We start from the raw sequence: 115343 nt of genomic DNA, 5'->3' as shown, positions 1-115343 counted from the left end.
CGGCTGCCTCGCCCCACAGGGCACGGTCGGGGCGGGCCACGATCTCCGCGCGCAGCTCGGCCTGCGCGGGGAGCAGCCGGGCGGCGGGCACCCCGGCGAGGGCCTCGGCGGTGGGCGCGATGTCCAGTTTCGCCGCCAGGCGCGCGGTGATGAGCCGTGCGGAGGCCGGGGTCAGGAAGTGGTGGGCGCCGCCGCTCTGGAGGATCGCCCGCCGGAAGAGGCCCTTGGCCCGCTCCATCCCGAGCAGCACGCCGATGCTCATCGCCCCGGCCGACTCCCCGAAGACCGTGACCCGGTCCGGGTCGCCTCCAAAGGAAGCGATGTTGTCCCGTACCCACTCCAGTGCGGCGATCTGGTCGAGGAGGCCGCGGTTGTCCGGCACGCCGTCCAGATGGCAGAAACCTTCCGCCCCGAGCCGGTAGTTGAAGGTCACGCACACCACGCCGTCCCGCGCGAACGCGGTCCCGTCGTACGCGGAGGTGGAACCCGAGCCGTTGGCGAACGCGCCGCCGTGCACCCACACCATGACCGGGAGGCGGGCGCCAGGACCGGGTGACGGGGTCCAGACGTTCAGGTTGAGGCACGACTCCCCCGGTTCGCCCGGGACGACGTTCTCCGGGAGGAGCGCGTCGAGGGGCGGTGCGTAGGGCGCCTTCGGCGCGGTCGGACCGTACGCGACGGCGGGGCGCACGCCCTCCCACGGCTCGACGGCCCCGGGCGGACCGAACCGGGGCGCGGTCGCGTACGGGATGCCGAGGAACGACGTCACCCCCGTGGTGACGGACTCACGGCCTCGGACCTGCCCCTGACGGGTCGTGCACTGCGGTTCCATACGCGTGATCTACCCCGGTGGCGGACGCCGGAGCCTCCGGAGGGACGGCCGGGACCGGGAATCCGTTCCGTAGCCCGGCCGGCCGCACACCTGGTGCCGCTCCGCGCGGGATCCGGCAGTGTGACGAGCACCTGCCCGACGCACGTACCGGACCGGACCCGGCTCACGCGCCGGACCGGACCGGACGCCCGTACCGAACTGAAGACGAGGACCGCCCATGTCCGTGACCGATCACCGGCGCCTCGGCATCGCCGCCGGGGCAGTGCTCCTGACCTTCGCCGTCGCCGGCTGTTCCGGCCTCGGCCGGACCTCGGTGGGCACCATCGTGTACGAGTCCGAGAACCGGCACCAGGTCCAGGTGTCGAACCCGCTGGTCACCGGCTGTCACCGGCTTGTGCCGGGCGGCGCGGTCGACCTCACGAACCGCACCCTCGTCGACATGCGGATGTACCTGACCCCGGACTGCTCGGGGAAGAGCACCACGTACATCGCCACCACACTGAACGACGTGATCGCCCCCGGCGCCGCCCCCTGGCGGAGCTACACGTTCGTGCACTGAGCCGCGCCCGTCCGCCGGCGGACCAGCGCGACCAGTTCCGCCGTACGGGGCCGGCGGACCACGGCCATGAAGACCAGCGGGACGGCCAGGATCACCGGCGTCAGCAGGTTCTCGCCGTCGAAGGCGGTCAGCTGGGTGACGAAGACGCCGATCATCAGTCCGACGAAGGCGATCGCGGCCACCCCCGACAGCAGCGGGATCAGCAGCGCGACGGCGCCGGCCAGCTCCAGGGCCCCCACCAGGTACATGAACCAGTCGCCGAAACCGATGGTGTCGAAGGACTCCACCGCCGAGGAGTGCGCGACCAGCTTGGGGGCGGCGCTCGCGATCCCGAAGAACAGTGCCAGCACGATCTCCAGCCCGCGCACCGTGAGGTGCGCCCGGCGCGAGGGCACATAGGTCGGGTTCAGGGCCTCTGACATGGTGGTTTCCTCCGTCTGGTCGAGCGCCCGGTGGCACTGTCGAGAGGTAGACGGAAGGCCGCGCCGGAACTCATCGCTCGCCCCGCACACTCTTCCCCGTGGTCGGGGTCAGAGGCCGCCTCGGCGGGTAGACCCACCTCGGGAGGTGCGAATATGCGCACCGGAAGTGAGCCGAGGACCGCGCGCAGTGCGCTGCGGATGCGGTTCTGGCTGAGCATATGGGGTGTGATCTGGGCCGTCTTCGGCACGGTGGCGTTCGCGGTCGCCGGGCGGATGGGCTGGTCGCTGGCGTGCGGCCTGCTGCTGCTGGCCGTCCTGACCGACCTGGGGGTGGTCCTCTGGCGCATCAGGCGCAGAGCGCGCGGAACGGACCGCGACGACCGGTACGGCCGGCCGCCGGGGCGCTGACTGTACTCCGGTTACGCCGCTGACTGTACGGTCACGCTTCAGCACCCACCGCGGTCGAAGTCAGCCGGTGTCGTCCGCCATCAGTCCGTGTCGGGGGAGTCGGCGTCCCGCGCGTCGCTGTCGAACCGGGCCGCCTTCAGATACTCCGGCTTCGGGTCCAGCGCCGCCGCCAGCCGGAAGTGCCGGGTGGCCTGGTCGGGACGGCCCGACCGCTGGTACGTCCTGGCCAGGGCGAAGTGCGCGTACGCGTTGTCCGGCTCGCGCTCCAGGACCAGCTCGAACTCCAGCTCGGCCGGGCGCAGTTGGGCCGCCGCGAAAAACGCGCGGGCGCGCAGCAGGCGAGCCGCGGTGTTCTCCGGGTGGGCCGCGATCACCGAGTCGAGGAGCTTCACGGCCCCGCGCGGATCCCGCGCCGCCAGCAGCTGCTCGGCCGCGCGATAGTCGATGACGTGGGTCTCCGGGCTCTCGGGCACGGTCGCATCCTTCCCTAGCTGCGCGGCTTCAACGCCACGCGTGGTGGTGCTATTCCATTCTCCCGCGCCGGCCGGACGCCGCCGCGCGCTCCGTCAGGCTCTCCCAGACCCTGCGGACCTGCGGTTCCAGTTTCTCCAGCGGGCCGTCGTTGTCGATGACGACGTCCGCGACGGCGCGGCGCTCCTCGCGTGTCGCCTGCGCCGCCATGCGCTTGCGCGCCTCGGACTCGGTCATGCCCCGGGTCCGTACCAGCCGGTCGAGCCGGGTCGCGGACGACGCGTCCACGACGACCACCACGTCGTACAGCGGCGCCATGCCGTTCTCCACGAGCAGCGGCACGTCGTGGACGACGATCGTGTCGGCGCCCGCCGCCGCCTCCAGCTCCGCTGAGCGGGTCCGTACGAGGGGGTGGACGATCGCGTTCAGCGCCTTGAGGCGGTCGGGGTCGCCGAAGACGATCGCGCCGAGTCCCGGGCGGTCCAGGGCCCCGTCGGCGGTGGTCACGCCGGGGCCGAACTCGGCGACGACGGCGGCCAGCCCCGGAGTGCCCGGCTCGACGACCTCACGCGCGATCCGGTCGGAGTCGATGACCACGGCGCCGTAACCGGCCAGCAGCCGCGAGACCTCGCTCTTGCCCGCGCCGATTCCGCCTGTGAGTCCCAGTCTCAGCATGAGTGCCAGCTTAGGGGGTGCGACACGGCCCGCCCAGGACCGGTCAGGGGTCGCGCGGGAACCACCACGGGTCACGTACGAGAAACCACTTCCCCGCCGGAACGATCACGGGCCGCCCGTCGGCCGGGCGGCCCGTGGCCGTCTGCGCGCGGTGCCCTCACACCGCGCGAGCGGACCTACCGTGTCCGGTAGGCGTCGAGAAGGGTCTGGGTGAAGACCCCCTTGTCCCGGTCCTTGATCTCGGCCTTGAAGGAGACAGAACCGCCCGCCGCCGGGTTCACCACGGTCACCTTGCCGTTCCGCACGGTCAGCGGCGACCAGGTCGCGCCCCGGTCGTACGAGCCGTACACCACAAGGGACTTGAGGTCGTGACCGGCGGCCGAGCCCTGCACGGTGACCGGCACACTCAGCCGCGCGCCCGCCAAGGCCGTTCCGTCGAGGGCGAGTTGCGGGGTGTAGCGCACCACGCTCGACGGGATCCTGGTGGCCTTCTTGGTACGGCCCGAGGTGAACTCGGCCGACCACGACACCTCCGTACCCACCGTCGCCACACCGGACTTGACCCGGCTGACGGTCGTGACGAGCTTGTACCGCGCCTTCTCCTCCGGCAGGTCGAAGCCCGCCGTGTCCAGCGGGTCCTGGACCGTGGCGTACGGCACGCCGTCGCGGTACAGCGTGGTGGAGGCGGACGCCGTGTCGTACAGGCTCTCGCCGTCGTGGCCCGCGCTGTCCGTGAAGGGGCGGATCGAGCCGGTCAGCCGGTCACCGTCCCTGACCAGGCCGGATCCGGGACCTTCCACACCGGAGCCGGGACCCGTGAGCGCCGGGCCGAAGACCCCGGTGTTGAAGGTCTCGGCGTACTCCTTCCCGCCGCGGTACGTCCGGGCCGGCAGCGGGTACCGCACCTCGACCGTCCTGCCGCCGCGCAGTTGCTGGAAGGTCCGCTGCCAGGTGCGGCCGGTCTGGAGGTAGGTGGTGACCGTCTCCGGGGCGCCCGTGTAGGTGGATCCGTACAGCCCGTTGTCGGGGGTCGAGAGGATGACGCCGCTCCGGCCGGTGACCGAAGCCCCCTGCTGCGAGGTGACCTTGGCGAACCGGTCCCGCTTCGGGTGCAGGGTACGGCCGGTGTAGAAGCCGTCGGCCAGCTTGTCCGCGAGCAGGAACGTCGCCGTGTCCGTCACGAAGGTGGCGACGATGTGGGAGGAGACCGTCCCGGGCGCGGGCCGGGGGCCGACCTGCTGGGTACGGAAGCCCTCGGACAGGTTGCCGATGTAGAGGGCGATCGGGCCCGGCGCGCCGTCCGGGGTGATGGTCACGAAGCCTGCGTTGTACGAGGCGTCGGGGTCCGGCGCCGCGAGGTCGATCAGCTCGGTCTGCCGCGCGTCGACGGGGAGCGTGGTGTCCTTGTCGAGCAGCAGGCGCGGCGCGGAGACGAAGTCGTCGCCGATGTAGACGAGTTCGGGGCTCAGCAGCGGTACCTCGCCGATGATCGTGTACGTGCCCCTGGGCAGCCGCAGCCGGGCCGTTCCGCGGTCGCCGGAGACGGCGGTCATGGTGTCGTGGTCGAGGTCGTAGACGTAACCGGACCAGTCGCCGTCACCGGGGGCGGAGCCGTCGCGTGCGGTGGCCTTGAGGGTCAGCTCGTACATCTCCCCCTCCAGGTTGAGGGCGCCCGCCGTCCGCACGGCCCGCTTTCCGGCGCTCGCGGTGACGGCGAGGCTGTACACGCCGAGGGTCTCGCCGCCGAGCCGGGGATCGGCGGTGACGTCGACCGAGGCGGTGCCGCCCGCCGGTACGGTGACCTGCGGGGCGCCGAGGGTGAAGAAGCCGTCGGGCGCCGGGGTATGGGCGGGGCCCGTGGCGGTCGCGGTCAGGTCGAGGGTGACGGCTTCCGTACCGCTGTTGCGGTAGGTGAGCGTCCTGGTCACCGGCTGGTCGTCGGTGTGCGGCCAGAGCGGGGCGCCGAAGCTCAGCGAGGCGGGCTCGGCGACGACGTCCTGGACGACGGCCCGGGTCAGGTCGACCCGGCCGCTGCCCTGCTCGACTGCGCTGTACGGGCCCGGCCTGGCGGACCCGATGAGCGTCTCCTTGATCCGCGTACCGCTCCAGTCGGGGTGCTGCTGGGAGAGCAGCGCGGCGGCGCCGGCCACGTGCGGGGTGGCCATGGAGGTGCCGGAGATCGTGAGGTAGCCGGGCGCGGGGTGGGGGGTGCCGGGGGCGGTGTCGATACGGCTGCCGGCGGCGGCCGCGGCCGTGATGTCGACGCCGGGCGCGGTCAGGTCGGGCTTGAGGGCGCTGTCCCCGATGCGCGGGCCGCGTGAGGAGAAGGTGGCGAGGGTGTCCTGCTGGTCGACGGCGCCGACGGTGAGGGCGCGGTCGGCGGTGCCGGGGGTGCCGAGGGTGGAGGCGCCGGGGCCCTCGTTGCCCGCGGCGATCACGAACAGCGCGCGGTCGGAGAGCCGGTCGACGGTCTCCTCGACCGGGTCGACGCCGAGGGTGTCACCGCCGCCGAGGGAGAGGTTGACGATCGTGGCGCCCTGGTCGACGGCCCATTCCATGCCCGCGATGATCGAGGACTCGGTGCCCGCGCCCCGGTCGTCGAGCACCTTTCCGTTGATCAGCCGGGCGCCGGGCGCGACGCCCTTGTACTTCCCCTGGGAGGCGGCGCCGGTGCCCGCGATGGTGGAGGCGACGTGCGTACCGTGCCCGTAGTGGTCGGAGACGTCGGGCGAGTCGGTGAAGTTCTTCTCGGCGACCACCTGGGGCGCCAGGTCCGCGTGGCGGGTGTCGATCCCGGTGTCGAGGACGGCGACCTTCACGCCCGTGCCGTCGTATCCGGCGTGCCAGGCGTCCGGGGCGCCGATCTGCGGCACACTTTTGTCCAGCGAGGCCGTGACCAGGCCGTCGAGCCGGACGGAGCGGATTCCGGCGGCGAGGCGGTGGCCCTGGGGGGAGCGGCTGGTCAGGGCGGCCCACGCGGCTCCCGCGCCGGGGCCCGGCACGGTCAGGGCCTCCCCCGCGACGGTGTCGATCTCGGCCCGTACGGTCGCTCCGGTGTCCGCGCGCAGCGCGCTCCGCGCGGTGGAGCGCTGTCCCGCGCCGGTGTAGGTGACGAGCAACGGGACGCCGTCGCCGACCAGTTGGCGGTATTCGGGGCGGCTCAGCTCGGTCACGTCGAAGAGGCGGCGGTCCAGTTTGCCGGTGGCGATCAGGCCCGCCGTGTCGGAGGGCAGGACGTAGGTGTGTCCCTGGATCTCGCTGATCTGGACGGGGACGGCCTCGCGGCCCTCGGCGGGCCGCAGCCGGGCGACCTTGCCCCGGCTGTCCAGGACGACGTGGTCCCCGGTGATCAGGGTGATCCCGGCGCCGTCCCCCGCGCCGTCCCGAGTGCCGTCCCCGGCGGTGGCCGGTCGCGCGGTGGCCGTGGCGGGACCTTTCGTACCCCCGGCCTGCGCGGCGGACGGTCCCGCGCCGATCCCGGTGGCCGCCAGGGCCAGGGCCGCGGCACCGGCGACGACGGCCGCCGTCGTCGTCGTTCGCTGTGATCTTCGCAAGATGCCCCCCGGGCCGGTCGGGGAGCCGGTCGCCCACCCGTGACGCGGACACGCTAAGAGTGCGTGATCACTACGTCAATCGGATGATTACGCGCATACACCAACAGGCGGGCATGACTGGTCCGGACATTTAACAAGCCATTGTCACGGCGTCGAGCAGGCCCCTAGGGCCTGGAACAGCGAAGACCGCGGCGTCCGGACCACTCGTCCAGGCGCCGCGGTCATCGCGGGAAGATCAGGTGCCGTACCGGCGGGGTGGCCTCAGGCTCCCCCGTCGCCCTCCCGCTCGGCGAGGAACTTCTCGAATTCACGGCCGATCTCGTCGGCCGACGGCAGTTCCGTCGGCTCCGCGACCAGGTTCCCCCGGCTCTCGGCGCCGGCGACCGCGTCGTACTGGTGCTCAAGCCCCTGGACCATGGTCACCAGGTCCTCGTCACCCTCGCTGAGCTGGCGTTCGATCTCGGTCTGCGTGCGCTGTGCCTCGGTGCGCAGGGAGTGCGCGATGCTCGGCAGGACCAGTCCCGTCGCGGCCGTGATCGCCTCCAGCGCGGTCAGCGCCGCGTCCGGGTACGAGGACCGCGCCACGTAGTGCGGGACGTGCGCGGCCACCCCGAGGACGTCGTGCTCCGACTGCATCAGGCGGTATTCGAGCAACGACTCCGCGCTGCCCGGCACCTGCGCCTCGTCGAACGGGCTGCGGTGGCCCGGCATCAGGTCCGTGCGGTTGCCGTGCGGCGTGATGCCGACCGGCCTGGTGTGCGGGACGCCCATCGGGATGCCGTGGAAGTTCACCGAGAGCCGTACTCCCAGGCGCTCCACGATCTGGCGGACAGCCGCCGCGAACCGCTCCCACTCCACGTCCGGCTCGGGGCCCGACAGCAGCAGGAACGGCGCTCCCGTGGCGTCCTGGACCAGGCGCACGTCGAGCGTCGGGGTCTCGTAACCGGCCCAGCGGTCCTTCTTGAAGGTCAGCAACGGCCGGCGCGCGCGATAGTCCACGAGCCGGTCGTGGTCGAAGCGGGCCACCACCTGGTGGGGCAGCGACTCCAGCAGGTTCTCGACGATCTGGTCGCCGGTCTCCCCCGCGTCGATGTAGCCGTCGAAGTGGTAGAGCATGACAAGGCCCGCCGACTCCTGTGCCAGCGCCATGTCGACGACGGCGAGGCCCTTGGGCTCCCATTCGTACAAACCCTGCGGATCAAGCACGATTACCGCTCCTCCTCGTGTTCGTAAGAAGAACGCGCCGTGCGGCACGGGCATTCCCCGTGCCGCACGAAGATCCGTTACAAACGTCGGAACGTCGGGCGACGTCAGGCGAGGACGCGCGCGTGGAGCGTGCTCACCACCTTCCTGGCGGAGGTGAAGGCGCCGTGCTGCCAGGCGTCGGCGTACGAGAGGTAGTCACCGGCGAAGTAGACGCGGCCCGCGGCGCGGTTGAGCGGGGCGAAGACCGGCGCGTCGGGGCCGCCGGACATGCTGTGCCAGGCGCCCTCCAGGTGCGGGGTCTGGCGCCAGTGGTGGGAGAAAGAGGACGCCAGCTCGGTGCGGTACTTCGCGCCGTGGATCTTCTCGCCCTGGGCGACGGCCCGCTTCTCCCGCTCGGCGGGGGTCAGGTTCCCGTACGTGTCGGCGTTGGTGCCGGTGTTGTAGTACCCGATGACCGTGCCGCGCGCCCCGTGGAAGCCGTACGACGGGTACCAGATGTGGCTGAGGTCCATGTCCGTCTCGGTGATCCCGCCGTAGATCCGGTGGTCGCTCTCCCACCAGCGGCTGCGGTACTCCAGCGCGATCTTGCCGGCGGACGTCGGCCGTACGGCCTCCAGCGCGATCTGCACCGCGCTGCCCAGGTTGTGGGAGGTCTTCGCCAGGATGTGGGGCGGCAGGGCGGCGACGCAGTAGTCCGCGTCGATCACGCGCGTCCGGCCGTTCTGCGCGTACGTGACGGTCACGCCGTGCGCCTTGTCGGTGATCTTCTGGACGACGGCGCCGGTACGGATCCTCCCGTGGCCGATCGCCCGGGTGAGCGCCGCCGGTATCCGGTCCATACCGCCGACCGGCTGGAACATCAGCATCGCCTGGTCGTACCCGAACTCGAAGGAGAAGTAGCGGCCCACTCCGCTGGAGAGCACCTCGGACACGGTGGGCACCGCGCCCAGCTCCACGCCGGGGGTGCCGGCGGCGGCCGGGTCGACGCTGAAGCCGCGGTGTTCGCTTCCGGTGTAGGTGAGTTGACTGCCGATGTCCCCGAAGCTCTTGAGGAATTCGAGGAGCCGCTGCTGGTCGTCGGCGGTCAACTCGGCGTCCAGCGCGCCCCGTCCGGTGGCCTTGGCGAGCAACTCGGAGACGTAGCCGTACGTGTCGGCCTTGGCGGTGCGGTAGCGCACCGGGGCCGTCATGCCGGCCTTCTCGTTGTAGATGTAGGCGCTGGCGTTGGAGTTGGTGAACACCTCGACGGGGACGCCGAGTTCACGGCAGTAGTCCATGGTGACCATCCACTGCGGAATCCGGGCGGGACCCGCGTTCATGTACTGGCCGTCCGAGAAGCGCGCCGTCTGGCGGTGGCCGAGGAGGTCCGTGGTCGAATCCCCGCCGCGTACGGTGAGGTTGCGGCCTCCCGTACGGTCCCCGGCCTCCAGGACCGTACAGTCGTAGCCCGCCTTGCCCAGTTCGTACGCCGTGGTGAGGCCGGCGATCCCGCCGCCGACGATCACCACCTTGGCGGCCGCCCGGCCCCTGAGGGTGAAGTCACCTGTTCTGGGCGCGCGGAAGACGGGCTCGCGGCTCGCGGCCTCGGCGGTGGGGGCGAGACCCAGGGCCCCCATGGTGGCGAGCATCGCCCCGGCTCCCCCGGTGACGCCTACCTGGCGCAGGAAATTCCGGCGGCTCGTGCCGGAGGCGCTCGTGCCCGAAGTGCCCGTGAGTGCGGCGCTGTTGCCCGAAGTGCGGTTGCCCGTGGTGGTGTTCGGCGTGTGACGCATGGCCAGTTACCCCTTCCGGTCAGGTGTGCGGGGATCTTGGCAACGGCGTGTTACGGCCCGTCGGATGCTCGTGTATCCCACACGTTGCTCTCCGCTCACCGTGCCACCGGGCGCGACGGCCAATCACCCACTCCCTCTTGGCCATTGGTCCAGACCTTGGCATGCTCTAGGCGGCCGGAACCGATCCGGCCCCTGACCGGGAAGGCACCCCCATGCGCGCCCGAACGCTCCTCCCCGCCCTGCTGGCCCCCCTCCTCGCCACCGGCGGTACGGCCCTGCTCGCCACGCCCGCCGGCGCGGCGGCCTCGGCCACCGTCATCCAGGTGAGCACCGCCGCCCAGCTCAAGACGGCCCTGACCACCGTGGCCCCCGGCGACACGATCAAGCTCGCCGACGGCACCTACAAGGGCAACTTCAAGGCCACCGTGGCCGGTACCGCCGGGGCCAGGATCACCCTCGTCGGCTCGCCCGCCGCCGTCCTCACCACCACCACCGGCGGCGGCTACGCCCTGCACCTCAACGGAGCCGCGTACTGGACCGTCCAGGGCGTCACGGTCACCAACGCGCAGAAGGGCATCGTGACGGACGCGGCGAACGGCGTCGTGATCGACTCCGTGACCGTGCACAACCTGACCATGGAGGGCGTCCACTTCCGGACGTCCAGCAGCAACGGCATCCTCAGGAACTCACGGATCTACGACACCGGCAACGACGGCCGGGGCATGGGCGAGGGCGTGTACGTCGGCTCGGCGGGCGACCTGAGCGACCGCAGCGACAACGCGCAGATCCTGAACAACACCATCGGGCCCGACGTCGGCGGCGAGAACATCGACATCAAGGAAGGCACCACCGGTGCGCGCATCATCGGCAACACCTTCGACGGCAACGGCCTCACCAACGCCAACTTCGACGACTCCTGGGTCGACGTGAAGGGCAACAACACGCTGGTCGAGGGCAACACCGGGCGCAACACCCGGAACAACGGCTACGAGACCCACACCCAGCAGACCGGCTGGGGCTGCGGCACGGTCTTCCGCTCCAACCGCTCCGACCTGACCGGCGCGACCGGCACGGGCAGGATCGCCGTCAACGTCACCAACAACAGCGCGTCCTGCCGGACGACGGTCTACAGCTCCAACACGGTGACCGGCGGCAACGGCCTGACGAACATCGCCGTCACCCCCTGACGCCTTGAAGCCCTGATCCCCGGAAAAGCGGAAGGCCCGCTCCCCCGAAGGGGAACGGGCCTTCCGTCCGGCTGTTCAGCCACCTGCCGGCCGGAGCGTCAGCTCTGGCCGCCGGCCAGCTTCTCGCGGAGCGCGGCAAGTGCCTCGTCCGACGCCAGGGCGCCGGAGTTGTCGTCCGACTCCGAGGAGTACGAACCGCCGCCACCGCCGCCACCCGAGGCGGCCGGAGCGCTGCCCCCGCCGGCGGGCGCGGCAGCACCCTCGGCGGCAGCGGCCTCGTCGGCCTCGCGGGACTTGATGACCTGCGCCTGGTGCTGCTCGAAGCGGAGCTGCGCCTCGGCGTACTGGCCCTCCCACGCCTCACGCTGGGTCTCGAAGCCCTCGAGCCAGTCGTTCGTCTCGGGGTCGAAGCCCTCGGGGTAGATGTAATTCCCCTGGTCGTCGTAGGACGCGGCCATGCCGTAGAGCGTCGGGTCGAACTCGACCGAGGCCGGGTCGCTGCCGAAGGACTCGTTGGCCTGCTTCAGCGAGAGGCTGATGCGGCGGCGCTCCAGGTCGATGTCGATGACCTTGACGAAGATCTCGTCGTTGACCTGGACGACCTGCTCCGGGATCTCCACGTGGCGCTCGGCCAGCTCGGAGATGTGGACCAGACCCTCGATGCCCTCGTCGACACGGACGAACGCGCCGAACGGGACGAGCTTGGTGACCTTGCCGGGGACGACCTGGCCGATCTGGTGCGTCCGGGCGAACTGCTGCCACGGGTCTTCCTGCGTCGCCTTGAGCGACAGGGAGACACGCTCGCGGTCCATGTCCACGTCGAGCACCTCGACGGTGACCTCCTGGCCGACCTCGACCACCTCGGAGGGGTGGTCGATGTGCTTCCAGGACAGCTCGGAGACGTGCACGAGACCGTCGACGCCGCCGAGGTCCACGAACGCACCGAAGTTGACGATCGAGGAGACGACGCCGGAGCGGACCTGGCCCTTCTGGAGGGTCGTGAGGAACGTCTGGCGGACCTCGCTCTGCGTCTGCTCCAGCCAGGCACGGCGGGACAGGACCACGTTGTTGCGGTTCTTGTCCAGCTCGATGATCTTGGCTTCGAGCTCCTTGCCCACGTAGGGCTGGAGGTCGCGGACGCGGCGCATCTCGACGAGAGACGCCGGCAGGAAGCCACGGAGGCCGATGTCGAGGATGAGACCACCCTTGACCACCTCGATGACGGTGCCGGTGACGATCCCGTCCTCTTCCTTGATCTTCTCGATCGTGCCCCAGGCGCGCTCGTACTGGGCGCGCTTCTTCGAGAGGATCAGGCGGCCTTCCTTGTCCTCCTTCTGGAGAACAAGGGCTTCGATCTCGTCGCCGACCTTGACGACCTCGTTGGGGTCGACGTCGTGCTTGATCGAAAGCTCGCGGGACGGGATGACGCCTTCGGTCTTGTAACCGATGTCGAGCAGGACCTCGTCCCGGTCGACCTTCACGATGACGCCGTCGACGATGTCGCCGTCGTTGAAGTACTTGATCGTCTCGTCGATCGCGGCGAGGAAGGCCTCGGCGTTACCGATGTCATTGACCGCAACCTGCGGAGTGGTGGCGGTGGTCTCGGTGCTGCTCGTCATGTGGGTTAGGGCTCCGGTGCGGACAGTGAGTCGTAGGTACTGCTACGCCGGGAGCCCGTATCGCGTCTGCCGAAGCCGGACAGCCAAGGAAGCGCCGATCCCACACCACGGGATAAGCGCCTCGACGACCGAGGGGACAACCAACTGACGCGAGCGCGGCTGCTACGTCTGAGGCGCGCAAGCCCGCAGCGCAACCTTTAGCATACGGGGGCAGCCGAGCACGGTCAATGCGCGAAGGCGCACACCCGGGGCGGAACGGCCCATACCCGGCACATCCAGCGTTCGATGAGGCCACCACGGCCCCACGACGACTCCTCGCAGCCTACGACGACGGACACGATGATCCAAGAGTACGAACCCGAATCAGCGGCCGGTCCCGCGACCGGCCCCGCGACCGGCTCCGACAGCGGCCCCGACACCGAACCCGAGGCCACCCGCCGCGAGAGCGGCACGGTGGAGAGCAGCCGGGCCAATCGCGGCTGGTGGGACAGGAACGCGGACGAGTACCAGACCGAGCACGGCACCTTCCTCGGCGACGACCGTTTTGTCTGGTGCCCCGAGGGCCTGGACGAGGTGGAGGCCGAGCTGCTGGGCCCGCAGGAGTCGCTGCGCGGCCTGGACGTCCTGGAGATCGGGGCGGGCGCGGCGCAGTGCTCGCGCTGGCTCGCGGCCCAGGGCGCCCGCCCGGTGGCGCTCGATCTCTCCCACCGCCAGCTCCAGCACGCCCTGCGGATCGCGCAGGACCGCCCGTCGGGCTTCCCGCTGGTGCAGGCCGACGCCGGAGAGCTGCCCTTCCGGGACGGCTCGTTCGACCTGGCCTGTTCCGCCTACGGCGCGATCCCCTTCGTGGCCGACCCGGTGGGGGTCTTCCGCGAGGTGCGGCGGGTGCTGCGGCCCGGTGGCCGCTGGGTCTTCTCGGTGACGCACCCGGTCCGCTGGGCGTTCCCTGACGAGCCGGGGCCCGAGGGCCTGTCCGTGGCGTCCTCGTACTTCGACCGCACCCCGTACGTGGAACAGGACGAGGAGGGGCGCGCGGTCTACGTGGAGCACCACAGGACGGTCGGCGACCGGGTGCGGGACGTGGTGGCCGGCGGGTTCCGGCTGGTCGACGTCGTGGAGCCGGAGTGGCCGGCCTGGAACAGCCAGGTGTGGGGCGGCTGGTCCCCGCTGCGGGGCAAGCTGATCCCGGGTACGGCGATCTTCGTCTGCGTACGGGAGGACTGACCGGCCCGGTACGGGAGGACCGACCGGCCCGTACGGGAGGACCGCCCGGCCCGTAACTGGAGAACCGGCCGCCCCCGAGGCCGCGGGCCGTACGAGACTGGGCGCATGATCCGCCACGACAGTCTCCGCGCCCTGCCCGTCCGTACCGCCCTGCCCGCGCTGGAGCGGGCCCTCTACGGGCGCGCCGGGGACAGCGCGGACGACGGGCACGGCTGCGCGGTGCTGTGCGCCCCGCCCGGGACCGGCAAGACGACGCTGGTCCCGCTGGTGCTGGCCGGGCTCCTCGGCGAGGGCGGCGGGGGCGCGGCGGGCGGCGCGCCCGTACGGCGGGTCGTCGTCGCCGAGCCCCGGCGGATCGCGGCCCGCGCGGCGGCCCGGCGCATGGCCTGGCTGCTCGGCGAGAAGGCCGGCGAGCGGGTCGGTTTCACCGTGCGCGGCGAGCGGGTCGTCAGCCGCGACACGGTGGTGGAGGTGGTGACCACCGGGGTGCTGCTCCAGCGGCTCCAGCGGGACCAGGAGCTGGCCGGCGTCGATGTGGTGATCCTCGACGAGTGCCACGAGCGGCATCTGGACGCGGACACCGTGGCCGCGTTCCTGCTGGACGTACGGGCGGCCCTGCGGCCGGAGTTGCGGCTGGTGGCGGCCTCCGCGACGACGGACGCGGCGGGCTGGGCGCGGCTGCTGGGCGACGCGCCGGTGGTGGAGGCCCAGGGGGTGTCGTACCCGGTGGAGGTGGTCTGGGCGCCGCCGCCGCGGCCCGTACGGCCGCCGCACGGGATGCGGGTCGATCCCGTCCTGCTCACGCATGTGGCGTCGGTGGTCCGGCGGGCGCTGGCCGAGCGGGAGGGTGACGTGCTCTGTTTCCTGCCGGGGGTCGGCGAGATCGGCCGGGTGGCGGGGCAGTTGGGTGACGTGGGGGCCGAGGTCCTCCAGGTGCACGGGCGGGCGCCGGCCGCCGTGCAGGACGCGGTCCTGGCCGGGTCCGCCGGGTCGGGGCGGCGGCGGGTCGTCCTCGCGACGGCCGTGGCGGAGTCGAGCCTGACGGTGCCGGGGGTACGGGTGGTGGTGGACGCGGGCCTGGCGCGTGAGCCCCGTACCGACCACGCGCGCGGGCTCAGCGCCCTGACGACCGTACGGGTGTCGCAGGCGGGCGCCCGGCAGCGGGCGGGCCGGGCGGGGCGCGAGGCGCCGGGGGCCGTCTACCGCTGCTGGACGGAGGCCGAGGATGTCCGGCTGGCGCGTTTCCCCTCCCCCGAGATCAGGGTCGCGGACCTGGCGGCGTTCGCGCTCCAGGCGGCGTGCTGGGGCGATCCGGACGCGCGTGGTCTCGCGCTGCTCGACGCGCCGCCCGCCGGCGCCCTCGCGGCGGCCCGTGCCGTGCTGACGGCCGTCGGCGCGGTGGACGGCTCCTCGGGCCGGGCAACCGAGCGCGGGGTGCGGATGTCGCGGATCGGTCTGCATCCCCGGCTGGCGCGGGCGCTCCTGGACGGCGCCTCGCGGGTCGGCACGCGCCGGGCGGCGGAGGTGGTGGCGCTGCTGAGCGAGGAGCCGCCGCGCGCGTACGGGGACGATCTGGCGGCGGCCTGGCGTGCCGCGCGCGGCAACAGCGACGCGTACGGCGCCCGTTGGCGGCAGGAGGCGCGGCGGCTGGCCTCGGCGGCGGGCCAGGAGACGGCGGGACGGGAAGGCGGGGCCTCGGACGACACCGTGGCCGGGCTGGTGGCGGCGCTGGCGTTTCCGGAGCGGGTGGCGCGGGCGCGGGGCGCGGGGGCGTACCTGATGGTGTCCGGTACGGGCGGGGAGTTGGGCGACGGGTCGGCGCTGCGCAGCGCCGGCTGGCTGGCGGTGGCGGTGGCGGACCGGCCGGCCACGGCGGTGGCCGCGCGGGTGCGGCTGGCGGCGGTGATCGACGAGGCGACGGCGCGCGATGCCGCCGGGCATCTGCACTCCGAGGGCGAGGAGGTCCGCTGGGAGGACGGTGACGTGGTGGCCCGGCGGGTGGAACGGCTGGGGGCGGTGGAGCTGTCCGTACGGCCCCTGAAGAAGCCGGACGGCCGGCTGGTGCGGGCGGCCCTGCTGGACGGGTTGCGGCGTGAGGGGTTCGGGCTGCTGCGCTGGACGCGGGACACGGAGGGGCTGCGGGAGCGTCTGGGTTTCCTCCACCGGGAGCTGGGCGGGGGCTGGCCCGACGTGTCGGACGCGGCGCTGCTGGAGCGGGCGGACGAGTGGCTGGAGCCCGAACTGTCGCGGGCCCGGCGGCGGTCGGACCTGGCGCGGCTCGACGCGGGGCAGGCGCTGCGGCGGCTGCTGCCCTGGTCCACGGGGGAGGCCTCGCGGCTGGACGAGCTGGCGCCGGAGCGGATCGAGGTGCCGAGCGGGTCGCGGGTACGGGTGGAGTACGGCGGGCCGCAGCCCGTCCTGGCCGTGAAGCTCCAGGAGTTGTTCGGTCTTCGGGAGACGCCGAGGGTGGCGGGGGTGCCGGTGCTGGTGCATCTGCTGTCGCCCGCCGGGCGTCCGGCGGCGGTGACGGCGGATCTGGCGTCGTTCTGGCGGGAGGGCTACCGGGCCGTGCGGGCGGAGTTGCGGGGGCGCTATCCCCGCCATCCGTGGCCGGAGGATCCGTCGACGGCGGTCGCGACGCGGCGGCTGAACAACCGGCGGTGAGTGAGCGGCGGTCCACCACGGACGCGTCCGCCCCCGGGTCCGGAGGGACGCGGGGGCGGCTGTGTGGCGCGGACCGTACGGTCAGCCCGCCGGGGTGGAGGGCGACGAGGACGGGGTGCCGGAGGGCTCGCCCGACGGTGTGCCCGGCTCGGTGGGCGGCGGGGTGGTGGGCGGCGCGGTGACCTTGACGGTGATGTCCAGGGTCACCCCGTCCTCCGTCCGGAGGCGCAGCACGAACGTTCCGGCATCGGTGTCCGCGAAGAGGTCCGGGAGCTGGAGGACACCGTCGGCACCGGTGGTGAGGCCGGTCAGCGTCCGGAGCTTGCCGCCGTCGGCCGCCTTGAAGTACGGGCCGCCGGCCGGGGCGGTGGGGTCGTCGGCGGAGCTGATCACCGAGGCGGTGACACCGGCTCCGGGGACGGCCGTGCCCTTGGACGTGGCCTTGATCTGGACCGGGTCGGCGAACGCGGCGCCCGCGACGGCCGTCAGGTCCTTGCTGTCGGTCCTGGCCAGCGCGTCGGCCGGGCGGGCCGTGACGGTCGTGGTCCAGGTGACGCCGGGGACCAGGCCCGAGGACGGGGTGGCGCGCACCACGAACGTACCGGCCTTCTCACCGGCCTTGAGCTGCGGCGCGATCGCCATGCCGTCCGTGCCGGTGACCACGGTGACGGTGGTGGCGTCGGGGACGAACCGGGCGTCCGTGTCGCCGGCGATCGTGAAGGTGATCTCGACCTTGGCGACGGGCTTGCCCGTCTTGTCCTCGGCCCGGACCGCGGCCCGCCCGGGGAACAGGCTCCCGGCGACGGTGGTGAACGTACCCGTGCCGGCCTTCTCCACGTGACTGACGACGGGCGGCTTCGACGCCGGCGGCTTGGTCGGGGGCGTTGTCGGCGGCTTGGTCGGAGGCGTCGTCGGAGGTGAAGTGGGGGGCGTCGTCGGCGGCTTGGTGGGCGGCGGGGTGCCCGGGGACGTCGGCGGCGGGGTGCCCGGCGCCGAGGGAGTGACCGGCGTCGTCGGGACCGTACCGGTCGGGGTGTCGGTGCTGGGCAGGACGCCGGTGCCGTTCGGGACCTCGTGCGTGCCCTTGCGGTAGTACTCCAGCCACGACCGGACCGTGTTCAGGTAGTCCTGCGAGTGGTTGTAGCTGAGGATCGCCTCGTCCAGGTCGGCGTCGACCGTGAGGTCGCGGCCGGCCGCGCAGAGGTAGTGGCCGGCCGCGAGGGCCGCGTCGTAGATGTTGTTGGGGTCCTTGCGGCCGTCCCCGTTGCCGTCCTGGCCCGAGGTCGCCCAGGTGGAGGGGATGAACTGCATGGGCCCGACGGCCCGGTCGTGCGTCGTGTCGCCGTCGTACGCGCCGTTGTCCGTGTCGGAGATGTTGGCGAAGCCGACCCCGTTGAGGACGGGCCCGAGGATCGGGGCGGTCGTGGTGCCGTCGGCGTCGACCGCGCCGCCGCGCGCCTGGCCGGACTCGACCTTGCCGATCGCGGCGAGCAGTTGCCAGGGGAGCCGGCAGTCGGGCCTGGTCTCCGCGAGGGCCTGTTCCGCCTTCTTGTAGGCGTCGAGGACCGTGGCGGGTATCCCCGCTTCGACGTCGCCCGTGGCCGCCGGCAGGTCTATGGACACCAGCGGCTTGTCGGGCGGGTTGAGCGGCGGAAGGTCCGTGTAGTACGGGGAGTTGCCGGTCGCGGGCGTACCGGGTGGCGTGGTGGTGGCGTCGGCGGCCTGCGTGCCACCGCCGGGCAGTCCGAGGACGGCGCCCGGCGCCTGGGAGGCGGAGAGTGCCGCGATGGCCACGGCGGCCACCGCGGTGGTGGTGGCTCCTCTGCGCAGTCGGCTGCCGAATGGCACTGCCATACGTCTGGTCCCTCCCCGGTGGAATACACATGCGCGCTCCCCGCGCCTGGGCACCGGCGACCCTACGTCAACTCCCTGTGCGGCAACACCGGTCGCGACCGGTTTTCACCAGTTCGCCACCTGAGGGTCGCCCGGGGGCCGCAGGCCTCACCCGGGCCGGTGCCCCACCCGGGTGAGCTGCGCCGTTCGCCCCGCTGTACGGATCAGTGGGCCGCCGACTCCCAGTCGGTGCCGACGCCCACGGAGACGTCCAGCGGCGCCCGCAGGTCGACGGCGGCCGGCATCTCGCGGCGCAGGATGGCCTCGACCTCCTCGCGCTCGCCGGGGGCGATCTCCAGGACGATTTCGTCGTGGACCTGGAGGAGCATGCGGGACGTGAGGCCGGCCGCGCGGACGGCCCGGTCCACGTTCAGCATGGCGACCTTGACGATGTCGGCCGCGGTGCCCTGGATGGGGGCGTTGAGCGCCATCCGCTCGGCGGTCTCGCGGCGCTGGCGGTTGTCGCTGTTGAGGTCGGGCAGATACCGGCGGCGGCCGAGCATCGTCTCCGTGTAGCCCGTGGCCCTGGCCTCGGCGACCGCGCGCTGGAGGTAGTCCCTTACGCCGCCGAACCGCTCGAAGAAGGTGTCCATCAACCCCCGGGCCTCGGCGGCCTCGATGTTCAGCTGCGCGGAGAGGCCGAACGCCGAGAGGCCGTACGCCAGTCCGTACGACATGGCCTTGATCTTGCGGCGCATCTCGGGGTCGACGGCGGCCCGCTCCACCGCGAACACCTGGGAGGCGACGGTGGTGTGCAGGTCCTCCCCGGAGGTGAAGGCCTCGATCAGGCCCGCGTCCTCGGAGAGGTGCGCCATCACCCGCAGTTCGATCTGGCTGTAGTCGGCCGTCATCAGCGATTCGTACCCCTCGCCGACGACGAAGCCGCGGCGGATCGCCCGGCCCTCGTCCGTGCGCACGGGCACGTTCTGGAGGTTGGGGTCGGTGGACGAGAGCCGGCCGGTGGCGGCGACGGTCTGGCTGAACGTGGTGTGGATACGGCCGTCGGCGCCGATCGTCTTGACCAGGCCCTCGACGGTGACCCGCAGCTTCGCCTGCTCGCGGTGGCGCAGCATGATGACGGGCAGTTCGTGCTCGGTCCGGCCGGCGAGCCAGGCGAGCGCGTCGGCGTCGGTGGTGTAACCGGTCTTGGTCTTCTTGGTCTTGGGCAGGCCCAGCTCGCCGAAGAGGACTTCCTGGAGCTGCTTGGGCGAGCCGAGGTTGAACTCGTGGCCGACGGCGGCGTGCGCCTCCTTCACGGCCTGCTGGACGGCGCCCGCGAACTGCTGCTCCATGGCTTCCAGGTGCGCCCGGTCGGCGGCGATGCCGTGGCGCTCCAGCCGGGCCAGCAGGGCGGAGGTGGGCAGCTCCACCCCGTACAGCAGGTCGGTGGCGCCGACCTCGGCGAGCCGCTCGGTGAACGCGTCGCCCAGGTCGAGGACCGCGCGGGCCTGGGTCATCAGCGCGTCGGCCTCGGCCTCGTCGTCGGCGCCGAAGGCGAGCTGGCCGTCGGCGGAGGCGGCGGGGGCCAGCTCCCGGCCGAGGTATTCGACGGCGAGGGTGTCCAGGGCGAAGGAGCGGCGGCCGGGCTTGACGAGGTAGGCGGCGAGGGCGGTGTCCATCGTGACGCCGCCGACGCGCCAGCCGTGCTCGGGGGCGACCCGCATGACGCTCTTCGCGTTGTGCATGACCTTGGGCCGCTCGTCGTCGGCGAGCCAGGCGGCGAAGGCCTGTTCGTCGGCCTCGTCCAGCTGGGTCGTGTCGAACCAGGCGGCGGGGCCGCCCGCGGCGGCGAGCGCGACCTCGGTGATGGAGCCGGCGCCCAGGGCCCAGGTGTCGACCGTGGCGATGCCGAGCGGCCCGGTGCCGTGCTCGGCGAGCCACGGGGTGAGCTGCCCGGAGCCGAGGACGGTGCCGTCCAGCTCGACGCCGGCGGCGGGGGCCGGGGGCTCGTCCTCGACGGCGCCCGGGTCCACGGCCAGCAGCCGCTCGCGGAGGCTGGGGTTACGGATCTCCAGGACCTCCAGCACGGAGATCAGGGCCGTACGGTCGTAGGGCTGCCGCTCCAGCTCCTGGGGGGTCTTGGGCAGCTCCACCGTGCACGTCAGCTCCGTGAGCCTGCGGTTGAGCTTGACCGACTCCAGGTGGTCGCGGAAATTCTGCCCCGCCTTGCCCTTCACGTCGTCGGCGCGCGCGATCAGCTCGTCGAAGGAGCCGAACTCCCTGATCCACTTGGCGGCGGTCTTCTCGCCCACGCCCGGGATGCCGGGGAGGTTGTCGGACGGGTCGCCGCGCAGGGCGGCGAAGTCCGGGTACTGCCGGGGGGAGAGGCCGTACTTCTCCTCGACCTTCTCCGGGGTGAAGCGGGTCAGCTCGGAGACGCCCTTGGTGGGGTAGAGCACGGTCGTGTGCTCGGTGATCAGCTGGAAGGAGTCCCGGTCGCCGGTGACGATGAGTACTTCGAAGCCGGCCGCCTCGGCCTGGGTGGCGAGGGTCGCGATGACGTCGTCGGCCTCGAACCCGTCGATCGCGAACCGGTCCGCGTGCATCGCGTCCAGCAGCTCGCCGATCAGCTCGACCTGTCCCTTGAACTCGTCGGGGGTCTTCGAGCGGTTCGCCTTGTACTCGGGGAACTCCTCCGAGCGCCACGTCTTGCGGGACACGTCGAAGGCGACCGCGAAGTGGGTGGGCGCCTCGTCACGCAGGGTGTTCGCCAGCATCGACGCGAAGCCGTAGATGGCGTTGGTCGGCTGGCCGGTCGCGGTCGTGAAATTCTCCGCGGGCAGCGCGAAGAACGCCCGGTACGCCAGGGAGTGCCCGTCCATGAGGAGCAGGCGAGGACGGTTGTCTGGGGTCTTCTTCGACGCTGTCTCAGCCACGTACCCGATCCTGCCACGCCCCACTGACAATCCCGACCGGTCCCGCGCTCCGCCCGGTGGGCCCGGCGGTGACGGGCTTCACTGGGGGGTGGTCTATACCCGTCAGGCCGCCCTGTGCAAAACTTGAATACTGTACACAGTCGACAGTAACCAGTTTGTGCGTGAATCCAGTTCGTGTGTGATACGCAGCTCTAGGAGAGCACGATGGCCAGCAAGCCGCCCGCAGGTGATCCGGTCCAGGACGCGCCGCAGGTCGCGGCCCCCAAGCACGCCGCCGCGGGACTGCCCGCCGTCGCGCACTCCCTGATCATCGCGCGACAGCAGATGGGGGTGCGCCGCAGCGCGCGGACCCTCCTCAAGCTCAACCAGAAGAACGGCTTCGACTGCCCCGGCTGCGCCTGGCCCGAGGGCGACCACCGGCACAAGGCCGAGTTCTGCGAGAACGGCGCGAAGGCCGTCGCCGAGGAGGCGACGGTACGCCGGGTGACCCCGGACTTCTTCGCCGACCACTCGGTGGAGGACCTGGCAGGGCGCAGCGGCTACTGGCTCGGCCAGCAGGGCCGTATCACCCAGCCGATGTACCTGCCGGAAGGCGCCGAGCACTACCAGGCCGTCCCCTGGGAGCGGGCCTTCCAGATCATCGGCGAGGAACTGAAGGCCCTGGAGTCGCCCGACGAGGCGTGCTTCTACACGTCGGGCCGTACCAGCAACGAGGCCGCGTTCCTTCTCCAGCTCTTCGCGCGCGAGTTCGGCACGAACAACCTGCCCGACTGCTCCAACATGTGCCACGAGTCGTCCGGTTCGGCCCTCGCGGAGACCATCGGCATCGGCAAGGGCAGCGTGTCCCTGGAGGACATGCACCGGGCCGACCTGATCATCGTCGCCGGGCAGAACCCGGGCACCAACCACCCGCGCATGCTCTCCGCGCTGGAGAAGGCCAAGTCCGCGGGCGCGAAGATCATCTCGATCAATCCGCTGCCCGAGGCGGGACTCGAGCGCTTCAAGAACCCCCAGACGCCGCTCGGCATGGTCAAGGGCGCCGCCCTCACCGACCTGTTCCTCCAGATCCGCATCGGCGGCGACCAGGCCCTGTTCCGCCTGCTCAACAAGATCGTCCTGGAGACGCCCGGCGCCGTGGACGAGTCCTTCGTCGCCGAATTCACCCATGGGTACGAGGAGTTCGCCGCGGCCGCGCGCGAGGCCGACTGGGACCAGACGCTGACCGCGACCGGCCTGGACCGCGCCGACATCGAGAAGGCCGGCGAGATGGTCCTCGCCTCGAAACGCACCATCATCTGCTGGGCCATGGGCCTCACCCAGCACAAGCACTCCGTGCCGACCATCCGCGAGGTCGTCAACCTCCTGCTGCTGCGCGGCAACATCGGCCGCCCCGGCGCCGGCGTCTGCCCCGTGCGCGGCCACTCCAACGTGCAGGGCGACCGCACGATGGGCATCTTCGAGCGGCCCTCCGACGCCTTCCTGGACGCCCTGGACCTGGAGTTCAGCATCACCTCGCCCCGCCACCACGGCTACGACGTGGTGCGGTCCATCGAGGCGCTGCGCGACGGCGACGCGAAGGTCTTCTTCGCGATGGGCGGCAACTTCGTCGGCGCGACCCCGGACACGCTCGTGACCGAGGCCGCCATGCGCAACGCGCGGCTCACCGTGCACGTCTCCACCAAGCTCAACCGGTCGCACGTCGTCACCGGCGTCCGCGCGCTGATCCTGCCCACCCTGGGCCGTACCGACAAGGACTTCCAGGCGGGCGTACGGCAGATCGTGACCGTGGAGGACTCCATGGGCATGGTGCACGCCTCGCGGGGCAACCTCGAACCGGCCAGCCCCCACCTGCTCTCCGAACCGGCCATCGTCGTACGGATGGCCCGCGCCGTCCTCGGCCCCTCCTCCCTGATCCCCTGGGAGGACTTCGAGAAGGACTACGCGAACATCCGCGACCGGATCGCGCGCGTCATACCCGGGTTCGAGAACTTCAACGAGCGCGTCGCCCACCCCAACGGCTTCGAGCTGCCCCACGCGCCGCGCGACGAGCGGAAGTTCCACACGCACACCGGCAAGGCCAACTTCACCGCCGCGCCCGTCGAGTACCCGAAGCTCCCCGAGGGCCGGCTGCTGCTCCAGACCATGCGCTCGCACGACCAGTACAACACCACCATCTACGGCCTCGACGACCGTTACCGGGGCATCAGGAACGGCCGGCGGATCGTCATGGTCAACCCGGACGACGCGGCCGAACTCGGGCTGCCCGACGGCTCGTACACCGATCTCGTCAGCGAGTGGAAGGACGGCGTGGAGCGCCGGGCCACGGCCTTCCGGATCGTCCACTACCCGACCGCCCGGGGGTGCGCCGCCGCGTACTACCCGGAGACCAATGTGCTGGTCCCGCTCGACGCGACGGCCGACATCAGCAACACCCCCACGAGCAAGTCGGTCATCGTCCGCTTCGAGCCGGCCGAACGCCCCGTGGTGGCGGCCGAGCAGCGGAGGAGTGACCTATCCGACAAGGGGCTCGGCTAAGCGATCGCTCAGCCATCTGATAAGACGGTGCACACACCGCCGTCGACGATCGGAGCCGGGCCCCATGGGCGAGCAGACCCCGACACAGTCCCCCGTGCAGTTCCCCCAGGAGATCATCGACGAGTACGCCGCCCTCGGCGTCGACCTCGCCGCGGTCTTCTCGGCCGGACACCTCGGCGCCCGCATGGGGGTGGAGATCATCGAGGCGTCACCCGAACGTGTGGTCGGCACCATGCCGGTGGAGGGCAACACCCAGCCGTACGGGCTCCTGCACGGCGGCGCGTCCGCCGTGCTCGCCGAGACCCTCGGCTCCATCGGCTCGATGCTGCACGGCGGCAGCCGCAAGGTCGCCGTCGGTGTCGACCTCAACTGCACGCACCACCGGGGGGTGCGCGAGGGTCTGGTCACCGGGGTCGCGACCCCGGTCCACCGCGGCCGTACGACCGCCACCTACGAGATCGTCATCACCGACGACCGGGACAGGCGCGTCTGCTCCGCCCGCCTCACCTGCCTCCTGCGGCAGGCCCCGGCCGGGGCCTGACCGACGGGGGCCCGGACGCAGTAGCGTGCCCGCATGAGGCCATCACCGCGCCGGTACGGGATGCCGCTCGGGTCCGTACCGGCGTACGCACTCGTGCTCGCGACCGCCCTCGCGACCGCCCTCACCGGCTGCGCGGAGGACCGGGGCGGCGCGGACGCGCGCCCCACCACCCCCGCCGCCTCCCGGCCCGCCCCGCGGACCACCCCGCCGGAGGACCTCTGCGCCCGGCTCGTGACGCACTGGGCCCGGGTGGTCCTCGACGGCGGCGCCCAGGCCGGCCTGGACTACCAGGCGATGGGGCTGTCCGGCGGCCAGTACGACATCCTGCGCGCCGTGACCGACGCGGCCCGCACCGAGGAGAAGGCCCGCGGCCCGGCGGCGGCCGGGAGACTGATCGCCGCACAGGCGGACCGCCGTTGCGCCGACCGCTACCGCGACGGCGGCCCGGCCGGCGGCCCCTGGCAGTGAGCGGACCGGCCGGCCCCGGGAGGCCTCCGGATCACCTCCGATCCCAGCGCCCCCTTCCGTATCACCTCAGAAAAGCCACGAACGGTACGCGTCACGATTCATGTGCCGGAATGCGGAAAAGTGGCACGGAATGCCGGACTCCATTTCCTCGGCGTAACACTCCGTAATACGTGCGCAATACAGGCGCCGAGCGATATTCCGGGTGCGCGATACAGCCACGACCTGGCAGAAGTTCATGGCACCGGGTGCCCCGGCCGTTCATCTGACATCCGCTGATGTCAGGACTCAAACCCCCGGACAGTCCTGCACGTTCTCAGCATGTGGACCAGACGAACCGCCCCGAATTCCCCCGATCCACCCCTGAAGTTCCGCTATCCATGACGCCCTGGCATAACAAGAGCGTCACATCATTGCCCAGGCCCTCCACCCGCCCCAATACCCCGCTTATAGTCACCGCCAGTCACCGCGCCGCCGGATTACCTTCAGTTCGGTTCCCGCGCTCGACTCGGTGCGTTCCAGGGGGGACGGCCGTGCCAGGTGAAAGGACTGATCGTGCGTCAACGTTCGCTCATAGCCATGACGGCTACGCTCACTGTGGGAGCGCTCGCGCTCACTGCCTGTGGCTCGCGCGACGAAGGGAAAACCGGCTCCGACGACGAGGGCGGCACCACGGTTGTCATCGGCGTCGACGCGCCGCTGACCGGTGACCTCTCCTCGCTGGGTCTCGGCATCAAGAACTCCGTCGACCTCGCGGCCAAGCAGGCCAACACGAAGAAGTACGTCGACGGCGTCACCTTCAAGGTGGAGGCCCTCGACGACCAGGCGCAGCCGTCCTCCGGACAGCAGAACGCCACCAAGTTCGTCGCCGACAAGACCGTCCTCGGTGTGGTCGGCCCGCTGAACTCCTCCGTGGCCGAGTCCATGCAGAAGGTCTTCGACGACGCGAAGCTCGCCGAGGTCTCGCCCGCCAACACCAACCCGGCCCTGACCCAGGGCACGGACTGGAACGGCGGCACGAAGGCGCGCCCGTACAAGTCGTACTTCCGCACCGCGACCACGGACGCCATCCAGGGCCCGTTCGCCGCGCAGTACCTCTTCAACGACGCGAAGAAGAAGAAGGTCTTCGTCATCGACGACAAGAAGACCTACGGCGCCGGTCTGGCCGCCACCTTCACCGCCGAGTTCAAGAAGCTCGGTGGCACGGTCGCCGGTACCGAGCACATCAACCCGGACACCAAGGACTTCGGCGCCGTCGTCACGAAGGTGAAGAGCTCCGGCGCGGACGTCGTCTACTACGGCGGCGAGTTCCCGCAGGCCGGCCCGCTCAGCAAGCAGATCAAGAAGTCCGGCGCCAAGATCCCGCTCGTCGGCGGTGACGGCATCTACAGCGCCGACTTCATCAAGCTCTCCGGCAAGGAGGGCGAGGGCGACCTCGCCACCTCGGTCGGCGCGCCGGTCGAGACTCTTCCCTCGGCCAAGGAGTTCGTCGCCAACTACGAGGCGGCCGGCTACAAGGACGCCTACGAGGCGTACGGCGGCTACTCCTACGACTCCGGCTGGGCGATCATCGAGGCGGTCAAGAAGGTCGTCGACGCCAACGACGGCAAGCTCCCCGACGATGCCCGCGCCAAGGTCGTCGAGGCCCTCCAGACGGTCTCCTTCGACGGTGTGACCGGCAAGGTCTCCTTCGACGAATTCGGTGACGCGACCAACAAGCAGCTCACCGTCTACGAATACAAGGGCGACGCCTGGGTCCCGGTCAAGTCCGGTACCTACGCCGGCTGACCTTTCCCACCCGCACCACTTCCCCAGCCGCGCGGGGCGCTGCGAAGAACAGCGCCCCGCGCGGTTGTCACATCCGTCGAAAGACTCGGAGGACCTGCGGTGCACGAACTGCCGCAACAGCTGGTCAACGGCCTGCTACTGGGATCCATGTACGGGCTCGTCGCCATCGGCTACACGATGGTTTATGGCATTGTCCAGCTCATCAACTTCGCCCATGGCGAGATCTTCATGACCGGCGGCTTCGGAGCCCTGACGGTCTGGCTCATTCTCCCCACGGGCACGACCATGTGGATCGCCCTCCCGCTCATGATCATCGGGGCGATCGTCATCGCCACCACGATCGCGGTCGGAGCGGAACGATTCGCCTACCGGCCGCTGCGCACCGCACCCCGTCTCGCCCCGCTCATCACCGCCATCGGCCTCTCCCTCGCGCTCCAGCAGGCGGTGTGGGCCTGGTACCCGGAGGCGAAGTCGTCCCGCACGTTCCCCGAGATCTCCGGCGGTCCCTTCCACCTGGGCAGCGTCACCATCCAGACCGGTGACATCTTCCTGCTGGTCGCCGCCCCGATCTGCATGGGCATCCTGGCCTACTTCGTGGCCAGAACCCGGACCGGCCGCGGCATGCAGGCGACCGCGCAGGACCCGGACACGGCCAAGCTCATGGGCATCAACACCGACCGCATCATCGTGGTCGCGTTCGCCCTCGGTGCCGCCTTCGCCGCCGTCGGGGCCGTCGCGTACGGCCTCAAGTACGGCGAGATCAACTTCCGCATGGGCTTCATCCTCGGCCTCAAGGCCTTCACGGCCGCGGTCCTCGGCGGAATCGGCAACATCTACGGCGCCATGCTGGGCGGTCTCGCCCTCGGCATCGCCGAAACCATGGCCACGGCCTACATCAGCGACATCCCCGGCATGCAGCAGCTCGGCGGCCAGTCCTGGGCCGACGTGTGGGCCTTCGTACTTCTCATCGTCGTGCTCCTCGTCAGGCCACAGGGCCTCCTCGGCGAGCGCGTCGCGGACAGGGCGTGACACCGATGACGACACAGACCACCACAGCGGAAACCCCGCGGACGCCGGAGCCCGACGCGCCGTCCGGCCTCATCAGCCTCCCGGCCAACCTGGGCCGGGCCCTCGCGACCGGCGGTGGCGCCCTCACCATTGTCTCCGCCTTCCTCTCCTGGACCTGGACCTCCGCCTTCCCCGGTGACCTCACCGTCTACGGGTACCCGGGCGGACTCCAGTGGCTCGTCCTCGTCGCGGGCGTGCTGACCACCCTCTTCGGCCTCGCCTCCTACGGAGTCAAGGGCCTCGGGTGGCTCGTTCCGGCCGGCGCCGACAGCTCCCTCAAGCTCTCGGCACTCGCCGCCTTCGGCACCGCCTGGTACACCGTGCTGGCGATCAGCTACCAGCTCGGCGGCCTCGCCAACCTCGAACCGGGCGCTTTCGTCGCGGCCCTCGCGACCCTCGCCGCCGTCGTCGGCGCCCTCGCCCTGCCGTTCGAGCGCCCCGCGCCCGACCCGGTGGACCCGGACGACGACGGGTGGGAGAAGTTCAAGCACCAGGCCGCCGCGTCCGCCAACACCTGGAAGGCGGCCTTCGCCACCGGCCGGTCCGCGCCCGCCCGCGAGCTGCCCTCCTACGTGGAGATCCTGATCATCGTCGCGGCCCTCGCCGTCGGCCTGTTCGTCTTCACGTACGGCATCGGCACCGAGTACGACGAACTGTTCATCGGGTTCCTCGTCACGGCGGGCTTCGGCTTCGCGGCCCTCGCCAAGTCCGGCCTCATGGCCCGTATCTCCGTCATCACCTCCCGGCACCGCAACGTCACCATGGCCGGTGCGTTCGCCGCCGCGGCCGCCTTCCCGTTCACTCAGGCCGACGACCAGTACGCCACCATCGGCGTCTACATCCTCATCTTCGCCACCGTCGCCCTGGGCCTGAACATCGTCGTCGGACTCGCCGGCCTCCTCGACCTCGGTTACGTCGCCTTCCTCGGCGTCGGCGCGTACGCCGCGGCCATGGTCTCCGGGTCCCCGTCGTCCCCCTTCGACCTCCACCTCCCCTTCTTCGGGGCGGTGCTCGTCGGCGCGGCCGCGTCCATGGTGTTCGGCGTCCTCATCGGCGCCCCCACCCTGCGCCTGCGCGGTGACTACCTCGCCATCGTCACCCTCGGCTTCGGAGAGATCTTCCGTATCACCGTCAACAACCTCGACGGCACCTCGGGTCCCGACATCACCAACGGGTCCAACGGCATCTCCTCGATCCCGAACCTCAAGATGTTCGGCTTCGACTTCGGCCTCCCGCACGACGTCTTCGGCGTCACCATCGGGCGCTTCGCGAACTACTTCTTCCTGATGCTGCTGATCACGTTCATCGTGGTCATCGTCTTCCGCCGCAGCGGCGACTCCCGCATCGGCCGCGCCTGGGTCGCCATCCGGGAGGACGAGACCGCGGCGCTCGCCATGGGCATCAACGGCTTCCGGGTCAAGCTCATCGCGTTCGCCCTCGGCGCCACGCTCGCCGGCCTCGCCGGCACCGTCCAGGCACACGTCACCTACACCGTGACACCCGAGCAGTACCAGTTCGCCCACGTCGTCCCGCCGAACTCCGCCTTCCTGCTCGCCGCCGTCGTCCTCGGCGGCATGGGGACCATCAGCGGACCCCTCGTCGGCGCGGCGCTGCTCTACCTGATCCCCGCCAAGCTCCAGTTCCTCGGCAACTACCAGCTCCTCGCCTTCGGACTCGCGCTCGTCCTGCTGATGCGCTTCCGTCCCGAAGGCCTCATCCCCAACCGGCGCCGCCAGCTCGAATTCCACGAAGCGGCCGAAGCGCCCGCAGTCCTCAGCAAGACAGGGGCCTGATCCATGACCACCGACACCACGACGAAGGACACCGCCCCGGCCACCGCGCCCGGCGACGTGGTCCTCGACGCCCGCGGCGTCACCATGCGATTCGGCGGCCTCACCGCCGTACGCTCCGTCGACCTCACCGTCAACAAGGGCGAGATCGTCGGCCTCATCGGCCCCAACGGCGCCGGCAAGACTACCTTCTTCAACTGCCTCACCGGCCTCTACATCCCCACCGAGGGAGAGGTCCGCTACAAGGGCACGGTCCTGCCGTCCAAGTCCTTCAAGGTGACCGCGGCCGGCGTCGCCCGTACGTTCCAGAACATCCGCCTCTTCGGCAACATGACCGTCCTGGAGAACGTGCTCGTCGGCCGCCACACCCGTACGAAGGAAGGCCTCTGGTCCGCGCTCCTGCGCGGCCCCGGCTTCCACCGGGCCGAAGCCGCCTCCAAGGCACGCGCGATGGAACTCCTGGAGTTCATCGGCCTGGAGGCCAAGGCCGACCACCTCGCCCGCAACCTGCCCTACGGCGAACAGCGCAAGCTGGAGATCGCGCGGGCCCTCGCGAGCGAACCCGGCCTGCTGCTCCTGGACGAGCCCACGGCCGGCATGAACCCGCAGGAGACCCGGACCACCGAGGAACTCGTCTTCGCCATCCGGGACATGGGCATCGCCGTCCTCGTCATCGAGCACGACATGCGCTTCATCTTCAACCTGTGCGACCGCGTCGCCGTCCTCGTCCAGGGCGAGAAGCTCGTCGAGGGCGACAGCGAGACCGTGCAGGGCGACGAACGGGTCATCGCCGCCTACCTCGGGGAGCCCTTCGAGGGCGCCCCGGGCGACGAGGAGGCGGCGGAGGTGGCGGCCGCCGAGGCCGGAGCGGCCGGAACCGGATCCGCCGACCACGCCGGCACCACCGGCGACGCCAGCAAGGAGAACGACTGATGGCCGCACTTCTCGAAGTCGAGGACCTGCGCGTCGCCTACGGCAAGATCGAGGCCGTCAAGGGCATCTCGTTCAGCGTCGAGGCCGGCGAGGTCGTCACCCTCATCGGCACCAACGGCGCCGGCAAGACGACGACCCTGCGCACCCTCTCCGGGCTGCTCAAGCCGGTCGGCGGGCAGATCAAGTTCAACGGCAAGTCGCTGAAGAAGGTGCCGGCGCACCAGATCGTCGCCCTCGGACTCGCGCACTCCCCCGAGGGCCGGCACATCTTCCCCCGCATGTCGATCGAGGACAACCTGCGCCTCGGGGCGTTCCTGCGGGACGACCGGGCCGGCATCGCCAAGGACATCCAGCGCGCCTACGACCTCTTCCCCATCCTCGGGGAGCGGCGGAAGCAGGCGGCGGGCACGCTGTCCGGCGGTGAGCAGCAGATGCTCGCGATGGGGCGCGCGCTGATGTCCCAGCCGAAGCTGCTGATGCTGGACGAGCCCTCCATGGGGCTCTCCCCCATCATGATGCAGAAGATCATGGCGACGATCGTCGAGCTGAAGGCCCAGGGCACGACGATCCTGCTGGTCGAGCAGAACGCGCAGGCCGCGCTCTCGCTCGCCGACCAGGGGCACGTGATGGAGATCGGCAAGGTGGTGCTGTCGGGCACGGGACGTGACCTGCTGCACGACGAGTCGGTGCGGAAGGCGTACCTGGGCGAGGACTAGGGCGTGTCCGTACGGATACGGAGGAGGGCCCGGAGCTGGTTCACAGCGCCGGGCCCTCCTCCGTGTCCCACACCCCCGGGGGCTACTCCCCCTTGGTCTTCGCGGCCTTCTTCTCCTCGGCGTCCAGGATGACCGCCTCGGCGACCTGCTGCATCGACAGCCGCCGGTCCATCGAGGTCTTCTGGATCCAGCGGAACGCGGCGGGCTCGGTCAGCCCGTACTGCGTCTGCAAGACGCTCTTCGCGCGGTCCACGAGCTTGCGGGTCTCCAGCCGCTGGGTGAGGTCCGCGACCTCCGCCTCCAGCGAGCGCAGCTCGGTGAAGCGCGACACGGCCATCTCGATGGCCGGCACGACGTCACTCTTGCTGAACGGTTTCACCAGGTACGCCATGGCCCCGGCGTCCCGCGCCCGCTCGACCAGGTCGCGCTGCGAGAAGGCGGTGAGCATCAGGACGGGGGCGATGGACTCCTCCGCGATCTTCTCGGCGGCGGAGATCCCGTCCAGGACGGGCATCTTCACGTCCAGGATCACCAGATCGGGCCGGTGCTCCCGGGCCAGCTCGACGGCCGTCTGCCCGTCCCCGGCCTCACCGACGACCGAGTACCCCTCTTCTTCGAGCATCTCCTTGAGGTCGAGCCGGATCAGGGCCTCGTCCTCGGCGATGACGACACGCGTCGTCAGCGGCGGGACGTGCGACTTGTCGTCATCGTCGGGCTGGGGCGACTCGGGGGTGGTCACGGGGGCTCCTCGTTGCGGGGCAGGGCGCTGCTGCTCGTGATGAGCCTACCTAGCAGCGGCGGGATCCGGTGAACCGGTACACTTCCTGCCAGCTCTCCTTGCTTGCCCGGTTGGAGGAACTGGTCAGACTCGCGGCACTCAAAATGCCGTGCCCTTTGGGCATGTGGGTTCGAATCCCACACCGGGTACCGCTCCACAGAAGTGGATGTTCACGTTCTCGTGAACATCCACTTTTTTGCACCCAGCGTCACGCGTGATGACACAGCGTGCGCAGGACGGTCCATCGGGACCGCGGACGCCCGCCATGGAACGAAGGCCGGCCACATCGGGTCCACGTACTGGCCGGTCAGCCCTGCTTCGGGCTGTCGTCCTCGCCCACGTGGTGGACCCGGACCAGGTTGGTCGCGCCCGGCATGCCGGGGGGTGAGCCCGCCGTGATGACCACCAGGTCGCCCTTCTGGCAGCGGCCGACCCGGAGCAGGTGTTCGTCCACCTGGGCGACCATTTCGTCCGTCGTGTCGACCTCCGGGGCCAGGTACGCCTCCACGCCCCACGTGAAGTTCAGCTGGGCCTGGGTCGCCGGGACGGGGGTGAAGGCCAGGAGGGGGATCGGGGAGCGGTAGCGGGAGAGGCGTTTCACCGTGTCGCCGGACTCGGTGAAGGCGATCAGGAACTTCGCGCCCAGGAAGTCGCCCAGCTCCGCCGCCGCGCGGGCCACCGCGCCGCCCTGGGTACGGGGCTTGCTGTGGGCGGGGATGTCGGCCAGGCCCCTCGACAGGAGGTCCTCCTCCGCCGCCTCCACGATGCGGGACATCGTCTTGACCGTCTCGACGGGGTACGCGCCCACGCTCGTCTCGCCGGACAGCATCACCGCGTCCGTGCCGTCGATCACCGCGTTGGCGACGTCGGAGGCCTCCGCCCGCGTGGGCCGGGAGTTCTCGATCATCGATTCGAGCATCTGGGTCGCGACGATGACGGGCTTGGCGTTGCGCTTGGCCAGGGTGATCGCGCGTTTCTGGACGAGCGGGACCTGCTCCAGCGGCATCTCGACGCCCAGGTCGCCACGGGCGACCATGATCCCGTCGAACGCGGCGACGATGCCCTCGATCTCCTCGACCGCCTGCGGCTTCTCGATCTTGGCGACGACGGGCAGCCGGCGGCCCTCCTCGTCCATGATGCTGTGCACCTCGGCGACGTCCTGACCGCTCCGTACGAACGACAGCGCGATCATGTCCGCGCCGGTGCGCAGCGCCCAGCGCAGGTCGTCCGCGTCCTTGCCGGAGAGCGCGGGGACGGAGACGGCGACGCCGGGGAGGTTGATGCCCTTGTGGTCGGAGATCACGCCCCCCTCGATGACGAGGGTGTGGACGCGGGGCCCTTCCACGGAGGTGACTTCGAGGGTCACCTTGCCGTCGTCCACGAGGACGCGGTCCCCGGAGTCGACGTCCGCGGCCAGTCCGTCGTACGTGGTCCCGCAGAGGTGGCGGTCCCCCTCCACCGGGTCCACGGTGAGGGTGAACTCGTCGCCCCGTTCCAGCAGTACGGGTCCGTCGCGGAACACGCCCAGCCGGATCTTCGGGCCCTGGAGGTCGGCGAGCACGCCGATGCTGCGGCCGGTCTCGTCGCCGGCTTTCCGTACGTGCCGCAGACGCTCCTCGTGCTCGGCGTACGTCCCGTGGCTGAGGTTGAGGCGCGCGACGTCCATCCCGGCCTCGACCAGGGCTTTGACCTGGTCGTACGTGTCCGTGGCGGGTCCCAGTGTGCAGACGATTTTCGCTCGGCGCATAGTTCGAGCGTACGACTTACCGTCCGGTAGGGGCGGAGGACAGGTCCGGCGGCGTCATCGTGAAACGCGCGTTCACCTGTGCGTGGACGGTCTGCCGCTGGGGTTCGAGATCGAGCACGGGAGGCTGGTCGGCGGATTCCGCCCCGCCGTACGCGGCCCGCTGCATGCCGTGACCGGGCGCCGGAGCGTACCCGCCCGCGTTCTCCGCGCCCAGGTCCGCCAGCTCGACCAGCGCGGCGAGGCGCGCCCCGAGCGCCTCGGCGTACTCACGGGCCCGCTGGACCGCTTCCCGTACGGCCTGGCGGCGCGCCTCGCCGTGGGCGGGCGAGTCGGGGCGCAGGGACCACCAGGGTCCGCCGACGCGCGTGAGGTCGAGGTCGGCGAGGCGCGTGGTGAGTTCGCCGAGGGCGGTGAAGTCGGCGAGCTCGACGGTGAGGTGCACGCTGCCGTGGTACGCGCGGACGCGTTCGCCCCGGCCGTGCCGGGTGAGTTCGGGGCTGATGGAGAAGGAGCCCGTCTCCAGCTTCTCGACGGAGTCGCCGTACGACTTGACGAGCGCGAGGACGTCCGCGTTGCGCCGGGTGAGGTCGTCCAGCGCGGCACGCCGGTCGGTGCCGCGGGCGTTGACGGTGACGGTGATCCGCGCGATCTCGGGGTCGACTTCGAGGCGCGCTTCGCCGCGCACGGCGACGCGCGGGGTCTCGGGGGTGCCGTAGGGCGGGGCCGCTGAGGCGGGGGCGTCGTCGGTCGTACGAACGTCGTCGGTCATACGGACACTCTCGCACCCGGGTACGACAGGCCGCAGTCATCTGATCGAAACCCGTCGGGGGTGTTGCGGTCACCCACCCGTGGGCCAGAATCTACGCGCGTTGTGCACACGTTGTGCCTCGGATCGAGGGAGAAGAAATGCCGCTGGACAGAAGGACGTTCCTGGAGCGCTCGGCCGCCGCCGGGGCCGGTGTGGCGCTGGTGGGCGGCGCGGCGATACCGGCGGAGGCGACCGGGAAGGGCCACGGCCACGGTCACGGCCGGCCCCCGAAGCGGTACACGCTCACCGTGATGGGGACGACGGACCTGCACGGGAACGTCTTCAACTGGGACTACTTCACGGACAAGGAGTACGACGACTCCGCCCACAACGACGTCGGCCTGGCGAAGATCTCCACGCTGGTGGACCAGGTCCGCGCGGAGAAGGGCCGCCGCAACACGCTGCTCATCGACGCGGGTGACACGATCCAGGGCACCCAGCTGTCGTACTACTACGCCAAGGTCGACCCGATCACCGCGAAGCGCGGTCCGGTGCACCCGATGGCGCAGGCGATGAACGCGATCGGCTACGACGCGGCGGCGCTCGGCAACCATGAGTTCAACTACGGCATCCCGGTGCTGCGGAAGTTCGAGGAGCAGTGCGACTTCCCGCTGCTCGGGGCGAACGCGCTGGACGCGAGGACGCTGAAGCCGGCCTTCGCGCCGTATGTGATCAAGAAGCTGCGCACGCCGTCCGGCGACGACGTGAAGGTGGCGATCCTGGGGCTGACCAATCCGGGGATCGCGATCTGGGACAAGGCCAACGTCCAGGGGAAGATGACGTTCCCGGGTCTGGAGGAGCAGGCGGCGAAGTGGGTGCCGAAGCTGCGGTCCATGGGCGCGGACGTGGTGATCGTGTCGGCGCACTCGGGTACGGACGGCTCGTCGTCGTACGGCGACCAGGTCCCGTACGTGGAGAACGCGGCGACGCTCGTGGCGGAGCAGGTCCCGGGCATCGACGCGATCCTGGTCGGGCACGCGCACCAGGAGATCGCGGAGCGCCGGGTCGTCAACAAGAAGACCGGTAAGGAGGTTGTCCTCTCCGAGCCTCTCCGGTGGGGCCAGCGGCTGACGCTCTTCGACGTCGAGCTGGTGCGCGAGCGGGGCTGCTGGTCGGTGGAGCGGGTCACGTCGAAGGTCCTGAACTCCAACACGGTGGCGGAGGACCGGAAGATCACCGGCATGCTCGCGGACGAGCACCGCAAGGTGGTGGCGTACGTGAACCAGGTGATCGGCACCTCGGTCGCGGCCATGTCCACGGTGGAGGCGCCGTGGAAGGACGAGCCGATCATCGACCTGATCAACCACGTGCAGACGGAGACGGTGAAGGCGGCCCTGGCGGGCGGCGAGTGGGCGGCGCTGCCGGTGCTGTCGCAGGCGTCGTGTTTCTCCCGTACGGCGGCGATCCCGGCCGGTCCTGTGACCATCAAGGACACGGCGGGTCTCTACCCGTTCGAGAACACCATGGAGGCCCGCCTCCTGACGGGTGCTCAGATCAAGGAGTACCTGGAGTTCTCGGCGAAGTACTACGTCCAGACGCCGGCCGGCGCGGTGGTGGACACGTCGAAGCTGACCAATGCCGCCAACACCCCCGACTACAACTACGACGCGGTGTCGGGGCTGACGTACGCGATCGACATCGCGAAGCCGGTGGGCTCGCGGATCGTCGGTCTCCGGTTCGCCGGGGCGGCGCTGGACCCGGCGGCGAAGTTCGTGCTGGCGGTGAACAACTACCGGGCGAGCGGCGGCGGGAACTTCCCGCACGTGGCCGCCGCCCAGCAGCTGTGGGCCAATTCGAACGAGATCCGTAACACGATCATCGAGTGGGTACGGGCGGCGGGCACGGTCGATCCCACGTCGTTCGCGTCGGTGGACTGGAAGCTGACGCGGGACGGCGTGCCGGTCTTCTAGGCACAGCCGGGCGGGGCTTCCTCAGCGGACCTCGGTGAGCGGGACCAGACTCCTCGGTGCGGGCACCGAGCGGGTCCGGTCCCGCCCGTCGAGGCCGAAGCTGGTGAAGGCGGTGCGCCGGGGCAGCGGGTAGGGCTCGGTGCCGGTCAGGTGGTTGAGGATGGTGGCGCTGCGCCAGGCGGCGAGCCCGAGGTCGGGGGCTCCGACACCGTGGGTGTGGCGTTCCGCGTTCTGTACGTAGACGGAGCCGGTGACACTGCGGTCCAGGACGAGCCGGTGGTGTGCGTCGACACGGGGGCGCTCGGAGCTGTCGCGGCGTACGTACGGGTCGAGACCGGCGAGGATCCGGTCGAAGGGGCGTTCGCGGTAGCCGGTGGCGAGGACCACGGCGTCGGTGGTGAGCCGGGAGCGGGTGCCCTCCTGGCGGTGTTCCAGGTGGAGTTCGACCTTGGTGGTGGCGACGCGGCCCGCCGTACGGACGGAGACGCCGGGGGTGAGGACGGCGTCCGGCCAGCCGCCGTGGAGGGTGCGCCGGTACAGCTCGTCGTGGATGGCGGCGATGGTATCGGCGTCGATGCCCTTGTGGAGCTGCCACTGGCGGGGGACGAGGTCGTCGCGCACCTGCTCGGGGAGGGCGTGGAAGTACTGGGTGTAGTCCGGGGTGAAGTGTTCCAGGCCGAGCTTGGAGTACTCCATGGGGGCGAACGCCTCGGTGCGGGCGAGCCAGTGGAGTTTCTCGGCGCCGGCGGGGCGGGCGCGCAGCAGGTCCAGGAAGATCTCCGCGCCGGACTGTCCCGAGCCGATGACGGTGATGTGGCCGGCGGCGAGCAGGCGCGCGCGGTGGTCGAGGTAGTCGGCGGAGTGGATGACGGGGACGGCGGGGGCCTCGGCGAGGGGTTTGAGGGGTTCGGGCACGTAGGGCTCGGTGCCGATGCCGAGGACGACGTTACGGGTGTACGCGCGGCCGAGGGCCTCGACCTCGCCGTCGCGGTCGAGCTGGGTGAAGTCGACCTCGAACAGGGCGCGTTCGGGGTTCCAGCGGACGGCGTCGACCTGATGTCCGAAGTGGAGCCCGGGGAGTTGTTCGCTGACCCAGCGGCAGTACGCGTCGTACTCGGCGCGCTGGATGTGGAAGCGCTCGGCCACGTAGAAGGGGAAGAGCCGGTCGCGGGCCCTCAGGTAGCTGAGGAAGGACCAGGGGCTGGCGGGATCGGCGAGGGTCACCAGGTCGGCCAGGAACGGGACTTGGAGGGTGGTGCCGTCGATGAGCAGGCCGGGGTGCCACCGGAAGGCGGGGCTCTGGTCGTAGAAGGTGGCGGCGAGGCCGCCGTGGATGCCGTCGGCGAGCGCGGCGAGGGAGAGGTTGAACGGGCCGATGCCGATGCCCACCAGGTCGTGGGGGTCGTCCAGATCGTTGGGCCGGTCGGTCATCGGCGGGTGCCGCCTTCCACGAGTCGGAGCAGGGTGTCGAGGTCGCCGGGGGTGGCGTGGGGGTTGAGCAGGGTGGCCTTGAACCAGAGGCGGTCGCCGGCGCGGGCGCGGCCGAGGACGGCGGTGCCTTCGGTGAGGAGGGTGCGGCGGGCGGCGGCGACGGTGTGGTCGGAGGCGCTTGCGGGCCGGAACAACACGGTGGTCAGGACCGGCCGTTCGTACAGCTCAAGGCCTGGCCGGTCCTCGACCAGGTCGGCGAGGAGCCGGGCGGAGGAGAGGACGCGGTCGACCAGTGCGGCGAGTCCCGCGCGGCCGAGCGCCTTGAGGGTGACGGCGATCTTGAGGACGTCGGGGCGCCGGGTGGTGCGGAGGGAGCGGCCGAGGAGGTCGGGGAGTCCTGCCTCGGTGTCGTCGTCGGCGTTGAGGTAGTCGGCGGTGTGCGCCAGGGGGGCCAGGTCGCCGGTACGGGGGACGGCGAGGAGCCCGGCGGCGATGGGCTGCCAGCCGAGCTTGTGGAGGTCGAGGGTGACGCTGTGGGCGCGGTGGAGCCCGTCGAGCAGGGGGCGGTGGGTGGGGCTGAAGAGGAGCGGGCCGCCGTAGGAGGCGTCGATGTGGAGGGCGGCGCCGTGGGTGTCGCAGACGTCGGCGAGGGCGTCCAGGGGGTCGATGCGGCCGGTGTCGGTGGTACCGGCGGTGGCGGCGACGAGGAGGGGGCCGCGCAGGGCGGTGAGGACCGCGTCGAGGGCGGCGGGATCGAGGATGCCCGCGGGGGTGGGGATCGTGACGGGGCGGGGAAGGCCGAGGAGCCAGGCGGCGCGGTGGACGGAGTGGTGGGTGTGGGCTCCGCAGACGACCTGGAGGGTAGGACCGTGCCGCTCCCGGGCGAGGAGCAGGGCGAGTTGGTTGGATTCGGTGCCGCCGGTGGTGAGGACGGCGTCGGGGGCGGTCCCTCGGGGGTGGGCCTCGTCGGGGTCCGGGCTGCCGGGGTAGACCTCGTCGGCGAGCGCGCGTGTGACGAGCGCTTCGAGTTCGGAGGCGGCGGGGGCCTGGTCCCAGGAGTCCATGGACTGGTTGAGGGCGGACGCGGCGAGGTCGGCGGCGACGGCGAGCGCGAGCGGCGGGGTGTGCAGGTGGGCGGCGCAGTGGGGGTGGGCGGGGTCGGCGGCGCCCAGGGAGAGGGCGTGGACGAGGGTACGGAGGGCTTCGCCCGGTCCCGCGCCGGTGTCGGGGAGGACGGGTTCGGCGGCGGTACGGAGTCGGCCGGCGACGCGGCCGGGTCCGCCGGCGGGCAGGGGGCCGCCGCGTTCGGCGGCGCCGTCGTGGAGGGCGTCGAGGACGGTGGCGAGGAGGGGCCGCAGCGCGTCGGAACCGTGTTCGCCACCTGCCAGGGGCGGGAGGGAGATGCCGGGGGGTGGCGTGCGCATAGGGGGTCCTTCAGGTTCGGTGGTCGTGCGTGCCCGTGGTGCACAACGAGCGGAACCCGTAAGGAGTATCGGCCGGGGTGGGGTTGCCTTGGACCGCCCGGCGGACGGTCCAAGGCGACCTCGGGCGGTCAACCGCCCCTTGGTCAGGCGCCCCGTACCCGGAGCGCCCGGCCGAGGTCGTCCAGTTGGTCGGCGAGCTTGCGGCGCAGGGCGGGGATCATCTCGGCGGTGTCCAGGCACTCCTGGCCGAGGCGCAGCGCCTCCTCGTCGACGGCGTGGACGGGGAATCCGTAGCGGCCCGCGGCTTCGGCCATGGCGGGCCCGCGCCGGTCGGCGAGCGCGACGGCCTCCGCGTAGAAGCGGGGCACGTACTCCCGTACGAGGTCGGCCTGTTCGGGTTGCCAGAAGCCCTGCGCGGTGGCGGCGAACAGGTAGTTGGACAGGTCGTCGGTGGCGAAGAGCCGGGCCCAGGCGGCGGCCTTGGCCTCGGCGTCGGGCAGGGCGGCGCGACAACGGGCCGCGCCCTCCTCGCCGGTGGCGCTGGGGTCGTCGGCGAGTTCGGCGGCGATGGCGTCCTCGTCCACGGAGCCGAGGACCGCGAGGCGGGTGAGGACGCGCCAGCGCAGTTCGGGGTCGAGTTCGGGTCCGCCGGGGACGCTGCCGCAGTCGAGCCAGTCCTGGAGGGCGCCGGGCTGGGTGGCGGCGTCGATGAAGTGGCGTACGGCGGTGAGGCGCAGCCCCGGGTTGCTGCCGTCCTCGGTGCGGCGGATGAGGTCGCGGCAGAGCGCGGTGAGGGTGGTGAGGGCGGCGCGCCGGTCCTCGTCGGAGAGGTAGCGGTCGGTGATCTGGACGGCGGCGAAGGCGAGGACGCCCTGGACGAGGGCGAGGTCGCTCTCGTGGGGCAGGTGGGCGCGGGCGGCGTCCAGGTAGGCGGCGGGGGCGAGTTCGCCGTCGCGGACCATGTCGCGGGCGGCGTTCCAGATGACGGCGCGGGTGAGGGCGTCGGGGACGCCGGACAGGGCGCGCAGCGCGGTGTCCCAGGAGGCGGGGTCGAGGCGGACCTTGGCGTAGGTGAGGTCGCCGTCGTTGAGGACGACGAGGGCGGGGCGGCGGCCGGGCCTGGCCACGGGGGCCTCGGTGAGGGGGACGTCGAGTTCGACGCGCTCGCGCGCGACGAGCTTGGCCGGGTCGACGACGTCGAGGTCGTACGTACCGACGGAGATGTGGTGCGGCCTGCTGCCGTCCCGTACGACGTCGAGGGTCCAGCTGTTGTCGCCGGTGGTCACGCGCGGGGTGAGGGTGTCGACGCCGCTGGTGCGCAGCCACCGCGCGGCCCAGGCGTGTACGTCGCGCTCGGTGGCCGACGCCAGGTTGTCGATGAAGTCGGCGAGCGTGGCGTTGCCGAACTTGTGCCGGGCGAAGTGGACGTTGATGCCGGCGAGGAAGTCCTTGTCGCCGAGCCAGGCGACGAGTTGGCGCAGGGCGGAGGCGCCCTTGGCGTAGGAGATGCCGTCGAAGTTGAGGAGCGCGGAGGCGGTGTCGGGGACGGCGTCCGGGTCGGGCGCGACGGGGTGGGTGGAGGGGCGCTGGTCGGCGTCGTACCCCCAGGCCTTCCGCGCGATGCCGAAGTCGACCCAGGTGTCGGTGAACCGGGTGGCCTCGGTGAGGATCTGGTAGCCCATGTACTCGGCGAAGGACTCGTTGAGCCAGATGTCGTCCCACCAGGCGAGGGTGACGAGGTCGCCGAACCACATGTGGGCCATCTCGTGGGCGACGACCATGGCGCGGGTCTGGCGCTCGGTGTCGGTGACGGCGGAGCGGTAGACGAACTCGTCGCGGAAGGTGACGAGTCCGGGGTTCTCCATGGCGCCGGCGTTGAACTCCGGGACGAAGGCCTGGTCGTAGGAGTCGAAGGGGTACGGCTCCTCGAACTTCTCGTGGTAGCGGTCGAAGCAGGCGCGGGTGATGGAGAGGATCTCGTCGGCGTCGGTGTCGAGGTGGGGGCCGAGGGAGCGCCGGCAGTGGAGGCCGAAGGGCAGTCCGGCGTGTTCGGTGCGCACGGAGTGCCAGGGGCCGGCGGCGACGGCGACGAGGTACGTGGAGATGAGCGGGGTGGGCGCGATCGTCCAGTGTCCGGCGGGGCCTTCGGGGGTCCGTGCCGCGACGCCGTTGCCGAGGACCGTCCATTCCTCGGGCGCGGTGACGGTCAGCTCGAAGACGGATTTGAGGTCGGGCTGGTCGAAGGCGGCGAAGACGCGCTGGACGTCGTCCATGAAGAGCTGGGTGTAGGTGTACGTCTCGCCGTCGGCGGGGTCGGTGAAGCGGTGCATGCCCTCGCCGGTGCGGGAGTACCGCATGTCCGCGTGTATGCGCAGTTCGTGCGGCCCGGCGGTGAGCCCGGTGAGGGCGAGCCGGTTCTCGTCGAGCGCGGCGGGGTCGAGGGCCGTGCCGTCGAGGGTGGCGGAGTGCAGTGCGGCGGGCTTGAGCTCGACGAAGGTGTCCCCGGCCGCCCGCGCCGTGAAGTGGATGACGGTGCGGGAGTCGAAGGTGTCCTCGCCGGTGGTGAGATCGAGAGCGATCGTGTACCGGTGCACATCGAGGAACTGGGCTCGGGTCTGCGCTTCGTCGCGCGTCAGTACGGACATGGGGGACATGGTGCCGGATCGCCCCCGGCCCGCGCACCGGGGTGCGTTGCGCTGTGGGCGATGGGGCGGGGCGGCGGGGGTACGGGTGGCGCTCCGGACGGGGTCCCGCCCGGCGGGCCGCCCCTCGCCGTCACTCCACGTCGCCGCCCGAGGCCGTCTGCGTCACCTCATCGGCGATCGTCTCGTGGTGGCGGATCACCTCGGCGATGATGAAGTTCAGGAGCTTCTCGGCGAAGGCCGGGTCCAGGCGCGCGCTCTCCGCCAGCTGCCGCAGCCGGGTGATCTGGCGGGACTCGCGGGCCGGGTCGGCCGGTGGGAGATGATGCTCGGCCTTGAGGACACCGACCTGCTGGGTGCACTTGAAGCGCTCGGCCAGCATGTGGACGACGGCCGCGTCGATGTTGTCGATGCTCTCGCGGAGGCGGTTCAGTTCGGCGCGTACGGTCTCGTCGACGCCGGTGTTGCTCGTGGTCATGGTGTCGGAGCTTAGACCGTCCGGCACGGGGCGCGGACCCGGCCCGCGCGCGCCGGGGTGGTGTGCGGGATACGGGATCCCGGCGCGCGCGGGGTGGCTGGGGCGTTTCCGTGGATTACGGCTGTCCGCCCGCGGGGCCGGGTCGGAGACCGGCCCGGGGGGCGGGGTCAGAGACCGGCCGCCGCCGAGGCGATCGCGGAGGCGAAGGTGGAGACCTCGGTGTACACGCCGTAGTAGTTCGGCCGCGCGCAGCCGTTGCCCCAGCTGACGATGCCGACCTGGACAAAGGCGCCCGCGTTGTCCTTGCGGAACATGGGGCCGCCCGAGTCGCCCTGGCAGGTGTCGGTGCCGCCCTGGGCGAAGCCGGCGCAGATCTCCTGAGAGGCTATGACGTCACCGTCGTACGAGGACGGCCCGTTGCACACGGAGTCGGAGACGAACGGGACGGTCGCCTTGAGGAGGTAGCGCTGCTGGGCGCCGCCCTCGGTCGCCCCGCCCCAGCCCGCGATGGTGAAGTTGCCGGTGTTGTACTGCGTGGTCGTGGCGATCTTGAGGGTCGGCAGGTTGATCGCGGAGGCGAGCTTGATCAGCGCCCAGTCCTTGCCCGCGCCGTTGTAACCGGGGGCCTGGAGGACCTTGGTGGACCTGACCTTGATCGCGCTGGTGCTGTTCAGGTCGACGACACCGGCGGTGGCGGTGATGCTGGTGTTGTTGCCCGAGCCGCTCACGCAGTGCGCGGCGGTGAGGACGATGGTCGGGGAGTACAGCGCGCCGCCACAGCCCATGGAGAGCCGGACCATGAAGGGGAATTCGCCCTGTGCGGCGCGGGTGCCGCCGACGACGGGGGGCGCGACGGCCGCGACGGCCGCGGTACGGGCCTCCGGGGCCGGCAGGGGCGACGCGGAGGCGGAGGAGGGCTGGAGGCTGACGGCCGCGAGGATGACGGCACCGGCGGCGGCGCATCTCTTGAAGGCACGCACGAGCTGGTTCATGGATCTGCCCTTCGTGGGGGGAGAAACGGGAGAGCGGGCTGACATGAGCCCGACAAAGCGTGATCCGGATTATGGGGAGCGCGCCCACCGCGCCACAAGAACCCGGATCCGGCCACGGACGGGGGGCGCACACCGGTCGCCGTCCGCTCACCGGACGGTGGACACGGGCCGGTACGGCGGCCCCGCGCCGCGCCGTCGCCGTACCCCGGCGGGCCGTACCACCGCGGGCCGCGCGGCCGCGCACCGGACCGCCGCCGTACAGTGGATCGCGGAGGACCGTCCTTGCAGGGGGGTACGGACGTGGTACACGGAACCGAGGTCACGCACGGCTATCCGCACCTGGATACCGCGCGCGCCGCGATCACCGCGCTCTACCGGCGGCTCTCCCCCGAGGGCGTCCGCAGGTACGCGCCGAGCGTCGCCCCGGCCGACGTCGCCTTCTCCGACCAGGACGACCTCCACCTGGGCACCCAGCGGGTCGCCCACGCGCTGGTCCAGCAACTCCGGCTGCCCGACGCGCGCGTGATCGTCAGCTTCCGCGACATGGAGCACGCGGCGAGCGTCGAACTGACCGCGGGACCCGAGTACTTCGTCGAGCTCAACAACCGCTTCCGCACCCACCGCAGGGACATCGGCGCCGCGCTCGCCCACGAGATCACGCACGTCCTGCTGCACCGGCTGGGGCTGAGCTTCCCCGGCACCCGCGACAACGAGATCCTCACCGACACCGCGACCACCTATCTCGGCGCGGGCTGGCTGTTGCTCGACGCGTACCGCGAGGACCGCGACTCCAGCCAGAAGCTCGGCTATCTGACCCCCGAGGAGTTCGGTTACGTCCTCGCCAAGCGCGCGCTCGTCTTCGACGAGGACCCCCGGATCTGGTTCACCAGCCCGCAGGGGTACACGTCGTACGCGAAGGGCCGCGCGCAGGCCCTGCGCGACGAGCAGCAGCCGCCGCTGACCACGGCCGGCCGGCTGGGCCGCCACCGGTACGCGAAGGAGCGGCGGTACGCGCTCGACCATCCCGGCCGCGCGGAGGGCGCCCCCGACCCCGCGCTGCCGTACGCCTTCGAGCACCTCCCCGGCGGGCTGCGGGTGTCGTTCCCCTGCCCGACCTGCCACCAGCGCATCCGGGTCCCGGTCCGGGGGCGGGTCAGGGCCCGCTGCGGGCTGTGCGGGACGGTCCTGGAGTGCGACACCTGAGCGGGACGGTCCTGGAGTGCGACACCTGACAGGCCCCAGGCCCAGGCCGGTCCGGTGGCCCCGGGATGCCCGCACAGGCGCCGCACGTAGGGTCGAAGGATGACGAATGAGCCGACGGCGGGTGCTCCTGGCCTGTTCGAGGCGGTGATCGGCGGCGCGGACGACACCGTCGTCCGTCTGCTGCGCGCGGGCGTACCCGCCGAGGCGGCCGACGGGGACGGCATGAGCGCCCTCTATCTCGCGGCCGTCAGCGACGAACCGGGCCTGGTACGGCTGCTCCTCACCGCCGGCGCCGACCCGGAGCGCGGCAGCGGCCCCGACGGCGGGGACCTGCCCCTGTGCGGCGCGGCCTGCGGCGGGCACACCGAGGTGGTACGGGCGCTGCTCGCCGGGGGCGCGCGGCCCGACCGGCGGGAGGCGTTCGGCTTCACCGCCCTCGCCTGGACCGCCGTCCAGGGGTTCCCCGACACGGCGGAGGCCCTGTTGGAGCACGGCGCGGACCCGGATCTCCCGGGCCCCGGCGACGAACCGCCGCTGGTCCTCGCGGCCCGCCGCGGCTCCCCCTCGACCACCCGGGTCCTGCTGCGGTACGGCGCGGGCGCCCAGGAAGCGGGCGTACAGGACGCGGCCCTCGCCGAGGCGCGCCGCTGGACGGCGCTCGACGTGGAGCGGGAGGTGCGCGACGGGCTGCTGCGCGCGTACGGCGACGGATACGAGAGCGTGGTGCGCCGGATCACGGAGGACGGCTCCGAGACCGTGGTGGTCGAACTGCTGCGCGACGGCGTGCCGGTGGCGGGCCAGGAGCAGCAGACGGGGCACGCCGCCGTCGCCACGCTCCTGGAGGCCGAACTGGGGATCGTCACACCGTACGAGGAGCTGGCGGGCCGGGCGCTGCGCTGCGGGGACCCCGGCCGGGACGACTGGACGGAAGCGGCGGCGGCGCTGTGGCGGCGCGGCGATGAGGAAACGTTTCTGGCGGCGTCCGCGTGGTGCGCGGGCGACGATCCGCTGCGGCAGGCGTTCGGGGCGGACGTCCTGGCGGGGCTGGGCGGGGCGGGCGCCGACGTGGCGGGAGGCGCGGACCGGTTCACCCCCCGGGTGGTCCCGCTGCTGCGGGAGCTGTCACGCGGGGCGACGGAGACGGAGCTGGTCCGCGCGGTCGTGACGGGGCTCGGGCACCAGGGTGATCCAGACGCGCTGCCGGAGATCCTGCGCCACACGGGCCACCAGGACGCGGAGGTACGGCGGCGGGCGGCGTCGGCCCTGACCGGGCTCGTACCGGACGGCCATCGGGACGCGGTGTGGGCGCTTGTCCTGCTGAGCGGCGACACGGACGCCTCCGTACGGAAGGCGGCGGTCCGGGCCCTGGCGGGTGTGGCGGACCACACACCCGCCCTGCGGGAGGCGCTGGCGGCCCGGCTGGCGGACACGGAGACGGACACGGTCGCCGAGGCGGCGCACGGTCTGGCGGTACGTCAGGACCCGCGCGCCGTCGAGGCGTTGGCACGGATCCTGGCGGACGAGGACGCGGGCGGCGGCGCGCGCCGGACGGCTCTGGACGCGGTGCGGTACGTACCGGAGGGGCCGGAGCGGCGGCGCCTGGAACGGACACTCCCCCGGCGCCACTGACGGGAGACGCACCTACCCCGACACTAAGCTTTGCTTATCGACTAAGAAATCCGTAGTCTCCTCAGTGCCGGTCACCCCCTGACGGCCGGCCCCCTCACAAGGAGACAGCAGTGGCGCACCTGAAGATCATCGTGGCGAGCACCAGGCCCGGCCGGATCGGCCTGACCATCGGGCAGTGGGTCGACGCGGAAGCGCGCGAGCACGGTGGTTTCGAGGACATCGAGCTGATAGACCTCGCCGAGGTGAACCTGCCGTTCATGAACGAACCGCACCACCCGCGGCTGGGGCAGTACACCCACCAGCACACCCGCGACTGGAGCGCCAAGATCGCCGAGGGCGACGCCTTCGTGTTCGTCATGCCGGAGTACAACTACGGCTACAACGCGGAGCTGAAGAACGCCCTCGACTACCTGCACAACGAGTGGCACCACAAGCCGGTCGGCCTCGTCAGCTACGGCGGCGTCGCCGCGGGCACCCGGGCGGCCCAGATGATCAAGCAGGTCGTCACCACGCTCCGGATGACCCCGCTGTTCGAGGCGGTCGCCATCCCCTTCGCCCACCAGTTCCTCACCGAGGACGGGGGCCTGGCGGCCAACGACGCCATGACCGGGTCGGCGAAGGCGATGTTCGACGAGCTCAAGCGGGTCAGTGAGGCGCTGCGCCCGCTGCGCGCGCCCCAGCCGGCGGCCGTGAAGCCATGACCGGCGTCCACCCGGTGTGCACGCGCTTCCACACGGCGATCGAGCTGATCGGCACCCGGTGGACCGGCGCGGTCCTGCGCGCCCTGTTCACCGGGCAGCACCGGTACGGGCAGATCAAGGCGGCGATCCCGGGCGTCAGCGACACCATGCTGGCGCAGCGGCTGCGCGCGCTCCAGGAGGACGAGCTGATCGAGCGCCGGGTGCTGGCCACCACACCGGTCCAGGTCGAGTACCACCTCACGCAGAGGGGACGCGAACTGGAACCGGTGCTGGAGTCGGTCATCGCCTGGTCGCACAAGTGGATCCCGCTGCCGGACGGCACGGAAGCGGGCAAGAACACGACCCGAGGCCGCCAGGCCTGACGGCGCATCAGCGGGCGTGTCAGAGAAGCCGCAGCCCTCCCGGCGCGCCCTCCTCGATGATCTCGGCGAGTTCACCGAAGACCGAGCGCCCCGTACCGGCGGCCGCCTCGTCCAGCCGCGCGCGCGAGACGTCGTGCGCGCGCCACTCGAAGGCGAAGTCACGGTCGTCGGGTGTGCCGAACCCACCGCGCAGGCAGTCCACGAGCGCGTCGAGATTGCTCCCGAAGTACCCGCCGGGTCCGTTCACGGCGGCGCCGATCACCCGCCAGAAGCTGTCCAGGCCGGTGACCTCCGCCCCGTCGATCACATAAGTCACGGTCATGGGACGGAGGTTACCTTCCAGCGGTGTCAGCAGCCGTAGTTGACGAGCGAGAACGAGGCGTAGTGGTTGGACGTGTAGTAGTCCTCGTCGACCTTCTTGCCGGTGACGATGCGGCGGGCACCCCGGTCGGAGGAGCCGGGGGTCACGACGGTGTACTCGTGGTAGTAGCTGGACGCCTGGAGGGGGAGCAGACGCTCGCGGTTCTGGAAGACGGCACCGTCCTGGGAGTACGGGAACGGCCCGCCACGGGCGATGAGGCTGAGGGTCGTACGGGCCTGCGACGGCAGGCTGCCGTAGCAGATGCTGCCGACGGCGCTGGGCGCCGCGGACGCGGTGAGGGCGGCGGTGCCGACCAGGAGGGTGGAGGCGAGGGCTACGACGGAGCCCAGGGCGGCGATACGTGGGGGAATTCGCATGCCCCCATGATGACGCGCGTAGATGTGTACACGTCAAGACCGCGTCCCCCCAACCCGCCCGAATTTCCAGGACGTTCACCGCCCGGAACCCATTCGTACCGTCTCAGGAGCCACCCGCGTCACGCACGGCGGACGCAAGGTCCCGGACACACGTACGCCCGGCGGCGCGTGAGCACTGCCGGGCGTACGTATGTCGTGCTGTGTGTGGGGGGGATCAGGCAGCCGTGCGGCGACCGCCGCCCTCGCCGCCCGCTCCGCCGCCACCCCGGCCGCGCCGGCCACGGCCGCCGTTGCCGGCCCCCGCGCCCGTACCGCCGCCGGTCCTGGCGCCTCCGCCGGTGCGGGCGCCGCTTCCGGCACCCCCGCCGCCGGCGCCCGTACGCGCGCCTCCGGTGCCGCCCGCGGCGGCGCGGGCGCCGCCCCCGGCGGTGGTACGTCCGGCACCCCGCGACCCCGACCGTGCGGGGCGTGCGGTGCGCGGCTTCTGCTTCTGCTGGACCACCGGCTGGGGCACCTCTATGACGACGGCCACCCCGGAGGGTTCCCGCGCGCCGGTGAGCTGCGCCAGCTCCTCGTCGGTGGACTTGATCCTGGCCGACTTGGGGTCGATGCCCGCGTCGGACATCAGCCGGGTCATCTCCCGCCGCTGCTCGGGCAGGACGAGCGTCACGACGCTGCCGGACTCCCCCGCGCGGGCGGTGCGTCCGCCGCGGTGCAGGTAGTCCTTGTGGTCGACGGGCGGGTCGACGTTCACGACGAGGTCGAGGTCGTCGACGTGGATGCCGCGGGCCGCCACGTTGGTCGCCACGAGGGCGGTGACCTGACCGGTCTTGAACTGGTCGAGCGTGCGGTTGCGCTGCGGCTGCGAACGGCCGCCGTGCAGCCCTGCCGCCCGTACGCCGCTGGCCAGCAGGCGCTTGACCAGCCGGTCCACGGAGCGCTTGGTGTCCAGGAAGAGCAGCACCCGGCCGTCGCGGGCCGCGATCCTGGTCGTGACGGCCTTCTTGTCCGTCTCGTCCAGGACGTACAGCACGTGGTGCTCCATCGTGGTGACCGCGCCCTGCGAGGGGTCGACGGAGTGCACGACGGGGTCGGTCAGGTACTGCCGTACGAGCCGGTCGATGTTCTTGTCCAGCGTCGCGGAGAACAGCATGCGCTGGCCGTCGGGCCGCACCTGCTTGAGCAGGGCGGTGACCTGGGGCATGAACCCCATGTCGGCCATCTGGTCGGCCTCGTCGAGGACGGTGATGTCCACCTGGTCGAGCCGGCAGTCGCCGCGCTCGATCAGGTCCTTGAGCCGGCCGGGGGTGGCGACGAGCACCTCGGCGCCGCGCCGCAGCTGTCCGGACTGCTTGGTGATCGACATGCCGCCGACGACCGTGGCCATCTTCAGGTTCACGGCGGTGGCGTACGGGGTGAGCGCGTCGGTCACCTGCTGGGCCAGCTCACGCGTGGGTACGAGGACCATGGCGAGGGGGGCCTTGGGCTCGGCGTGGCGGCCCGCGAGGCGGGCGAGGAGCGCGAGTCCGAAGGCGAGGGTCTTGCCGGACCCGGTCCGTCCGCGGCCGAGGATGTCACGGCCCGCGAGGGAATTGGGCAGGGTCGCGCCCTGGATCGGGAACGGTTCCGTCACGCCCTGGGCGGTGAGGGTCTTGAGCAGCCCGGCGGGCATGTCGAGCTCGTCGAACGCCTCGACGGCAGGCAGTGCGGGGGTAAGGGTCTCCGGCAGAGTGAATTCCTGGGGGCGGGCGGGGGTGCGGCGGGCCGGGGCCTTCGCCGCACCGCGCGCGGAGCCTTGTCCACGTGAATTCACCGGGCGTTTGCCGGCAGGTCTGGCAGCACGGTCCTGCCGCTCGGGGCGAGTCATTCAGTAAAGCCTTCCTGGGCCTGAGAACAGCGGCCTGAGAACAGCGCGAGCCGGGGCCCGCACCTGCACGGTGCGAGCCCCGGCTGCGAGGTACACGTCCGGGAACTAGGCCGGGACGATGTTCTCCGCCTGCGGGCCCTTCTGGCCCTGCGTGACGTCGAACGAGACCTTCTGGCCCTCCTGGAGCTCACGGAACCCCTGGGTGGCGATGTTCGAGTAGTGGGCGAAGACGTCGGCGCCGCCGCCGTCCTGCTCGATGAAGCCGAAGCCCTTTTCGCTGTTGAACCACTTCACGGTGCCAGTAGCCATGTCATTCTCCTAAAACAGGTGCAGAGCCGGAAATCCGCACTTTACGGATTCCTCGTCGCCGCATTGAGCCCCATCCGGAGAAGCCGGCAAAAACAATAATGCGCCTGAGCGAGTTTCCGTCAGGCGCACATAAAGTTCATGGGTACCAAAACTGCAACGCTTGTAAGCCTAGCACGGTCGCTCGGCGCGCAGCGAGGCCGACACGCGGAAAACGAACCGGCCGGACTGCGGCGTGGCTGGGACCGCCCCGGAGCACCCCGTCACCTCGCCGCCCGCAGCACCACCACGGCGGCCCGCCCCTCGGTCCTGAGACGCGCGGGACCGGCCCCCCGCCCGAGCACCACGGCGTCGTACGCCCCGAGGTCGAGGTCACCGAGTGCGGCGGCCCCCTCCAGCGCGACGACGAGGACGGTCTCGCCCACCTCCGGGGCGCCGATCCGCACGGGATCGGTGAGCCGCCCCCGTACGACCTCCACCCGGGCCGCCGCGCGGTCCCTGCGGTACATGACGTTGAGGTTGACCACCGGCCCCCCGAGCAGCACACAGCCGGCCGGCACGTCACCGGGAAACACCTGCGGCACGAACCGCTCCCCGACCAGCCGCCGCCGCCCGCCGACGGTCAGCTCCATACCGTCCCCCTCGACGAGCGTCAGAATCCGCTCGACGCCGGGAAACACCGAGAACGGCCCGTCCGCCCCCACCTCGGCAAGACTGACCCGCCAGTCGAACCCGCCCGTCCCGGCGCCCTCGGGGCCGGCCGCGATCTCCCGGGTGACCCCACCCCCGTTCTTCCACGGCACCACCGTCCGCCGCGCGGCCCGCAGCACGCAGGGCGTCATGCCACGATCCCCAACTCCCGCGCCCGGCGCAGCCATTGGGGGAACTCGCCGAGCAGGCGGTCGTACAGGGTGGAGTCCGCGACCCGGCGGGGATTCCTGCCGGCGGGGAAGAACCCGGCGTTGTCGACCCGCCGCTTCGCCGGGACGGCGAGCTCGTCGAGCCTGCGCAGGAAGTCGAACTGCCGGCCGCGCGGATCGCCGAAGCCGATGAACTGCCAGAAGATCGGCAGGCCGGCGGCCTTGCAGAGGTACCGCTCGGCGGCGAGCTTGCTGGTCGGCCCCCCGTCCGTCTGGAAGATCACGAGCGCCGGGACGGTGGCACCGCCGGCCAGATGGTGGTCGATCACCGCGTCCATCGCCAGGTGGTAGTTGGTGCGGCCCATGTGCCCCAGCGTCCCGACGATCTCGTCCACCCGGCCGACGTGGTTCGCGAGCGAGATGTCGGCCTCGGCGTCTATGTCCGTGGAGAAGACGACGATCGGGACGGTGCCGTCGTCGTCCAGGTGCGCGGAGAGGCCGAGGACCCGCTCCGCCAGGGCCTGGACACTGCCGTCCTTGTAGTAGTCCCGCATGGAGCCGGAGTGGTCGAGGACCAGGTAGACGGCGGCGCGCTGGTCACCGAGGCCGTGTTTGTCCAGGGAGACCGCGGCGCTCTTGTAGAGGCTGACCAGCGCGGGCGCGGTGTCCTCCACCTTGCGGAGACTGATCGCGGAACCCATGGAACTCCCCCTGTCTCAACCGGTGGTGACGTGCGTGCGCCGAGGGTACGCCTCGTGCGGGCCGGGGGCGCCGATGCGGTGGGGTGGTCCGTGTCAGTGGGGTTCGCTAGCTTGATCGGCGCCGCCCCACCGGCCGAGACGTTCCCGCCCGCCCCGCCCGAAGAAGGAGACGGCCATGGAGGCCGCTGTTACCACGTGCTACCGCCATCCCAAGTACGAGTGCTACGTGCGCTGTACGCGGTGCGACCGGTACATATGCCCGGACTGCATGCGGGAGGCGGCGGTCGGCCACCACTGTGTGGAGTGCGTGCGGGAGGGGCAGCGGTCGGTCAGGCAGGCGCGGACCGTGTTCGGCGGGCGGGTGTCCGGGGTCTCCGCCCCGGTGGTGACGATCACGCTGATCGTGATCAACGTCCTCGTCTATCTCGGGGAGTTGGCGCGGCCCGATCTTGTCGACCGGTTCGGCATGCTGGGCGCGGCGAGCGTGGGCCCGGACGGGGCGTGGTACCTGTACGGGCCGGAGTTCCCCGAGTTGAGAACGGTGGGGGTGGTCGACGGTGAGTGGTACCGGCTCGTCACCGGCGCCTTCCTGCACAAGTCCCCGGCCGACGGCACCTTCTGGATCATGCACATCGTCTTCAACATGTTCTCTCTGTGGACGCTGGGCCGCTTCGCGGAGGAACAGCTGGGCCGGGCCCGGTATCTGACGGTGTATCTGCTGTCGGCGGTGGGCAGTTCCGTGCTGGTGTACCTGATCTCACCCCAGGACACGACGGTGGGTGCCTCGGGCGCGCTGTTCGGGCTCGCGGCGGCCTTCTACGTCACCCACCGCAGGCTGGGCCACGACATGGCCCCCGTGAACCGCCTCATGGCCGGGTTCCTGATCTGGATGGTGATCTCCGCCGGATTCACCTCGTGGGAAGGCCACTTGGGCGGCCTGCTGACGGGCGGCGCGGTGACACTCGCCCTCGCGTACAGCCCGGCGAAACACCGGACCGCGCTCCAGGTGGCGGCCGGCGCCGGCACGCTGGCGGTGCTGCTCGTCCTGGTGGTGCTGAAGACGTCCGCGCTGACCGGCGGGGCGGTGTAGGGCGGGATATAGGGACCACAGAACCACATGCCACGGCGCCTGCCAGCGGTCCGGTCGGGGACTGGGGGCAGGCGCCGCGCCTTGCGGAGGGCCCGGAGATCGCTCTCCGGGCCGACACCGCCCGTACGCCGTTGTACGGGACGTCTTCGGGGAAGGGCCGCGCGGCTCAGACCGTCAGCGCGCGGTCCGTCGGGCGGATCGGGGACGGCAGGTCGCTGGCGCCCGTCAGGTGACGGTCCACCCCCCGCGCCGCCGAGCGCCCCTCGGCGATCGCCCAGACGATCAGGGACTGCCCGCGCCCCGCGTCACCGGCCACGTACACGCCGGGAACGTTCGTCGCGAAGTCCTCGTCGCGGGCGATGTTGCCGCGCTCGTCCAGCTCCAGGCCGAACTGCTCGACCAGGCCGTTGGACCGGTCCGTACCGGTGAAGCCCATGGCGAGCGTGACCAGTTGCGCCGGGATCGACCGCTCGGTGCCCGGCTTCTGCTCCAGCGTGCCGTTCACGAACTCCACCTCGGTCAGGTGCAGCGACTGGACGTTGCCGTCCTCGTCGCCCTCGAAGTGCGTGGTGGAGACGGCGTAGACGCGCTCGCCGCCCTCCTCGTGCGCGGAGGTCACCTTGTAGAGCATCGGGAACGTCGGCCACGGCTGGTGCGCCGCCCGGTCGTCGCCCGGCCTCGGCATGATCTCCAGCTGGGTGACGGACGCCGCGCCCTGCCGGTGGGCCGTACCGACGCAGTCCGCGCCGGTGTCGCCGCCGCCGATCACCACGACGTGCTTGCCCTCGGCGCTGATCGGGGTGACCGTGAGGTCCCCCTCCCGCACCTTGTTGGCCAGCGGCAGGTACTCCATCGCGAAGTGGATGCCCTTGAGGTCGCGGCCCGGGACGGGCAGGTCGCGCGAGACGGTCGCCCCGGCGGCGATGACGACGGAGTCGTACCGCTTGCGCAGCTTCACCGCGTCGATGTCGCGGCCGATCTCCACCTCGGTGCGGAACTTGGTGCCTTCCGCGCGCATCTGCTCGATGCGCCGGTTGATGTGCGACTTCTCCATCTTGAACTCGGGGATGCCGTACCGCAGCAGCCCGCCGATGCGGTCCGCTCGCTCGTACACGACCACGGTGTGCCCGGCCCGCGTCAGCTGCTGGGCGGCGGCGAGTCCCGCCGGGCCCGAGCCGATGACGGCGACGGTCTTGCCGGAGAGCCGCTCGGGCGGCTGCGGGGTGACGTCACCGCTGTCCCAGGCCTTGTCGATGATGGAGACTTCGACGTTCTTGATCGTGACGGCCGGCTGGTTGATCGCCAGCACACACGCGGACTCGCAGGGCGCCGGGCACAGCCGCCCGGTGAACTCCGGGAAGTTGTTGGTGGCGTGCAGCCGCTCGCTCGCCGCCGTCCAGTCCTCGCGGTAGGCGTAGTCGTTCCACTCGGGGATCAGGTTCCCCAGCGGACAGCCCTGGTGGCAGAACGGGATGCCGCAGTCCATGCAGCGCCCGGCCTGCTTGCTGATGATGGGGAGCAGCGAGCCCGGAACGTAGACCTCGTTCCAGTCCTTGACGCGCTCCTCGACGGGCCGGGTCCTGGCGACCTCGCGTCCCGTGGTGAGAAAGCCCTTAGGGTCAGCCATTGGTCGCCGCCTCCATCATCTTCTCGGTGGTCTCGGTCTCCGAGAGACCGGCCAGCTCGGCGGCGTCCTTGGCGGCGAGCACTGCCTTGTACGTGGTCGGGATGATCTTGCTGAAGCGGGCCGCCGACGCGTCCCAGTCGGCCAGCAGCTTGTCGGCGACGGTGGAGCCCGTCTCCTCCTGGTGGCGGCGCACGACGTCGTGCAGCCACCGCTTGTCGGCGTCGTCGAGCGGCTCGACGGCTTCCAGGTTCCCCGCGTTGACGTTGTCCGGGTCGAGGTCGATGACGTACGCGACCCCGCCGGACATGCCGGCCGCGAAGTTCCGCCCGGTCTCGCCGATGACCACGGCACGGCCGCCGGTCATGTACTCGCAGCCGTGGTCGCCCACGCCCTCCGAGACGACCGTGGCACCGGAGTTGCGGACGCAGAAGCGTTCGCCGGTACGGCCCCGCAGGTACAGCTCGCCGCCGGTGGCGCCGTAGGCGATGGTGTTGCCCGCGATGGTGGAGAACTCCGCGAGGTGGTCGGCGCCCCGGTCGGGCCGTACGACGACCCGGCCGCCGGACAAGCCCTTGCCGACGTAGTCGTTCGCGTCGCCCTCCAGGCGCAGGGTGACCCCGCTGGGCAGGAACGCGCCGAACGACTGCCCGGCGGACCCGGTGAAGGTGATGTCGATCGTGTCGTCGGGCAGGCCCGCGCCGCCGAACTTCTTGGTCACCTCGTGGCCGAGCATCGTACCGACGGTGCGGTTGATGTTGCGGATGGCGACCTGCGCGCGGACGGGCTGCGCGGCCTCGGCGCTCTCGGCGCTCAGCGCGTCGGCGGCGAGCTTGATCAGCTCGTTGTCGAGGGCCTTGGCGAGGCCGTGGTCCTGGATCATGACCTGGTGGCGTACGGCTCCCTCGGGCAGCGCCGGTACGTGGAACAGCGGCGCCAGGTCGAGGCCCTGGGCCTTCCAGTGGTCGACGGCCCGGTCGGTGTCGAGGAACTCGGCGTGTCCCACGGCCTCTTCGAGGGTACGGAAGCCCAGCTCGGCGAGGATCTCGCGGACCTCCTCCGCGATGAACTCGAAGAAGTTGACGATGTACTCGGCCTTGCCGGTGAACCGCTCGCGCAGGACGGGGTTCTGGGTGGCGATGCCGACGGGGCAGGTGTCGAGGTGGCAGACGCGCATCATGACGCAGCCGGACACGACGAGCGGCGCGGTGGCGAAGCCGAACTCCTCGGCGCCGAGCAGCGCGGCGACGACGACGTCACGGCCGGTCTTGAGCTGGCCGTCGGTCTGCACGACGATGCGGTCGCGCAGCCCGTTGAGCAGCAGCGTCTGCTGGGTCTCGGCGAGGCCCAGCTCCCAGGGCCCGCCCGCGTGCTTGAGCGAGGTGAGCGGCGAGGCGCCCGTACCGCCGTCGTGTCCCGAGATCAGAACGACGTCGGCGTGCGCCTTGGAGACCCCGGCGGCGACCGTGCCGACGCCGACCTCGGAGACCAGCTTCACGTGGATGCGGGCCTGCGGGTTGGCGTTCTTGAGGTCGTGGATGAGCTGGGCGAGGTCTTCGATGGAGTAGATGTCGTGGTGCGGCGGCGGGGAGATCAGGCCGACGCCGGGCGTGGAGTGCCGGGTCTTGGCCACCCACGGGTAGACCTTGTGGCCGGGCAGCTGGCCGCCCTCGCCGGGCTTGGCGCCCTGCGCCATCTTGATCTGGATGTCGTCGGCGTTGACCAGGTACTCGCTGGTGACGCCGAAGCGCCCGGAGGCCACCTGCTTGATGGAGGAGCGGCGCGCCGGGTCGTACAGCCGCTCGGCGTCCTCGCCGCCCTCGCCGGTGTTGGACTTGCCGCCGAGCTGGTTCATGGCGACGGCCATGGTCTCGTGCGCCTCTTGGGAGATCGAGCCGTACGACATGGCGCCGGTGGAGAAGCGCCGGACGATCGCGGAGGTCGGCTCGACCTCGTCCAGGGGGACGGGGGTACGGCCGGACGCGATGGTGAACAGGCCGCGCAGCGTCATCAGGCGCTCGGACTGCTCGTTCACGCGGTCCGTGTACTTCTTGAAGATGTCGTAGCGGCGGGAGCGCGTGGCGTGCTGGAGGCGGAAGACCGTCTCGGGGTCGAAGAGGTGCGGCTCGCCCTCGCGGCGCCACTGGTACTCGCCGCCGATCTCCAGCTTGCGGTGGCTGGCGGAGATCCCGGTGGCGGGGTAGCCCTTGGCGTGCCGGGCGGCGACCTCCTGGGCGACGATGTCGAGCCCGGCGCCGCCGATCTTGGTGGCGGTGCCGCTGAAGTACTTCTCCACGAAGTCCAGGTCCAGGCCGACGGCCTCGAAGACCTGCGCGCCCCGGTAGGAGGCGACGGTGGAGATGCCCATCTTGGACATGACCTTGAGGACGCCCTTGCCGAGCGCGTAGATCAGGTTCCGGATCGCCTGCTCGGGCTCCAGGCCCTCGATGAACGTCCCCGCGCGGACCAGGTCCTCGACGGACTCCATCGCGAGGTACGGGTTGACGGCGGCGGCGCCGTACCCGATGAGGAGCGCGACGTGGTGGACCTCGCGGACGTCGCCGGCCTCGACCAGCAGGCCGACCTGCGTGCGCTGCTTGGTACGGATGAGGTGGTGGTGCACGGCTGCGGTGAGGAGCAGCGAGGGGATCGGGGCGTGCTCGGCGTCGGAGTGCCGGTCGGAGAGCACGATGATCCGGGCGCCGCTCTCCAGGGCGGCGTCGGTCTCGGCGCGGATCTCCTCGATACGGGCGGCGAGCGCCTCGCCGCCGCCGCTGACGCGGTAGAGGCCGGAGAGGGTGGCGGCCTTCATGCCGGGCATGTCGCCGTCGGCGTTTATGTGCACGAGCTTGGCCAGCTCGTCGTTGTCGATCACCGGGAAGGGGAGCGTGACGCTGCGGCAGGACGCGGCGGTCGGCTCCAGCAGGTTGCCCTGCGGGCCGAGGGAGGAGCGCAGCGAGGTGACCAGCTCCTCGCGGATGGCGTCCAGCGGCGGGTTCGTGACCTGCGCGAAGAGCTGGGTGAAGTAGTCGAAGAGCAGCCGGGGCCGGGCGGACAGCGCGGCGATCGGCGAGTCCGTACCCATGGAGCCGATCGGCTCGGCGCCGCTGCGGGCCATGGGCGCGAGGAGGACGCGCAGCTCTTCCTCGGTGTAGCCGAAGGTCTGCTGGCGGCGGGTGACGGAGGCATGGGTGTGCACGATGTGCTCGCGCTCGGGAAGGTCGGAGAGCTCGATCTCGCCGGTCTCCAGCCATTCCCTGTACGGCTTCTCGGCGGCGAGGGTCGCCTTGATCTCGTCGTCCTCGATGATGCGGTGCTCGGCGGTGTCGACGAGGAACATCCGGCCGGGCTGGAGGCGGCCCTTGCGGACGACCTTCGCGGGGTCGATGTCGAGGACGCCGACCTCGGAGGAGAGGACGACGAGTCCTTCGTCGGTCACCCAGTAGCGGCCGGGGCGCAGTCCGTTGCGGTCGAGGACCGCGCCGACCTGGGTGCCGTCGGTGAAGGTGACGCAGGCGGGGCCGTCCCAGGGCTCCATCATCGTGGCGTGGAACTGGTAGAAGGCACGGCGCTCGGGGTCCATGGAGTCGTGGTTCTCCCACGCCTCGGGGACCATCATCAGCACGGAGTGCGGCAGCGACCGGCCGCCGAGGTGGATGAGTTCGAGGACCTCGTCGAAGGACGCGGAGTCGGAGGCGTCCGGCGTACAGAGGGGGAAGATCCGCTCCAGCTTGTCTGCACCGAAGAGGTCGGAGCCGAGCTGGGACTCGCGGGCCTTCATCCAGTTGCGGTTGCCCTTGACCGTGTTGATCTCGCCGTTGTGCGCGACGAAGCGGTACGGGTGGGCGAGCGGCCAGCTCGGGAAGGTGTTGGTGGAGAAGCGGGAGTGGACCAGGGCGATCGCGGTGGCGAACCGGCGGTCGGACAGGTCGGGGAAGAACGGCTCCAGCTGGCCGGTGGTGAGCATTCCCTTGTAGACGATCGTGCGGGCGGAGAGCGAGGGGAAGTACACCCCGCCCACCCGCTCGGCGCGCTTGCGCAGGAGGAACGCCTTGCGGTCGAGGGCGATGCCCGTGCTCGTACCGTCGGCGACGAAGAGCTGGCGGAAGGCCGGCATCGTCGAGCGGGCGGTGGCACCGAGCAGTCCGGGGGCGACGGGGACGTCACGCCAGCCCAGGACGTTCAGGCCCTCCTCGGCGGCGAGCGTCTCAAGCCGTGAGACCGCGTCGGTCGCGTCGTCGGCGGGCAGGAAGGCGATGCCGACGGCGTACGCGCCGGGCTCGGGCAGCTCGAAGTCGGTGACCTCGCGCAGGAAGGCGTCCGGGACCTGGAGCAGGATGCCGGCGCCGTCACCGGAATCGGGCTCGGAGCCGGTGGCACCACGGTGTTCGAGATTGCGCAGTACGGTCAGCGCCTGCTCCACCAGTGCGTGGCTGGCTACACCGGTAAGGGTGGCCACGAACCCGACACCACAGGCGTCGTGTTCGTTACGGGGGTCGTACATCCCTTGCGGGGCGGGGCGACCGTCCATGGGCGACCAGGCGTCGGAACGCATTGGCACTCCCGTCGTCGTCGTGGCATATGCGATAACCGAGGGACGACGCTGGCCCTCCAAGAAATTTCGTGCAGGTTACATGATGGGCGGCTTCTCAGGAAGCGGATAGCGCATTCCAACATGTGGACACCGCGCGTAGCGGCGGATGTGGGGCACGGACGGACAGATCGTCGCCCGCCGGGCAGCTGCGGAGCAGGCATCGTTGCCCGCGGCGCCCAGAGGTCATGCCCGGTCATTAAGGACTCGAAACCGCGGGGTAACGACTGTGGGAGTGGCGCTCGGTCCAGTGTCTCATTCCGGGTGGGCGAGGGGTCGGCACCGGGCCCGGGAGATCGGTCACAGGGCAGGTCAGCGTGGTCTCTCCCCCCCCCGCTGTCAGAGGGCGGCGCCGAACGCCGCGCCCAGTCCGTACGTCAGGGCGGCGGCCGTTCCGCCGAGGGTCAGCTGGCGCAGTCCGCCGTACCACCAGCTGCGGGCGGTCACCCGGGAGACCAGCGCGCCGCAGCCGAAGAGCCCGACGAGTGCCAGGACCAGGGCGGGCCACAGGGCGGTGGCGCCCAGCAGGTACGGCAGGACGGGCAGCAGGGCGCCCAGCGCGAAGGAGCCGAACGACGAGACTGCGGCGACGGTCGGGGACGGCAGGTCGTCCGGGTCGATGCCCAGTTCCTCGCGGGCGTGGATCTCCAGCGCCTGCTCGGGGTCCTTGGACAGCTGCTGGGCGACCTCGCGGGCGAGCGCCGGTTCCACCCCGCGCGATATGTAGAGCGCGGCCAGTTCCTCCATCTCGTCGGCGGGGTGTTTGCGCAGCTCACGGCGTTCGACATCCAGCTCGGCCTGGACCAGTTCGCGCTGGGAGGCGACGGAGGTGTACTCCCCGGCGGCCATCGAGAAGGCACCGGCCGCGAGGCCCGCGAGGCCGGTGATCACCAGGGTGTGGTGGGAGACGGCGCCTCCGGCGACGCCGGTCATCAGGGCCAGGTTCGAGACGAGTCCGTCCATCGCGCCGAACACCGCGGGACGCAGCCAGCCGCCGTTGACGTCGCGGTGGGTGTGGTTGTCGCGGTGGGCCTCGTGGAGCGTGGCCTCGGTGTCGATGACGGACATGCTTCTCCTCTTTCACAGCGGTGGACCGGCCGGGCGTCGAAGCGGCGCCCACCCCTCCAGGTGATCGAAAATACGCACGAAAAACGTCGCCCGCCAGCAAGGAAGGCCGTACTTACCAGCGCTTTCGCACGGTTTGGGCGGCGGTCCGGCCCCCCTCCCGCACCCGTCCGGCGCCCGTCCGGCGCCCTTCCGGCGCCCTTCCGGCGCCCTTCCGGCACCCCGACCCGGTGTCAGCCGGGTGACAGCGACGTTTCCCGGACTCCCCGGGCCGTGTACGTGGCACAGATGGCAGGAACAGGCTCGTTGTGCGCGGAAGGGCGGCCACCGATGGAGCTGATTGCATGCGATCCGGCTCGCGACGAGGCCGCGGTGCTCCGCGACCGGGCGCGGGGCGCACTGCTGGGCCTCGCGGTCGGGGACGCGCTCGGGGCCCCCGCGGAGAACATGCGGCCCTCCGAGATCCGCCGCCGCTGGGGCCGTATCGAGGGCTTCGTCGCGGACAACCCGGCCGGTACGGACGACACGGAGTACGCGATCTTCTCCGGGCTGCTGCTGGCCCGGCACGGCTCGGCGCTGACCGTCGCGCACGTCGAGAAGGCGTGGCACCACTGGCTGGCGGACCTGGACGAGGGCCCGTTCCGGGGGGCGGGGTTCAGTGAGCGCGGCACGCTGGAGAACCTGCGGCGCGGCCTCGCCGCCCCCATCACGGCGCAGCACCGCCACGCGTGGAGCGACGGCCTGGCGATGCGCGCGGCGCCGTTCGGTGTGTTCGCGGCGGGCCGCCCGGAGGAGGCGGCGCGGCTGGTGTCGGTCGACGGCAGTGTCAGCCACGACGGGGAGGGCATCTACGGCGGCCGGGCGGTGGCGGCGGGGGTCGCGGCCGCGATGACGGGGGCGGGTCCGGCGTCGGTGGTCGCGGCGGCGCTCTCGGTGATCCCGATGGACTCCTGGACGGCCCGCACCCTGCGGCGCGGGGTGGTGGCGGCGCGGCGGGAGTACCCGGACACGCTGACGAGGGAACGCGCGGTCCGCTCGTCGGTGGTCATCGGCGGCTACCCGTGGACGGACCTGGCACCGGAGGCGGTGGGCCTGGCCTTCGGCGCGTTCACGGCGGCACGCGGCGACTTCCGTACGTCGGTCCTCACGGCGGTCAACATGGGCCGCGACGCGGACACGACGGCGGCGGTGGCGGGGGCCCTGGCGGGCGCGCTCTCGGGGGCGCGGGCCATCCCCACGGAATGGTCCTCGGCGATCGGCCCGGTACGGGGCAGTTGCCTGCCCTCGATGCGCGGCTACCACGTCCTGGACATCGCGGACCTGCTCACCCCGGACGAGGAAGAGGCACCACGGCCATGACACGGAACGACCGGGGCGAGCCCCGGGGCACGGGACGATTCGACACGACGGGGGTCCCGGCGGGGCGGGGCCTCGGCCCGGCGGGGGCGGCCGATGCCGGTGCCGGGGTCGCGGCCCCCCAGGTTCCCGGCGTGGGGCAGGCGCCGACGCCCTCCGTGGGCCCGGCGGGGCCGGCCGTGGCGGGAACGGGGGCGTCAGGGGTGCCTGGGTCCGGGGCGACCGGACCGTCCGGGCCGGGAACGTACACCGAGCCGCTGGCCGCGTCCGGGGGTGCCCCCGGGGTGCTCCTGCCGGACGGTCCGCGGGCCGGGGCCGTCCCGGACGGCCGCCCGTCACCCGGCCCCGGAGGCGGACCTGGGACGGGCAAGGGGGAGACCGACGCGGGCGCGGATACAGCCACGAGTGCCGGACCCGGCCCGGCCAAGGGCATGGGCACCGGCCCGGGTACGAGCACGGGCGTCGGCACCCGGGCGCGCGCGGGTACGGGCGCGGGATCAGGCCCCCGCACGGACACGGCCACGGGCGCGGAACCGCACGCAGACGCGGCTGCCGACACCCGTACGGGTACGGGTCCACGTACAGGCGCCCGACCGGGCGCGGGCTCCTGCCCAGGTACGGGCGCCGACGGCCGCACGGGTGCAGGTACGGGTACCCGCACAGGCGCCGAACCGGGCGCGGGCTCCGGTGCCCGCACAGACACAGGCACGGACGCGGACACCCGCACCGGCGCGGGCGCGCGTACACGCACCCGTGCGGACGAGGTCCACGACGGGCGCGGCCCGGAACGCGGGCCTGCGGCGCACGGCGCCGATCCGGGCGGAGCTCCCGTCGGCGCGGGACGCGCCCTCACGGGTGCGCGTACGCGCGCGGGCGCCAGTACGGAAACGGGCGCCGGCACCGGCGTGGGCACGGACGCGCACGCCGGGACCGGCGCGGGCGGGGGATCCGGCGGGGACGCCGGTGTCGGTACGAGCGACGAACCTGGCACGGACGCCGGCACCCGTACCAGCACGGACGCCGGGACCGGCGCGTACACGCGTACACACACCCGTGCGGACGAGGTTCAGGACGAGCGCGGCCCGGGACACGGCGCCGCGGCGCAGGGCGGCGACCCGGGCGGCGCTGCCGCCCACGCGGGAGGCGTCCTGACGGGTGTGCGTACGCGCGCGGGCGTCAGTACGGAAACGGGCGCCGGCACCGGCGTGGGCACGGACGCGCACGCCGGGACCGGCGCGGGCGCGGATGGCGTGACCGGCACCTGCACACCTACCTGCGCGGACGCCGAGACCGGCCCGCACACCGGGACCGATGCGTACACGCGTACCGGCGCGGGCGCCGGGGCCGGTGTGGGCGGCCCGGGCGTCGGCTGTCGTGAGGACCGGTCTCCGGGGCGCGCGGGCGGTCGTGCCGTCCGGCGGATCGAGGGGCTTCTCCTCGGACTCGCCGCCGGGGACGCCGCCGGGTGGCCCGCCGCCCGGCATCGGGCCGCTCGGATGCCCGAGTGGACCCGGCGGCTCACCCGGGAGCTCGACACCTTCGCCGAGCAGAACGCGACCACCACCCTCCCCGTCCCCATCGCCCTCAACCAGCCCCCCGAGCCCCTGCGGCTCGGCCCCTCCGACGACGCCGAGTGGGCCGCGTTCGCGGCCGAGGCCGTGCTCACCGCCGCCGGGGACCTCTTCCACGGGCTCGGCGCCGACCGGCGCATGCGCGCCGCCGTCGACCTCGCCTGGAACTCCCTCGCCAGCGAGATCGCCGCCGCCGCCGACCGCGCCCCCGAGGTCGAGTCCGCCGTGCTGCCGCTGCGCGCCCGGATCTCCGTACGGGCCGGGCTCGGCAACCTCGCCACCGGCCTGCGCCCGCCCGCCACCGGCCACGACAACCCGCACTACTTCGACGACGCCGCGTGCGTACGGGCCGTCGTCCTCGCGGTCGTCCACCCCGGCGACCCGGCCGCCGCCGCCGAACTCGCCGAGTTCGACGCCCGCTACACCCAGGACGGCGACGGCGTGCACGGCGCCCGCGCCATGGCCGCCGCCGTCGCGACCGCCCTCGGCGGCGGGGACGTGGAAGCCGCCGTCGGGGCCGCGCTCGCCCAGCTCCCCGGGACCACCGAGATCGGCCGCAACGCCCGGCACGCCGTCAAACTCGCCCAGGACTTCGCCGACGAGGAGGCCGGCGCCTTCGCCCTCGTCCCCCTGCTGGAGCATCAGATCGTCGACCACGTCTACAGCTACGGCATCGCCGCCGCCGAGACCGTCCCCGTCGCCCTCGCCCTCACCGTCGCCGCCCGGGGCCGGGTGACCGGAGCCGTCCCCGCCGCCGCGTGCCTCTCCCGGGTCGCCGACTCCGCGCCCGCCCTCGCCGGCGCGCTGACCGGCGCGCTCGGCGGCGGCGACACCGTACCGGCCGCCTGGCGGGACGCCTGCCGTACGCTCGCGGGCTGCGCGCTCCCCCGCCTCGCCGGCATCGATCTCATCGAACTCGCCGGGCTGCTGACAGACACGGAACTGGCCTCTCCGGGTGGACAATTCCGACATGACGACCCTGAGCACACCCCCCACCCCCTCCGCCACGGAGATCCCCGCCCTCGCTGACCGCGTCACCGGCTGCCTGCTCGGCGCGGCCGTCGGCGACGCCCTCGGCGGCCCGGTCGAGGGGTACTCCCCCGACCAGATCGTCGAGCGCCACGGCGGCCGGGTCACCGGCATCGTCGGCCCGTGGAACGAGGACTGGCGCACCGCCCGCCCCATCGCGCCGTACCACAAGGGCGACGGCCACGTCACCGACGACACCCTGATGACCCACGCCCTGGTCCGGGTGTACGGGACCGTCCGCGACCACCTCGACGCGTACGCCGTCGCCGAACACCTCGTCCCCGACCTGATGTCCACCCCCCGCTGGATCCCCGAGCTGGAGGCCGAGGCGCTCCCCCTCCAGCGGATCTTCCTCGCGGAGAAGTGGATCGTCGCCCGCCTGCACTACGGACACGTCGACCCGCGCGAGGCCGGCGCCGGGAACATCGTCAACTGCGGTGCGGCGATGTACATGGCACCGGTCGGCCTGGTCAACGCGGCCCACCCGGCGGCGGCCTACGCGGAGGCCCTGGACGTGGCCGGCGCGCACCAGTCGTCGTACGGGCGCGAGGCCGCCGGGGTGTTCGCGGCGGCGGTCGCGGCGGCGTGCCTGCCGGGCGCCACCCCCGCGTCGGTCGTCGAGACGTGTCTGGCGCTCGCGAAGGACGGGACACGCGCGGCGATCGAGGCGGTGTGCGAGGTGGCCGCGTGCCACGGTGACGCGGAGTCGGCGCTGCGCGGGCTGCGCGAGGCGGTCGCGCCCTTCGACACCGTCGGCCCCAACTACCGCGCCCCCTCCCTCGGCGCCCGCCGCCCGTCCCGGCTGCACTCGATCGAGGAACTGCCCGTGGCGCTCGGCATGTTGCTCATCGGCGGGGGCGATGTCCGCCGTACGGTGCTGGGGTCGGTCAACTACGGCCGCGACTGCGACTCCATCGCGACGATGAGCGGGGCGATCGCCGGGGCGCTGGGCGGCGAGGCCGCCGTGCCGGCGGAGTGGGCCTCGCGGGTGGCCGAGGCGAGCCGTCTCGACCTGCACGCGCCGGCGCGGGTGCTGACGGAGGTGGCGTACGAGGTGTTCGCACGGGACACGGAACGGCGCCGCGCCCACGAGAGCGCGTTCGCGCGCCTGACGGGGCAGCGATGAGCGGGGCGGCGACGGCCGGCGCGGCGACGAGCGGGGCGGGCGGCCTGCGCCTGACCTGGGTCCAGCCTGAGGACCTGATCGGCCACGAACTGGCCCAGGCGGCCCGGGACGGCCGGGACGCGACGGAGATCGAGCGGCGCTGGCACGAGGCGGGCGGCCACCCGGCCCCGCCGCGCGCGGGCGCGTCCCCGACCACCGCGTCCGCGCGCCTGCGCGCGCTGGCAGAGGAGCTGCTGGACGAACTGGCCCTGCTGGAGTCACCGTTGGCGGTGTACGAGCCGACGGACCTGGCCGGGATCAGAGCGATGAGCGCGGCATGGCCGCCCCACGGAAGCGGCCACGACACGCCGCCTCCTGCGGACGCGCCTTCCCCGACCGACCCGCCACCTCGGACCAACGCACCCTCCCGGACGGGCGCACCCCCTCAGGCCGATGCACTCTCTCAGGCCGACGTGCCCGACCGGGCCGACGCCCCCCACCCGGGCGCGACGCCCCTTCAGGCCGACGCACCCCCTCAGACCAACACCCCCCACCCGGCCGACGCACCCTCCCAGGCCGACACCCCGAACCCGGCCGACGCACCCCCTCAGACCGGCCCACACACCCTGGCCGACGTCCCACCCCGTACCGCCTGCGGTACCGTCTGCGGCCCCCAGGACCTCAAGGTGTTCGGCGCCGCGCCGGCACCCACCGCCGTCCCGGACCACAGCGCCCCGCCGCCGCACGCCACCGAGGCGCCTCCCGGTACCGGTCCCGCCGGTCGCGCCGTCCCCGCACGGCCCGAGGCGCACACAGACGCCGACCACATCGAGTGGTCCCGGGACCCGAACGCCCAACTGGCGGACACCGCAGACGCCTTCAGCCGCACCGCCCCCGCACGGCCCGGCGGGCCGCCCGACGGACCGACCCGATCGGAAGCGAACCGCCCCGAGCCGTCCGAGGGCCCGGAGGCCCAACTGCCCCACACCACCGATACGTTCATCGGCGGCGGCCCCGCCACCCGCGCCCGGACCGGGCCGCCCGACGGACCGCCACACACCACCTCAAACGCGAGCCTCACCGCCCCCTCCCCCCTCACCGTCGCCCAACTGCACGCCGCCTGGCTCGGCCGGGCCGCAGGCTGCCTCCTGGGGAAGCCCGTCGAGAAGCTGCCCCTCGCCGGAATCCGCGCCCTTGCCGCCGCCAGTGGCAACTGGCCCCTGCGGTCGTGGTTCACCGCGAAAGGAGTACCCGCCGAACTCACCGAGGCGTACCCCTGGAACCGGCGCTCCGCGCCGACCTCGCTCGCCGAGAACATCGACGGGATGCCCGAGGACGACGACCTCAACTACCCGCTCCTCAACCTGCTCCTCCTCCAGCGCCACGGAAGGGAGTTCACGACCGGTCAGGTCGCCACGCTCTGGCTGGACGAGCTGCCCGCCGGGCGTACGTTCACGGCCGAGCGGGTCGCGTACGGCAATCTGCTCCACGGGATCGAGCCCCCGCACACCGCCGCCCACCACAACCCGTTCCGCGAGTGGATCGGCGCGGCCATCCGGGCCGACGTCCACGGCTGGGCGAACCCCGGCGACCCGGCCGCCGCCGCCGAACAGGCCTACCGGGACGCGGTGTTGACCCACACCGCCAACGGTGTCTACGGCGCGATGTTCGTCGCCGCCACCATCGCCTCCGCCGCAGGACAGGGTCAGGGTAGAGGTACGGGTACGGGTACGGGTACGGGCGGTGACGTGCACGCCTGCCTGCGCGCCGGGCTCTCCGTCGTACCGCCCCGCTCCCGCCTCGCCGACGCCGTCCGCCTCGGCATCGCCGTCGCCCGGGAACACGCCCACACCGACTTCGAACCCGTCGTCGATCTCCTCCACTCCGCCCTCGGCCACTACCACTGGGTCCACGTCGTCCCGAACACGGCCCTGCTCGCCGCCGCCCTCACCCACGCCGACGGCGACTTCACCGGCTCCATCTGCCGTGCCGTGTCCGGTGGTTGGGACACCGACTCGAACGGCGCGACGGCCGGTTCCGTCGCCGGGCTGCTGGCCGGCCACCCGGACCGGCTGCCGGAGCGCTGGACAGGACCGCTCAAGAACCGCCTCGCCACCTCCGTCGGCGGTTTCGACGGCATCGGCTTCGACACCCTCGCCGAGATCACCCACCAACTCGCCGCACCGGCGCCCGCCCCCGAGGAGTCCCTCCACCCATGACCGGCATCGTGGTGCTCGGCAGCACCAACATGGATCTCGTCGCGTACACGGCCCGGGCCCCCAAGCTCGGGGAGACCGTCACCGGACGGGAGTTCGTCACCGTGCCCGGCGGCAAGGGCGCCAACCAGGCCGTCGCCGCCGCCCGCGCGGGCGGCTCCGTCGCGATGATCGGCGCGGTCGGCTCCGACGACTTCGGTACGGTGCTGCGGCACACGCTCGAAGCGTCCTGTGTCGACACCGACCTCCTGCGCACCGCCGAGGGCGCCTCGGGCACCGCGCACATCGTGGTGGACGACGACGGCGGCAACGCCATCGTCGTCGTCCCGGGCGCGAACGGCACCGTCACCGACCTCGGCCCCGGCGACGAGGCCCTCATCACCATGGCCGACGCGCTGCTCCTCCAGCTCGAACTCCCCCTGAGCGCCGTGGTCGCCGGGGCGGAGGCCGCCCGCCGCCATGGGGTGCGGACCGTCCTCACCCCGGCCCCCGCCCAGCCCCTGCCGCCCGAACTGCTCGCCGCCACCGACCTGTTGGTGCCCAACGAGCACGAGGCGGCCGTGCTCACCGGGATCGCGGACCCGCACAGGGCGGCCGACGCGCTGCTCCGGCAGGTCCCCGAGGTGGTGATCACCCTGGGCCGGGCCGGCAGCCTCCACGCGTCCCGGACCACGGAACCCCTCTTCGTGCCCGCTCCCCAGGTCACCGCCGTGGACACCACCGCCGCGGGCGACACGTTCGTGGGCGCGCTCGTCGTCGCGCTGGTCGAGAGCCGCCCCATGCCCGAGGCCCTGCACTGGGCCTCCACCGCCGCCGCGCTGTGCGTCCAGCGCCCGGGGGCGTCCACCTCCATGCCGTACCGCACCGAGATCGAGGCCTCATGACCACCGCAGCGACCCCCACCACCCCGGGACGGGACACGACACCCGGGCCGGACAACGCCCCCGCCCCCCTCGCCGGCCTGCGCGTCCTCGATCTCGCCACGCTCTTCGCCGGCCCCCTCGCGGCCACGATGCTCGGCGACTTCGGCGCGGACGTCATCAAGATCGAGCACCCCACCCGCCCCGACCCCTCCCGGGGACACGGTCCCGCCAAGGACGGGGTGGGCCTGTGGTGGAAGCTCCTCGGCCGCAACAAGCGCACGGTCACCCTCGACCTGTCGACGCCCGGCGGCCGTGACCTGCTCCTGCGCATGGCCGCCGAGGCCGACGTCGTCATCGAGAACTTCCGGCCCGGCACGCTGGAGAAGTGGGGCCTCGGCTGGGAGGAGCTGTCGACGGCCAACCCCCGGCTGGTGCTGGCCCGCGTCACCGGGTTCGGCCAGTTCGGCCCGTACTCCCACCGCCCCGGCTTCGGCACGCTCGCCGAGGCGATGAGCGGCTTCGCCGCGATCACCGGCGAACCGGACGGGCCGCCGACCCTGCCGCCGTTCGGCCTGGCCGACTCGATCGCGGCGCTGGCCACGGCGTACGCGGTGATGACCGCGCTCGCGGGCCGTCAGGCCACCGGGCGCGGCCAGGTGGTCGACCTGGCGATCATCGAGCCGATCCTCACCGTGCTCGGGCCGCAGCCGCTCTGGTACGACCAGCTCGGCTACGTACAGCCGCGTACCGGCAACCGGTCCCGCAACAACGCCCCCCGCAACACCTACCGGACCGCCGACGGCTCCTGGCTCGCGGTCTCCACGTCGGCGCAGTCCATCGCGGAGCGCGTGATGCGTCTGGTGGGGCGGCCGGAGCTGGCCGCCGAGCCGTGGTTCGCCACCGGCGGGGGCCGGGCGGAGCACGCGGACGTCCTGGACGACGCGGTGGGCGGCTGGATCGCCCGGCACACCCGGGACGAGGCGATGGCGGCGTTCGAGAAGGCCGAGGCGGCGATCGCGCCGGTCTACGACATCCGGGACGTCATGGAGGACCCGCAGTACCGGGCGCTGGACAGCGTCACCGAGGTCCCGGACCCCGAGCTGGGCCCGCTGCGGATGCAGAACGTCCTCTTCCGGCTCTCCGAGACGCCCGGGGCCATCCGCTGGGCGGGCCGCCCGCACGGCGCGGACACCGACGCGGTGCTGGCCGGCCTGGGCCTGTCGGCGCCGGAGATCGCGGCGCTGCGGTCGGAGGGGGCGCTGTGACGATCCCGCTGACCTGGCTGTACGTCCCCGGGGACCGGCCGGAGGTGATGGCGAAGGCGCTGTCGCGGGGCGCGGACGTGGTGATCGTGGACCTGGAGGACGCGGTGGCCCCGGACCGCAAGGAGCACGCGCGCGCCGCCACCGCCGAGTTTCTGTCCGAGCCGCACGCGACGCCGGTCCATGTCCGTATCGACGACGGCCCGGACGCGGCCGCGCTGTCCGGGCTCCCCGGGCTGTCGGGCCTCCGGCTTCCCAAGGTCACCCACGCGTCCGACATCCACCGGATCGCGGCCAGGACGCCGGACACGGCGCTGTACGCGCTGCTGGAGTCGGCGATGGGGATCGAGCACGCGTACGCGATCGCGACCGCGCATCCCGCGGTACGGGGCATCGGTCTCGGTGAGTCGGACCTGCGGGCGGATCTGGGGGTACGGGACGACTCCGGCCTCGACTGGTCGCGCGGCCGGGTCGTGGTGGCGGCCCGCGCGGCGGGGCTGGCGCCGCCGGCCCAGTCGGTGTTCCCGGACGTCCAGGACCTGGAGGGACTGGCGGCGTCCTGCGCGCACGGGCGGGCCCTGGGGTTCCTGGGGCGCGCGGCGATCCATCCCCGCCAGCTGCCGGTCATCGAGCGGGCCTATCTGCCGACGTCCCAGGAGATCGAGGCGGCGGAGGAGGTGGTGGAGGCGGCGACGCGGGAGGGCGGGGCGCAGTCGCTCCCGGACGGCCGCTTTGTCGACGCGGCGATCGTGGCGGCGGCACGCCGTACGCTTTCGCTGGCGTCGCGGAAGTAGGCCTCGCCCCTGCGGCCCCGCCCGCTCCCGCGCCCCCGCGCACCGGTTCCGTCCTCAATCGCCGGACGGGCTTGATGTGGCTGCCCTGATCGTCAGGGTGCGGGACGACAATCGCCGGACGGGCTGTTTCAAGCCCGTCCGGCGATTGAGGACAAAGCGCGACCGCCAGGTCGCGTCAGGTCGTCGTCTTCGCGTCCGCCGCGTCGGCGTCCGCGTCGGTCGGCTCCGCGTCCTCCGGCTCCGAAGACTCCGAGGTCACCGGCTTCGCCGACTCGTCGCGGTCCGGCTCCACCACCTCTTCCCGCCCGGGGCGGAGCCGCGACGAGATCACGATGTACGTGACCGCCAGCGCGAAGATGATGATCGCCGTCCAGTCGTTCAGGCGCAGGCCCAGGATGTGGTGCGCCTCGTCGACCCGCAGGTACTCGATCCAGAAGCGCCCCACGCAGTACGCCGCGACGTACAGCGCGAACGCCCGCCCGTGCCCGAGCTTGAAGCGGCGGTCGGCCCAGATGACCAGCAGGGCCACCCCGACGCACCACAGCGACTCGTACAGGAACGTCGGGTGGTAGAGGCCCGCCTCACGGTTCGGCCCCGAGGAGATCTTGAGCGCCCACGGCACGTCGGTCTCCTTGCCGTACAGCTCCTGGTTGAACCAGTTGCCCCACCGCCCGATCGCCTGCGCGAACGCGATCGCGGGCGCCAGCGCGTCCGCCCACGCGGGCAGCGGGATGCCCCGCCGCCGGCAGCCGATCCAGGCACCCACCGCGCCCAGCGCGATCGCGCCCCAGATCCCGAGGCCGCCCTCCCAGATCTTGAAGGCGTCGACCCAGTTCTCACCGTCGCTGAAATACAGCTGGTAGTCGGTGATGACGTGGTAGAGCCGCCCGCCGACCAGGCCGAAGGGCACCGCCCAGACGGCGATGTCGGCCACGGTGCCGGCTTTGCCGCCCCGGGCGACCCAGCGCTTGCCGCCGTACCAGACGGCGACGAAGACACCGATGATGATGCAGAACGCGTAGCCGCGCAGCGGGAGCGGTCCAAGATGGAGCACACCGGACGACGGGCTGGGAATGTAGGCAAGTTCCATGGCAGAACCGACGGTACCGTGCCGGGCGGGACCTGCGCCGACCCGCCCGGCAACTTCCTGGTAACGAGGTCAGCCCACCGACCTGGTCTCGGGCGGTGCCGTACCGGGCTTCTTGCCCCGGTTGGCCTCCTTCACCCACTTCTTCAGGTTGTCGGGTGTGATGTTCTCGTTGCCCTTCTTCGGGAACACCGCCTCCCCGTTCAGGAGCACGGTCGGCGTCCCGGAGAAGCCGCCGGTACGGAACGCCGCCGCCGACTTGTTCACCCAGTTGTTGTGGTCGCCGCCCTGCACGCACTGGCGGAAGCCGGGCGCCGACTCCAGGCCGTCGACCTTGCCCGCCAGCTCCAGCAGCCGGCTGTTCTTCGCGAAGGCGTCGTCCGTCTCCGCGGGCTGGTTCTTGTACAGCTCGTCGTGGTACGGGGCGAACTTGCCGACGTCCTGGGCGCAGGCGGCCGCGTTGGCCGCGCGCAGCGAGCCCGTGCCGCCCATGTTGCCGTCGATGATCGTGGCGAGGTGGTACTCGACCTTGAGCTGGCCCTGGTTCTCCAGCTCGTGGACGGTGCCCCGGAACGCGTTCTCGAACTGGGCGCACGCCGGGCAGCGGAAGTCCTCCCACACGGTCAGCGTGGAGGGCGCGTCGGGCGCGCCCACGGGGATCGCCAGCTCGTCCTTGCCCGAGACACCGGACGGGGCGAGCACGGGGCCCGCGGCGTCGCTGGTGCCGTCCTTGCCCGCCTTGGCGGCGACCACGCCGATCACGGCGACCACCCCGAGCACGCCGACCACCGTCGACGCGACGACCAGCACCCGCTTGCGCTTCTCCCGGGTCCTGTCCGCCGCACGTTCCTGCTGGAGCCGCTCTCTCGCGCTCCGCCTTGCCTCACGGTTCTTCTCGCTCACGCAGGGCGCAACGAACCGGGGAGGTGCGTACGCACCTCCCCGGCTCCAGGTCCACCCTTACGGGTTATGCCACCCGTCAGCGCTTGCGAACACCGGCGGCAAGCTCGGCCGCCAGCTCACGCACCGCGACCAGGCCCGACGCGGCGTCGGGGGCGTCCAGCATCCGCTTCACGAAGGCGGAGCCGACAATCACCCCGTCGGCGAAGCCCGCGACCTCGGCCGCCTGCGCGGCGTCGGACACCCCGAGCCCCACACAGACCGGCAGGTCGGTCGTGGCGCGGGTGCGTACCACCAGGTCCTGGGCCTGCGCGCCGACCGACACGCGCGTACCGGTCACACCCATCAGGGAGGCCGCGTAGACAAATCCGCTGCCCACGGCCGTGATCTCGGCGAGCCGCTGGTCCTTGCTGCTGGGCGCGACCACGAAGACCGTGGCCAGGCCCTGCTTCTGCGCGTGCTCGCGCCACAGCGCGGACTCCTGGACCGGCAGGTCGGGCAGGATGCACCCGGCGCCGCCCGCCGCCGCCAGCTCGGCGGTGAACCGCTCGACGCCGTAGCGGTCGATCGGGTTCCAGTACGTCATCACGAGCACCGGTTTCCCGGTCGCCTCGTACGCCTCACGGACCGTGCGCATCACGTCCGCGATCCTGACGCCGCCCTTGAGGGCGATGTCGTCGGCGGTCTGGATGACGGGTCCGTCGAGCACCGGGTCGCTGTGCGGCAGCCCGACCTCGACGATGTCGGCGCCCCCCTCGAAGACGGCCTTGACCGCCGCGATGCCACCGTCCACCGTCGGGAACCCGGCGGGCAGGTAGGCGATGAGGGCGGCCCGGTCCTCCGCCTTGGCCGCCGCCAGTGCGGCGTCGAGCAGCGCTACGTTCCCGCTCACTTGGAGCCCTCCCCGTCGTACAGCCCGAAGTAGCGGGCGGCCGTGTCCATGTCCTTGTCGCCGCGCCCGGAGAGGTTGACGACGATCAGGCCGTCCTTCCCCAGTTCCTGTCCCACTTCGAGGGCGCCGGCCAGCGCGTGCGCGCTCTCGATGGCCGGGATGATCCCTTCCGTACGGGAGAGCAGCAGCAGTGCCTGCATGGCCGCGTCGTCCGTGACGGCGCGGTACTCCCCGCGCCCGCTGTCCTTGAGGTACGCGTGCTCGGGGCCGATGCCCGGGTAGTCGAGTCCGGCGGAGATCGAGTACGGCTCGGTGATCTGGCCCTCCTCGTCCTGGAGGACGTACGACCGTGAGCCGTGCAGGATGCCGGGCTCGCCCGCGCTCAGCGTGGCCGCGTGCTCGCCGGTCTCGATGCCGTGCCCCGCCGGCTCGCAGCCCACGAGCCGTACGTCCGCGTCGGGGATGAACGCGTGGAAGAGCCCGATCGCGTTGGACCCGCCGCCCACACAGGCGACGGCGGCGTCCGGCAGCCGTCCCGCCCGCTCCAGGATCTGGCGCCTGGCCTCGACCCCGATGACGCGGTGGAAGTCCCGCACCATCGCGGGGAACGGGTGCGGTCCGGCGACGGTGCCGAAGAGGTAGTGCGTACGGTCCACGTTGGCGACCCAGTCGCGGAACGCCTCGTTGATGGCGTCCTTGAGGGTACGGCTGCCGGACAGCACGGGCACCACGTCGGCGCCGAGCATCCGCATGCGGGCGACGTTCAGCGCCTGGCGCTGGGTGTCGATCTCCCCCATGTAGATGGTGCATTCGAGGCCGAAGAGCGCGCAGGCGGTGGCCGTGGCCACGCCGTGCTGGCCGGCGCCGGTCTCGGCGATGACCCGGGTCTTGCCCATGCGCTTGGTGAGCAGCGCCTGCCCCAGCACGTTGTTGATCTTGTGGGACCCCGTGTGGTTGAGGTCCTCCCGCTTGAGGAACACCCGGGCGCCCCCGGCGTGTTCGGCGAACCGCGGGACCTCGGTCAGCGCGCTGGGCCGGCCGGTGTAGTTCACCATCAGCTCGTTCAGCTCGGCCGCGAAGGCGGGATCGCCCTTGGCCTTCTCGTACTCGACGGCGACCTCGTCCACGGCGGCGACGAGCGCCTCGGGGATGAACTTGCCGCCGAAGTCGCCGAAGTAGCCTTCGGCGCTGGGGACAAGTCCCTCGGGATCGGGGATGAAGAATTCTGACATGACGTCTGACACGGCCGGCTTCTCAGGCATTCCGGTACGACTCCTCGGAGCAACGGGCGGATCCGGGCGCCGGGCGGGCGGTGTCAGCGGGAAGTGCGGGCGTACGACGCCCCTCCACGGACACGCCCGGGCCGCGCGGCCCGGTGGACAACTGCGGTCTCAGCGACCGCCGCGCCATCGCATCCCGTTGACCTGACCGGGCTCGTCGCCGATCACGTACCGCACCCGCCGTCCGTGCACCCGACGCGCCGGCGCACGGCAGCCGCGCGGCCGGCACCCGCGCGCCAGGGGCGCGTGGGGCGACGGCAGCGGCAGCTTGCGCAGCACAGCGATGGCGGCGGCGTCGGACACGGTGGGGTCAGTCCCTTCCGTGCCGCAGCGCCGGGTGGGCCCCGGCGGCGACCAGGTCGGCCACCGCCGACTTCGGGTCGCGGCCGGTGACCAGCGACTCGCCGACGAGGACCGCGTCGGCCCCGGCGTTGGCGTACGCGATCAGGTCGTGCGGCCCGCGCACCCCCGACTCGGCGATCTTCACGATGCCGACCGGGATCTCGGGGGCGACCCGCTCGAACGTGCCGCGGTCGACCTTGAGCGTCTTGAGATCACGTGCGTTGACGCCGATGATCTTCGCTCCGGCGGCGACCGCCCGCTCGACCTCGTCCTCGTCGTGGACCTCCACGAGCGGGGTCAGCCCGATCGACTCGGCGCGCTCGATGAGCGACACCAGCGCGTCCTGCTCCAGCGCCGAGACGATGAGCAGCACCAGGTCAGCGCCGTAGGCACGCGCCTCCCACAGCTGGTACGAGGTGACGATGAAGTCCTTGCGCAGGACCGGGATGTCGACCCGGGCCCTGACGGCCTCCAGGTCGGCCAGCGACCCGCCGAAGCGGCGCTTTTCGGTCAGTACGGAGATGACGGCCGCGCCGCCCGCCTCGTAGTCGGCGGCGAGCCCGGCCGGGTCGGCGATCGCGGCGAGCGCGCCCTTCGAGGGGCTGGAGCGCTTCACCTCGCAGATCACGTGGACCCCTTCACCGCGCAGCGCGGCGAGGGCGTCCTTCGCCGCGGGGGCCTTGGCGGCGCGCTCCTTGAGCTCGTCAAGGCTCACCCGGGCCTGCCGCTCCGCGAGGTCGGCGCGCACGCCGTCGATGATCTCGTCGAGCACACTCACGGGAGCGGCCCCCTTCCGGGAGGGTTGTGATCAGGTCGGCCGAGGAGGTCGGCCGGTCGAGCCCGACTGAATCAGGATCAGCCATATCGATGCTATCCGGAACTCGTCCCAGGACCCGCATCCGGCTACCCGAGCCTGCCACGACCTGGGCCTTCACGGAGCGAGCGACGAGCCGAACGGCAGGTTTCTGATCAGTGTGAAGATCAGGACGACTCCGCCGACGGCCCACCACACGGCCGGACGGCGCGGGACGGGCAGCGGGAGCCGGGTCCTGGCCCGTACGGACGAGACCGTCCAGAGCACCCAGAGCGCGGCGGCCACCCCGTACCCGAGGACGGCCAGCGCGTTGTCGCCGAAGGCGGTGACCAGGTCGCCGTGGGCGAGGGCGTGGGCGCTGCGCAACCCGCCGCAGCCGGGGCAGTAGAGACCGGTGAGGGCGAAGAGCGGGCAGACCGGGTAGTGGCCGGGGTGGTTCGGGTCGATCAGCCCGACGTACGTGAAGGCCCCGGCGACGGCGGCCAGGGAGCCGGCCGGGGCGAGGAGACGCCGTACGAGCGAGGCAGCGGGCGGTCCGGGCGGCGGAGCGGCGTACGTGCCCGGCGGGAAGGCCGGAGCGGGAGGGGCCTGCGGAGCCGCGTGGATGCCCGGCGGGACGGCGGGGGCGGGACGGGCCTGCCCGGCCGACGGCTCGGAGCCCGCCGGAACCGGTGCGGAGGGGACTGACATGGCATCCACCCGGTGATTGTGGCAGCCGCCGCGCGGGACAGTGGTGAGGAACCGGCCGGCGGGGGGGGGACGCGACCCGGACCTGCCGGGCCGCGTCGGTGCCACCCGTGCCGGAGGGAGGCGGGAGACGCCTGTCAGACGGTCTGGTGGGTCTTGTCGTCGGCCTTGTCGCCGCCGTCGGCGGCGTTGGCCCCCTCGACCTGCGCCCGCCCGGCCTCGGCCCTGGCGCGCGCCTGCTCCGTGGACTCCTGGGGCATGCCGAGACCCATGAACTTCATCCCGAGGCCGACCACGCCGCCGAGCAGGACGACCCCGATGCCGACCCAGAACCCGACCGGGTCCGCCGTCACCGTGAAGACCCCGCCGACGCAGAACCCGATGAACGCGATGGTGACGCCGGTCCAGGCGGCCGGGGTGTGTCCGTGGCTGGTGCCCGCCATGAGTTGCTCCTCGTTGGTGTTGCGCTGTGTGAGTCGGACGCTCAGCGCCATTGTCCCGCATGTGCGGTCCATCCCGGCGCGGGGGGTCACGTCTCCCGCGTCGGGTCCTCGCCCCGGTCCAGCGCCTTCCACAGGTCCTCGGGCCGGTCGGGGTCCACGACGGGCGCGGGCCTGGCCGGGCCCCCGCGCACGGCGCCGCTCCCGCCGCCGGCCCGGGGCACGCCCTCGCGTTCGTAGCGCCCCGACATGGCGGGCCACTGCTTCCCGTACCGCAGGGAGAGCAGGCCGGCGAGCAGGATGAGGACCCCGGCGACGGCGGTGACGTACGGCCAGGCCGTGTGGGTCAGGACGTCGCCGATGGTCGCGGAGCTGTCGCCGACCGTCGTCGCGGCCTTCTCGTCCAGGGCGGAGCTGTCGGACGCGCCGAGGAAGGCGGTCGCGGCGGCGCCCGCGCCGCTCAGCGTGAGCAGCAGGGAGACGAGCAGGCGCCCTCCGCTGCGGACGGCGAACACGGCGACGAGGGCGGCCAGGCCCACGACGGCGAGGGCGGCGGGCACACCGGTGACGTCACGGCCGTCGGCCGAGAGGGGCACGCTGCCACCGCCCACCGACGCGGTGCCCCGGGACCAGACCTGGCCGGAGGCGATCAGGACGACGGCGGCGCCCGCGGCGCCGAGAAGGAGGGCGACGGCGAGACTGCGGCGGCTGCTCGCGGCGTCGGTGGACACCGGGACGGCGGCGCGGGGCTGGGGTACGGGGACGGCACTCACCCCACCACTATCCCTTACGGGCCTTTCGTGCCGCCGTCCCGGGGTTCCGGCGGTCCCCGACCGGGCCCGCCGGAACCCCGGGCCCTCAGCCCCCGTGCGGCGCGGGCGCCTTGAGCCGGTTCGCCGTGTGGACGGCCCTGAGGACCGCCGCCGCCTTGTTCCGGCACTCCAGGTCCTCGGACACCGGGTCGGAGTCGGCGACGATGCCGGCCCCGGCCTGGACGTACGCGGTGCCGTTCCTGAGCAGCGCGGTCCTGATGGCGATGGCCGTGTCGGAGTCCCCGGCGAAGTCGAGATAGCCGACGCAGCCGCCGTACACGCCCCGCCGGGTGGGCTCGACCTCGTCGATGATCTGGAGGGCGCGCGGCTTGGGGGCCCCGGAGAGGGTGCCCGCCGGGAAGCACGCGGTCAGGACGTCGAAGGCGGTACGGTCCGCCGCGACCCGGCCGGTGACGGTCGACACGATGTGCATGACGTGGGAGTACCGCTCGACGGACATGAAGTCGACCACCTCGACGCTGCCGGGCAGGCAGACCCGCCCGAGGTCGTTGCGGCCCAGGTCCACGAGCATGAGGTGCTCGGCGCGTTCCTTGGGGTCGGCGAGCAGTTCGTCCGCGAGGGCCTGGTCCTCCTGCGGGGTGGCGCCGCGCGGCCGGGTCCCGGCGATGGGGTGGACCATGGCCCGCCCGTCCTCGACCTTCACCAGCGCCTCGGGGCTGGAGCCGACGACGTCGAAGGCCTCGCCCCCGTCGGCGGACGGGAAGCGGAAGAGGTACATGTACGGGCTGGGGTTGGTGGCGCGCAGCACCCGGTAGACGTCGAGCGCGCTCGCGGTGCAGGGGGTCTCGAAGCGCTGGGAGGGGACGACCTGGAAGGCCTCGCCCGCCCGGATGCGCTCCTTGATGTCCTCCACGACGGCCTGGAAGTCGGGGCCGCCCCAGAGCGCGGTGTACTCGGGGAGTTCGGAGACGGGCAGCGCGGTGGGCATCGAGTCGACGGGCCTGGCGAGGTCGGCGGCCATGGCGTCGAGCCGGGCGACGGCGTCCGCGTACGACTCGTCGACGCCGGTGTCCAGGTCGTTGTGGTTGATCGCGTTGGCGATCAGCAGGACGGTGTTGTCCCAGTGGTCGAGCACGGCGAGGTCCGAGGTGAGCAGCATGGTCAGCTCGGGCAGCCCGAGGTCGTCGCGCGCGTGGTCGCCGATCTTCTCCAGGCGGCGGACGATGTCGAAGCCGAGGAAGCCGACCATGCCGCCGGTGAAGGGCGGCAGACCCCGCACACCCCCCAGGTCGCGGGGGGTGTGCAGGGTCTCCACCGTGGCGCGCAGAGCGGCCAGCGGGTCGCCGTCCACGGGGACGCCGACGGGCGGGGCGCCGAGCCAGTGGGTGGCGCCGTCGCGTTCGGTGAGCGTGGCGGCGGACCGTACCCCGACGAAGGAGTAGCGGGACCAGGAGCGGCCGTTCTCCGCGGACTCCAGCAGGAACGTGCCGGGACGCTCGGCGGCGAGTTTGCGGTACAGGCCGACCGGGGTGTCGCCGTCCGCGAGGAGCCGCCGGCTGACCGGGATGACACGGCGGTCGGCCGCCAGCTTGCGGAAGGTCTCAAGATCCATGGCCGCTGACCCTACTCGTTGGCTCTTCACGGGCTGCGCGGGCTCCCCGCGTGGTGCCGGGGAGTGCCCGCGTGTGGGGGGGCCGCCTCACCGGCCGAGCGGCAGGACGTCCTCGTCGAAGCAGGTGCGGGCCCCGGTGTGGCAGGCGGCGCCGACCTGGTCGACCTGGACAAGGACGGTGTCCGCGTCGCAGTCCAGGGCGACGGACTTCACGTGCTGGACGTGGCCGGAGGTGTCGCCCTTGACCCAGTACTCCCGGCGGCTGCGGGACCAGTAGGTGCAGCGGCCCGTGGTGAGGGTGCGGTGCAGGGCCTCGTCATCCATCCAGCCGAGCATCAGCACCTCGCCGGTGTCGAACTGCTGGGCGATGGCCGGGATCAGTCCGTCGGCGCTGCGCTTGAGGCGGTCGGCGATGGCGGGGTCGAGGCCGCCGGTCGGTCCCGGCTCCGCGGTCGTGCTGCTCATACGGCCATTGTGCCGCGCCCGGGCGGGCTCGCGGGAGGGGAGTCCACTGGGCGGACGGGCGGGGGCGGCCGTACCCTTGCGGACATGTCGACCCATGCAAAGCGTGAACGACTTCTGCTCGCCGACCTGTTGGAGACCGCGGGCCCCGAGGCGCCGACCCTCTGCGACGGCTGGACCGCCCGGGACCTGGCCGCTCATGTGGTGGTGCGTGAGCGCCGGCTCGACGCGGCGGGGGGAACGATGCTGCCCGCGCTCAAGAACCGGCTGGACCGGGTCCAGGGCGAATTCGCCGCGAAGCCGTACGAGGAGCTGATCGAGCTGATCCGTACGGGACCGCCGAAGATGTCCCCCTTCTCCATCAAGCAGCTCGACGAGGCGGCGAACACCTCGGAGTTCTACATCCACGCCGAGGACGTCCGGCGGGCGCAGCCCGACTGGACTCCGCGCGAGCTGGACCGGGTCTTCGCGGACTCGCTGTGGTCGCGGCTGGAGAAGGGCGCCCGGCTGATGGGGCGCAAGTCCCCGGCGGGTCTGGTGCTGCGGCGGACGGACGGCCGGACGGCGGTGGCCCGCAAGGGCGCGCCGGTGGTGACGGTCACGGGCGAGCCGGGCGAGCTGCTGCTGTTCCTCTCGGGGCGCCAGGCCGCGGCGGACGTGCAGGTGGAGGGCGACAAGGACGCGGTGACGCGGGTGCTGGAAGCGAAGTTGGGCATCTGAGGGCGGTCGGTTGTACGGGAACGGGCGTCGGCTGTACGGGAACGGGCGTCGCCCGGTTGTACGGGGGCGGGCGTCCAGGATCGTCAGCAGGACGCCCCCTGGCCGGGCGCCCTGGGGCGCCCGGCGGCAGGACGGCCGGGGGTCAGGTGGGCAGTTCGGCCAGGCGGAGCTGCTTGACGCACAGCCCGAACGTCGTGCCCGCCGCGCAGAGTGCCGCGCTGGCCACGAACACCGGTCCTGAGCCCCAGGCGCCGATGGCCACGCCCATGACCGGGTAGACGAGCGGGGCGATGCCCAGGCCGAAGAGCGTCGAGACCGAGGTGACCCGGCCCAGGTAGCCCGGTTCCGTCTGGGTCTGGACGAGCGCTGCGGACAGCGCGCCGCCCAGGCCCGCGAGCAGTCCGACGCAGACGGCGGCGACGGAGGCGAGGGCCACCGACGGGGCGTACGCGATGCAGGCGATGGCGACCGAGCCGACGATCGTAGAAGCGCACATGACAAATCCGGCCCGGGGGACCCGGCCGCGGACCGTCAGCAGCAGCGAGGCCCCGGCGGCGCCCGCGCTGAACGCGGCGATGATCCAGCCCAGGCCCGACGCACCCCATCCGCGCTCCTCGGACACCAGGACGAGGCCGATGTTGAGGGGTCCCACGAAACCCAGCTGGGTGATGGCGCTGACGAGGATCAGCGGGGCGAGGACGCGGTGGTGGCGGATGTAGCGCAGGCCGTCGAGGAGTGCGCGGCCGGCGCCGGGGGACGCGGCGTCCGCCCCGCCCGTCCGCTTCTCCGCACCCGGGGCCGCCCCGGCCTCTTCCGCCCGCTCTCTACGCGCGTCAGCGCCGTCGCGCGGCCCCGGGATCACGTCGTGCGGTACGGGGCTCTCCTCCCCCGCCGTCACGGTCTCCTCGGCGTGCTCGTCGTCGGCGCCCCGGTCCCCCTTCTCACCCTGCGCACCGGGCAGCCCGCCGATCCGTACGCTCAGGAGCAGCGGCAGCGACACCGCGAACAACACGCCCGCCGCGGTGAAGGCCGACGCCGAGCCGCCGATGGCCACCGTCAGACCGCCGATCGGCGCTCCCGCGACGTTGGCGAAACGGGTGGCGAGCCCGCTCATGCCCTGCACCCTGACCAGTTGGCCGGGGGCGGTGATCCGGGGCGGCAGCGCGCCGACCGCCGGCAGGAACAGCGCGTCGACCGCGCCGAAGACGAGCGCGACCGTGGCCAGCAGCCAGACGGAGGGGCTGATGAACATCAGCACGGCCGCCATGCCGAGGATGAAGACGCAGCGTGCCGCGTCGCTGCCGATGACCACCAGGCGGGGTCCGAAGCGGTCCGCGACCACTCCGCCGCCGAGCATCAGCGCGGCGCGGGGCACCGATCCGACGGCGAGGACCAGGCCGGCCTGAGCGGGGCTGCCGGTCCGGGCGGCGGCCCAGGCGAGGGCCACGAAGTAGACGTTGCTGCCGACCATCGACGCGGTGTAGGCGCCGAGCCAGCGCAATACGTTTCCGTCGCGGTGCGCGGGGGGTGGGGGGGTGGTCCCGTTCTCGGCGGGCGCTGATATCGCATGTGGGGGCATGCTCAACGATCCTCTCTGGTCTCAGTAGGGGGGATGGAAGGAAAGGGAGAGGAACAGACAAGGGTCGGGAAAAGCGGGAATGAACGAAATATCGAGGAAATAGTCAGAAGGTTCGTAAAAGCCGGAAAGGTCGGACACGAATCGGATACGCACACGAATCAGACACGAAAGGGAAAGCCGTAGGTGTGCAGCGCGACTCTCTCGCGCCCCTCGGTGTCCCCCGCCTCCTCGGCCGCCCGGCCGGCGATTTCGTACTTTCTGACGAGTTCGTGCATCTCGCGGGAGAGTTCGGCGAGTTGCGCGGCCGTGAGCGGCGCCAGGTAGGCGCGGCTGAAGGACGCGGCGCGGAGGGCCGGGTCCTCGGAGGCCAGTTTCCACCAGCGCTCCCGGCCGTCCCCGTGCCCCTCCGCCTCGTCGATCAGCCCGTGATCGGCGAGTCTGCGGAGGTGGTAGCTGACGAGCGAGACGGTTTCGCCGACCTGGTCGGCGAGTTGGGAGGCGGTGCCCGTCCGGGAGAGATGGAGGGCGCGGTAGAGCCTCATGCGCAGGGGGTGTCCGAAGACCTTGAAGGTCTCGGGGCCCGTCACTCCGCGGGTTTCCCTGCGTGTCATGGCGTGCACGCTAAATTAAGAAAGGAAAGTTGCGCAATATATCTTGTGCGATCAAGTCGGAAGTCACGAAGGAACGGCCGGAACCGTGCCCTCGCTCCGTCCTATCTGACCGGATGGCCCGCTTGGCGCAGGATTTCCTTCACCTGGCCGATCCGCAGATCGCCGAAGTGGAAGACGGACGCGGCGAGGACCGCGTCGGCGCCCGCCGCGACGGCGGGCGGGAAGTCCGCGAGCCGGCCCGCGCCCCCGGAGGCGATGACGGGGACGCTCACGTGTTTCCGTACGGCCGCGATCATCTCGGTGTCGTAGCCGTCCTTCGTGCCGTCCGCGTCCATCGAGTTGAGCAGGATCTCCCCGGCGCCCAGCTCCGCGGCCCGGTGCGCCCACTCGACCGCGTCGATGCCGGTGCCCTTCCGGCCGCCGTGCGTGGTGACCTCGAAGGACCCCGACGGGGTCCGCCGCGCGTCGACCGACAGGACCAGCACCTGCCGTCCGAAGCGCTCGGCGATCTCGCGGATCAGGTCGGGGCGGGCGATGGCCGCCGTGTTGACACCCACCTTGTCCGCGCCCGCGCGCAGCAGCTTGTCGACGTCCTCGGGGGTACGGACACCCCCGCCGACGGTCAGCGGGATGAAGACCTGCTCGGCCGTACGGCGCACCACGTCGTACGTGGTCTCACGGTCGCCGGACGAGGCGGTGATGTCCAGGAACGTCAACTCGTCGGCGCCCTCGGCGTCGTACAGCTTCGCCATCTCGACGGGGTCGCCCGCGTCGCGCAGGTTCTGGAAGTTGACGCCCTTGACGACCCGGCCGTTGTCCACGTCCAGGCAGGGGATGACCCGTACCGCCAGGCTCATGCGGAGCCTCCCGAGGAGGCCAGATAGGCCTCCACCTCCACCTCGACCACCAGGCTCGGGTCGATGAGGCCCGCGACGACGACCATCGACGCGGCCGGCCGTACCGCGTCGAACAGCTCCTTGTGGGCCCGGCCCACGTCGTCGGCGTCCCGGGGATGGGTGATGTACATCCGGGTGCGCACGACGTGCTCCACGCCGAGGCCCAGCTCCTCCAGCGCCTTGACGGCCACGCCGAAGGCGGTCCTCGTCTGCTCGTACGGGCTGCCCTCGGCGATCCGGCCGCCGACCACCGATGTACAACCGGACACCAGGACCAGGCCGTTGGGCAGCCGTACCGCGCGGGAGTAGCCGAAGGACTCCTCCCAGGGGCCGCCCGAGGAGATCTTCCGCACCTGGTCCGGCGACTCGCCGCTCATCGGAGAACCGTCCCGGCCACCGTCTCCAGCGCCTCTTCCAGCGTGAACGCCTTCGCGTAGAGCGCCTTGCCGACGATCGCGCCCTCGACTCCCTCGGGCACGAGCGTGGCGAGGGCGAGCAGGTCGTCCAGCGAGGAGACCCCGCCGGAGGCGACGACGGGCCGGTCGGTCGCGGCGCAGACGGTGCGCAGCAGCTCCAGGTTGGGGCCCTGGAGGGTGCCGTCCTTGGCGATGTCCGTGACGACGTACCGGGCGCAGCCCTCTGCGTCGAGCCGGGCCAGGGTCTCGTAGAGGTCGCCGCCGTCCCGGGTCCAGCCGCGCCCGCGCAGCGTCGTGCCGCGTACGTCGAGGCCGACCGCGATCCGGTCGCCGTTCTCGGCGATGATCCTGGCGACCCACTCGGGGGTCTCCAGCGCGGCCGTGCCGAGGTTGACCCGGGTGCAGCCGGTGGCGAGGGCGGCGGCGAGTGAGGCGTCGTCGCGGATTCCGCCGGAGAGTTCGACCTTGATGTCCATGGCCCCGGCGACCTCGGCGATCAGGTCGCGGTTGTCACCGGTGCCGAACGCGGCGTCCAGGTCGACCAGGTGCAGCCACTCGGCGCCCGAGCGCTGCCAGGCGAGGGCCGCTTCCAGGGGTGAGCCGTACGAGGTCTCGGATCCCGACTCGCCATGGACGAGGCGTACGGCCTGGCCGTCACGGACGTCGACGGCGGGGAGGAGTTCGAGCTTCGGCACAGGAGACATTCAGAGGGTTCCGATCCAGTTGGTCAGCAGCTGGGCGCCGGCGTCGCCGGACTTCTCGGGGTGGAACTGGGTGGCCCACAGTGCGCCGTTCTCCACCGCGGCGACGAACGGCTCGCCGTGGGTGGACCAGGTGACGCGCGGGGCGCGGATCGCGGGGTTGGTGACTTCGAGTCCCCAGGTCCGCACGGCGTACGAGTGCACGAAGTAGAAGCGCTCGTCGGCGCCGACGCCCGCGAACAGCTGGCTGTCCTGGGGCGCCTCGACCGTGTTCCACCCCATGTGGGGCACGATCGGGGCGTTCAGCGGCTCGACCGTGCCGGGCCACTCGTCGAGGCCCTCGGTCTCGACGCCGTGCTCGATGCCCCGCTCGAAGAGGATCTGCATCCCGACGCAGATCCCGAGGACGGGACGGCCGCCGGACAGCCTGCGGCCGATGATCCACTCGCCGCGCACGTCCCTGAGCCCCCGCATGCAGGCGGAGAAGGCGCCGACGCCGGGCACGAGCAGCCCGTCGGCGTTCATGGCCCGGTCGAAGTCACGGGTGATCTCGACGTCGGCGCCGGCGCGGGCGAGGGCGCGTTCGGCGGAGCGGACGTTGCCGAAGCCGTAGTCGAAGACGACGACCTTCTTGGCGGGCCTGGTGGACCTCGCGGGTTCGGTCACCGTCGTCACCCCCAGATGCCCTGGATCCGCAGGACACCCGCGACCAGGCAGAAGGCGGAGGAGATCGCCAGCAGGGTGATCACACCGCTGGGCAGCTTCTGCTTGGTGAAGGAGTAGACACCGCCCGCCAGGAAGAGTCCCAGGACGATCAGAATGGTCGACAGGCCGGTCACAGGGCACCCTTGGTAGACGGAAGAATTCCCACGGCGCGCGGGTCACGCTCGGAGGCGTACCGCAGCGCGCGGGCGAGGGCCTTGAACTGGCACTCCACGATGTGGTGGGCGTTGCGCCCGTACGGCACGTGCACGTGCAGCGCGATCCTGGCCTGCGCGACGAAGGACTCCAGGATGTGCCGGGTCATCGTCGTGTCGTACGAGCCGATCATCGGCGCCATGTTCTCGGGCTCGGTGTGCACCAGGTACGGGCGGCCCGAGAGGTCCACGGTCACCTGGGCGAGCGACTCGTCCAGCGGGACCGTGCAGTTGCCGAAGCGGTAGACGCCGACCTTGTCGCCGAGGGCCTGCTTGAAGGCGGCACCGAGGGCCAGCGCGGTGTCCTCGATGGTGTGGTGCGTGTCGATGTGCAGGTCGCCCTCGGTCTTCACCGTGAGGTCGAACAGGCCGTGCCGGCCGAGCTGGTCGAGCATGTGGTCGAAGAAGCCGACCCCGGTCGACACGTCGACCGTCCCCGTGCCGTCGAGGTCGATCTCCACGACGACGGAGGTCTCTTTCGTACTGCGTTCCACGCGGCCGATGCGGCTCATGCGCTCTGCTCCTTCTTGAGTTCCCGTACCGCGTCGAGGAACGCGTCGTTCTCGGACGGGGTGCCCGCGGTGACCCGCAGCCGTCCCGGTACACCGTTGTCGCGCACGAGGACACCCCGGTCGAGGATCCGGCGCCACGCGGCGTGGGAGTCCTCGAAGCGGCCGAACTGCACGAAGTTCGCGTCCGAGTCCGTGACCTCGTAGCCGAGGGCCCGCAGCTCGTCGACCAGACGGTCCCGCTCCGCCTTGAGTGTCTCCACGTACCCGAGCAGCGTATCGGTGTGCTCCAGGGCCGCGAGCGCGGTGGCCTGGGTGACGGCCGAGAGGTGGTACGGCAGCCGCACCAGCTGGACCGCGTCGACCACGGCGGGGTGGGCGGCGAGATAGCCCAGGCGCAGGCCCGCGGCGCCGAACGCCTTCGACATCGTGCGGGAGATCACCAGCCGGGGGCGGCCCTCGATGAGCGGGAGCAGCGACGGACGATGGCTGAATTCGACGTACGCCTCGTCCACGACGACCAGGGACGGCTTGGCGGCCTGGGCCGCCTCGTAGAGCGCGAGGACGGTCTCCGCGTCGACGGCGGTGCCCGTGGGGTTGTTGGGCGAGGTGATGAAGACGATGTCGGGGCGGTGTTCGGTGATCGCCTCCACGGCGGCCGTCACCTCGATCGTGAAGTCCTCGCCGCGCGGCCCGGAGAGCCAGCCGGTGCCGGTGCCGCGCGCGATGAGGTGGTGCATCGAGTACGACGGTTCAAAGCCGATCGCGGTACGCCCCGGGCCGCCGAAGGTCTGGAGCAGCTGCTGGATGACCTCGTTGGATCCGTTGGCGGCCCAGACGTGGGCCGTGGTCAGCGGGTGGCCGCCGGTCCTGGAGAGGTACGCGGCCAGCTCGGTGCGCAGCTCGACGGCGTCCCGGTCGGGGTAGCGGTTGAGCCCGCGCGCGGCCTCGCGGACCCGCTCGGTGATCCGCTCGACCAGCGGCTCCGGCAGCGGGTACGGGTTCTCGTTGGTGTTCAGCTGGACGGGGACGTCCAGTTGGGGCGCGCCGTACGGGGTCTGGCCGCGCAGCTCGTCCCGTACGGGCAGGTCGTCGATGCCGATGTCCCCGGCGGCGGGCTCCCGGGCCGGTCCTGAGGCGCCGCTCATGCGGTGGGCACCTTCCATCCGAACCTGGCTTTGACAGCCGCGCCGTGGGCCGGCAGGTCCTCCGCCTCGGCCAGCGTCACCACGTGGTGGGCGACCTCGGCGAGCGCGTCCCTGCTGTAGTCCACGATGTGGATGCCGCGCAGGAAGGACTGGACGGAGAGCCCGGAGGAGTGGCAGGCGCAACCGCCGGTCGGCAGGACGTGGTTGGACCCGGCGCAGTAGTCGCCGAGGGAGACCGGCGCGTACGGGCCGACGAAGATCGCCCCCGCGTTGCGGACGCGTTCGGCGACGGCGGCGGCGTCGGCGGTCTGGATCTCCAGGTGTTCGGCGCCGTACGCGTCGACGACCCGCAGGCCGTCCTCGACGGAGTCGACCAGGACGATCGCGGACTGCTTGCCGGCCAGCGCGGGCGCGACCCGGTCCTCGATGTGCTTGGTCGCGGCGACCTGCGGCGCCAGCTCCTTCTCGACCGCGTCGGCCAGCTCCACGGAGTCGGTGACGAGGACGGCGGCGGCGAGCGGGTCGTGCTCGGCCTGGCTGATGAGGTCGGCGGCGACGTGCACCGGGTCGGCGGTGGAGTCCGCGAGGACCGCGATCTCGGTGGGGCCCGCCTCGGTGTCGATGCCGATGCGGCCGGTGAAGTACCGCTTGGCGGCGGCGACCCAGATGTTGCCGGGGCCCGTGACCATGTCGGCGGGGGCGCAGCCGTCGGGTCCCGTGGTGCCGTACGCGAACATCGCCACGGCCTGGGCGCCGCCGACCGCGTAGACCTCGTCGACGCCCAGCAGGGCGCAGGCGGCGAGGATCGTGGGGTGGGGCAGCCCGCCGAAGTCGGCCTGCGGCGGCGAGGCCAGCGCGATCGACGCGACACCCGCCTCCTGGGCCGGCACCACGTTCATGATCACGGACGAGGGGTAGACGGACCGGCCGCCGGGCGCGTAGAGCCCCACGCGCCCGACCGGGACCCACTTCTCGCTGACCGTGCCGCCGGGCACCACCTGCGTGGTGTGGGGGGCGCGCCGCTGCTCGCGGTGGACGAGCCTGGCGCGCCGGGCGGACTCCTCCAGCGCGGCCCGTACGGCCGGGTCGAGCCCCGCCAGGGCACCGGCCAGGGCCGCCGCGGGCACCCGGACGCGGGTGAGCTTCACGCCGTCGAACTTCTCCGCGTACTCGATCAGCGCTTCCGTACCGCGATGGTGCACGTCCTCGCAGATGGGCCGCACCTTCTCCAGGGCGGCTTCCACGTCGAACTCGGCTCGGGGCAGCAGGTCACGGAGCGCGGAGCCCTCGGGGAGGGCGCCGCCGCGCAGATCGATTCGTGAGATCACGCGGTCAATTCTCGCAGACGGCCTCAGGCCGCCGGACGCGCGTATCACTGGCTGATACCTGCCCCGTCAGGCTCATGTCACCACTAGCGTTCAGGCCGTCACCCAGGGGGAACACCATGAGTAACGACGTGACGAGGAAGCGGAGGAAGCGGGGGTGACCGTGACCGAGCCGCAGGAAGGTGAGGCGCCCGACTGGCTGAGCGCGGCGGAACTGGGCATGTGGCAGGCCTTCCGGAACGGCAGTACGTACGACCTCTCCACGTACGACCCCCGGCGGGACGACCCCTTCGACCCGCACGGCTGGGGCGCGAACCGCAGCGTACGTGCCAGGGTCATCGCGTTACTCCTGCTCAGCGGCCCTCCCGCGCTCCCCGGCCGGGTCGCCGCGCTCAAGATGCGCGGGGTACGGATCACCGGGACGCTGACCCTCGCGGGCGGCACGATCGCGCCGTACGTCGAACTGGACCGCTGTCTGTTCGACAACGAGATCGTGCTCCCCGAGTCGCACTTCACCACGTTGCGCATGGCGGGCTGTGCCATACCGCGCCTGGAGGCCGCCCGGCTGCACACGGAGGGTGACCTTCACCTGCCGCGCTGCCGGGTCGAGCGCGGGATACGGCTGACGGACGCACAAATCGGTACGGATCTGCTGATCAGCCAGATCGAGGTGCGTCCCGACCGGATGGGCCGGGCGATCACCGCCGACGGCATGACGGTCGCCCAGGACCTCCAGGCCGATCAGATCGAGACATACGGCGAGGTCAGTCTCCGCGGCGCCAAGGTCGGGGTGTCGCTGAGCCTGCGCGGCAGCCGGCTGCGCGCCCCGCGCGACCGCCGGGCGCTCAACGCGCCGCGGCTGACGGTCGAGCGCACGCTCCACATGACCGGCGCGTGGGTGACGGACGAGGCCACCGGCTCCGGTTCCACTCCCCCGTACGGCGTCGGGATCTCCGGCGGCCCGCCGCCCGGCACCCGGGTGCAGCCCTTCGAGTGCCGGGGCGGGGTGCGGCTGGACGACGGCCGGTTCGGGGACGCGGTCGACCTCGACCAGGCGCGGTTCGTCCTGATGGCCGGGGAGGAGCTGTCGCTGCGCAGGATCGTCACTCCGGAGCTGCGGTTCACGTGCGAACGCCCCGAGGAGGGACGGGTCGTGCTGAGCGGGGCGAAGATCGTCACGCTGGTCGACGTGTCGACCAGCTGGCCGGGGCCCGGCGGGCTCGCCATGGGCGGCTTCGTCTACGAGAACCTCGTGTGGGTCGGTCACTTCCCGCTCGGCCGCCGCCTGGAGTGGGTCGCGGCGGCGACGCCCGAGTACGCGCCGGAGCCGTACGAACGGCTCGCGCAGGTACTGCGCAACAGCGGCGAGGACGCCGACGCGCGCGAGGTGCTCCTCGTCAAGCAGCGCCGCCGGCGCGAGACGCTGCCGCTCGCCGCGAAACTCTGGGGGTACCTCCAGGACTGGACGGTGGCGTACGGCTACCGCCCCGGGCGGGCGGCGCTGTGGATGGCGGTCCTCTGGGCGGGCGGCACGATCGCGTTCGCGCGCCACGCCCCACCGCCGCTCAAGGCGAACGAACACCCCGAATGGAACCCGGCCCTCTTCGCGCTGGATCTGCTCGTACCGGTGATCAATCTCGGCCAGGACGGGTACTGGCGGCTGGAAGGCGGCTGGCAGTGGACCGGGGCCGTGCTGGTCATGCTCGGGTGGATCCTCGCCACCACCGTCGCAGCCGGCGCCTCCCGTCTCCTGCGCCGCGGCTGATCCTCCTTTCTTTGCCCTCCCTTGACTTTGGGGGCTACAACCTTTCCACCCCTACGAAAGCTTCACAGCAGCCCCCTGGCGCGGCCACGACCTGCGGTTTTCAATGGTCGGCACCATGTCATTGCTCCGCGCCCTGATCAGCACCGCGCGTATGGTCCGGCACACCCCGCTGCTCGCCGCGGGGCAGCCGCCCGACGACGCCGTACTGCTCGACGCCCCCGACGAGCGGCTCGCTCCCGTGCTGGTCTCCGCCGCTCTCGGCGCGTACGAACAGGCCGCGAAGCTCCTCGCGACCACACGTGAATCAGCCGAATGGGAGAACCGGGACCGCTATGTGAGACGGCTGGCCGCGTTCGCCCACGGCCGCCAGGAGTGGCTCACCGACTGGCTCGCGGTGGCGCCCCGCGATCCGGACGCGCTGCTCGTCAAGGCCGAACTCGCCGTCCGCAGGGCGTGGGAGTCACCGGCGCGCGCCGAACGGCTGCGGGAGATGGGCCCGCTGATCGACGCGGCGGCCGACGGCGACCCGCGCGACCCGGTGCCGTGGCGCCTGGCGCTCGACCACGCGCGCGGCACGCACGCCACGCACTCGGCCTTCGAAGGGCTCTGGGCGCAGGCCGTACGGCGCTCCCCGCACCACTACGGGTGCCATGTCGCCGCGCTCCAGTACCTGTCGGCCCTCTGGTACGGCTCGCACCGCGAGTGCTTCGACTTCGCCGAACAGGCGGCGCACGACGCGCTGCCCGGCTCGCTCGTCCAGGCGCTGCCCGTGCGGGCCGCCTTCACCCTGCTGATGAGCGGCGACCCCACCTCCGTACAGGGGGACCGGATCGACGCGGCGGCCGACCTGGCCGTCGCGGTGTCCGCGCGGTACGAGGCGGGCGATCCCTGGCCTGCCGAGGTGCGCAATCTCCTCGCGTACGTCCTGGTGGGGCGGGGCCGCTGGGCGGAGGCGCTGGAGCAGTTCCGGCTTGTCGGACCGTACGCGACGTCCTTTCCGTGGACGTGTTTCACCGACGATCCGCTGGGCCAGTTCCTCGAAACCCGGGACGGCGTACGGCTCCAGGTGGCCGCCGAAATGCCTTTGCGGGCCAGAGCAGACCGGAGAAGGCCCCGGGGCCATTACGCTTGAGCGTTGTGACCACCGCACGCCTCCCTCTCTTCCCGCTGAACGCGGTGTTGTTCCCGGGCCTCGTCCTGCCCCTGAACGTCTTCGAGGAGCGCTATCGCACGCTGATGCGCGAGCTGTTGAAGACGGACGAGTCCGAACCGCGCCGCTTCGCCGTGGTCGCCGTCCGCGACGGGCACGAACTGTCGCCGACCGCCCCGGGCCTGCCGGACCGGGCGGCCCCGCCCGAGCGCGGTCCCACCGACGGCTTCGGCCCCGAACCCATGGACGCCTTCCACCACGTGGGCTGCGTCGCGGACGCGGCGACGATCCGTGAACGCCCCGACGGCAGCTTCGAGGTGATGGCCACCGGCACCACCAGGATCCGGCTGCTGTCGATCGACACGAGCGGCCCCTATCTGACGGCCGAGGTGGAGGAGCTGCCCGAGGAGGTCGGCGAGGGCGCGTCCGCGCTGGCGGAAGGCGTGCTGCGGGCGTTCCGCAGCTACCAGAAGCGGCTGGCGGGCGCGCGGGAGCGCACGCTGGCGACGGGCGACGAACTGCCCGACGAGCCTTCGGTGGTGTCGTACCTGATCGCGGCGGCGGCGGTGCTGGACACGCCGTCGAAGCAGCGGCTGCTGGAGGCGCCGGACACGGCGGCGCGGCTGAAGGAGGAGCTGAAACTGCTCCGGTCGGAGACGGCGGTGATCCGCCACCTCCCGTCGCTGCCGGCGGTGGACCTGACCAGATCGCCGACGAGCCCCAACTGACGGACCCGACCCGACTCGATCCGACCCGAGGACACGACCGGTGGCGAAGGCCAAGAAGAAGCACCAGCCCGGATCGGGGGGCACCCCCGCGACGGTCGCCCTGACGGCGGCGGGCACGGCGTACACCCTGCACGCGTACGAGCACGACCCCGCGTCGGCGTCGTACGGCGAGGAGGCGGCGGAGGCCCTGGGCGTGTCCCCCGACCGGGTCTTCAAGACGCTGGTGGCCGACGTGGACGGCGAACTGACGGTGGCGGTGGTCCCGGTGGCCGGCTCCCTGGACCTCAAGGCCCTGGCGTCGGCGGTGGGCGGCAAGCGCGCGTCGATGGCGGACCCGGCGGCGGCGGAACGGACGACGGGTTACGTACGGGGCGGAATCTCCCCCCTGGGCCAACGGAAGCGCCTGCGCACGGTCCTGGACAGCTCGGCGGAGTCCCACGACACGATCTGCGTCTCGGCGGGCCGCCGGGGCCTGGAAGTGGAACTGTCCCCCGGCGCCCTGACCACCCTGACATCAGCAACGCTGGCCCCGATCGCGCGTCCCTGACCCCCTCGGGCCTGTCCGTGCGCAGATCAAGCCCGTCCGGCGATTGAGGACAAGACGTCAGGCGGACGCGCCCGCCACCCTCACGGCTTCCCGACCCCCGGCGGCGGCCCTCCGAACCCGCTCCAGTCCCACTCCGGCTCCGGATCCCGAGGCCCGAACACCGCGGTCAACGCGAGGTTGACGACCATCGCCGCCACAGGCCACGCCAACAACGCGCCCTTCGCGTTCAGCTTCAGCGGCGCGTCGAACGTGACGCCCTTCCCCACCTCACGCGCATGCGCGACCACATCCGACGTAGGCCCCAGCCACACGCCGACCTTCCACGCCAGGAACGACCCGACCAGCCCGCCCAGCACCAGCCCCACCACCACCGCGACGCCACCCCGCTTGCGGAACAGGAAAACGGCGGCAGCGGCGATCGCGCCGAACCCGAGGCCCAGCAGCGCGAACGTACCGTCCGCGCCGATCGCCTCCTCGCCCTCCGTGTCCTTGAGGAAGACCGCCGTATCGTCCGAGACGAGCGGGATCCGCGGCGAGAGCCACAGCCACAGCAATCCCAGCAGGACACCCGCCACCGCGAGCGCCACCGTCACGACCACGGCCGTCCGCACCTCCGCCCCGACCCCCGCGCCGGTGTCGGACGTGCCGCCCGCCAAGGATCCGGGATCGCCGGAAGCACCGTCCGGCGGCGTCTGCCACGGATCGTGTCGCGGCTGGTGAGGCGGTGTCAGGGGTGCGGTCACCCTGCCATCGTGCCAGGCCCGCCCCACGCCCGCCTCACCGGACCGCCGCACGCCGGTACGCCCACGTCGCGACGGCCAGCGAGACCACACCGACGGCCGCGCAGACCCCCAGGTCCAGGAAGACCACCACCCAGTCGGGACGCGCGTCGAAGGACCGGGAGAGCGCCTCCACGCCGTACGTGGACGGCAGCAGGTCCCGCGCCCAGGTGACCGGCTCCGGCAGCCGGTTCGCCGGCAGGACGCCCAGCAGCAGGGCCGCGGACATGCCGAGCTGCCCCAGCAGCGTCGCCAGCTCGGGACGCGGCGCGAGCAGGCCCAGCGCCGCGCCGAGGCCGGCGAGCGCCGCGCCGGCCGGGGGGATCACGAGCAACAGCACCCACAGATGGGCCAGCGGCAGCTGGAACAGCACGCTCCCCGTGACCGCCGTGAACACCGCGCCGGGCACCGTGAACGACGCGTACGCCGCCGCCGTACCCAGCACCACCGCTGCCGGCGGCACCGGCAGGGTCGCGAAGTGGTCGAGGCCCCCACTGGCCCGCAGGTGCCCGAAGTACTGGGCGAGCAGATTCAGCGCCACAAACGCGACCACGAGGACACTGGCCCCGGCGACGACCGCCCGCGACTCCTCCGCCCCGTTCACGACCCCCCGCATCAGGACCATGATCCCGACGGACTGGAAGGTCGCGACGAACAGCAGCGGCATCCGGGCCACCCGGGCCCGGGACATCTGGGCGCGGTACACGGCGGCCAGCGCGGGCAGCAGCCGCGCCCTGGGCGCGAGCGGCGCGGGCGCGCCGTCCGCCGTCGTCGTCCCGGCGGGACTCTCCCGGACCACCCTCACGCTCCCGCCGCCTCGCGCGGACACGGCCTCCGCCGGCACGATGCTCACCTGGCGATGCTCCTGTTCGTATGGCTCGTACGACTCACGCCTTCACCAGCCCCTTCGTCCGGCCCCCGAGCGCCAGGTACACGTCCTCCAGACTGGGCGTCGCCAGCGTGAAGTCGTCCAGCGCCGCGAAAGCCGCGCCACCGGTCACCGCCGCGACGGCGGCCCGCGCCTCGTCGGGGGCGAGCCGCAGCACCCACCGGCGCCCCGACTCCTGCGCGGACCCGCGCAGCGCGGCGACCTCGGGCACGTCCAGCGGCGCGCGCTCGCGCCACACCAGCTCCACCCTGACCTCTCCCGCGACCTGCTCCTTGAGCCCGGCGGGGGTGTCGCAGGCGATGACCTTGCCGCGCTCCAGCACGGCGACGCGGTCGAGGACGGTCTCGGCCTCGATGACGTTGTGGGTGACGAGCACCACGGTCGCGCCGTGCTCGGCCCTTCGGCGGTCGACGGCCGCCCAGACCGCGCGGCGCGCGATCGGGTCCATGCCGGTGGTGGGCTCGTCAAGGATCAGTACGGGGCGTTCGCCGACCAGCACGGCGGCGAAACAGGCCAGCCTCCGCTGCCCGCCCGACAGCTTCTTGAGCGGCCGCCCCGCGATCTCGGTGAGCCCCAGCTCCTCCAGCACGGCGTCCCGCTCGGCGCGGGCCGCGCGCAGGGTGAGCCCGCGGAGGCGCCCCGTCGTCTCGGCGGCGAGGGCGACGGTCAGCTCGTCGAGCGCGGTCGATTCCTGGCCGAGGTAGCCGATGAGCCGGGCGGCACGCTCGGGGTGGCCCACGAGGTCGTGCCCGAGCAGTTCGACGCTGCCGGAGTCGGGGCGCATGAGGCCGGTGAGCTGGCGGACGAGGGTGGACTTGCCGGCGCCGTTGGGTCCGAGCAGCCCGAAGATCTCCCCGCGGCGCACGTCGAGACTGATGCGGTCGGTGGCACGGACTTCCGGGGTTGCCGGGGTGCCCCGTCTGCCGGGCGCGGCGGGGTACGTCTTGACGAGATCGCGGACGACGCACACCGTACTCACACGCTTGAGCGTACGGGGTGGTGGACCCCGCCGATGTTCCGGGGTCGGGGGCCCCGGGCCCCCCTTTGTCCTCAATCGCCGGACGGGCTTTGTTTGTGCGTCTGCCCGGTGCGGGGGCGCGGGTTACTGATTGTCCTCAATCGCCGGACGGGCTTGATTTTGCCCGCTGCGGGCCGGTTGCGTATGCGCGGGTTGTCGCCGGGGGCACCATCCAGCCCGTCCGGCGCTTGAGGACATCGGTGAGCCGCACCCGCGCACCGCGCAGGGGCACACCCCAGCCCGTCCGGCGGTTGAGGACATTGGTAAGCCGCGCTCGCGTACCGGGCAGAGGCCACAATCCAGCCCGTCCGGCGATTGAGGACGTTGGTAAGCGGCACTGTCCACCGGGCAGAGGCGAGGCTCCCCGGACCGGCGGGGTCGTTCGGCTCACCCTCGGCGTGAGGGGGGTGGGGTCGGAGGAGGTGCGTGTGTCCGGACGTAAAGCGTGTTTTGTGGCGCATGACTACCGGTGAACCAAACAAGTCCCTGAGGCGCCGTAAAACATGCAGTCCGGACATACGTACCTCCGCAGGCCCCACCCCCCGTCACCACGACAAACCCAGCCCGTCCGGCGATTGAGGACATCAGTAACCCGCGCCCGCGCACCGGGCAGACGCCACAAACAAGCCCATCCGGCGATTGAGGACAAGCAGGAAGCGCAACGGACAACGGGCGCAACGCTACGACGTCGGCGGCGCCGCCCCCTCCGCGACCCGGCCATCGATCTCGCGCCAGAAACCCGCCCGAATCGCATACCGGTCATGCTCATCGATCTGGTCATCCTTGTGCGCCAGCAACCCGAACCGCGCCGCGTACCGCAACAGCTCCCCGTCGATCCGGTGCGGCACCCTCGGGTACATCACGGACAGCTTCTGCACCTGCGCCGGCTCCGGCAGCCGTCCCATCCAGCGCCGGGCGAAGACCTGGCCCACCTCGAAGGGGTCGCCCCCCACCGTGGTGATGTCCTCCTCCCGGTCCGCCCACCGCTGCTCCGCGCTGGTGAGCTGCGCCAGCGTCGGCAGCGACGCGGTCTCGGGCGGTTCGCCCGCCGTACCGCCGCCGCCCCCGCCCCCGCCCCCCGGGCGCTCGACCCACCCCTTGTCCGAGGACCACCGGAGCGTCGCACCCGCGGCCGCAGTGCCCGACGGCCCGGTCGACAAACCGGTCGACGGCCCGGCCGAGGGCCCCAGCGGCGCCCGCAGGCTCGCGAGGTCCTTGGGCGTCGGCACACCCCTGCTCCCCGGCGCCGGAGGCGCGTCCGAGGCGGACTCGTGCTCGGCCGGCCCGGAGCCGTTGCGCCCCGCCGTGGCCGGCGCCGCAGCTCCGGAGTCCGCGTCCGCCTCCCGGGCCGGGCCGGACGAAACGGAGGCCCCGGAGGAACCGGAGCCGGAACCGGACGCGGCCACGGACTCGGGCCCGGCTTCCGGCAGCGGCGCCGACAGGATCGCCGCGATCTCCGGCCGGGGCACCGGCGGCGGCGGGCACACGGCGGCCGTCTCCTTGGCCCGTACGGAATGGGTGATCCACGCCCGGTCGAGCACGCGCCGCTCGTCCGCCTCGGCCACCAGGTCCTCGGACTGGTTGTAGTCGCCGTCCGCGGCCTGCACGGCCCACAGGTGCACCGCGACGCCGTGTTCCTTGGCGGACATCAGGCCGGGCAGCAGATCCCCGTCGCCGGTCACCAGGACCACGTCCGAGCAGGCGCGGTTCCTGGCCAGCTCGGTCAGCTCCGCGTGCATCGCCGCGTCCACGCCCTTCTGCGCCCAGCGCCCGTCGCTGCGGGTCAGCGCGCCCAGCCGGACCGTGACGCGGGGCATGACGCGCAGCCGCCGGTGTTCGGGCTGGGGGACGCGGTCGGGGGCACCGTCGAACCAGTAGATCCGGAGCAGGGGCTGTTCCGTATCGGCCTCGGCCCGCTCGCGCAGGCCCTGGATGAGCGCGGCGTGGTCGACGGTGATGCGGGAGCGGGCCGGTTCTCCGGCGAGGAGACTCGCCGCGGCGCCCAGCAAGTATCCGGCGTCCACCAGGACGACGCAGCGATCCACGTGTTCCACCCCTCTTTCGGCAACCTCGGGATCGGGCGATCGGGAGTTACTGCGGGTTTCCTTCGAGTCTGCCCGACGGCAAGAGCCTTGACGTCCGGAACTCGATCATCGGCGTGGCGTATCCCACACCGGCCCCGTGACATGGGCTCACTACCTAGCGCAATGATCCAAAATGCGGCACTTTACGGCATATGTGAGTCTGAACGCGTCCCGGTCCCGGGACCGTCTCAGGAGGCACCTTCATGGCGAAGAACAAGAACCGTGACCGCAACAAGCAGCAGGCCCCGTCGACGGAGGCACGCGGCTCCGAGGAGTCGCGGTCGTCCGAGGACCGCTCGGAGCAGGTGCAGTCCCGGATAACCCCGTCGGACATGCCGCACAAGGGCAAGCAGAAGCGCTTCGGCCACAACTGACGCCGCCCATGCGTGAGGGGCACGCCCGATGATCCGGGCGTGCCCCTCAGCCGTGGAAGTCAGTGGTACGTCAGCCCGCCAGGCACGCCGGGCCCAGCAGCACCTTCAGGTCCCCGAACAGCGCCGCGTCCGGCTGCACCCGGTGCCGGTCCAGCCGGAGCACCGTCGTCTTCCTGGCGCCCTGGAGCTTGATCCGCACCTCGGAGTTGCCCCGGTGGTGGCCGAGGATCTCGCCGAGGCGGCTGATCATCGGCGGGGTGACCTTCACCGTCGGGATCGTGATGACCACCGGCGCGTCCGTCCCGGCGGACGACACGTCGGGCACCTGGAGTTCCATGGCGACCAGCCGGGGGATGTCCTCCCGCTTGTCGAGGCGGCCCTTGACGAAGACGACGGTGTCCTCCACGAGTTGGGTGGAGACCAGCTGGTAGGTCGCGGGGAAGAACATGCACTCGATGGAGCCGGCGAGGTCCTCGACGGTGGCGATGGCCCAGGCGTTGCCCTGCTTGGTCATCTTGCGCTGGAGGCCGGAGATGATGCCGCCGATGGTGACGACCGCGCCGTCCGCGTGCTCGCCGCCGGTGAGCTGGGAGATCGCCGCGTCGGACTTGTCGGACAGCACGTGCTCCAGACCGAAGAGCGGGTGGTCGGAGACGTACAGGCCGAGCATCTCCCGCTCCTGCGCGAGGAGGTACGACTTGTCCCACTCGATGTCGGAGAACTCGACGTCGAGACCGAAGCCGGGCTCGTCGTTCTGCTCCTCGCCCATCCCGCCGAAGAGGTCGAACTGCCCCTCGGCCTCCTTGCGCTTCACCGCGACCACGTTGTCGATCATCGGCTCGTGGTGGGCGACGAGCCCCTTGCGGGTGTGGCCCATCTCGTCGAAGGCGCCGGCCTTGATCAGCGACTCGACGGTCCGCTTGTTGCAGACGACCGCCTCGACCTTGTCCAGGAAGTCGGGGAAGGAGCTGTACTTCCCCTTGGCCTTGCGGCACCGGATGATCGAGTCGACGACGTTCTGCCCGACGTTCCTGATCGCGGTGAGGCCGAAGAGGATCACGTCGTCGCCCTGCGCGGCGAAGTTCGACTGGGACTCGTTGACGTTCGGCGGGAGCACCTTGATGCCCATGCGCCGGCACTCGTTGAGGTAGACGGCCGACTTGTCCTTGTCGTCCTTGACGGAGGTCAGCAGCGCCGCCATGTACTCGGCGGGGTGGTTCGCCTTGAGGTACGCGGTCCAGTAGGTGACCAGGCCGTACGCGGAGGAGTGGGCCTTGTTGAAGGCGTATCCGGCGAACGGCACCAGGACGTCCCAGAGCGCCTGGATCGCCTCGTCCGAGTAGCCGTTCTTCTTGGCGCCCGCCTGGAAGAGGACGAAGTTCTTCGCCAGCTCGTCGGCCTTCTTCTTGCCCATCACGCGGCGCAGGATGTCGGCCTCGCCGAGTGAGTACCCGGCGATGATCTGGGCGGCCTTCTGCACCTGCTCCTGGTACACGATCAGGCCGTGGGTGAGGCCGAGGATCTCCTTGAGGGGCTCCTCCAGCTCCGGGTGGATCGGGGTGATCTCCTGCTGGCCGTTCTTGCGCAGCGCGTAGTTCGTGTGCGAGTTCATGCCCATCGGGCCCGGCCGGTAGAGGGCCGAGACGGCGGAAATGTCCTCGAAGTTGTCGGGCTTCATCAGGCGCAGCAGGGAGCGCATGGGCCCGCCGTCGAACTGGAAGACGCCGAGTGTGTCACCGCGGCAGAGCAGTTCGTACGTCGTCGGGTCGGTGAGCGGCAGCGCCAGCAGGTCCAGGTCGATGCCCTTGTTGACCTTCACCATCTTGACGGCGTCGTCCATGATCGTGAGGTTGCGCAGCCCCAGGAAGTCCATCTTGAGCAGGCCGAGCGACTCGCACTGGGGGTAGTCCCACTGCGTGATGGTCACCCCGTCGGTGTGCCGTACCCAGATCGGGGCGTGGTCGACGATCGGCTCGCTGGACATGATCACGCCGGCCGCGTGCACACCCATCTGCCGGACGAGGCCCTCCACACCCTTCGCGGTGTCGATGACCTTCTTCACGTCCGGTTCGTTCTCGTACATCGCCCGGATCTCGCCCGCCTCGCTGTAGCGCGGGTGCTTGGGGTCCGTGATGCCGTTGAGGTCGATGCCCTTGCCGAGGACGTCGGCGGGCATGGCCTTGGTGAGGCGGTCGCCCATCGCGTACGGGTAGCCGAGGACACGCGCGGAGTCCTTGATCGCGTTCTTGGCCTTGATCTTCCCGTACGTACCGATCATGGCGACCTTGTCGGCGCCGTACTTCTCCGTCACGTACCGGATGACCTCGCCGCGCCGGCGCTCGTCGAAGTCGATGTCGACGTCGGGCATCGAGATGCGCTCGGGGTTGAGGAACCGCTCGAAGATCAGCCCGTGCTCGATCGGGTCAAGGTCGGTGATGCCCATCGCGTACGAGACGATCGAGCCGGCCGCCGAGCCGCGGCCCGGGCCCACCGCGATGCCGTTGTTCTTGGCCCACATGATGAAGTCGGCGACCACCAGGAAGTACCCGGGGAAGCCCATCTCGATGATGATCCCCATCTCGTACTCGACCTGCTTGAGCCGGTCGTCAGGGATGCCGCCCGGGTAGCGGCGGGCCATGCCGCGCATGGTCTCCTCGCGGAACCAGGTGACCTCGGTGAAGCCGTCCGGGATGTCGAACCTGGGCATCAGGTTCCGCTCCTGGAACATGCCGTCGGTGTCGATCTGCTGCGCCACCAGCAGGGTGTTGGCGCAGCCCTCCTGCCAGGCGTCGGAGGAGTCCACCGCGTACATCTCGTCCGTGGACTTGAGGTAGTAGCCGGTGCCGTCGAAGCGGAAGCGGTCCGGGTCGGACAGGTTCTTGCCGGTCTGGATGCAGAGCAGCGCGTCGTGGGCCGTGGCCTCGTTCGCGTACGTGTAGTGCGAGTCGTTGGTGACCAGCGGGGGGATGCCCAGCTTCTGGCCGATCTCCAGCAGGCCGTCCCTGACCCGGCGTTCGATCTCAATGCCGTGGTCCATCAGCTCCAGGAAGTACCGCTCCTTGCCGAAGATGTCCTGGTACTCGGAGGCCGCCTTGAGCGCGTCGTCGAACTGGCCGAGGCGCAGCCGGGTCTGGACCTCGCCGGACGGGCAGCCGGTGGAGGCGATCAGGCCCTCGGACCACTGGGCGATGGTCTCCTTGTCCATCCGCGGCCACTTGGTCAGCCACCCCTCGGCGTACGCGTCGGAGGAGAGGCGGAAGAGGTTGTGCAGCCCCTTCGCATTCGCCGCCCAGATCGTCTTGTGGGTGTAACCGCCGGAACCGGACACGTCGTCCCGCTTCTGGTGCGGCTGGCCCCACTGGATCTTCCGCTTGTTGCGCCGCGACTCGGGGGCGACGTACGCCTCGATGCCGATGATGGGGGTGACGCCGGCCTTCTTCGCCTGGTGGAAGAAGTCGTAGGCCCCGTGCAGGTTCCCGTGGTCCGTCATGGCGATGTGGGACATGCCCATCTCACCGCAGGCCTTGAACATGTCCCCCAGCCGCGCGGCACCGTCCAGCAGTGAGTACTGGGTGTGGACATGCAGGTGCGTGAAAGGCGGCTTGGTCACGACGGGGGCCTCCGGCGAACGGCGATCGACAGGCTGCGGAACAGTCTGGGGGGACAGCGTGGAAGTCTACGACTCGGGACCGACAAACGAGGGCCGGACGGGCCCACCGGCGGGCACTCGCGAGTACCGTCGTGCGTTGCCACTTCTGACGGCGCCGAGGCGCCGTCGACACCCTTAGCCCTTGCACCAGGAGGCACCCCGCGATGTCGGTCCCGCGTCCCGCAGAATCAGCTGACGAGGAGCGCGGCGAGGAGATCCTCGCCGTGTTCGGCACCGCTTTCGGCCGGCTGCTGGCGGCCGACCCGGCCGCCTTCAAGGTGAAGTTCCGGAAGATGGCGGCGTCCGCGTTCGCGTTCTACCGGGGCACCGCGGCCCTCTTCTACCACGACCTGGAGCAGCAGCGGGCGGGGAGCAGGGCGAGCGGCCCGTTCTTGGACGAGCGGACCGGCCGGGTGTGGATCCACGGCGATCTGCACGCGGAGAACTTCGGCACGTACATGGACGCCAACGGCCGGCTGATCTTCAACGTCAACGACTTCGACGAGGCGTACATCGGCCCCTTCACCTGGGACCTCAAGCGCTTCGCCGCCTCCCTCGCGCTCATCGGGTACACGAAGGCGCTGAGCGACGAGCAGATCACCGAGCTGGTGGAGATCTACGCGGGCGCGTACCGCGAGCGGATCCACGCGCTGGCGACGGGCGCCAAGAACGACGAGGTGCCGCCCTTCACGCTGGACACCGCCGAGGGGCCGCTGCTCGGGGCGCTGCGCGCGGCCCGTTCGCTGACCCGTTTCGCGCTGCTCGACTCGATGACGGAGATCCGGGAGTACGAGCGGCGCTTCGCGTCCGGCGGCGGCGCGGTCGAGCTGGACGCGGCGACGCGGTACAAGATCCTCGCGGCCTTCGACGGCTATCTGGAGACCCTCCCGGAGTCGAGCCTGACCCGCCCGGACTCGTACCGCGTGAAGGACGTCGTGGGGCGGCGCGGGGTCGGCATCGGGTCGGCCGGGCTGCCCTCGTACAACATCCTGCTGGAGGGCAACAGCGACGCCCTGGAGAACGACGTCGTGATCTACATGAAGCAGGCGCAGGTGCCCGCGGTGTCCCGGCACATCACGGACGCGGCCGTCCGGGAGTACTTCCAGCACGAGGGCCACCGCACGGTGATCTCGCAGCGGGCGCTCCAGGCGCACGCGGACCCGTGGCTGGGCTGGACGGAGCTGGACGGGGCGGGCCAGCTGGTCGCGGAGGTGTCGCCGTACGCGGTGGACCTGGACTGGTCGGACCTGGACGACCCGGAGGAGATCGCGGCGGTGGTCGCGGACCTCGGCAGGGCCACGGCGACGATGCACTCGGCGGCGGACGACGAGAGCGGCCACTCGCTGGTGCCGTTCTCCACCGAGCGGGCCATCGACGCGGCGATCGCGGCCGACGAGGACGGCTTCGCGGCGCTGCTGGTGGACTTCGCGCACGCGTACGGGGCGCGGGCGCGGGCCGACCACCAGATCTTCGTGGACCTGTTCCGCAACGGACGGCTGGCGTAGGGCGCACACCCCCTGGGACACCGCCGGGCGGGCCCCGCGGGCCCGCCCGGCGACGGGTGCCCGACCGGTCCTTTAAGGGGTGTTTACAGGAGGGCATGGCACACTCGGCGACAATGGACATATCCGGGACGCAGCTCCGAGCGCTGCGGGCAGCACTGTTCACGGCACTCGTCGTGACGCTGTCCGTGGGCTCCCACGTGCTGCTCTCCCGGGTCCCCGTGCCGCTGCCCGTCGTAGCCGGGCTCAGCGCCGTGGTGTTCCTCCTGGCGTACGCGACAGCGGGCCGCGAGCGCGGCTTCTGGCCGATCGCGGCGCTGCTCGTCCCGCTGGAACTGGCGGCGGACACCGTCTTCACCAGCGGCCAGCAGGTCTGTTACGGCCCGGCCGGCGGTCCCGTCGCGGGCTCGCTGCGCTCGGTCGGCCTCGACGTCCTGTGCGGCGGCGGCCTCGGGAACCCGCTCCCCGGAGTGGTCTCCCCCGAGCGCGGCGCCGCCGCGCTGCTGAACTCCCCCGACCCGGCCCTGCCCTGGCTGCTGCTCGCCGTGCACGTGTCGATCGGGCTGCTCGCCACGGTCTGGCTGCGGCACGGCGAGGCCGCGCTGGCCGGTCTGGTACGGACCGCCGCCACCTCCGCGTTCCGGCCGCTGCTCGTCGCCTTCTCCTCCGTCGCGGGGACCGTGCGCCGGGCGGTACGGCGCGGAGCACGGCCCACGGGCCGCCCGCGCCTGTCCCGCACCCATCTGCTCGTGCACTCCGTCGGACGGCGGGGACCGCCGCTTCCCGCGCTCAGCGCCGCCTGAGCCGACCCGGCCCCTCCCCACCCCGTCCGTACCCCCACCAGCGCCGGCCCTCAGTGGCGTGGGCGCGTCCTCACACGGAGTCATCGATCATGAGTACACGCAACAACCAGGCCAACAAGGCGGCCGCCCGCGAACGACTGCGCCAGGAGCGCGAGCGCCAGGCCAAGAAGGACCGCTTCCGCCGCCAGGGGATCGTCGCCGGTTCCGCCGTCGTCCTCCTCGCGATAGCCGGCGGCGTCGGGTACGCCGTCGTCCAGGGCAACAAGCCCTCCCACTGGGAGGCCGCGAAGAACGAGACGAGCGTCACCGCCCCGAAGAACACCACGGGCACGAACGGCACGACCGTCGTCATCGGCAAGGCGTCCGCCCCGAAGACCCTCGAAGTGTTCGAGGACTCCCGCTGCCCGATCTGCGCCCAGTTCGAGCAGACGGTCGGCACGACGGTCCAGAACGACATCGACGCGGGCAAGTTCAAGATCCAGTATGTCGGCGCGACGTTCATCGACAACTCCGACAACGGCACGGGCTCGAAGAACGCCCTGTCCGCGCTGGGCGCCGCGCTCAACGTGAGCCCCGACGCGTTCCTCCAGTACAAGACCGCGCTCTACTCCACAAACTTCCACCCGGAGGAGAGCAACGACAAGTTCGCCAAGGACAGCTACCTGCTCCAGGTCGCCGACTCGGTGAGCGCCCTCAAGAACAACGCGGCGTTCCAGAAGGACGTCAAGGAGGGCACGTTCGACGCCTGGGCGATGAAGATGTCCGCGACCTTCGACAAGAGCGGCGTGCAGGGCACCCCGACGTTCAAGATGGACGGCAAGACGCTCACCGCGGACGACGGCAGCCAGAACCCGCCCATGACGGTGGCGCAGTTCAACACGGCGATCGACAAGGCACTCAAGGCCTGAGCCGACGGGACCGGGGTGACGGCGGGGTGGGGCGGAAGCAGCTTCCCGCCCCACCCCTGTCCCCGCGAGCCCCTAGAGCGAGTCGATGAAGCCGAGCGCGGTCCGCCAGGTCCGCTCCGCGGCGGCCTCGTCGTAGTCCGGCAGTTCAGGGTCGGTGTAGAGGTGCCCCGCGCCCTGGTACGGGTAGATCTCGACGTCCGCGCCGATCTGCCGCATCCGCAGATACCAGCTGTTCAGCCAGTCGTGCGACTCGAACGGGTCGGGGTCCGCGACATGCAGCTGTACGGGCAGCTCGTCCACGGCCGCGTTCTCCGCGATGTCGGACGTGCCGTGCAACAGCAGCAGCCCCCGCGCCTTCTCGTCCCCCAGCGCCAGGGTCTGCGCGATCGAACCGCCGAGCGAGAAACCGGCGTACAGCAGACCGCGCTCCGAGTACGGCGCGGCGGCCAGGATCGCGCGCCGCAGCAGCTCCTCCTTGCCGATCTTGTCCTTCAGCGCGATGCCCTCTTCCACCGTCGCGGCGGTTTGTCCCTCGTAGAGGTCGGGCACGCGCACGTAATGCCCGGCCGCGCGCAGCCGGTCCGCACCCGCGTGCACGGCCGGGCGCAGGCCGTACATCGAGTGGAAAAGCATGATGTCCATCCCGACATCCTGCCAGCCCGCCCGGAACGACCAAGCACCCAAGCCACCCAAGCCACCCGGGACAGGAACGGCCGGGGAGCCGGACGAGCCGAGAGTCGAGGAGACATGGAGAACGTACTGCGACCGCTGATCGTGGTCGGTGGCTCGATCGCACTGACCCTGCTGCTCGGCTGGGCGGTCGACGTCCTGCTGCGCCGGGCGGACGAGCGCCACCACGAGACGCCCCTGTGGGGGCTGCTGCGCCGCTGCCGGCTCCCCCTCCAGGTGGTCCTGCTGGCCGCCACCCTGCGCGCCACGTTCCGGGAGACCCGGTGGCCCTCCGTCGACAGCCACCAGGACCGGATCGGGCAGGCGCTGACGCTGGTGATCATCGGCGCCGGGGCCTGGCTGGTGATCCGGGCGGTGTCCGTCGCGGTCCAGTCGGCGTACGCGCGCTACGCGACGGTGACCCGGGACCCGGCACGGGTGCGCCGGGTCCGTACCCAGGTCACGCTGATCATGCGGATCGTGACCGCCGTGGTCATCGTGGTCGCGGTGGCGGCGATCCTGCTGACCTTCCCCGGCCTGCGCACGATCGGCACGTCGATGCTGGCCTCGGCGGGCATCATCGGCATCGTGGCCGGTGTCGCCGCCCAGTCGACGCTCGGCAACCTCTTCGCGGGCTTCCAGATCGCGTTCGGCGACATGGTGCGCATCGGGGACACCGTGGTGGTCGACGGCGAATGGGGCGTGGTGGAGGAGGTCACGCTGACCTTCCTGGCGGTACGGACCTGGGACGAGCGGCGCATCACCATGCCGGTGTCGTACTTCACCAGCCGCCCCTTCGAGAACTGGTCGCGCGGCGGGGTCCAGATGACCGGCACGGTCTTCTTGCAGCTGGACCACACGGCCCCGGTGGACCTGATGCGCGAGAAGCTGCACGAGATCCTGCTGGAGTGCCCGTCCTGGGACGGCCGCGACTGGAGCCTGGCCGTCACGGACACCACCCCGAGCACGATGGAGGTACGCGCGGTGGTCACCGCGAAGGACGCGGACGACATCTGGACCACCCGCTGCGCGGTGAGGGAACAACTCCTGGCCTGGCTGGCGGCCGAACACCCCCAGGCCCTCCCGAGGATCACCATGTCCCCGGCACGCTCCGCCCCGGCCAAATCAAGCCCGTCCGGCGCTTGAGGACACACTACGGCCGAAGGCCGGGCACCCGGGCCCCGCGCGGCGGCGCTACCGCATGCTGTGCACATCCAGGTGCCGGAGCACCCGGTCCACCAACTCCGGATCCGCCCCCGGCTCACTGCGCGCCGCCAGAATCTCGTGCCGCGCCGCCGACATCATCTCGCGCTGGATCCGCTGCACGGTCTTGATCCGGTCCACCCGCCGCCGGAACCCCTCGCGCCGCTCGTCGTCCACGATGTCCGGGCTGATCCGCACCCCCAGGTCGAACGCCGCCCGCAGCAGCCGCTCGCTCAGCTCCTCCGGCAGGTCCTCGACGCTCTCGATCTCCCTGAGCCGGTGGCGCGCGGCCTTCGCGGCGCGCCCCGCGAGGATGTTCAGCAGGTCACGCTCGGCGTCCGTGTCCGCCCGCACCCCGAGGCGCCGTACCAGCCACGGCAGGGTCAGTCCCTGGAAGACGAGGGTGGTCATGATGACCGCGAACGCGATGAAGATGATCTCGTCGCGGCCCGGGAACGGCTCCCCGCTGTCCGTCTTGAGCGGGATCGCCAGCGCCAGCGCGACCGAGGCCACCCCCCGCATCCCCGCCCACCACATGACCACGGTCTCGCGCCAGCTGACCGGGATCTCCTCGTCGTAGTCGCGGAGTTTGTGCAGGCGCTTCGCCAGCCAGGTCGCCGGCATCAGGTAGAGCAGCCGGACCCCGACGACCACCCCGACCACGGCGGCGCTCCAGCCCAGCAGGGCGCCTCCCCGGCCGTCGCCGGTGCCGAAGGCCTGGTGGAGTTCCAGCCCGATCAGGCCGAAGGCGATGCCGGTCACCAGGGTGTCGACGATCTGCCAGAAGGCGTTCCCGGCCAGCCGCCCCATGACGTCGTCGGCGTCCGCGGAGTGCTCGGCCAGGTAGAGGGCGACGGTGAGGACGGCGAGGACGCCCGAGCCGTGCAACTCCTCGGCCAGGACGTACGCGGCGAACGGCACCAGGAGCGTCAGCCCGATCTGGAGGGTCGCGTCGTCGAGCAGGGACATCAGTTTGTTGGTGACCCAGCCGAGCGCGAGTCCCATCGCGACGGCCACCACCGCGGACAGCGCGAACTGGCCGACGGCCACCGGCCAGGAGAACGTGCCGCTGACGGCCGCCGAGATCGCCACGTGGTAGAGCACGATCGCCGTGACGTCGTTGAACAGGCCCTCCCCCTCCAGGATCGACACCAGCCGCCGGGGCAGTCCGAGGGAGCCGGCGACGGCGGTCGCGGCCACCGGGTCGGGCGGGGCGACGAGCGCCCCGAGCACGAGCGCGGCGGCGATCGGCAGCCCGGGGACGACGGCGTTGGCCACCGCGGCGACCGCGGCCGTCGTCACGAACACCAGCGCGACGGCGAGCAGGAAGATGGGCCGTTTGTTGGCCGTGAACTGCCGCCAGGACGTGCGCTGGACGGCGGCGTAGAGGATCGGGGGCAGCAGCAGCGGAAGGATGAGGTCCGGCGGGACGTCGACGTTCGGCACGAACGGCAGCAGCGCCAGGACGATCCCGATGATCGTCATCAGCACCGGCGACGGCAGGCCGAGCCGCTCCCCGAGCGGTACGGTGACCACCGCTCCCAGCAGGAGCACGAGCAGCAGGGCCAGCTGGTCCACGGTGCGCCCTCCGGCGGCTCGGCAGCCCGGTCAGGCTGGATCAGGCGGCCAAGCCTGCCATGCTCCCGGCGGGATTCCGGCGAGCCCGGCCTGGCCTACAGGACCGGCCGGGCCCGGCCTACGGCTACAGCGCGCGCCGCATCGAGCGGTGCGGGATGCCCGCGTCCAGGAACTCCGGTCCGTACGCCTCGTACCCCAAGCGTTCGTAAAAACCCAGCGCATGGGTCTGCGCGTGCAGATCCACCGCCGTGAGGCCGCGCTCGCGCGCCGCGTCCTCGATGGCGCGGACCAGGGCCGCGCCCAGTCCCCGGCCGCGCGCGGCCCGGTTCACGGCCAGCCGGCCCAGGGCGCCGACGCTCAGGTCCCCGCCGGTCCTGTCCGCCGCGCCCGGCCCGTACAGGAGCCGTCCGGTGCCCAGCGGCAGGCCGTCGTCCCTGAGGGCCAGCACCTGGATCGCGTCGTCGTCCCGGCCGTCGTACTCAAGGTCCTCGGGCACGCCCTGCTCGACGACGAAGACCTCTTTGCGGACGGCGAAGCACGCCTCCCGGTCCTCAGGTCCCGTGGCCTCCCGTACGACGTGTCCCAGCAGGCCGCCGTCGATCGTGGTCATACGTTGCTCTCCGCCCTCACCTGGTCCAGCGCGCCCTGGAGATCGGCGGGGTACGTGCTCGCGTACTCCACCCACCGGCCGTCCGACGGGTGCTCGAAGCCGAGGCGCACCGCGTGCAGCCACTGCCGGGTGAGTCCCAGCCGCTTGGCCAGCGTGGGGTCCGCGCCGTACGTCAGGTCGCCGACGCACGGGTGGCGGTGGGCGGCCATGTGCACCCGGATCTGGTGGGTGCGGCCCGTCTCCAGCTTGATGTCCAGCAGCGACGCCGACCGGAACGCCTCGATCAGGTCGTAGTGCGTGACCGACGGCTTGCCCTCGGCGGTGACCGCGAACTTGTAGTCGTGGTTCGGGTGCCTGCCGATCGGGGCGTCGATCGTCCCGCTCATCGGGTCGGGGTGGCCCTGCACCAGCGCGTGGTAGCGCTTGTCGACGACGCGCTCCTTGAACTGCGCCTTGAGCAGGGTGTACGCCCGCTCCGACTTGGCGACGACCATCAGCCCCGAGGTGCCGACGTCCAGCCGGTGCACCACACCCTGGCGCTCGGCCGCGCCGGAGGTGGAGATGCGGTAGCCGGCCGCGGCGAGACCGCCGATGACGGTGGTGCCGGTCCAGCCGGGGCTGGGGTGGGCGGCCACGCCGACGGGCTTGACGATCACCACGATGTCGTCGTCGTCGTGGATGATCTCCATGCCCTCGACGGCCTCGGCGACGACGCGTATGGGCTGGGCGGGCTCGGGGAGCTCGACCTCCAGCCAGGCCCCGCCGCTGACCCGGTCGGACTTCCCGACCGCGGCGCCGTCGACCTGGACCTTCCCGGAGGCGGCCAGCTCGGCCGCCTTCGTACGGGAGAACCCGAACATACGGGCGAGGGCGGCGTCGACACGCTCGCCCTCCAGGCCATCGGGCACGGGCAGCGTTCTGATCTCGGGAAGACTCACCCGTCGAGTATGCCTTGTCAGTCCTTGTGGACCGTGCCGTCGGGGTCCAGGCCCCGGAAGGACAGCAGCACGATGAGGATGCCGCCGCAGACGATCGCGGAGTCGGCGAGGTTGAAGACCGCGAAGTGCGCGGGGGCGATGAAGTCGACCACGGCGCCCTGGAAGGGGCTCGGGGAGCGGAAGATCCGGTCGGTGAGGTTGCCGAGCGCGCCACCGAGCAGCAGTCCGAGGGCGATCGCCCAGGGGAGGCTGTAGAGCTTGCGGGCCAGCCGCGCGATGACCACGATCACGGTCGCCGCGATCACCGTGAAGATCACCGTGAAGGCCTCGCCCATGCCGAACGCGGCGCCCGGGTTCCGTACCGCCTCGAACCGCAGCAGATCGCCGATGACGTCGATCGGCTCGTGGTGCTCCAGCCTGGCCACCACGAGCATCTTGCTGCCGAGGTCGAGCAGGTACGCCACGACGGCGACGGCGAAGAGGGCGGCGATCCTGCGCCGCCCCTTCGGCCGCTCGGCGGGAGCCGCAGCCTCGTCGTCAACATCCGGCGTACCGATGATGCGCTCCGCCTCTGCCACGTGAGTCCCTCAACCTAGATGTCTTATAGAGGACGAGGGTACGACACACGCGTGCGAGTTCAGCCTCGACGTTCCTGCTTCTGCTTGTCCTCCACGCACAGGGTGGCCCGCGGAAACGCCTGCATCCTGGCCTTGCCGATGGGCTTGCCGCAGACCTCGCAGAGCCCGTACGTGCCCGCGTCGAGGCGCAGGAGCGCCCGCTCGGTCTGCTCCAGCATCTCGCGCGCGTTGGCCGCCAGGGACATCTCGTGCTCGCGGGTGATGTTCTTCGTACCGGTGTCGGCGTCGTCGTCACCGGCGCCCGCCCCGGAGTCCCGCATGAGCCCGACGAGCGACGCCTCGGACGAGGCGAGCTCGGCCTGGAGCCGGGTGACCTCGCTCTCCATCAGCGCGCGGGCCTCCGCGACCTCCTCCGGGGTCCAGGGGTCCTCGCCGGGACGTACCGCCAGTTCGCCCGGCGGTGCGGCCGTGGCGGCGGCCGGTGCCGTGACCGGGGCCTTGCCCGCGGCCGGTGTCCTGTCCCCCGTGGTCTTCTTCGCTGCCACCGTCTTGGCTCCCGTCTGTCGCGCGGCCTCGGCCGCCCCCTCGGCCGCGGACGCGGCCTGTTTTGAAGCGCTGCCGGCCGCCTTGGCGGGCGCCGCTTTCCCGGCCGCCGGCTTCCCGCCCGCTGACTTCCCGCCCGCTGACTTCTTCGTCACCGGCTTCCTGGCCGGCGACTTCTTCGTCGCCGGCTTTCTGGTCCGGGCCTTCTTCGTCGCCGGCTTTCTGGTCCGGGCCTTCTTCGCGGACTCCTGGGGCGGTGCGCCCCCGGCCGGTGTGTCCTCGGTCGGTGCCCGGTCGGCCGCCGCGGTGTTCACCGTGGTCCCGGCGGCCTTCTTCGCCGCGGCCTTCGGCGCGGTCGTCTTCTTCGCGGCGCTCTTCTTCGCCACCATGGCCGCGGCCCCTTCACACTGGGTGATCTTGCTCGCGAATCGTGCTGGGACGATAAATCGACCCCGGCCCGGCGGCAACGGGGCACGCCGCCGCTGACGTCCTGTCCGGCGACAGGACCCCGGCCCCGCCCGTGCCGCGACAAGAGGAGCCTCCCACCGTTGTGCCCACCTCGCCGCCCGGTAATCCGCCACGCGAGCGGCTCCGGAGCCCGGATGCGCCCGTTCGCCCGTTCGAGCCGGACGCTCGGCCGTACGGCTCCCCGGGGGCGGCGGCAACCGCGGCGGCAACCTACGCCGCCGCGTGCAGGGGCGGCGTAAAACCCGTCGGCCGGGCCCCGCCCCGCCCCGTACACTGGACGGAGCGAGAGGCGTGGATGGGGACGAGTACCCCCGTGAGCGGCCATGAGCGACCCGGGGACGGTGAGAGCCCGGGGGCGAGCGCGAGGCGAAGCATCACCCCGGAGCCGCCGGAAGAAAGTCCGGGGACGTACCACCAGGTAGGTCCCGGGCGAGTAGACCCGGCAGCGCGACCCCAATGAGGGGGCCACGGGCGGCACGCCCGGGGCCAAGGAGGGTGGTACCGCGGGAGCCCAGCTCTCGTCCCTCCGACGGAGACGACGCAGTTCCGCCGGAGGAAGACCACCAGATGACATCGACGCCCGCGACCCCCCGGTACCGCCAGGTGCCCGCCCAGGTCGACCTGCCCGCGCTGGAGCACGCCGTGCTCGACTTCTGGCGCGACGGCAAGATCTTCGACAAGACCCTCGCCCACTCCGAGGGCCGCCCCGAGTGGGTCTTCTACGAGGGCCCGCCCACCGCCAACGGCATGCCGGGCGCGCACCACATCGAGGCCCGCGTCTTCAAGGACGTCTTCCCGCGCTTCCGTACGATGCGCGGCTACCACGTCGCGCGCAAGGCCGGCTGGGACTGCCACGGCCTGCCGGTCGAGCTGGCCGTCGAGAAGGAGCTGGGCTTCACCGGCAAGAAGGACATCGAGGCGTACGGCATCGCCGAGTTCAACGCCAGGTGCCGGGAGTCCGTGACCCGCCACACCGACGCCTTCACCGAGCTGACGACCCGCATGGGCTACTGGGTCGACCTCGATGACGCGTACCGCACGATGGACCCGCAGTACGTCGACTCGGTGTGGTGGTCCCTCAAGGAGATCTTCGACAAGGGCCTGCTGGTCCAGGACCATCGCGTGGCGCCCTGGTGCCCCCGCGACGAGACGGGCCTGTCCGACCACGAGCTGGCGCAGGGCTACGAGACGATCATCGACCCCTCGGTCTTCGTCCGCTTCCCGCTGACCTCGGGCCCGCTCGCGGGCGAGGCCGCCCTGCTGGTCTGGACGACCACTCCGTGGACGCTGGTGTCGAACACCGCCGTCGCCGCCCACCCCGACGTGCGCTACGTGGTCGCGACGGACGGCCGGGAGAAGCTGGTCGTCGCCGAGCCGCTGCTGGCGAAGGCGCTCGGCGAGGGCTGGGAAGTCACCGGCGAGTCCTTCACCGGCCGTGAGATGGAGTACTGGACGTACGACCGGCCCTTCCGGCTGATCGACTTCCCCGAGGGCACGACGGCCCACTACGTGGTCAACGCGGAGTACGTCACCACGGAGGACGGCACCGGCCTGGTCCACCAGTCCCCCGCCTTCGGCGAGGAGGACCTCAAGGTCTGCCGCGCGTACGGCCTGCCGGTCGTCAACCCGGTCCGCCCGAACGGCACCTTCGAGGAGAGCGTCCCGCTGGTCGGCGGCGTCTTCTTCAAGAAGGCGGACGAAGCCCTCACGGAGGACCTGCGCGAGCGCGGGGTGCTCTTCCGCCATGTGCCGTACGAGCACAGCTATCCGCACTGCTGGCGCTGCCACACCGCGCTCCTCTACTACGCGCAGCCCTCGTGGTACATCCGTACGACGGCGGTCAAGGACCGGCTGCTGGAGGAGAACGAGAAGACCAACTGGTTCCCGGACTCCGTCAAGCACGGCCGGTACGGCGACTGGCTGAACAACAACGTGGACTGGGCACTGTCCCGCAACCGCTACTGGGGCACCCCGCTGCCGATCTGGCGCTGCGAGGACAACCACCTCACCTGCGTGGGCTCCCGCGCCGAGCTGACCGAGCTGACCGGCACCGACCAGTCCGGGCTCGACCCGCACCGCCCGTACATCGACGAGGTGACCTTCGCCTGCCCCGACTGCGGGCAGACGTCGACGCGCGTGCCCGAGGTCATCGACGCCTGGTACGACTCCGGTTCGATGCCGTTCGCGCAGTGGGGCTACCCGTACCAGAACAAGGATCTCTTCGAGAAGCGCTACCCGGCGCAGTTCATCTCCGAGGCGATCGACCAGACCCGCGGCTGGTTCTACACGCTGATGGCCGTCGGCACGCTCGTCTTCGACAAGTCGAGTTACGAGAACGTGGTCTGCCTCGGGCACATCCTCGCCGAGGACGGCAGGAAGATGTCCAAGCACCTGGGCAACATCCTCCAGCCGATCCCGCTGATGGACCAGCACGGCGCGGACGCCGTGCGGTGGTTCATGGCGGCCGGCGGCTCCCCGTGGGCGGCGCGCCGGGTCGGCAACGGCACCATCCAGGAGGTCGTCCGCAAGACCCTCCTCACCTACTGGAACACGGTCGCCTTCCAGGCCCTGTACGCGCGTACGTCGAACTGGGCGCCGAGCGCGGCCGACCCGGCCCCGGCCGACCGCCCGCTGCTGGACCGCTGGCTGCTCAGCGAGTTGCACGCGCTGGTCGACCAGGCGACGGAGGCGATGGAGGCGTACGACACCCAGCGCACCGGCAAGCTGCTGTCGGCGTTCGTGGACGATCTCTCCAACTGGTACGTACGGCGCTCCCGGCGCCGCTTCTGGCAGGGCGACAAGGCGGCGCTGCGCACACTGCACGAGGTGGTCGAGACGGTCACGCGCCTGATGGCCCCGCTGACGCCGTTCATCACCGAGCGGGTCTGGCAGGACATGATCGTGCCGGTCACGCCCGACGCGCCGGAGTCGGTGCACCTGGCGGACTGGCCGGCGGCGGACCTGGCGGCGATCGACCCCACCCTCTCCCAGCAGATGCTGCTGGTACGGCGCCTGGTGGAGCTGGGCAGGGCAACGCGGGCGGAGTCGGGCGTCAAGACCCGCCAGCCCCTGTCGCGCGCCCTGATCGCGGCGACGGGCTTCGAGGCGCTGTCGGACGAACTGCGCGCGCAGATCACGGAGGAGCTGAACGTCTCGTCCCTCGCGACGCTCGCCGAGGTCGGCGGCTCGCTGGTCGACACGACGGCGAAGGCGAACTTCCGCGCGCTGGGCAAGCGTTTCGGCAAGGGTGTCCAGGCGGTCGCGAAGGCGGTCGCCGAGGCGGACGCGGCGGCGCTGTCCGCGGCGCTGCGCGAGGGCACGGCGTCGGTCACGGTGGACGGCGAGACGATCACCCTCGCCCCCGACGAGGTGATCATCACAGAAACCCCGCGGGAGGGCTGGTCGGTGGCCTCCGACTCGGGCGCGACGGTCGCGCTGGACCTGGAGATCACCCCCGAACTGCGCCTGGCGGGCCTGGCCCGTGACGCGATCCGGCTGATCCAGGAGGCCCGCAAGAACAGCGGCCTGGACGTGGCGGACCGCATCGCGCTGCGCTGGCGGACGACGGACGAGGCGGTCCGTACGGCCCTGACGGACCACGCGGCCCTGATCGCGGACGAGGTCCTGTCGACGGACTACGCGCAGGACGCCCCGGACGACACGTACGGCGCCCCGTTCACGGACGAGGGCCTGTCCCTGACGTTCCACCTGCGCAAGGCGTAAGCCGGTTGTCCTCAATCGCCGGACGGGCCGAAAAATCAGCCCGTCCGGCGATTGAGGGCACAGGGGGTCTGGGGGCTTGCCCCCAGTTTCGGGAGGCGGGTAGGGGAGAGCCCCGCGCAGCGGCACCACACACACGAACAGGGCCGGGCCCGGGGTAAAAACCCCGGGCCCGGCCCTGTTGGCGTCAGCCTGCCGACGGCTACGCGCTACGCACCGCGCAGCCCCGTCAGTTGTCGTCCTCGTCGATCAGAAAGCCCCGCATCGGCGACGGCGCCTGCTGCATCGGCTGCGGCGCCTGCGGCCGCACCGGCGCCATCGGCTGCGTCATCGCGGGCGACATCTGCTGCTGCCCGCCGTACGACGGACCCGCGGCCGGACCGCCGTG

General features: G+C 71.8%; 98 protein-coding genes, 1 tRNA gene and 1 pseudogene (2 of these 100 running past the window's edge). 40 read left to right on the top strand and 60 right to left on the bottom strand.

Features of this window, described 5'->3' with window-relative positions; all coding sequences use genetic code 11:
* Positions 1-832, bottom strand: the 5' portion of a protein-coding gene (locus tag OG349_RS27295) for a carboxylesterase/lipase family protein (protein ID WP_327237110.1). 635 nt of this gene lie to the left of the window's left edge; only the first 832 of its 1467 coding nucleotides appear in the window; its start codon is at positions 830-832; the stop codon falls past the left edge of the window.
* 217 nt (positions 833-1049) lie between these two features.
* Between OG349_RS27295 and OG349_RS27290 the strand changes: the two genes are divergently transcribed.
* Positions 1050-1391, top strand: coding sequence for a hypothetical protein (locus OG349_RS27290; RefSeq protein WP_327237109.1), 342 nt, complete (start codon positions 1050-1052; stop codon positions 1389-1391).
* Here the strand turns inward: OG349_RS27290 and OG349_RS27285 are convergent.
* The gene (locus tag OG349_RS27285; RefSeq protein WP_327237108.1) at positions 1373-1813 is read right to left on the bottom strand and encodes a DoxX family protein; all 441 of its coding nucleotides are present in this window, start codon (positions 1811-1813) and stop codon (positions 1373-1375) included. The two genes, OG349_RS27290 and OG349_RS27285, sit on opposite strands and share 19 nt — an antisense overlap.
* Positions 1814-1966: 153 nt before the next feature.
* Between OG349_RS27285 and OG349_RS27280 the strand changes: the two genes are divergently transcribed.
* Positions 1967-2221 carry a DUF6343 family protein gene (locus OG349_RS27280; protein WP_327237107.1) on the top strand — a complete coding sequence of 85 codons (255 nt, stop codon included), beginning with the start codon at positions 1967-1969 and terminating at the stop codon, positions 2219-2221.
* An 80-nt stretch (positions 2222-2301) separates the two neighbouring features.
* On the opposite strand, the gene OG349_RS27275 is transcribed toward OG349_RS27280, so the two are convergent.
* The 5 genes from OG349_RS27275 to OG349_RS27255 form a co-directional block, all read right to left on the bottom strand.
* A complete protein-coding gene (locus tag OG349_RS27275; protein WP_327237106.1) occupies positions 2302-2694 on the bottom strand; it encodes a tetratricopeptide repeat protein in 393 nt (130 codons plus the stop codon).
* A gap of 49 nt (positions 2695-2743) precedes the next feature.
* Positions 2744-3367 (bottom strand): dephospho-CoA kinase, encoded by a 624-nt coding sequence (gene coaE, locus OG349_RS27270; RefSeq protein WP_327237105.1) that lies wholly within the window; start codon positions 3365-3367, stop codon positions 2744-2746.
* Between the two features lie 176 nt (positions 3368-3543).
* The gene (locus OG349_RS27265; RefSeq protein WP_327237104.1) at positions 3544-6921 is read right to left on the bottom strand and encodes a S8 family serine peptidase; all 3378 of its coding nucleotides are present in this window, start codon (positions 6919-6921) and stop codon (positions 3544-3546) included.
* A gap of 261 nt (positions 6922-7182) precedes the next feature.
* Positions 7183-8127, bottom strand: coding sequence for a PAC2 family protein (locus OG349_RS27260; RefSeq protein ID WP_327237103.1), 945 nt, complete (start codon positions 8125-8127; stop codon positions 7183-7185).
* Positions 8128-8231: 104 nt separating this feature from the next.
* Positions 8232-9755, bottom strand: coding sequence for a flavin monoamine oxidase family protein (locus tag OG349_RS27255; RefSeq protein ID WP_327238744.1), 1524 nt, complete (start codon positions 9753-9755; stop codon positions 8232-8234).
* Between the two features lie 356 nt (positions 9756-10111).
* Between OG349_RS27255 and OG349_RS27250 the strand changes: the two genes are divergently transcribed.
* Positions 10112-11086, top strand: coding sequence for a sheath polysaccharide-degrading enzyme (locus tag OG349_RS27250; protein ID WP_327237102.1), 975 nt, complete (start codon positions 10112-10114; stop codon positions 11084-11086).
* Between the two features lie 98 nt (positions 11087-11184).
* On the opposite strand, the gene rpsA is transcribed toward OG349_RS27250, so the two are convergent.
* A complete protein-coding gene (rpsA, locus tag OG349_RS27245) occupies positions 11185-12705 on the bottom strand; it encodes a 30S ribosomal protein S1 (RefSeq protein WP_161312711.1) in 1521 nt (506 codons plus the stop codon).
* A gap of 339 nt (positions 12706-13044) precedes the next feature.
* On the opposite strand from rpsA, the gene OG349_RS27240 reads away from it, so the two are divergent.
* Both OG349_RS27240 and hrpB read left to right on the top strand, forming a co-directional pair.
* The gene (locus OG349_RS27240; protein WP_327237101.1) at positions 13045-13929 is read left to right on the top strand and encodes a class I SAM-dependent methyltransferase; all 885 of its coding nucleotides are present in this window, start codon (positions 13045-13047) and stop codon (positions 13927-13929) included.
* Between the two features lie 105 nt (positions 13930-14034).
* Positions 14035-16593 (top strand): ATP-dependent helicase HrpB, encoded by a 2559-nt coding sequence (hrpB, locus tag OG349_RS27235; protein ID WP_327237100.1) that lies wholly within the window; start codon positions 14035-14037, stop codon positions 16591-16593.
* A gap of 81 nt (positions 16594-16674) precedes the next feature.
* Here hrpB and OG349_RS27230 read toward each other — a convergent pair whose 3' ends face one another.
* Positions 16675-18447, bottom strand: a complete 1773-nt coding sequence (locus OG349_RS27230) for a lytic transglycosylase domain-containing protein (protein WP_327237099.1) — start codon at positions 18445-18447, stop codon at positions 16675-16677.
* A gap of 203 nt (positions 18448-18650) precedes the next feature.
* Positions 18651-21362 (bottom strand): DNA polymerase I, encoded by a 2712-nt coding sequence (polA, locus tag OG349_RS27225; protein ID WP_327237098.1) that lies wholly within the window; start codon positions 21360-21362, stop codon positions 18651-18653.
* A 204-nt stretch (positions 21363-21566) separates the two neighbouring features.
* Here polA and OG349_RS27220 point away from each other — a divergent pair, with 204 nt between their 5' ends.
* The 8 genes from OG349_RS27220 to OG349_RS27185 all read left to right on the top strand — a co-directional run bounded on the left by OG349_RS27220 (position 21567) and on the right by OG349_RS27185 (position 31198).
* Positions 21567-23897 carry an FdhF/YdeP family oxidoreductase gene (locus tag OG349_RS27220; protein WP_327237097.1) on the top strand — a complete coding sequence of 777 codons (2331 nt, stop codon included), beginning with the start codon at positions 21567-21569 and terminating at the stop codon, positions 23895-23897.
* Positions 23898-23961: 64 nt separating this feature from the next.
* A complete protein-coding gene (locus OG349_RS27215) occupies positions 23962-24438 on the top strand; it encodes a PaaI family thioesterase (protein WP_327237096.1) in 477 nt (158 codons plus the stop codon).
* Between the two features lie 33 nt (positions 24439-24471).
* Positions 24472-24906: a hypothetical protein gene (locus OG349_RS27210; RefSeq protein ID WP_327237095.1), complete on the top strand. Its 435-nt coding sequence runs from the start codon at positions 24472-24474 to the stop codon at positions 24904-24906.
* A 552-nt stretch (positions 24907-25458) separates the two neighbouring features.
* Positions 25459-26691: a branched-chain amino acid ABC transporter substrate-binding protein gene (locus tag OG349_RS27205; RefSeq protein ID WP_327237094.1), complete on the top strand. Its 1233-nt coding sequence runs from the start codon at positions 25459-25461 to the stop codon at positions 26689-26691.
* 99 nt (positions 26692-26790) lie between these two features.
* Positions 26791-27720, top strand: a complete 930-nt coding sequence (locus OG349_RS27200) for a branched-chain amino acid ABC transporter permease (RefSeq protein ID WP_327237093.1) — start codon at positions 26791-26793, stop codon at positions 27718-27720.
* A gap of 5 nt (positions 27721-27725) precedes the next feature.
* Positions 27726-29552, top strand: a complete 1827-nt coding sequence (locus OG349_RS27195; protein ID WP_327237092.1) for a branched-chain amino acid ABC transporter permease — start codon at positions 27726-27728, stop codon at positions 29550-29552.
* Positions 29553-29555: 3 nt separating this feature from the next.
* On the top strand, positions 29556-30482 hold the full coding sequence (locus OG349_RS27190) for an ABC transporter ATP-binding protein (protein ID WP_327237091.1): 927 nt from the start codon (positions 29556-29558) through the stop codon (positions 30480-30482).
* Entirely contained in the window at positions 30482-31198 is a 717-nt protein-coding gene (locus tag OG349_RS27185; protein WP_327237090.1) for an ABC transporter ATP-binding protein, read from the top strand. Before OG349_RS27190 ends, OG349_RS27185 begins: the two co-directional genes overlap by 1 nt.
* Before the next feature lie 82 nt (positions 31199-31280).
* Here the strand turns inward: OG349_RS27185 and OG349_RS27180 are convergent, their stop codons facing one another.
* Positions 31281-31937, bottom strand: a complete 657-nt coding sequence (locus tag OG349_RS27180; RefSeq protein WP_327237089.1) for an ANTAR domain-containing response regulator — start codon at positions 31935-31937, stop codon at positions 31281-31283.
* Between the two features lie 104 nt (positions 31938-32041).
* Between OG349_RS27180 and OG349_RS27175 the strand changes: the two genes are divergently transcribed.
* Positions 32042-32125: transfer RNA gene (locus tag OG349_RS27175), tRNA-Leu, on the top strand.
* Positions 32126-32283: 158 nt separating this feature from the next.
* Here the strand turns inward: OG349_RS27175 and pyk are convergent.
* Positions 32284-33723 carry a pyruvate kinase gene (gene pyk, locus OG349_RS27170; protein ID WP_327237088.1) on the bottom strand — a complete coding sequence of 480 codons (1440 nt, stop codon included), beginning with the start codon at positions 33721-33723 and terminating at the stop codon, positions 32284-32286.
* Between the two features lie 16 nt (positions 33724-33739).
* Positions 33740-34492 carry an SIMPL domain-containing protein gene (locus OG349_RS27165; protein ID WP_327237087.1) on the bottom strand — a complete coding sequence of 251 codons (753 nt, stop codon included), beginning with the start codon at positions 34490-34492 and terminating at the stop codon, positions 33740-33742.
* 137 nt (positions 34493-34629) lie between these two features.
* On the opposite strand from OG349_RS27165, the gene OG349_RS27160 reads away from it, so the two are divergent.
* A complete protein-coding gene (locus OG349_RS27160; protein ID WP_327237086.1) occupies positions 34630-36441 on the top strand; it encodes a bifunctional metallophosphatase/5'-nucleotidase in 1812 nt (603 codons plus the stop codon).
* 21 nt (positions 36442-36462) lie between these two features.
* Here the strand turns inward: OG349_RS27160 and OG349_RS27155 are convergent, their stop codons facing one another.
* The 5 genes from OG349_RS27155 to OG349_RS27135 all read right to left on the bottom strand — a co-directional run bounded on the left by OG349_RS27155 (position 36463) and on the right by OG349_RS27135 (position 43408).
* Positions 36463-37872, bottom strand: a complete 1410-nt coding sequence (locus OG349_RS27155; RefSeq protein WP_327237085.1) for a lysine N(6)-hydroxylase/L-ornithine N(5)-oxygenase family protein — start codon at positions 37870-37872, stop codon at positions 36463-36465.
* Positions 37869-39275 (bottom strand): pyridoxal phosphate-dependent decarboxylase family protein, encoded by a 1407-nt coding sequence (locus OG349_RS27150; RefSeq protein WP_327238743.1) that lies wholly within the window; start codon positions 39273-39275, stop codon positions 37869-37871. The genes OG349_RS27155 and OG349_RS27150 overlap by 4 nt, the downstream gene beginning before the upstream one ends.
* Before the next feature lie 164 nt (positions 39276-39439).
* Positions 39440-41941: an aminopeptidase N gene (gene pepN / locus OG349_RS27145; protein WP_327237084.1), complete on the bottom strand. Its 2502-nt coding sequence runs from the start codon at positions 41939-41941 to the stop codon at positions 39440-39442.
* Positions 41942-42071: 130 nt separating this feature from the next.
* Positions 42072-42416 carry a chorismate mutase gene (locus OG349_RS27140; RefSeq protein WP_327237083.1) on the bottom strand — a complete coding sequence of 115 codons (345 nt, stop codon included), beginning with the start codon at positions 42414-42416 and terminating at the stop codon, positions 42072-42074.
* A gap of 167 nt (positions 42417-42583) precedes the next feature.
* Complete coding sequence (locus OG349_RS27135; protein ID WP_327237082.1) at positions 42584-43408, bottom strand: S1 family peptidase; 825 nt, start codon at positions 43406-43408, stop codon at positions 42584-42586.
* A gap of 300 nt (positions 43409-43708) precedes the next feature.
* Between OG349_RS27135 and OG349_RS27130 the strand changes: the two genes are divergently transcribed.
* The 4 genes from OG349_RS27130 (at position 43709) to OG349_RS27115 (ending at position 47303) form a co-directional block, all read left to right on the top strand.
* A complete protein-coding gene (locus tag OG349_RS27130; RefSeq protein WP_327237081.1) occupies positions 43709-44611 on the top strand; it encodes a hypothetical protein in 903 nt (300 codons plus the stop codon).
* Positions 44612-44710: 99 nt separating this feature from the next.
* Entirely contained in the window at positions 44711-46240 is a 1530-nt protein-coding gene (locus OG349_RS27125) for an ankyrin repeat domain-containing protein (RefSeq protein WP_327237080.1), read from the top strand.
* 110 nt (positions 46241-46350) lie between these two features.
* A complete protein-coding gene (locus tag OG349_RS27120; protein ID WP_327237079.1) occupies positions 46351-46941 on the top strand; it encodes an NADPH-dependent FMN reductase in 591 nt (196 codons plus the stop codon).
* Positions 46938-47303, top strand: coding sequence for a winged helix-turn-helix transcriptional regulator (locus OG349_RS27115; RefSeq protein ID WP_327237078.1), 366 nt, complete (start codon positions 46938-46940; stop codon positions 47301-47303). The genes OG349_RS27120 and OG349_RS27115 overlap by 4 nt, the downstream gene beginning before the upstream one ends.
* 19 nt (positions 47304-47322) lie before the next feature.
* Here the strand turns inward: OG349_RS27115 and OG349_RS27110 are convergent, their stop codons facing one another.
* The 6 genes from OG349_RS27110 to OG349_RS27085 all read right to left on the bottom strand — a co-directional run bounded on the left by OG349_RS27110 (position 47323) and on the right by OG349_RS27085 (position 51775).
* Entirely contained in the window at positions 47323-47625 is a 303-nt protein-coding gene (locus tag OG349_RS27110; RefSeq protein ID WP_327237077.1) for a barstar family protein, read from the bottom strand.
* A gap of 26 nt (positions 47626-47651) precedes the next feature.
* On the bottom strand, positions 47652-48041 hold the full coding sequence (locus OG349_RS27105; RefSeq protein WP_327237076.1) for a ribonuclease domain-containing protein: 390 nt from the start codon (positions 48039-48041) through the stop codon (positions 47652-47654).
* A gap of 214 nt (positions 48042-48255) precedes the next feature.
* On the bottom strand, positions 48256-49908 hold the full coding sequence (locus tag OG349_RS27100; protein ID WP_327237075.1) for a DEAD/DEAH box helicase: 1653 nt from the start codon (positions 49906-49908) through the stop codon (positions 48256-48258).
* Positions 49909-50013: 105 nt separating this feature from the next.
* Positions 50014-50217 carry a cold-shock protein gene (locus tag OG349_RS27095; RefSeq protein WP_015607926.1) on the bottom strand — a complete coding sequence of 68 codons (204 nt, stop codon included), beginning with the start codon at positions 50215-50217 and terminating at the stop codon, positions 50014-50016.
* Positions 50218-50477: 260 nt separating this feature from the next.
* A complete protein-coding gene (locus OG349_RS27090; protein ID WP_327237074.1) occupies positions 50478-51056 on the bottom strand; it encodes a HutD/Ves family protein in 579 nt (192 codons plus the stop codon).
* Positions 51053-51775 carry a vWA domain-containing protein gene (locus tag OG349_RS27085; RefSeq protein ID WP_327237073.1) on the bottom strand — a complete coding sequence of 241 codons (723 nt, stop codon included), beginning with the start codon at positions 51773-51775 and terminating at the stop codon, positions 51053-51055. Before OG349_RS27085 ends, OG349_RS27090 begins: the two co-directional genes overlap by 4 nt.
* A gap of 175 nt (positions 51776-51950) precedes the next feature.
* Here OG349_RS27085 and OG349_RS27080 point away from each other — a divergent pair, with 175 nt between their 5' ends.
* On the top strand, positions 51951-52865 hold the full coding sequence (locus tag OG349_RS27080) for a rhomboid family intramembrane serine protease (protein WP_327237072.1): 915 nt from the start codon (positions 51951-51953) through the stop codon (positions 52863-52865).
* Positions 52866-53031: 166 nt separating this feature from the next.
* On the opposite strand, the gene OG349_RS27075 is transcribed toward OG349_RS27080, so the two are convergent.
* From OG349_RS27075 to OG349_RS27065, 3 genes are all read right to left on the bottom strand, one after another.
* On the bottom strand, positions 53032-54492 hold the full coding sequence (locus OG349_RS27075) for a glutamate synthase subunit beta (RefSeq protein WP_327237071.1): 1461 nt from the start codon (positions 54490-54492) through the stop codon (positions 53032-53034).
* Positions 54485-59044 carry a glutamate synthase large subunit gene (gltB, locus tag OG349_RS27070; RefSeq protein ID WP_327237070.1) on the bottom strand — a complete coding sequence of 1520 codons (4560 nt, stop codon included), beginning with the start codon at positions 59042-59044 and terminating at the stop codon, positions 54485-54487. The genes OG349_RS27075 and gltB overlap by 8 nt, the downstream gene beginning before the upstream one ends.
* A 375-nt stretch (positions 59045-59419) precedes the next feature.
* Positions 59420-60148 (bottom strand): VIT1/CCC1 transporter family protein, encoded by a 729-nt coding sequence (locus tag OG349_RS27065; RefSeq protein ID WP_327237069.1) that lies wholly within the window; start codon positions 60146-60148, stop codon positions 59420-59422.
* 327 nt (positions 60149-60475) lie between these two features.
* Here OG349_RS27065 and OG349_RS27060 point away from each other — a divergent pair, with 327 nt between their 5' ends.
* The 8 genes and pseudogenes from OG349_RS27060 to OG349_RS27030 all read left to right on the top strand — a co-directional run bounded on the left by OG349_RS27060 (position 60476) and on the right by OG349_RS27030 (position 70341).
* Positions 60476-61504, top strand: a complete 1029-nt coding sequence (locus OG349_RS27060) for an ADP-ribosylglycohydrolase family protein (RefSeq protein WP_327237068.1) — start codon at positions 60476-60478, stop codon at positions 61502-61504.
* Positions 61505-62850: 1346 nt separating this feature from the next.
* Entirely contained in the window at positions 62851-64101 is a 1251-nt protein-coding gene (locus tag OG349_RS27055; protein WP_442806428.1) for an ADP-ribosylglycohydrolase family protein, read from the top strand.
* Positions 64043-65227: an ADP-ribosylglycohydrolase family protein gene (locus OG349_RS27050; RefSeq protein ID WP_327237067.1), complete on the top strand. Its 1185-nt coding sequence runs from the start codon at positions 64043-64045 to the stop codon at positions 65225-65227. Before OG349_RS27055 ends, OG349_RS27050 begins: the two co-directional genes overlap by 59 nt.
* A pseudogene (locus OG349_RS34905) lies at positions 65224-65550 on the top strand (ADP-ribosylglycohydrolase family protein); the annotation flags it as partial. The gene OG349_RS27050 and the pseudogene OG349_RS34905, both read left to right, overlap by 4 nt.
* Positions 65551-66033: 483 nt before the next feature.
* Complete coding sequence (locus OG349_RS34900) at positions 66034-67425, top strand: ADP-ribosylglycohydrolase family protein (RefSeq protein WP_442806427.1); 1392 nt, start codon at positions 66034-66036, stop codon at positions 67423-67425.
* Entirely contained in the window at positions 67422-68306 is an 885-nt protein-coding gene (gene rbsK / locus OG349_RS27040; RefSeq protein WP_327237065.1) for a ribokinase, read from the top strand. The genes OG349_RS34900 and rbsK overlap by 4 nt, the downstream gene beginning before the upstream one ends.
* Positions 68303-69550: a CaiB/BaiF CoA transferase family protein gene (locus tag OG349_RS27035; protein WP_327237064.1), complete on the top strand. Its 1248-nt coding sequence runs from the start codon at positions 68303-68305 to the stop codon at positions 69548-69550. Before rbsK ends, OG349_RS27035 begins: the two co-directional genes overlap by 4 nt.
* On the top strand, positions 69547-70341 hold the full coding sequence (locus tag OG349_RS27030; protein WP_327237063.1) for an HpcH/HpaI aldolase/citrate lyase family protein: 795 nt from the start codon (positions 69547-69549) through the stop codon (positions 70339-70341). The genes OG349_RS27035 and OG349_RS27030 overlap by 4 nt, the downstream gene beginning before the upstream one ends.
* 175 nt (positions 70342-70516) lie before the next feature.
* On the opposite strand, the gene lgt is transcribed toward OG349_RS27030, so the two are convergent.
* The 11 genes from lgt to hisI all read right to left on the bottom strand — a co-directional run bounded on the left by lgt (position 70517) and on the right by hisI (position 79633).
* Positions 70517-71431 (bottom strand): prolipoprotein diacylglyceryl transferase, encoded by a 915-nt coding sequence (gene lgt / locus OG349_RS27025; protein WP_327237062.1) that lies wholly within the window; start codon positions 71429-71431, stop codon positions 70517-70519.
* Positions 71432-71500: 69 nt separating this feature from the next.
* Positions 71501-72331, bottom strand: coding sequence for a DsbA family protein (locus OG349_RS27020; protein ID WP_327237061.1), 831 nt, complete (start codon positions 72329-72331; stop codon positions 71501-71503).
* Positions 72332-72407: 76 nt separating this feature from the next.
* Positions 72408-73220, bottom strand: a complete 813-nt coding sequence (gene trpA, locus OG349_RS27015) for a tryptophan synthase subunit alpha (protein WP_327237060.1) — start codon at positions 73218-73220, stop codon at positions 72408-72410.
* A complete protein-coding gene (trpB, locus tag OG349_RS27010) occupies positions 73217-74482 on the bottom strand; it encodes a tryptophan synthase subunit beta (protein ID WP_327237059.1) in 1266 nt (421 codons plus the stop codon). Before trpB ends, trpA begins: the two co-directional genes overlap by 4 nt.
* A gap of 129 nt (positions 74483-74611) precedes the next feature.
* On the bottom strand, positions 74612-74779 hold the full coding sequence (gene trpM, locus OG349_RS34895; RefSeq protein ID WP_442806426.1) for a tryptophan biosynthesis modulator TrpM: 168 nt from the start codon (positions 74777-74779) through the stop codon (positions 74612-74614).
* A gap of 31 nt (positions 74780-74810) precedes the next feature.
* A complete protein-coding gene (trpC, locus tag OG349_RS27005) occupies positions 74811-75620 on the bottom strand; it encodes an indole-3-glycerol phosphate synthase TrpC (RefSeq protein WP_327237058.1) in 810 nt (269 codons plus the stop codon).
* Positions 75621-75773: 153 nt separating this feature from the next.
* The gene (locus tag OG349_RS27000) at positions 75774-76346 is read right to left on the bottom strand and encodes a DUF2752 domain-containing protein (RefSeq protein ID WP_442806425.1); all 573 of its coding nucleotides are present in this window, start codon (positions 76344-76346) and stop codon (positions 75774-75776) included.
* A gap of 134 nt (positions 76347-76480) precedes the next feature.
* Positions 76481-76786, bottom strand: coding sequence for an HGxxPAAW family protein (locus OG349_RS26995; RefSeq protein ID WP_327237057.1), 306 nt, complete (start codon positions 76784-76786; stop codon positions 76481-76483).
* Between the two features lie 86 nt (positions 76787-76872).
* Positions 76873-77556: a TIGR02234 family membrane protein gene (locus OG349_RS26990; RefSeq protein WP_327237056.1), complete on the bottom strand. Its 684-nt coding sequence runs from the start codon at positions 77554-77556 to the stop codon at positions 76873-76875.
* A gap of 85 nt (positions 77557-77641) precedes the next feature.
* Positions 77642-79168, bottom strand: coding sequence for an anthranilate synthase component I (locus OG349_RS26985; protein WP_327237055.1), 1527 nt, complete (start codon positions 79166-79168; stop codon positions 77642-77644).
* Positions 79169-79255: 87 nt separating this feature from the next.
* A complete protein-coding gene (gene hisI, locus OG349_RS26980) occupies positions 79256-79633 on the bottom strand; it encodes a phosphoribosyl-AMP cyclohydrolase (RefSeq protein ID WP_327237054.1) in 378 nt (125 codons plus the stop codon).
* A gap of 84 nt (positions 79634-79717) precedes the next feature.
* Here hisI and OG349_RS26975 point away from each other — a divergent pair, with 84 nt between their 5' ends.
* Positions 79718-80350: a TIGR03085 family metal-binding protein gene (locus OG349_RS26975; RefSeq protein ID WP_327237053.1), complete on the top strand. Its 633-nt coding sequence runs from the start codon at positions 79718-79720 to the stop codon at positions 80348-80350.
* Between the two features lie 142 nt (positions 80351-80492).
* Here OG349_RS26975 and OG349_RS26970 read toward each other — a convergent pair whose 3' ends face one another.
* From OG349_RS26970 to hisD, 10 genes are all read right to left on the bottom strand, one after another.
* The gene (locus tag OG349_RS26970; RefSeq protein WP_327237052.1) at positions 80493-81929 is read right to left on the bottom strand and encodes an MFS transporter; all 1437 of its coding nucleotides are present in this window, start codon (positions 81927-81929) and stop codon (positions 80493-80495) included.
* Between the two features lie 158 nt (positions 81930-82087).
* Positions 82088-82540 carry a winged helix-turn-helix domain-containing protein gene (locus OG349_RS26965; RefSeq protein WP_327237051.1) on the bottom strand — a complete coding sequence of 151 codons (453 nt, stop codon included), beginning with the start codon at positions 82538-82540 and terminating at the stop codon, positions 82088-82090.
* 101 nt (positions 82541-82641) lie between these two features.
* Entirely contained in the window at positions 82642-83397 is a 756-nt protein-coding gene (gene hisF / locus OG349_RS26960; RefSeq protein ID WP_327237049.1) for an imidazole glycerol phosphate synthase subunit HisF, read from the bottom strand.
* The gene (locus OG349_RS26955; protein ID WP_327237048.1) at positions 83394-83813 is read right to left on the bottom strand and encodes a RidA family protein; all 420 of its coding nucleotides are present in this window, start codon (positions 83811-83813) and stop codon (positions 83394-83396) included. Before OG349_RS26955 ends, hisF begins: the two co-directional genes overlap by 4 nt.
* Positions 83810-84547: a bifunctional 1-(5-phosphoribosyl)-5-((5-phosphoribosylamino)methylideneamino)imidazole-4-carboxamide isomerase/phosphoribosylanthranilate isomerase PriA gene (priA, locus tag OG349_RS26950; RefSeq protein ID WP_327238740.1), complete on the bottom strand. Its 738-nt coding sequence runs from the start codon at positions 84545-84547 to the stop codon at positions 83810-83812. The genes OG349_RS26955 and priA overlap by 4 nt, the downstream gene beginning before the upstream one ends.
* Before the next feature lie 9 nt (positions 84548-84556).
* Positions 84557-85219, bottom strand: a complete 663-nt coding sequence (gene hisH / locus OG349_RS26945; RefSeq protein WP_327237047.1) for an imidazole glycerol phosphate synthase subunit HisH — start codon at positions 85217-85219, stop codon at positions 84557-84559.
* A 5-nt stretch (positions 85220-85224) separates the two neighbouring features.
* Entirely contained in the window at positions 85225-85392 is a 168-nt protein-coding gene (locus OG349_RS26940; RefSeq protein WP_327237046.1) for a hypothetical protein, read from the bottom strand.
* A complete protein-coding gene (gene hisB / locus OG349_RS26935) occupies positions 85389-85982 on the bottom strand; it encodes an imidazoleglycerol-phosphate dehydratase HisB (protein WP_327237045.1) in 594 nt (197 codons plus the stop codon). The genes OG349_RS26940 and hisB overlap by 4 nt, the downstream gene beginning before the upstream one ends.
* Positions 85979-87127, bottom strand: a complete 1149-nt coding sequence (locus OG349_RS26930; protein WP_327237044.1) for a histidinol-phosphate transaminase — start codon at positions 87125-87127, stop codon at positions 85979-85981. Before OG349_RS26930 ends, hisB begins: the two co-directional genes overlap by 4 nt.
* Complete coding sequence (gene hisD, locus OG349_RS26925; RefSeq protein ID WP_327237043.1) at positions 87124-88455, bottom strand: histidinol dehydrogenase; 1332 nt, start codon at positions 88453-88455, stop codon at positions 87124-87126. The genes OG349_RS26930 and hisD overlap by 4 nt, the downstream gene beginning before the upstream one ends.
* Positions 88456-88615: 160 nt before the next feature.
* On the opposite strand from hisD, the gene OG349_RS26920 reads away from it, so the two are divergent.
* The 4 genes from OG349_RS26920 to ybaK all read left to right on the top strand — a co-directional run bounded on the left by OG349_RS26920 (position 88616) and on the right by ybaK (position 92642).
* Positions 88616-90217: an oxidoreductase gene (locus OG349_RS26920; protein WP_327238739.1), complete on the top strand. Its 1602-nt coding sequence runs from the start codon at positions 88616-88618 to the stop codon at positions 90215-90217.
* 103 nt (positions 90218-90320) lie between these two features.
* A complete protein-coding gene (locus tag OG349_RS26915; protein ID WP_327237042.1) occupies positions 90321-91349 on the top strand; it encodes a hypothetical protein in 1029 nt (342 codons plus the stop codon).
* Between the two features lie 5 nt (positions 91350-91354).
* The gene (locus OG349_RS26910; RefSeq protein ID WP_327237041.1) at positions 91355-92095 is read left to right on the top strand and encodes an LON peptidase substrate-binding domain-containing protein; all 741 of its coding nucleotides are present in this window, start codon (positions 91355-91357) and stop codon (positions 92093-92095) included.
* Positions 92096-92135: 40 nt separating this feature from the next.
* Positions 92136-92642 (top strand): Cys-tRNA(Pro) deacylase, encoded by a 507-nt coding sequence (gene ybaK, locus OG349_RS26905; protein ID WP_327237040.1) that lies wholly within the window; start codon positions 92136-92138, stop codon positions 92640-92642.
* 80 nt (positions 92643-92722) lie between these two features.
* Here ybaK and OG349_RS26900 read toward each other — a convergent pair whose 3' ends face one another.
* The 4 genes from OG349_RS26900 to OG349_RS26885 all read right to left on the bottom strand — a co-directional run bounded on the left by OG349_RS26900 (position 92723) and on the right by OG349_RS26885 (position 97382).
* Positions 92723-93385 carry a hypothetical protein gene (locus OG349_RS26900; RefSeq protein WP_327237039.1) on the bottom strand — a complete coding sequence of 221 codons (663 nt, stop codon included), beginning with the start codon at positions 93383-93385 and terminating at the stop codon, positions 92723-92725.
* 34 nt (positions 93386-93419) lie between these two features.
* Positions 93420-94274 (bottom strand): ABC transporter permease, encoded by an 855-nt coding sequence (locus OG349_RS26895; protein WP_442806318.1) that lies wholly within the window; start codon positions 94272-94274, stop codon positions 93420-93422.
* Between the two features lie 34 nt (positions 94275-94308).
* Entirely contained in the window at positions 94309-95280 is a 972-nt protein-coding gene (locus tag OG349_RS26890; RefSeq protein WP_327238737.1) for an ABC transporter ATP-binding protein, read from the bottom strand.
* 728 nt (positions 95281-96008) lie between these two features.
* Complete coding sequence (locus OG349_RS26885) at positions 96009-97382, bottom strand: NYN domain-containing protein (protein ID WP_327237038.1); 1374 nt, start codon at positions 97380-97382, stop codon at positions 96009-96011.
* A gap of 233 nt (positions 97383-97615) precedes the next feature.
* Here OG349_RS26885 and OG349_RS26880 point away from each other — a divergent pair, with 233 nt between their 5' ends.
* On the top strand, positions 97616-97786 hold the full coding sequence (locus tag OG349_RS26880; RefSeq protein WP_167033741.1) for a hypothetical protein: 171 nt from the start codon (positions 97616-97618) through the stop codon (positions 97784-97786).
* Positions 97787-97856: 70 nt separating this feature from the next.
* Here OG349_RS26880 and dnaE read toward each other — a convergent pair whose 3' ends face one another.
* Positions 97857-101396, bottom strand: a complete 3540-nt coding sequence (gene dnaE / locus OG349_RS26875) for a DNA polymerase III subunit alpha (protein ID WP_327237037.1) — start codon at positions 101394-101396, stop codon at positions 97857-97859.
* 203 nt (positions 101397-101599) lie between these two features.
* Here dnaE and OG349_RS26870 point away from each other — a divergent pair, with 203 nt between their 5' ends.
* The 3 genes from OG349_RS26870 to OG349_RS26860 all read left to right on the top strand — a co-directional run bounded on the left by OG349_RS26870 (position 101600) and on the right by OG349_RS26860 (position 104648).
* Entirely contained in the window at positions 101600-102940 is a 1341-nt protein-coding gene (locus OG349_RS26870; protein ID WP_327237036.1) for a DUF2252 domain-containing protein, read from the top strand.
* 113 nt (positions 102941-103053) lie between these two features.
* Positions 103054-103740 carry a hypothetical protein gene (locus OG349_RS26865; protein ID WP_161312339.1) on the top strand — a complete coding sequence of 229 codons (687 nt, stop codon included), beginning with the start codon at positions 103054-103056 and terminating at the stop codon, positions 103738-103740.
* 89 nt (positions 103741-103829) lie between these two features.
* Complete coding sequence (locus OG349_RS26860; protein WP_327237035.1) at positions 103830-104648, top strand: thioredoxin domain-containing protein; 819 nt, start codon at positions 103830-103832, stop codon at positions 104646-104648.
* Positions 104649-104720: 72 nt separating this feature from the next.
* On the opposite strand, the gene OG349_RS26855 is transcribed toward OG349_RS26860, so the two are convergent.
* On the bottom strand, positions 104721-105290 hold the full coding sequence (locus OG349_RS26855) for a dienelactone hydrolase family protein (protein WP_327237034.1): 570 nt from the start codon (positions 105288-105290) through the stop codon (positions 104721-104723).
* Between the two features lie 105 nt (positions 105291-105395).
* Between OG349_RS26855 and OG349_RS26850 the strand changes: the two genes are divergently transcribed.
* On the top strand, positions 105396-106463 hold the full coding sequence (locus OG349_RS26850; protein ID WP_327237033.1) for a mechanosensitive ion channel family protein: 1068 nt from the start codon (positions 105396-105398) through the stop codon (positions 106461-106463).
* A 48-nt stretch (positions 106464-106511) separates the two neighbouring features.
* Here the strand turns inward: OG349_RS26850 and OG349_RS26845 are convergent, their stop codons facing one another.
* From OG349_RS26845 to OG349_RS26825, 5 genes are all read right to left on the bottom strand, one after another.
* Positions 106512-108098 carry a Na+/H+ antiporter gene (locus OG349_RS26845; RefSeq protein WP_327237032.1) on the bottom strand — a complete coding sequence of 529 codons (1587 nt, stop codon included), beginning with the start codon at positions 108096-108098 and terminating at the stop codon, positions 106512-106514.
* 124 nt (positions 108099-108222) lie between these two features.
* On the bottom strand, positions 108223-108708 hold the full coding sequence (locus OG349_RS26840; RefSeq protein WP_327237031.1) for a GNAT family N-acetyltransferase: 486 nt from the start codon (positions 108706-108708) through the stop codon (positions 108223-108225).
* Positions 108705-109646 (bottom strand): RluA family pseudouridine synthase, encoded by a 942-nt coding sequence (locus OG349_RS26835; protein ID WP_327237030.1) that lies wholly within the window; start codon positions 109644-109646, stop codon positions 108705-108707. Before OG349_RS26835 ends, OG349_RS26840 begins: the two co-directional genes overlap by 4 nt.
* A gap of 17 nt (positions 109647-109663) precedes the next feature.
* Positions 109664-110224, bottom strand: coding sequence for a signal peptidase II (gene lspA, locus OG349_RS26830; RefSeq protein ID WP_327237029.1), 561 nt, complete (start codon positions 110222-110224; stop codon positions 109664-109666).
* 59 nt (positions 110225-110283) lie between these two features.
* Complete coding sequence (locus OG349_RS26825; RefSeq protein ID WP_327237028.1) at positions 110284-110769, bottom strand: TraR/DksA family transcriptional regulator; 486 nt, start codon at positions 110767-110769, stop codon at positions 110284-110286.
* Between OG349_RS26825 and OG349_RS26820 the strand changes: the two genes are divergently transcribed.
* Both OG349_RS26820 and ileS read left to right on the top strand, forming a co-directional pair.
* Positions 110750-111253, top strand: a complete 504-nt coding sequence (locus tag OG349_RS26820) for a hypothetical protein (protein ID WP_327237027.1) — start codon at positions 110750-110752, stop codon at positions 111251-111253. The two genes, OG349_RS26825 and OG349_RS26820, sit on opposite strands and share 20 nt — an antisense overlap.
* A 549-nt stretch (positions 111254-111802) precedes the next feature.
* A complete protein-coding gene (gene ileS / locus OG349_RS26815) occupies positions 111803-114958 on the top strand; it encodes an isoleucine--tRNA ligase (RefSeq protein ID WP_327237026.1) in 3156 nt (1051 codons plus the stop codon).
* A 226-nt stretch (positions 114959-115184) separates the two neighbouring features.
* On the opposite strand, the gene OG349_RS26810 is transcribed toward ileS, so the two are convergent.
* Positions 115185-115343, bottom strand: partial view of a DivIVA domain-containing protein gene (locus tag OG349_RS26810; protein WP_327237025.1) — the 3' portion only. Its footprint extends 1116 nt past the window's final position; only the last 159 of its 1275 coding nucleotides appear in the window; its start codon lies beyond the right edge, outside the window; it ends in the stop codon at positions 115185-115187.

The organism is Streptomyces sp. NBC_01317 (assembly GCF_035961655.1).
In the GTDB taxonomy this organism is placed as follows: domain Bacteria; phylum Actinomycetota; class Actinomycetes; order Streptomycetales; family Streptomycetaceae; genus Streptomyces.
The sequence above is the reverse complement of the archived record's forward strand: the minus strand, read 5'-3'. Positions and strand labels throughout refer to the sequence as shown.

Bases quoted from the DNA above. Each gene is read 5' to 3' on its own strand.
- OG349_RS26955 (WP_327237048.1), bottom strand. From the start codon at position 83,813: ATGAGCGGCGAGTCGCCGGACCAGGTGCGGAAGATCTCCTCGGGCGGC.
- OG349_RS27220 (WP_327237097.1), top strand. From the start codon at position 21,567: ATGGCCAGCAAGCCGCCCGCAGGTGATCCGGTCCAGGACGCGCCGCAG.
- OG349_RS27080 (WP_327237072.1), top strand. From the start codon at position 51,951: ATGGAGGCCGCTGTTACCACGTGCTACCGCCATCCCAAGTACGAGTGC.
- OG349_RS27210 (WP_327237095.1), top strand. From the start codon at position 24,472: ATGAGGCCATCACCGCGCCGGTACGGGATGCCGCTCGGGTCCGTACCG.
- gltB (WP_327237070.1), bottom strand. From the start codon at position 59,044: ATGCGTTCCGACGCCTGGTCGCCCATGGACGGTCGCCCCGCCCCGCAA.
- OG349_RS27095 (WP_015607926.1), bottom strand. From the start codon at position 50,217: ATGGCTACTGGCACCGTGAAGTGGTTCAACAGCGAAAAGGGCTTCGGC.
- OG349_RS26930 (WP_327237044.1), bottom strand. From the start codon at position 87,127: ATGAGCGGCGCCTCAGGACCGGCCCGGGAGCCCGCCGCCGGGGACATC.
- pepN (WP_327237084.1), bottom strand. From the start codon at position 41,941: ATGTCCGTACTGACGCGCGACGAAGCGCAGACCCGAGCCCAGTTCCTC.
- OG349_RS27280 (WP_327237107.1), top strand. From the start codon at position 1,967: ATGCGCACCGGAAGTGAGCCGAGGACCGCGCGCAGTGCGCTGCGGATG.
- rbsK (WP_327237065.1), top strand. From the start codon at position 67,422: ATGACCGGCATCGTGGTGCTCGGCAGCACCAACATGGATCTCGTCGCG.
- hisI (WP_327237054.1), bottom strand. From the start codon at position 79,633: ATGAGCAGCACGACCGCGGAGCCGGGACCGACCGGCGGCCTCGACCCC.
- OG349_RS26850 (WP_327237033.1), top strand. From the start codon at position 105,396: ATGGAGAACGTACTGCGACCGCTGATCGTGGTCGGTGGCTCGATCGCA.
- OG349_RS26995 (WP_327237057.1), bottom strand. From the start codon at position 76,786: ATGGCGGGCACCAGCCACGGACACACCCCGGCCGCCTGGACCGGCGTC.
- OG349_RS27050 (WP_327237067.1), top strand. From the start codon at position 64,043: ATGACGACCCTGAGCACACCCCCCACCCCCTCCGCCACGGAGATCCCC.
- OG349_RS27230 (WP_327237099.1), bottom strand. From the start codon at position 18,447: ATGGCAGTGCCATTCGGCAGCCGACTGCGCAGAGGAGCCACCACCACC.
- OG349_RS27195 (WP_327237092.1), top strand. From the start codon at position 27,726: ATGACGACACAGACCACCACAGCGGAAACCCCGCGGACGCCGGAGCCC.
- OG349_RS27090 (WP_327237074.1), bottom strand. From the start codon at position 51,056: ATGACGCCCTGCGTGCTGCGGGCCGCGCGGCGGACGGTGGTGCCGTGG.
- OG349_RS26880 (WP_167033741.1), top strand. From the start codon at position 97,616: ATGGCGAAGAACAAGAACCGTGACCGCAACAAGCAGCAGGCCCCGTCG.
- OG349_RS27125 (WP_327237080.1), top strand. From the start codon at position 44,711: ATGACGAATGAGCCGACGGCGGGTGCTCCTGGCCTGTTCGAGGCGGTG.
- OG349_RS27065 (WP_327237069.1), bottom strand. From the start codon at position 60,148: ATGTCCGTCATCGACACCGAGGCCACGCTCCACGAGGCCCACCGCGAC.
- OG349_RS27035 (WP_327237064.1), top strand. From the start codon at position 68,303: ATGACCACCGCAGCGACCCCCACCACCCCGGGACGGGACACGACACCC.
- OG349_RS27100 (WP_327237075.1), bottom strand. From the start codon at position 49,908: ATGACTCGCCCCGAGCGGCAGGACCGTGCTGCCAGACCTGCCGGCAAA.
- OG349_RS27075 (WP_327237071.1), bottom strand. From the start codon at position 54,492: ATGGCTGACCCTAAGGGCTTTCTCACCACGGGACGCGAGGTCGCCAGG.
- OG349_RS27000 (WP_442806425.1), bottom strand. From the start codon at position 76,346: ATGTCAGTCCCCTCCGCACCGGTTCCGGCGGGCTCCGAGCCGTCGGCC.
- OG349_RS27255 (WP_327238744.1), bottom strand. From the start codon at position 9,755: ATGCTCGCCACCATGGGGGCCCTGGGTCTCGCCCCCACCGCCGAGGCC.
- OG349_RS26915 (WP_327237042.1), top strand. From the start codon at position 90,321: ATGGTCGGCACCATGTCATTGCTCCGCGCCCTGATCAGCACCGCGCGT.
- OG349_RS27240 (WP_327237101.1), top strand. From the start codon at position 13,045: ATGATCCAAGAGTACGAACCCGAATCAGCGGCCGGTCCCGCGACCGGC.
- OG349_RS27290 (WP_327237109.1), top strand. From the start codon at position 1,050: ATGTCCGTGACCGATCACCGGCGCCTCGGCATCGCCGCCGGGGCAGTG.
- hisB (WP_327237045.1), bottom strand. From the start codon at position 85,982: ATGAGCCGCATCGGCCGCGTGGAACGCAGTACGAAAGAGACCTCCGTC.
- OG349_RS26855 (WP_327237034.1), bottom strand. From the start codon at position 105,290: ATGGACATCATGCTTTTCCACTCGATGTACGGCCTGCGCCCGGCCGTG.
- trpB (WP_327237059.1), bottom strand. From the start codon at position 74,482: ATGCCTGAGAAGCCGGCCGTGTCAGACGTCATGTCAGAATTCTTCATC.
- OG349_RS26985 (WP_327237055.1), bottom strand. From the start codon at position 79,168: ATGGATCTTGAGACCTTCCGCAAGCTGGCGGCCGACCGCCGTGTCATC.
- OG349_RS27085 (WP_327237073.1), bottom strand. From the start codon at position 51,775: ATGGGTTCCGCGATCAGTCTCCGCAAGGTGGAGGACACCGCGCCCGCG.
- lgt (WP_327237062.1), bottom strand. From the start codon at position 71,431: ATGGAACTTGCCTACATTCCCAGCCCGTCGTCCGGTGTGCTCCATCTT.
- OG349_RS26860 (WP_327237035.1), top strand. From the start codon at position 103,830: ATGAGTACACGCAACAACCAGGCCAACAAGGCGGCCGCCCGCGAACGA.
- hisF (WP_327237049.1), bottom strand. From the start codon at position 83,397: ATGAGCCTGGCGGTACGGGTCATCCCCTGCCTGGACGTGGACAACGGC.
- OG349_RS26965 (WP_327237051.1), bottom strand. From the start codon at position 82,540: ATGACACGCAGGGAAACCCGCGGAGTGACGGGCCCCGAGACCTTCAAG.
- OG349_RS27115 (WP_327237078.1), top strand. From the start codon at position 46,938: ATGACCGGCGTCCACCCGGTGTGCACGCGCTTCCACACGGCGATCGAG.
- pyk (WP_327237088.1), bottom strand. From the start codon at position 33,723: ATGCGCCGAGCGAAAATCGTCTGCACACTGGGACCCGCCACGGACACG.
- OG349_RS27160 (WP_327237086.1), top strand. From the start codon at position 34,630: ATGCCGCTGGACAGAAGGACGTTCCTGGAGCGCTCGGCCGCCGCCGGG.
- OG349_RS27105 (WP_327237076.1), bottom strand. From the start codon at position 48,041: ATGCGAATTCCCCCACGTATCGCCGCCCTGGGCTCCGTCGTAGCCCTC.
- OG349_RS27185 (WP_327237090.1), top strand. From the start codon at position 30,482: ATGGCCGCACTTCTCGAAGTCGAGGACCTGCGCGTCGCCTACGGCAAG.
- ileS (WP_327237026.1), top strand. From the start codon at position 111,803: ATGACATCGACGCCCGCGACCCCCCGGTACCGCCAGGTGCCCGCCCAG.
- OG349_RS27190 (WP_327237091.1), top strand. From the start codon at position 29,556: ATGACCACCGACACCACGACGAAGGACACCGCCCCGGCCACCGCGCCC.
- OG349_RS26865 (WP_161312339.1), top strand. From the start codon at position 103,054: ATGGACATATCCGGGACGCAGCTCCGAGCGCTGCGGGCAGCACTGTTC.
- OG349_RS27215 (WP_327237096.1), top strand. From the start codon at position 23,962: ATGGGCGAGCAGACCCCGACACAGTCCCCCGTGCAGTTCCCCCAGGAG.
- OG349_RS26975 (WP_327237053.1), top strand. From the start codon at position 79,718: ATGTCGACCCATGCAAAGCGTGAACGACTTCTGCTCGCCGACCTGTTG.
- coaE (WP_327237105.1), bottom strand. From the start codon at position 3,367: ATGCTGAGACTGGGACTCACAGGCGGAATCGGCGCGGGCAAGAGCGAG.
- OG349_RS27140 (WP_327237083.1), bottom strand. From the start codon at position 42,416: ATGACCACGAGCAACACCGGCGTCGACGAGACCGTACGCGCCGAACTG.
- OG349_RS27285 (WP_327237108.1), bottom strand. From the start codon at position 1,813: ATGTCAGAGGCCCTGAACCCGACCTATGTGCCCTCGCGCCGGGCGCAC.
- OG349_RS26870 (WP_327237036.1), top strand. From the start codon at position 101,600: ATGTCGGTCCCGCGTCCCGCAGAATCAGCTGACGAGGAGCGCGGCGAG.
- OG349_RS27250 (WP_327237102.1), top strand. From the start codon at position 10,112: ATGCGCGCCCGAACGCTCCTCCCCGCCCTGCTGGCCCCCCTCCTCGCC.
- rpsA (WP_161312711.1), bottom strand. From the start codon at position 12,705: ATGACGAGCAGCACCGAGACCACCGCCACCACTCCGCAGGTTGCGGTC.
- OG349_RS27165 (WP_327237087.1), bottom strand. From the start codon at position 34,492: ATGACCGACGACGTTCGTACGACCGACGACGCCCCCGCCTCAGCGGCC.
- OG349_RS26840 (WP_327237031.1), bottom strand. From the start codon at position 108,708: ATGACCACGATCGACGGCGGCCTGCTGGGACACGTCGTACGGGAGGCC.
- OG349_RS27155 (WP_327237085.1), bottom strand. From the start codon at position 37,872: ATGACCGACCGGCCCAACGATCTGGACGACCCCCACGACCTGGTGGGC.
- OG349_RS27135 (WP_327237082.1), bottom strand. From the start codon at position 43,408: ATGAACCAGCTCGTGCGTGCCTTCAAGAGATGCGCCGCCGCCGGTGCC.
- OG349_RS27060 (WP_327237068.1), top strand. From the start codon at position 60,476: ATGGAGCTGATTGCATGCGATCCGGCTCGCGACGAGGCCGCGGTGCTC.
- hrpB (WP_327237100.1), top strand. From the start codon at position 14,035: ATGATCCGCCACGACAGTCTCCGCGCCCTGCCCGTCCGTACCGCCCTG.
- OG349_RS27110 (WP_327237077.1), bottom strand. From the start codon at position 47,625: ATGACCGTGACTTATGTGATCGACGGGGCGGAGGTCACCGGCCTGGAC.
- OG349_RS26970 (WP_327237052.1), bottom strand. From the start codon at position 81,929: ATGCCCCCACATGCGATATCAGCGCCCGCCGAGAACGGGACCACCCCC.